Annotated in this window: 109 protein-coding genes (1 of these 109 running past the window's edge); 41 read left to right on the top strand and 68 right to left on the bottom strand. The window is 68.2% G+C overall.

Translation table 11 applies throughout. The annotated features are described in order from the left end of the window. The 5 genes from EV643_RS22785 to EV643_RS22765 all read left to right on the top strand — a co-directional run. Positions 1–419: the 3' portion of an SLC13 family permease gene (locus EV643_RS22785; protein WP_133802143.1), read on the top strand. The gene continues 910 nt to the left of window position 1, outside the view; 419 of the gene's 1,329 nt are visible here — the last part of the coding sequence; its start codon lies off the left edge, out of view; its stop codon occupies positions 417–419. A 5-nt stretch (positions 420–424) separates the two neighbouring features. Further along, positions 425–1,570, top strand: a complete 1,146-nt coding sequence (locus EV643_RS22780) for a CaiB/BaiF CoA transferase family protein (RefSeq protein ID WP_133802142.1) — start codon at positions 425–427, stop codon at positions 1,568–1,570. Beyond that, positions 1,567–2,943 carry a carboxyl transferase domain-containing protein gene (locus tag EV643_RS22775; protein WP_133802141.1) on the top strand — a complete coding sequence of 459 codons (1,377 nt, stop codon included), beginning with the start codon at positions 1,567–1,569 and terminating at the stop codon, positions 2,941–2,943. Before EV643_RS22780 ends, EV643_RS22775 begins: the two co-directional genes overlap by 4 nt. 56 nt (positions 2,944–2,999) lie before the next feature. Next, positions 3,000–3,779, top strand: coding sequence for an SDR family NAD(P)-dependent oxidoreductase (locus EV643_RS22770; RefSeq protein ID WP_133802140.1), 780 nt, complete (start codon positions 3,000–3,002; stop codon positions 3,777–3,779). Positions 3,780–3,885: 106 nt separating this feature from the next. Next, complete coding sequence (locus tag EV643_RS22765) at positions 3,886–4,461, top strand: nicotinamidase (RefSeq protein ID WP_133802139.1); 576 nt, start codon at positions 3,886–3,888, stop codon at positions 4,459–4,461. On the opposite strand, the gene EV643_RS22760 is transcribed toward EV643_RS22765, so the two are convergent. Further along, on the bottom strand, positions 4,454–6,229 hold the full coding sequence (locus EV643_RS22760) for a bifunctional metallophosphatase/5'-nucleotidase (RefSeq protein WP_133802138.1): 1,776 nt from the start codon (positions 6,227–6,229) through the stop codon (positions 4,454–4,456). The genes EV643_RS22765 and EV643_RS22760 overlap by 8 nt on opposite strands. A gap of 101 nt (positions 6,230–6,330) precedes the next feature. Here EV643_RS22760 and EV643_RS22755 point away from each other — a divergent pair, with 101 nt between their 5' ends. Next, positions 6,331–7,095 carry a polysaccharide deacetylase family protein gene (locus EV643_RS22755; RefSeq protein WP_133802137.1) on the top strand — a complete coding sequence of 255 codons (765 nt, stop codon included), beginning with the start codon at positions 6,331–6,333 and terminating at the stop codon, positions 7,093–7,095. A 12-nt stretch (positions 7,096–7,107) separates the two neighbouring features. On the opposite strand, the gene EV643_RS22750 is transcribed toward EV643_RS22755, so the two are convergent. Together EV643_RS22750 and EV643_RS22745 are read right to left on the bottom strand one after the other, a co-directional pair. After that, positions 7,108–7,737 carry a hypothetical protein gene (locus EV643_RS22750; RefSeq protein ID WP_133802136.1) on the bottom strand — a complete coding sequence of 210 codons (630 nt, stop codon included), beginning with the start codon at positions 7,735–7,737 and terminating at the stop codon, positions 7,108–7,110. 12 nt (positions 7,738–7,749) lie between these two features. Then, positions 7,750–8,946 (bottom strand): homogentisate 1,2-dioxygenase, encoded by a 1,197-nt coding sequence (locus EV643_RS22745; protein ID WP_133802135.1) that lies wholly within the window; start codon positions 8,944–8,946, stop codon positions 7,750–7,752. A 72-nt stretch (positions 8,947–9,018) separates the two neighbouring features. On the opposite strand from EV643_RS22745, the gene EV643_RS22740 reads away from it, so the two are divergent. Beyond that, positions 9,019–9,873, top strand: coding sequence for a hypothetical protein (locus EV643_RS22740; protein WP_133802134.1), 855 nt, complete (start codon positions 9,019–9,021; stop codon positions 9,871–9,873). Further along, the gene (gene fahA, locus EV643_RS22735) at positions 9,870–11,069 is read left to right on the top strand and encodes a fumarylacetoacetase (protein WP_133802133.1); all 1,200 of its coding nucleotides are present in this window, start codon (positions 9,870–9,872) and stop codon (positions 11,067–11,069) included. The genes EV643_RS22740 and fahA overlap by 4 nt, the downstream gene beginning before the upstream one ends. On the opposite strand, the gene EV643_RS22730 is transcribed toward fahA, so the two are convergent. The 6 genes from EV643_RS22730 to EV643_RS22705 are packed head-to-tail and all read right to left on the bottom strand — an operon-like array spanning position 11,056 to position 17,302. After that, the gene (locus EV643_RS22730) at positions 11,056–12,009 is read right to left on the bottom strand and encodes a glycoside hydrolase family protein (protein WP_133802132.1); all 954 of its coding nucleotides are present in this window, start codon (positions 12,007–12,009) and stop codon (positions 11,056–11,058) included. The genes fahA and EV643_RS22730 overlap by 14 nt on opposite strands. 10 nt (positions 12,010–12,019) lie before the next feature. Then, positions 12,020–13,066: a LacI family DNA-binding transcriptional regulator gene (locus EV643_RS22725; RefSeq protein ID WP_133802131.1), complete on the bottom strand. Its 1,047-nt coding sequence runs from the start codon at positions 13,064–13,066 to the stop codon at positions 12,020–12,022. A gap of 31 nt (positions 13,067–13,097) precedes the next feature. Further along, positions 13,098–14,219, bottom strand: coding sequence for a glycoside hydrolase family 172 protein (locus EV643_RS22720; RefSeq protein WP_133802130.1), 1,122 nt, complete (start codon positions 14,217–14,219; stop codon positions 13,098–13,100). A gap of 25 nt (positions 14,220–14,244) precedes the next feature. After that, positions 14,245–15,084, bottom strand: a complete 840-nt coding sequence (locus EV643_RS22715) for a carbohydrate ABC transporter permease (RefSeq protein ID WP_133802129.1) — start codon at positions 15,082–15,084, stop codon at positions 14,245–14,247. After that, positions 15,081–15,974 (bottom strand): carbohydrate ABC transporter permease, encoded by an 894-nt coding sequence (locus EV643_RS22710; protein ID WP_202869709.1) that lies wholly within the window; start codon positions 15,972–15,974, stop codon positions 15,081–15,083. Before EV643_RS22710 ends, EV643_RS22715 begins: the two co-directional genes overlap by 4 nt. Positions 15,975–16,000: 26 nt before the next feature. Then, the gene (locus tag EV643_RS22705) at positions 16,001–17,302 is read right to left on the bottom strand and encodes an ABC transporter substrate-binding protein (RefSeq protein WP_133802128.1); all 1,302 of its coding nucleotides are present in this window, start codon (positions 17,300–17,302) and stop codon (positions 16,001–16,003) included. A 196-nt stretch (positions 17,303–17,498) separates the two neighbouring features. Here EV643_RS22705 and EV643_RS22700 point away from each other — a divergent pair, with 196 nt between their 5' ends. Beyond that, positions 17,499–21,266 (top strand): endo-alpha-N-acetylgalactosaminidase family protein, encoded by a 3,768-nt coding sequence (locus tag EV643_RS22700; RefSeq protein ID WP_238165730.1) that lies wholly within the window; start codon positions 17,499–17,501, stop codon positions 21,264–21,266. Positions 21,267–21,326: 60 nt separating this feature from the next. Here EV643_RS22700 and EV643_RS22695 read toward each other — a convergent pair whose 3' ends face one another. From EV643_RS22695 to hppD, 6 genes are all read right to left on the bottom strand, one after another. Then, positions 21,327–22,571 carry a HAMP domain-containing sensor histidine kinase gene (locus tag EV643_RS22695; protein ID WP_133802126.1) on the bottom strand — a complete coding sequence of 415 codons (1,245 nt, stop codon included), beginning with the start codon at positions 22,569–22,571 and terminating at the stop codon, positions 21,327–21,329. A 4-nt stretch (positions 22,572–22,575) separates the two neighbouring features. Beyond that, positions 22,576–23,274, bottom strand: coding sequence for a two-component system response regulator CseB (gene cseB, locus EV643_RS22690; RefSeq protein WP_133802125.1), 699 nt, complete (start codon positions 23,272–23,274; stop codon positions 22,576–22,578). A 4-nt stretch (positions 23,275–23,278) separates the two neighbouring features. Next, positions 23,279–23,878, bottom strand: coding sequence for a hypothetical protein (locus EV643_RS22685; protein WP_133802124.1), 600 nt, complete (start codon positions 23,876–23,878; stop codon positions 23,279–23,281). A gap of 151 nt (positions 23,879–24,029) precedes the next feature. Continuing rightward, a complete protein-coding gene (locus EV643_RS22680) occupies positions 24,030–25,403 on the bottom strand; it encodes an FAD-binding oxidoreductase (protein WP_133802123.1) in 1,374 nt (457 codons plus the stop codon). A 34-nt stretch (positions 25,404–25,437) separates the two neighbouring features. Next, positions 25,438–25,908 carry a hypothetical protein gene (locus EV643_RS22675; protein WP_133802122.1) on the bottom strand — a complete coding sequence of 157 codons (471 nt, stop codon included), beginning with the start codon at positions 25,906–25,908 and terminating at the stop codon, positions 25,438–25,440. A gap of 162 nt (positions 25,909–26,070) precedes the next feature. Continuing rightward, positions 26,071–27,273, bottom strand: coding sequence for a 4-hydroxyphenylpyruvate dioxygenase (hppD, locus tag EV643_RS22670; RefSeq protein WP_133802121.1), 1,203 nt, complete (start codon positions 27,271–27,273; stop codon positions 26,071–26,073). Positions 27,274–27,428: 155 nt separating this feature from the next. Between hppD and EV643_RS22665 the strand changes: the two genes are divergently transcribed. Then, entirely contained in the window at positions 27,429–27,902 is a 474-nt protein-coding gene (locus tag EV643_RS22665) for an Lrp/AsnC family transcriptional regulator (protein ID WP_133802120.1), read from the top strand. Here EV643_RS22665 and EV643_RS22660 read toward each other — a convergent pair. Continuing rightward, positions 27,899–28,543 carry an IclR family transcriptional regulator gene (locus EV643_RS22660; protein ID WP_133802119.1) on the bottom strand — a complete coding sequence of 215 codons (645 nt, stop codon included), beginning with the start codon at positions 28,541–28,543 and terminating at the stop codon, positions 27,899–27,901. The genes EV643_RS22665 and EV643_RS22660 overlap by 4 nt on opposite strands. 55 nt (positions 28,544–28,598) lie before the next feature. Here EV643_RS22660 and EV643_RS22655 point away from each other — a divergent pair, with 55 nt between their 5' ends. Next, the gene (locus tag EV643_RS22655) at positions 28,599–29,321 is read left to right on the top strand and encodes a hypothetical protein (protein ID WP_238165729.1); all 723 of its coding nucleotides are present in this window, start codon (positions 28,599–28,601) and stop codon (positions 29,319–29,321) included. On the opposite strand, the gene EV643_RS22650 is transcribed toward EV643_RS22655, so the two are convergent. Next, positions 29,318–30,553: an MFS transporter gene (locus EV643_RS22650; protein WP_202869708.1), complete on the bottom strand. Its 1,236-nt coding sequence runs from the start codon at positions 30,551–30,553 to the stop codon at positions 29,318–29,320. The two genes, EV643_RS22655 and EV643_RS22650, sit on opposite strands and share 4 nt — an antisense overlap. Positions 30,554–30,589: 36 nt before the next feature. Next, positions 30,590–31,318, bottom strand: a complete 729-nt coding sequence (locus EV643_RS22645; RefSeq protein WP_133802116.1) for an SDR family oxidoreductase — start codon at positions 31,316–31,318, stop codon at positions 30,590–30,592. Positions 31,319–31,420: 102 nt separating this feature from the next. On the opposite strand from EV643_RS22645, the gene EV643_RS22640 reads away from it, so the two are divergent. Then, positions 31,421–32,263: a helix-turn-helix transcriptional regulator gene (locus EV643_RS22640; RefSeq protein ID WP_133802115.1), complete on the top strand. Its 843-nt coding sequence runs from the start codon at positions 31,421–31,423 to the stop codon at positions 32,261–32,263. On the opposite strand, the gene EV643_RS22635 is transcribed toward EV643_RS22640, so the two are convergent. After that, entirely contained in the window at positions 32,250–33,011 is a 762-nt protein-coding gene (locus tag EV643_RS22635; protein ID WP_133802114.1) for a phytanoyl-CoA dioxygenase family protein, read from the bottom strand. The two genes, EV643_RS22640 and EV643_RS22635, sit on opposite strands and share 14 nt — an antisense overlap. 120 nt (positions 33,012–33,131) lie before the next feature. Here EV643_RS22635 and EV643_RS22630 point away from each other — a divergent pair, with 120 nt between their 5' ends. Beyond that, complete coding sequence (locus tag EV643_RS22630; RefSeq protein WP_133802113.1) at positions 33,132–33,971, top strand: AraC family transcriptional regulator; 840 nt, start codon at positions 33,132–33,134, stop codon at positions 33,969–33,971. A 59-nt stretch (positions 33,972–34,030) separates the two neighbouring features. Here EV643_RS22630 and EV643_RS22625 read toward each other — a convergent pair whose 3' ends face one another. Next, positions 34,031–35,830, bottom strand: a complete 1,800-nt coding sequence (locus EV643_RS22625; RefSeq protein WP_133802112.1) for a DEAD/DEAH box helicase — start codon at positions 35,828–35,830, stop codon at positions 34,031–34,033. A 51-nt stretch (positions 35,831–35,881) separates the two neighbouring features. Beyond that, positions 35,882–36,115, bottom strand: a complete 234-nt coding sequence (locus EV643_RS45800; RefSeq protein ID WP_238165728.1) for a Uma2 family endonuclease — start codon at positions 36,113–36,115, stop codon at positions 35,882–35,884. A gap of 78 nt (positions 36,116–36,193) precedes the next feature. On the opposite strand from EV643_RS45800, the gene EV643_RS22615 reads away from it, so the two are divergent. Continuing rightward, positions 36,194–36,463 (top strand): DUF3039 domain-containing protein, encoded by a 270-nt coding sequence (locus EV643_RS22615; protein WP_133802110.1) that lies wholly within the window; start codon positions 36,194–36,196, stop codon positions 36,461–36,463. Between the two features lie 80 nt (positions 36,464–36,543). On the opposite strand, the gene EV643_RS22610 is transcribed toward EV643_RS22615, so the two are convergent. The 3 genes from EV643_RS22610 to EV643_RS22600 are packed head-to-tail and all read right to left on the bottom strand — an operon-like array spanning position 36,544 to position 38,893. Next, entirely contained in the window at positions 36,544–37,101 is a 558-nt protein-coding gene (locus tag EV643_RS22610) for a YqgE/AlgH family protein (protein ID WP_133802109.1), read from the bottom strand. Then, positions 37,098–37,466 (bottom strand): VanZ family protein, encoded by a 369-nt coding sequence (locus tag EV643_RS22605; RefSeq protein ID WP_238165727.1) that lies wholly within the window; start codon positions 37,464–37,466, stop codon positions 37,098–37,100. Before EV643_RS22605 ends, EV643_RS22610 begins: the two co-directional genes overlap by 4 nt. Continuing rightward, a complete protein-coding gene (locus tag EV643_RS22600; protein WP_133802108.1) occupies positions 37,463–38,893 on the bottom strand; it encodes an NAD-dependent malic enzyme in 1,431 nt (476 codons plus the stop codon). The genes EV643_RS22605 and EV643_RS22600 overlap by 4 nt, the downstream gene beginning before the upstream one ends. Positions 38,894–39,045: 152 nt before the next feature. Between EV643_RS22600 and EV643_RS22595 the strand changes: the two genes are divergently transcribed. Then, positions 39,046–40,041, top strand: a complete 996-nt coding sequence (locus EV643_RS22595) for a LacI family DNA-binding transcriptional regulator (protein WP_133802107.1) — start codon at positions 39,046–39,048, stop codon at positions 40,039–40,041. Here the strand turns inward: EV643_RS22595 and EV643_RS22590 are convergent. The 6 genes from EV643_RS22590 to EV643_RS22565 form a co-directional block, all read right to left on the bottom strand. After that, the gene (locus EV643_RS22590) at positions 40,038–41,045 is read right to left on the bottom strand and encodes a substrate-binding domain-containing protein (RefSeq protein WP_133802106.1); all 1,008 of its coding nucleotides are present in this window, start codon (positions 41,043–41,045) and stop codon (positions 40,038–40,040) included. The two genes, EV643_RS22595 and EV643_RS22590, sit on opposite strands and share 4 nt — an antisense overlap. A gap of 13 nt (positions 41,046–41,058) precedes the next feature. Beyond that, positions 41,059–42,081 carry an ABC transporter permease gene (locus EV643_RS22585; protein WP_133802105.1) on the bottom strand — a complete coding sequence of 341 codons (1,023 nt, stop codon included), beginning with the start codon at positions 42,079–42,081 and terminating at the stop codon, positions 41,059–41,061. Next, positions 42,078–43,634, bottom strand: coding sequence for a sugar ABC transporter ATP-binding protein (locus EV643_RS22580; protein ID WP_133802104.1), 1,557 nt, complete (start codon positions 43,632–43,634; stop codon positions 42,078–42,080). Before EV643_RS22580 ends, EV643_RS22585 begins: the two co-directional genes overlap by 4 nt. 253 nt (positions 43,635–43,887) lie before the next feature. Further along, entirely contained in the window at positions 43,888–45,054 is a 1,167-nt protein-coding gene (locus tag EV643_RS22575; protein ID WP_133802103.1) for a CaiB/BaiF CoA transferase family protein, read from the bottom strand. Positions 45,055–45,219: 165 nt separating this feature from the next. Continuing rightward, entirely contained in the window at positions 45,220–46,158 is a 939-nt protein-coding gene (locus tag EV643_RS22570) for an alpha/beta fold hydrolase (RefSeq protein WP_133802102.1), read from the bottom strand. Further along, complete coding sequence (locus EV643_RS22565; RefSeq protein WP_133802101.1) at positions 46,155–47,996, bottom strand: hypothetical protein; 1,842 nt, start codon at positions 47,994–47,996, stop codon at positions 46,155–46,157. Before EV643_RS22565 ends, EV643_RS22570 begins: the two co-directional genes overlap by 4 nt. A gap of 112 nt (positions 47,997–48,108) precedes the next feature. Between EV643_RS22565 and EV643_RS22560 the strand changes: the two genes are divergently transcribed. Then, entirely contained in the window at positions 48,109–48,870 is a 762-nt protein-coding gene (locus EV643_RS22560) for a MerR family transcriptional regulator (RefSeq protein ID WP_133802100.1), read from the top strand. Between the two features lie 4 nt (positions 48,871–48,874). Here the strand turns inward: EV643_RS22560 and EV643_RS22555 are convergent, their stop codons facing one another. Together EV643_RS22555 and EV643_RS22550 are read right to left on the bottom strand one after the other, a co-directional pair. Next, entirely contained in the window at positions 48,875–49,708 is an 834-nt protein-coding gene (locus EV643_RS22555; RefSeq protein WP_202869707.1) for a helix-turn-helix transcriptional regulator, read from the bottom strand. A 47-nt stretch (positions 49,709–49,755) separates the two neighbouring features. Next, the gene (locus tag EV643_RS22550) at positions 49,756–51,441 is read right to left on the bottom strand and encodes a cytochrome c biogenesis protein DipZ (RefSeq protein ID WP_133802098.1); all 1,686 of its coding nucleotides are present in this window, start codon (positions 51,439–51,441) and stop codon (positions 49,756–49,758) included. 156 nt (positions 51,442–51,597) lie between these two features. Between EV643_RS22550 and EV643_RS22545 the strand changes: the two genes are divergently transcribed. The 4 genes from EV643_RS22545 (at position 51,598) to EV643_RS22530 (ending at position 54,362) form a co-directional block, all read left to right on the top strand. Continuing rightward, complete coding sequence (locus tag EV643_RS22545) at positions 51,598–52,230, top strand: fasciclin domain-containing protein (RefSeq protein WP_133802097.1); 633 nt, start codon at positions 51,598–51,600, stop codon at positions 52,228–52,230. 109 nt (positions 52,231–52,339) lie between these two features. Then, positions 52,340–52,945 carry an ECF RNA polymerase sigma factor SigK gene (sigK, locus tag EV643_RS22540; protein ID WP_238165726.1) on the top strand — a complete coding sequence of 202 codons (606 nt, stop codon included), beginning with the start codon at positions 52,340–52,342 and terminating at the stop codon, positions 52,943–52,945. A gap of 4 nt (positions 52,946–52,949) precedes the next feature. Then, positions 52,950–53,708: an anti-sigma factor gene (locus tag EV643_RS22535; RefSeq protein ID WP_133802096.1), complete on the top strand. Its 759-nt coding sequence runs from the start codon at positions 52,950–52,952 to the stop codon at positions 53,706–53,708. A gap of 45 nt (positions 53,709–53,753) precedes the next feature. Beyond that, positions 53,754–54,362: a TetR/AcrR family transcriptional regulator gene (locus EV643_RS22530; protein WP_133802095.1), complete on the top strand. Its 609-nt coding sequence runs from the start codon at positions 53,754–53,756 to the stop codon at positions 54,360–54,362. A 163-nt stretch (positions 54,363–54,525) separates the two neighbouring features. Here EV643_RS22530 and EV643_RS22525 read toward each other — a convergent pair whose 3' ends face one another. After that, positions 54,526–54,858, bottom strand: coding sequence for a hypothetical protein (locus EV643_RS22525; RefSeq protein WP_133802094.1), 333 nt, complete (start codon positions 54,856–54,858; stop codon positions 54,526–54,528). A 450-nt stretch (positions 54,859–55,308) separates the two neighbouring features. Here EV643_RS22525 and EV643_RS22520 point away from each other — a divergent pair, with 450 nt between their 5' ends. The 7 genes from EV643_RS22520 (at position 55,309) to EV643_RS22490 (ending at position 62,632) form a co-directional block, all read left to right on the top strand. Next, the gene (locus tag EV643_RS22520) at positions 55,309–56,214 is read left to right on the top strand and encodes a hypothetical protein (protein ID WP_202869706.1); all 906 of its coding nucleotides are present in this window, start codon (positions 55,309–55,311) and stop codon (positions 56,212–56,214) included. Between the two features lie 31 nt (positions 56,215–56,245). Further along, positions 56,246–57,031: a hypothetical protein gene (locus EV643_RS22515; protein ID WP_202869705.1), complete on the top strand. Its 786-nt coding sequence runs from the start codon at positions 56,246–56,248 to the stop codon at positions 57,029–57,031. Between the two features lie 47 nt (positions 57,032–57,078). After that, positions 57,079–57,555, top strand: coding sequence for a GNAT family N-acetyltransferase (locus EV643_RS22510; RefSeq protein ID WP_133802091.1), 477 nt, complete (start codon positions 57,079–57,081; stop codon positions 57,553–57,555). Positions 57,556–57,699: 144 nt separating this feature from the next. Next, a complete protein-coding gene (locus tag EV643_RS22505) occupies positions 57,700–58,413 on the top strand; it encodes an SGNH/GDSL hydrolase family protein (protein WP_133802090.1) in 714 nt (237 codons plus the stop codon). A 98-nt stretch (positions 58,414–58,511) separates the two neighbouring features. Beyond that, positions 58,512–61,208 (top strand): ATP-binding protein, encoded by a 2,697-nt coding sequence (locus EV643_RS22500; protein WP_133802089.1) that lies wholly within the window; start codon positions 58,512–58,514, stop codon positions 61,206–61,208. A gap of 98 nt (positions 61,209–61,306) precedes the next feature. Further along, positions 61,307–61,597, top strand: coding sequence for a hypothetical protein (locus EV643_RS22495; protein ID WP_133802088.1), 291 nt, complete (start codon positions 61,307–61,309; stop codon positions 61,595–61,597). Positions 61,598–61,714: 117 nt separating this feature from the next. Beyond that, positions 61,715–62,632: a carbamate kinase gene (locus tag EV643_RS22490; protein WP_133802087.1), complete on the top strand. Its 918-nt coding sequence runs from the start codon at positions 61,715–61,717 to the stop codon at positions 62,630–62,632. Positions 62,633–62,678: 46 nt separating this feature from the next. Here the strand turns inward: EV643_RS22490 and EV643_RS22485 are convergent, their stop codons facing one another. Genes EV643_RS22485 through EV643_RS22465 form a run of 5 tightly spaced genes read right to left on the bottom strand, consistent with a single transcriptional unit; the run spans position 62,679 to position 69,983 of the window. Continuing rightward, positions 62,679–65,747, bottom strand: a complete 3,069-nt coding sequence (locus tag EV643_RS22485; RefSeq protein WP_133802086.1) for a sugar-binding protein — start codon at positions 65,745–65,747, stop codon at positions 62,679–62,681. Between the two features lie 39 nt (positions 65,748–65,786). Next, on the bottom strand, positions 65,787–66,596 hold the full coding sequence (locus EV643_RS22480; RefSeq protein WP_133802085.1) for a carbohydrate ABC transporter permease: 810 nt from the start codon (positions 66,594–66,596) through the stop codon (positions 65,787–65,789). Continuing rightward, a complete protein-coding gene (locus tag EV643_RS22475) occupies positions 66,593–67,492 on the bottom strand; it encodes a carbohydrate ABC transporter permease (RefSeq protein WP_133802084.1) in 900 nt (299 codons plus the stop codon). The genes EV643_RS22480 and EV643_RS22475 overlap by 4 nt, the downstream gene beginning before the upstream one ends. Next, positions 67,467–68,831: an extracellular solute-binding protein gene (locus tag EV643_RS22470; protein WP_133802083.1), complete on the bottom strand. Its 1,365-nt coding sequence runs from the start codon at positions 68,829–68,831 to the stop codon at positions 67,467–67,469. Before EV643_RS22470 ends, EV643_RS22475 begins: the two co-directional genes overlap by 26 nt. A 24-nt stretch (positions 68,832–68,855) precedes the next feature. Next, on the bottom strand, positions 68,856–69,983 hold the full coding sequence (locus EV643_RS22465) for a PfkB family carbohydrate kinase (RefSeq protein WP_133802082.1): 1,128 nt from the start codon (positions 69,981–69,983) through the stop codon (positions 68,856–68,858). Positions 69,984–70,078: 95 nt separating this feature from the next. On the opposite strand from EV643_RS22465, the gene EV643_RS22460 reads away from it, so the two are divergent. From EV643_RS22460 to EV643_RS22450, 3 genes are all read left to right on the top strand, one after another. Next, positions 70,079–70,846: a DeoR/GlpR family DNA-binding transcription regulator gene (locus EV643_RS22460; protein WP_133802081.1), complete on the top strand. Its 768-nt coding sequence runs from the start codon at positions 70,079–70,081 to the stop codon at positions 70,844–70,846. Beyond that, the gene (locus EV643_RS22455; protein ID WP_133802080.1) at positions 70,843–72,183 is read left to right on the top strand and encodes a 6-phospho-beta-glucosidase; all 1,341 of its coding nucleotides are present in this window, start codon (positions 70,843–70,845) and stop codon (positions 72,181–72,183) included. The genes EV643_RS22460 and EV643_RS22455 overlap by 4 nt, the downstream gene beginning before the upstream one ends. A 103-nt stretch (positions 72,184–72,286) precedes the next feature. After that, on the top strand, positions 72,287–73,360 hold the full coding sequence (locus tag EV643_RS22450) for an aldo/keto reductase (protein ID WP_238165725.1): 1,074 nt from the start codon (positions 72,287–72,289) through the stop codon (positions 73,358–73,360). Here the strand turns inward: EV643_RS22450 and EV643_RS22445 are convergent. From EV643_RS22445 to EV643_RS22435, 3 genes are all read right to left on the bottom strand, one after another. After that, a complete protein-coding gene (locus EV643_RS22445; RefSeq protein WP_133802079.1) occupies positions 73,314–73,514 on the bottom strand; it encodes a hypothetical protein in 201 nt (66 codons plus the stop codon). The two genes, EV643_RS22450 and EV643_RS22445, sit on opposite strands and share 47 nt — an antisense overlap. Next, positions 73,511–74,812 (bottom strand): hypothetical protein, encoded by a 1,302-nt coding sequence (locus EV643_RS22440; RefSeq protein WP_133802078.1) that lies wholly within the window; start codon positions 74,810–74,812, stop codon positions 73,511–73,513. Before EV643_RS22440 ends, EV643_RS22445 begins: the two co-directional genes overlap by 4 nt. 69 nt (positions 74,813–74,881) lie before the next feature. Continuing rightward, positions 74,882–76,339 (bottom strand): flavin-containing monooxygenase, encoded by a 1,458-nt coding sequence (locus EV643_RS22435; protein WP_133802077.1) that lies wholly within the window; start codon positions 76,337–76,339, stop codon positions 74,882–74,884. 71 nt (positions 76,340–76,410) lie between these two features. Between EV643_RS22435 and EV643_RS22430 the strand changes: the two genes are divergently transcribed. Beyond that, positions 76,411–77,043 carry a TetR/AcrR family transcriptional regulator gene (locus EV643_RS22430; protein ID WP_133802076.1) on the top strand — a complete coding sequence of 211 codons (633 nt, stop codon included), beginning with the start codon at positions 76,411–76,413 and terminating at the stop codon, positions 77,041–77,043. On the opposite strand, the gene EV643_RS22425 is transcribed toward EV643_RS22430, so the two are convergent. From EV643_RS22425 to EV643_RS22405, 5 genes are all read right to left on the bottom strand, one after another. Further along, entirely contained in the window at positions 77,040–77,648 is a 609-nt protein-coding gene (locus EV643_RS22425; protein ID WP_133802075.1) for a response regulator transcription factor, read from the bottom strand. The genes EV643_RS22430 and EV643_RS22425 overlap by 4 nt on opposite strands. After that, positions 77,645–78,778 carry a sensor histidine kinase gene (locus EV643_RS22420; RefSeq protein WP_202869704.1) on the bottom strand — a complete coding sequence of 378 codons (1,134 nt, stop codon included), beginning with the start codon at positions 78,776–78,778 and terminating at the stop codon, positions 77,645–77,647. Before EV643_RS22420 ends, EV643_RS22425 begins: the two co-directional genes overlap by 4 nt. Positions 78,779–78,802: 24 nt before the next feature. Then, on the bottom strand, positions 78,803–79,537 hold the full coding sequence (locus EV643_RS22415; RefSeq protein ID WP_133802074.1) for an ABC transporter permease: 735 nt from the start codon (positions 79,535–79,537) through the stop codon (positions 78,803–78,805). After that, positions 79,534–80,433 carry an ABC transporter ATP-binding protein gene (locus EV643_RS22410; RefSeq protein ID WP_133802073.1) on the bottom strand — a complete coding sequence of 300 codons (900 nt, stop codon included), beginning with the start codon at positions 80,431–80,433 and terminating at the stop codon, positions 79,534–79,536. The genes EV643_RS22415 and EV643_RS22410 overlap by 4 nt, the downstream gene beginning before the upstream one ends. A gap of 84 nt (positions 80,434–80,517) precedes the next feature. Then, positions 80,518–81,372, bottom strand: a complete 855-nt coding sequence (locus tag EV643_RS22405; protein ID WP_133802072.1) for an EamA family transporter — start codon at positions 81,370–81,372, stop codon at positions 80,518–80,520. Between the two features lie 157 nt (positions 81,373–81,529). On the opposite strand from EV643_RS22405, the gene EV643_RS22400 reads away from it, so the two are divergent. After that, positions 81,530–82,633: a sulfite oxidase gene (locus EV643_RS22400; protein WP_133802071.1), complete on the top strand. Its 1,104-nt coding sequence runs from the start codon at positions 81,530–81,532 to the stop codon at positions 82,631–82,633. Positions 82,634–82,706: 73 nt separating this feature from the next. Here EV643_RS22400 and EV643_RS22395 read toward each other — a convergent pair whose 3' ends face one another. Beyond that, entirely contained in the window at positions 82,707–83,864 is a 1,158-nt protein-coding gene (locus EV643_RS22395) for an RNA-guided endonuclease InsQ/TnpB family protein (protein WP_202869703.1), read from the bottom strand. 336 nt (positions 83,865–84,200) lie between these two features. Between EV643_RS22395 and EV643_RS22390 the strand changes: the two genes are divergently transcribed. Then, positions 84,201–84,419, top strand: coding sequence for a hypothetical protein (locus EV643_RS22390; protein ID WP_133802069.1), 219 nt, complete (start codon positions 84,201–84,203; stop codon positions 84,417–84,419). 243 nt (positions 84,420–84,662) lie between these two features. Here EV643_RS22390 and EV643_RS22385 read toward each other — a convergent pair whose 3' ends face one another. The 16 genes from EV643_RS22385 to EV643_RS22310 form a co-directional block, all read right to left on the bottom strand. After that, positions 84,663–85,676, bottom strand: a complete 1,014-nt coding sequence (locus tag EV643_RS22385) for a glycoside hydrolase family protein (protein WP_133802068.1) — start codon at positions 85,674–85,676, stop codon at positions 84,663–84,665. Between the two features lie 10 nt (positions 85,677–85,686). Then, on the bottom strand, positions 85,687–87,570 hold the full coding sequence (locus EV643_RS22380; RefSeq protein ID WP_133802067.1) for a glycoside hydrolase family 32 protein: 1,884 nt from the start codon (positions 87,568–87,570) through the stop codon (positions 85,687–85,689). After that, entirely contained in the window at positions 87,567–89,159 is a 1,593-nt protein-coding gene (locus EV643_RS22375; RefSeq protein ID WP_133802066.1) for an ABC transporter substrate-binding protein, read from the bottom strand. Before EV643_RS22375 ends, EV643_RS22380 begins: the two co-directional genes overlap by 4 nt. A 70-nt stretch (positions 89,160–89,229) precedes the next feature. Then, the gene (locus EV643_RS22370) at positions 89,230–90,177 is read right to left on the bottom strand and encodes a carbohydrate ABC transporter permease (protein WP_133802065.1); all 948 of its coding nucleotides are present in this window, start codon (positions 90,175–90,177) and stop codon (positions 89,230–89,232) included. A gap of 1 nt (position 90,178) precedes the next feature. Further along, complete coding sequence (locus tag EV643_RS22365; protein ID WP_238165724.1) at positions 90,179–91,108, bottom strand: ABC transporter permease; 930 nt, start codon at positions 91,106–91,108, stop codon at positions 90,179–90,181. Beyond that, positions 91,108–92,139 carry a LacI family DNA-binding transcriptional regulator gene (locus tag EV643_RS22360; protein ID WP_202869701.1) on the bottom strand — a complete coding sequence of 344 codons (1,032 nt, stop codon included), beginning with the start codon at positions 92,137–92,139 and terminating at the stop codon, positions 91,108–91,110. The genes EV643_RS22365 and EV643_RS22360 overlap by 1 nt, the downstream gene beginning before the upstream one ends. A 143-nt stretch (positions 92,140–92,282) precedes the next feature. Further along, on the bottom strand, positions 92,283–93,278 hold the full coding sequence (locus tag EV643_RS22355) for an aldo/keto reductase (RefSeq protein ID WP_166665538.1): 996 nt from the start codon (positions 93,276–93,278) through the stop codon (positions 92,283–92,285). Positions 93,279–93,339: 61 nt separating this feature from the next. Then, positions 93,340–94,020: a DUF3592 domain-containing protein gene (locus tag EV643_RS22350; RefSeq protein ID WP_133802063.1), complete on the bottom strand. Its 681-nt coding sequence runs from the start codon at positions 94,018–94,020 to the stop codon at positions 93,340–93,342. 233 nt (positions 94,021–94,253) lie between these two features. Continuing rightward, positions 94,254–95,705: a multicopper oxidase family protein gene (locus EV643_RS22345; RefSeq protein WP_238165723.1), complete on the bottom strand. Its 1,452-nt coding sequence runs from the start codon at positions 95,703–95,705 to the stop codon at positions 94,254–94,256. Then, positions 95,698–96,111 (bottom strand): hypothetical protein, encoded by a 414-nt coding sequence (locus EV643_RS22340; protein ID WP_133802062.1) that lies wholly within the window; start codon positions 96,109–96,111, stop codon positions 95,698–95,700. The genes EV643_RS22345 and EV643_RS22340 overlap by 8 nt, the downstream gene beginning before the upstream one ends. Continuing rightward, positions 96,108–96,560, bottom strand: coding sequence for a DUF1707 SHOCT-like domain-containing protein (locus tag EV643_RS22335; RefSeq protein ID WP_133802061.1), 453 nt, complete (start codon positions 96,558–96,560; stop codon positions 96,108–96,110). The genes EV643_RS22340 and EV643_RS22335 overlap by 4 nt, the downstream gene beginning before the upstream one ends. Positions 96,561–96,730: 170 nt before the next feature. Continuing rightward, positions 96,731–98,086: an ABC transporter substrate-binding protein gene (locus EV643_RS22330; RefSeq protein ID WP_133802060.1), complete on the bottom strand. Its 1,356-nt coding sequence runs from the start codon at positions 98,084–98,086 to the stop codon at positions 96,731–96,733. Positions 98,087–98,094: 8 nt separating this feature from the next. Beyond that, entirely contained in the window at positions 98,095–98,991 is an 897-nt protein-coding gene (locus EV643_RS22325; RefSeq protein ID WP_133802059.1) for a carbohydrate ABC transporter permease, read from the bottom strand. Beyond that, the gene (locus EV643_RS22320; protein ID WP_238165722.1) at positions 98,988–99,935 is read right to left on the bottom strand and encodes a carbohydrate ABC transporter permease; all 948 of its coding nucleotides are present in this window, start codon (positions 99,933–99,935) and stop codon (positions 98,988–98,990) included. Before EV643_RS22320 ends, EV643_RS22325 begins: the two co-directional genes overlap by 4 nt. 34 nt (positions 99,936–99,969) lie before the next feature. Further along, complete coding sequence (locus tag EV643_RS22315) at positions 99,970–102,093, bottom strand: alpha-galactosidase (RefSeq protein WP_133802058.1); 2,124 nt, start codon at positions 102,091–102,093, stop codon at positions 99,970–99,972. Between the two features lie 263 nt (positions 102,094–102,356). Then, positions 102,357–102,653: a hypothetical protein gene (locus tag EV643_RS22310; protein ID WP_133802057.1), complete on the bottom strand. Its 297-nt coding sequence runs from the start codon at positions 102,651–102,653 to the stop codon at positions 102,357–102,359. A 120-nt stretch (positions 102,654–102,773) separates the two neighbouring features. Here EV643_RS22310 and EV643_RS22305 point away from each other — a divergent pair, with 120 nt between their 5' ends. The 4 genes from EV643_RS22305 (at position 102,774) to EV643_RS22290 (ending at position 106,357) form a co-directional block, all read left to right on the top strand. Further along, positions 102,774–103,349 (top strand): winged helix-turn-helix domain-containing protein, encoded by a 576-nt coding sequence (locus tag EV643_RS22305; protein ID WP_133802056.1) that lies wholly within the window; start codon positions 102,774–102,776, stop codon positions 103,347–103,349. Continuing rightward, the gene (locus EV643_RS22300) at positions 103,346–104,071 is read left to right on the top strand and encodes an SRPBCC family protein (protein WP_133802055.1); all 726 of its coding nucleotides are present in this window, start codon (positions 103,346–103,348) and stop codon (positions 104,069–104,071) included. The genes EV643_RS22305 and EV643_RS22300 overlap by 4 nt, the downstream gene beginning before the upstream one ends. Before the next feature lie 232 nt (positions 104,072–104,303). After that, a complete protein-coding gene (locus tag EV643_RS22295; protein WP_238165721.1) occupies positions 104,304–105,467 on the top strand; it encodes an SGNH/GDSL hydrolase family protein in 1,164 nt (387 codons plus the stop codon). A 173-nt stretch (positions 105,468–105,640) separates the two neighbouring features. Beyond that, positions 105,641–106,357, top strand: coding sequence for an alpha/beta fold hydrolase (locus EV643_RS22290; RefSeq protein ID WP_133802053.1), 717 nt, complete (start codon positions 105,641–105,643; stop codon positions 106,355–106,357). Between the two features lie 41 nt (positions 106,358–106,398). Here the strand turns inward: EV643_RS22290 and EV643_RS22285 are convergent, their stop codons facing one another. Together EV643_RS22285 and EV643_RS22280 are read right to left on the bottom strand one after the other, a co-directional pair. After that, the gene (locus EV643_RS22285) at positions 106,399–106,839 is read right to left on the bottom strand and encodes an SRPBCC family protein (RefSeq protein ID WP_133802052.1); all 441 of its coding nucleotides are present in this window, start codon (positions 106,837–106,839) and stop codon (positions 106,399–106,401) included. Then, on the bottom strand, positions 106,839–107,294 hold the full coding sequence (locus EV643_RS22280; protein WP_202869700.1) for an SRPBCC family protein: 456 nt from the start codon (positions 107,292–107,294) through the stop codon (positions 106,839–106,841). The genes EV643_RS22285 and EV643_RS22280 overlap by 1 nt, the downstream gene beginning before the upstream one ends. Positions 107,295–107,357: 63 nt before the next feature. On the opposite strand from EV643_RS22280, the gene EV643_RS22275 reads away from it, so the two are divergent. Then, positions 107,358–107,663, top strand: a complete 306-nt coding sequence (locus tag EV643_RS22275) for an ArsR/SmtB family transcription factor (RefSeq protein WP_133802051.1) — start codon at positions 107,358–107,360, stop codon at positions 107,661–107,663. Then, positions 107,660–108,112 (top strand): SRPBCC family protein, encoded by a 453-nt coding sequence (locus EV643_RS22270; protein ID WP_133802050.1) that lies wholly within the window; start codon positions 107,660–107,662, stop codon positions 108,110–108,112. Before EV643_RS22275 ends, EV643_RS22270 begins: the two co-directional genes overlap by 4 nt. 555 nt (positions 108,113–108,667) lie before the next feature. Here EV643_RS22270 and EV643_RS22265 read toward each other — a convergent pair. The 3 genes from EV643_RS22265 to EV643_RS22255 all read right to left on the bottom strand — a co-directional run bounded on the left by EV643_RS22265 (position 108,668) and on the right by EV643_RS22255 (position 111,549). After that, positions 108,668–109,228, bottom strand: a complete 561-nt coding sequence (locus tag EV643_RS22265; RefSeq protein WP_133802049.1) for a DJ-1/PfpI family protein — start codon at positions 109,226–109,228, stop codon at positions 108,668–108,670. Positions 109,229–109,650: 422 nt separating this feature from the next. Continuing rightward, positions 109,651–110,784 carry a hypothetical protein gene (locus EV643_RS22260; RefSeq protein WP_133802048.1) on the bottom strand — a complete coding sequence of 378 codons (1,134 nt, stop codon included), beginning with the start codon at positions 110,782–110,784 and terminating at the stop codon, positions 109,651–109,653. A gap of 237 nt (positions 110,785–111,021) precedes the next feature. After that, on the bottom strand, positions 111,022–111,549 hold the full coding sequence (locus EV643_RS22255) for a hypothetical protein (protein ID WP_133802047.1): 528 nt from the start codon (positions 111,547–111,549) through the stop codon (positions 111,022–111,024). Between the two features lie 239 nt (positions 111,550–111,788). Here EV643_RS22255 and EV643_RS22250 point away from each other — a divergent pair, with 239 nt between their 5' ends. Next, positions 111,789–112,817 carry a sensor histidine kinase gene (locus EV643_RS22250; protein ID WP_133802046.1) on the top strand — a complete coding sequence of 343 codons (1,029 nt, stop codon included), beginning with the start codon at positions 111,789–111,791 and terminating at the stop codon, positions 112,815–112,817. Then, complete coding sequence (locus EV643_RS22245) at positions 112,814–113,467, top strand: response regulator transcription factor (protein WP_133802045.1); 654 nt, start codon at positions 112,814–112,816, stop codon at positions 113,465–113,467. The genes EV643_RS22250 and EV643_RS22245 overlap by 4 nt, the downstream gene beginning before the upstream one ends. Positions 113,468–113,825 lie beyond the last annotated feature (358 nt).

Below are 113,825 nucleotides of genomic sequence, written 5' to 3'. Positions count from 1 at the left end.
TCGCCGGCGTGAGCACGTACGCCGCGGTCCTGACCGAGGCAGGGTCGCCCGAGTTCGTCGGCAACTGGGCCGCCGGACTTGGCGCGGCGGTGATCGGCGCCCTGGTCCTCTGCTACGTCGGCGGCGTGGTGTCGGCGTTCGCGTCCTCGACGGCGCTGCTACCGGTGATCATCCCGATCGCGGTTCCGCTGATCGGCAACGGCGGGATCAGCGCGGGCCTGTTCGTCGCGGCGCTGGCGATCGCGTCGACGATCGTGGACGTCAGCCCGTTCTCCACCAACGGCGCGCTGATGCTGGCGAACCGGCCGGACTCGATCACGGAACCCGTTTATTACAAGCAGATCCTGACCTACAGCATGATCGTCGTACTCGTCGGACCGATGCTGGTCTGGGCGGCCCTCGTGCTGCCGGGCTGGTGAGCCGAATGACCGGACCCCTCGGCGGCGTGCTCGTGGTCGACCTGTCGCGAGCCCTGGCCGGACCGCACGCGACGATGATGCTCGGCGATCTGGGCGCCCGGGTGATCAAGGTCGAGGCGCCGGGCAAGGGCGACGACACCCGCGGCTGGGGTCCACCCTTCGCCGGCGACGAGTCGACGTACTTCCTGTCCGCCAACCGGAACAAGGAGTCGATCACCCTCGATCTCAAGGACACCGCGGACCGCGACCTGCTGCTGAAGCTGGTCGACCGGGCGGACGTGCTGGTGGAGAACTTCCGCAGCGGAGTCCTCGAACGCCTCGGCCTGGGCATCGCCGCACTGAAGGAACGCAACCCCCGCCTGATCGTCCTGTCGATCACCGGATTCGGCCACGATGGCCCCGAAGGCGGCCGGGCCGGCTACGACCAGATCGCGCAGGGCGAGGCCGGACTGATGTCGCTCACCGGTTCGGGACCCGACGATCCACAGCGCGTCGGTACGCCGATCGGCGATCTGCTGGCAGGGATGTACGGCGCGTACGGCGTTCTCGCGGCACTCCACGAACGCGGGACCACCGGCGTCGGCACCGTGGTCCGGACCTCGTTGCTCGCGGCCGTCGTCGGCGTCCACGCGTTCCAGGGCACCCGGTACACCGTGGCCGGCGAAGTGGGGGTCGCTCAAGGCAACCACCATCCGTCGATCGCGCCGTACGGGTTGTTCCACTGCGCCGACGGGACGGTCCAGGTCGCGGTCGGAAGCGAGGGCCTCTGGCAACGACTCGTCGATGCCTTCGGGCTGGACCCGGCCGGCCTGGAGACCAACACGCAACGGGTTGCCGACCGGTCCCGGCTGATTTCCGTTGTGGAGAAGGCGTTTGCGGAGTGGTCGGCCGAGGACCTGCTGGCGAGACTGGCCGAGGCGGGGATCCCGGCCGGCAAGGTACGACGGCTGGACGAGGTCTACGAGTGGGAGCAGACGCAGTCGCAGGGTCTGCTCGTCGACGTCGACCACGCGACGCTCGGATCGTTGCGGTTGCCCGGTCCGCCGTTGCGGTTCTTCACGGGCGACGGCACCGAGACCACACCACGCGATCACGCTGCTCCCCCGACTCTCGACCAGCACGGTGCGGCGATCCGGGAGTGGCTGGCGTGAGTGCGCGGGAGCTCGCCGAGGTGGTGCTCGACACCGGATCGTTCGAGTCGTGGGACCAGCCGGTTGACGTGAACAACCACTCCGCGGAGTACCAGGCCCAGCTCGAAGCCGCAGGCCAGAAGTCCGGGACGGACGAGTCGGTGATCACCGGACGCGGGTTGATGCGGGGCCGTCCGGTTGCTGTTCTGGTCAGCGAGTTCGGCTTTCTCGCGGGCTCGATCGGCAGCGCCACCGCCACCCGGATCACAGCGGCGGTACGACGCGCGACCGCCGAACGACTGCCGATTCTCGCGTCGACTGCATCGGGTGGGACGCGGATGCAGGAGGGCGCGCCGGCGTTCTTCGAGATGGTCCGGATCTCCCGTGCGCTGATGGACCACAAGGCCGCGGGCCTGCCGTATCTGGTCCATCTCCGGCACCCGACGACCGGCGGCGTGTTCGCGTCCTGGGGTTCGCTCGGGCATGTGACGGTGGCCGAGCCCGGCGCACTGATCGGTTTTCTCGGGCCGAAGGTTTATCAGGCGATCCACAGTTCGCCGTTCCCGTCCGATGTGCAGACGGCGGAAAACCTCGCCGCGCATGGCGTGATCGATGGAGTTGTCGAGACGGCCGACCTGCCGATCCTGCTCGACCGGGCGCTCGGCGTACTGGTCGATCCCGCGACGACGCCGGCCCTGGTACGGCGTACGGGCGAGGTGGTCGACGGGTCCGGGTGGGAGTCAGTGGTCAGGACACGGCAGACGGATAGGGCCGGAGTGCGGGAGCTTTTGCGATATGGATGCTCGGGGACAGTACGGCTGACCGAGCCCGACGCGAGCGTCCTCGTCGCCCTCACCCGGCTGGACGGGCAGCCGTGTGTGCTGGTCGGCCAGGACCGTGCGACCGCTCGCGAACTCGGACCGGCCGCGCTTCGGCAAGCCCGTCGCGGGATGCGCCTGGCGGAAGAACTCGGTCTGCCTCTCGTCACTGTCATCGACACCCCGGGCGCCGAGTTGTCCGCGGCGGCGGAGGAAGGTGGGCTGGCCGGCGAGATCGCCCAATGCATCGCCACGATGAGCACGCTCCGGGTCCCGACCGTCTCGCTGCTGCTCGGCCAAGGCACCGGCGGCGGCGCGCTGGCGTTGCTCCCGGCAACAACCGTCGTCGCCGCGGAGAACGCCTGGCTCGCGCCGCTCCCACCCGAAGGCGCCAGCGCCATCCTGTACCGCGACACGACCCACGCCCCCGACCTCGCCAACGCCCAGCACATCACCGCCCCCGCCCTGCGAGTGGCCGGCATCGTCCACCACGTAGTCCCCGAGTCCTCGGACGACACCCCCGAGTCTCTGGCGGTCGCTCTTGCCGCCGAGTGCGCAAGCCGCCTTGTGAATTGATCTTTAGTCGACTAACTTCTTTGGTTAGACGGCTAATCAGATCACAGGAGTGGGTCATGGAACTGGGTTTGCGTGGGATGAAGGTGCTGGTCACCGGCGCGTCGTCGGGGATCGGGCGGGAGACGGCGCTCGGGTTCGCGCGGGAGGGCGCGCGGGTCGGGATCACCTACCAGTCACGGAAGGACGCCGCCGAGGAGGTGGCGGAAGCGGTGGTCGCGGCGGGCGGCGAGGCGTTCGTCGTACCGATGACGCTGGGCGAGCCCGAGACGATCAAGGCGGCCGTGGCGGCGACCACAAGTCACTGGGGCGGGCTCGACGTCCTGGTCGGGAACGCTGTCAACTGGGGTTCGCTGGGCTTCGACGAACGGCCGACGCGGATCGAGGACGCGCCCGAGGACTACTGGGTGTCGGTGTTGCGGTCCAACCTCGAGGGCAACTTCCACCTCGTTCAGCAGGCTGCTCCCGCGCTGAGGGAATCGCAGCAGGGCCGGGTCGTCCTGGTGTCCACGGATCTGGCGGAGCGCGGGATGGCCGGGTCCTGGCCGTACGGCGCGGCCAAGGCCGGGCTGCACGGATTGGTGGCCAGCCTCCAGCACGACCTCGGTGCGGACGGCGTACTGGTCAACATCGTCATGCCCGGTATCACCCTGGAGAACGGCGAACACCGGGTGCTCCCGAAGCCGGTGGCGGACCAGATCGCCCAGCGGTTCACGGCCCGTCGCTTCCCGGAGGCCGCGGACGTGGCGGCCGCGATCGTCTTCCTCTGCTCCGCCCGGACGACGGCCACGCAGGGCGAGATCGTCCGCGTCAACGGAGGCACGATGACCGCCGGCTGACACCTCACGTCTGCGCCGAGCAGCGCGTGGTCCCGAGATGCGGACTGCGCGCGGCTCCTGCTTGTACCGTGGGTCCAGCAGACCAGCATGGCGAGAGGAGCACCCGATGACGCGGGCCCTGATCGTGGTCGACGTTCAGAACGACTTCTGTGAAGGCGGCAGCCTCGCCGTCACGGGCGGTGCGAACGTGGCCTTCCGGATCGGCCAACTGCTGCACAAGTGGCACGAGGACGATCCCCGCGACAAGGAGTACGCGTACGTCGTCGCCACCCGGGACCACCACATCGACCCGGGCGACCACTTCTCCACCCAGCCGGACTTCGTCCACTCCTGGCCCCGGCACTGCGTGGCCGGCACCGACGGCGTCAGCTTCCACCCGAACCTGGACCCGCAGCCGTTCGACGCGATCTTCGACAAGGGCGAGTACGCGGCGGCGTACTCCGGCTTCGAGGGCAAGTCGCAGGACGGGCACGGCCTGGCCGACTGGCTGCGCGAGAAGGGCGTCACCCAGGTCGACGTCTGCGGTATCGCCACCGACTTCTGCGTCCGCGCAACCGCCCTGGACGCGCGCGAAGCGGGGTTCAGTACTACGGTGCTGACCGGGCTCACCGCGGGGGTGGCGCCGGCCAGCACCGAACAGGCCCTGGTCGACCTACGCACAGCAGGCGTCGACCTCACCTGACCGGCGCGCGCTGGTCGATCGCGATCGGAGCGCCGTTGGAGGTCAGGGACCACGTGGTGGTCTTGACCGTGGCGGGGTCGAGGGTTCCGGTGGTGGTTACGTGGTCGATGATCAGTTGGCGGATCTCCAGTTGGCGGTTGTAGATGACCGGGGCCTTGGCGATGTGGGGGAAGTTGCCGCTGCCGGACTGGCGGTAGTTGTTGACGGCAACGACGAACTGCTGGTCCAGGGCGATCGGGGCGCCGGCGTACGCGAGGTCGGTGATTCGGGAGCCGGTGGGCTTGGCGACGTCGATCGTGTACGAGAGCGGTGAAGTCAGGCCGCCGACGACGTCGTAGTTGTAGTCGGGGGTCCCGTTCGGTGCGGTCGGGGTCGGCGCGTTCGTGAGCTGGTCGGGGGTGAAGGGGCCGGTGCCGGCGATCTGCTGGAAGTACTGCGCGCTGAACTCGAGGTAGTCCTGCACCTGAGCACCCGTCATCGTCACCGCGAGCAGGGTGTTGTCGAACGCGTACAGCCCGGCGATATCGCGGATCGAGACGTCACCCGCGGGGATCCCGGCCGCGCGGTTGAACGGGGCCGCGATCGCGAGCACGGGGAGCCCGGCTTGCGGCGTACCGGCGAGGGCCTTCGAGACCGTGTCGGCCTGGACGAAGTTGACGAAGTCGAGGGCGGCCGTGTTCTCCCAGCGGGCGGTCGCGGCGGACATCGCGTCGGTGCAAGACCCGATCTTGGAGTTGACGTACTCGACCACCTTGTCGTGGTCCTTCTGCAGCAGCCGGACGACCGCGGGGTCCGCGTCGACGGTGTTCGCGTTGAGCACGTGACTCTGCCGGCCGACCACCTTCCAGCGGCCGCCGATCGTCTGTAGGTCCAGGTCGATGACGGCCAGCCGCATACCCCACTTCAACGGCTCGGTCAGCACCACCTGTTCGCCGGTCTGATGGTTCGTGACGATCCGCTCGGCGACTTCCTGGTGTGCATGCCCGACCAGGACCGCGTCGATCCCGGGGACCTGCTCGGCCATCAGGCCCGATGCGTTCTCCGGGACCGGCAGGGCATCGCCGTACGACGAGGAGACGTCGATACCGGAGTGCGCGGCGACGATCACCACGTCCGCCCCGGCCCGGCGGACCCGCGGAACCCAGATCTTCGCCTGCTCGACGATGCCACCGAACCTGAGCCTGTTCTCGACCTCGGCCTTGTCCCAGATCGCGATCCCCGGGTTGGTCAGCCCGAGGATGCCGACCGTGATCGGGTGTCCGCCGCGCACGGAGACCCGCCTGAGCACGTACGGCGGGAAGGCGGGCAGGCCAGTGGTCCAGTCCTGGGCGTTCGCTCCGAGCAACGGGAAATCCAGCTGCCGCGCGAACTTCCGCAGCAGGTCGACACCGTAGTTGAACTCGTGGTTGCCGAGCGCGGCCGCGTCGTACCCGATCTCGTTCATCGCGGCGGCCATCGGGTGTACGCCGTCACCCGGCTGCACCGAGTCGCCGGTGATGGGCTGGATCCTGGCGAAGTAGTAGGCCAGCGGCGTGCCCTGGATCGTGTCGCCGGCGTCGAGCAGGAGCGGTGCCGGCGAGTTCGGGACGGCCTGCGCCCGGAACTCCTTGACCAGCGTGGAGATCTTGGCCAGGCCGAGGTCGTTGTGCGCGGCGTCGTCGTACTCGGCGTTCTTGAAGTAGTCCCAGTTGAACACGTTGCCGTGCAGGTCGGTGGTGCCGAGCACACTCAGCCGGACCGTGCTACCACTCCGGCCGCTGTCGTTCATGGATTCGCCTCACACGTCGTCGGTTGTGGCCCGTAGCACGATATGCGACACACCGGGCGAGCAAGCCGGGTTGGCCCCGCGGGCGGGAGAAGATGCCGCCCATGACTTTGCCGCCCGGCAAGTTGCTGCTTGTCGCCGCGGTCCTCTTCGGGGCCGCTCTCGCCCAAGCAGCCAAGCCGTCTGAACACCACACCGCCGCCACCATCCCGGCCGTCCACCAGGCCGCGCACGGCCCGCTCGCGGTCCAGTTCCAGCACCGGACTCCCGCCAAGGCGACGCGGAGGCAGAACCACCGGACCGCGAAGCCCGAGACGTGGAACCTCAATCCCAGCGCCAAGGTCATCTACCTGACGTTCGACGACGGACCGCAGCGGGTCTACACGCCGAAGGTGCTGAGCGTGCTGGCGAAGTACCGCGCGAAGGCGACGTTCTTCGTGCTCGGCCGGGAGGTTGCGGCGCACCCCGAACTGGTCGCGCAAACCCGTCGCGCCGGGCACCGGATCGGCAACCACACCTGGGACCACCCGAAGCTGACGAAGTTGTCCGCGGCCCAGTTGCGACAGGAGATCGCGTCCGGTGTCCGGTCGAAGTGTTTCCGGCCGCCGTTCCGGGACACGAACGCGTCCGTGGCGGCGGTAGCCGCGCAGTACGGGCAGCGGCAGGTGCTCTGGGACGTCGACACGAAGGACTGGTCCAAGCCCGGCACCGACCGGATCGAGCGGGCCCTGCTCCGCGGCGCCCGGCCCGGCGCGATCATCCTGATGCACGACGGCGGCGGCGACCGCAGCGAAACCGTCGCCGCCCTCGACCGAGCCCTCCCCCACCTCGTCGCCCAGGGCTACACCTTCCGCGCGCTCCCCTGCTAGTGCCGCGGGGCACTAGGCCCGGACGATCGCTGTCTTTCCCGCGGAGAAGTGCTGCAGGGCTTGGTCGATGACGTGGACCGGCTGGTCGAGGGCGTTCACCGGGAACATGCCGGTGGGCTTGAGCAGCGGGCTCGGTTTGACGATCGAGCGGACGGCCGGCTGGTCGAGCCCGCGTACGCCGGCGGTGGTCGCCGCGACGCCTCGCTGGAGGCGCAGGTCGAGCACGTACTGGCCGAAGATCTTCGTCTGGGTGAATCCACGCACGGTCGGCCAGGGCAGGATCACCGCGTAGGAGGCGCCGTCGCAGGCGAGTTCGAGGCCCTTCGGCGACATCCGCAGGGCGACCGGCTGCACCTCGGTCGCGGCGTACCAGCGCTGCCGGTCGGCGTCGAGGCGCAACGCGAGCACCGCGCTCAGCACCAGCGGGACCATCGCCGCGATCAGCAGCAACGCGAACGGCCAGAGCCCGGCACCACGGAACGCGATCAGCGCGTAGAGAGCGCCGAGGATGCCGAGCGCACCGATCAAACCCGTGATCCAGGCGCCCATCCGCTGCGCCCGCCGCACCCTCGCCCGCCGCCGCAACACCGCCTCCCGATCGACGCCGACGACAAACGTCTGCACCGGAGCGTGGTCAGTCATGGACCTAGGGTCTCAGGTGTCCAGTCTCCGGCCTGCCCAGGTCCAGGCGTAGACGCCGTCGTCGACTTCCGCGCCGCCCTCGCCCAGCTCGAGCGGGCGGAACGTGTCGACCATGACGGCCAGTTCCTCGAAGCGGTCGGCGCCGAGGGAGGCCTCGATGGCGGACGGCTGCGGGCCGTGCGCATACCCGCCGGGATGCAGGGAGATCGAGCCGAGGCCGATGCCGGAGCCCTTGCGCGCCTCGTAGTCGCCGCCGCAGTAGAACATCACCTCGTCGGAGTCCACGTTCGAGTGGTAGTACGGCACCGGCACCGACAGCGGGTGGTAGTCGACCTTCCGCGGCACGAAGTTGCAGACGACGAAGTTGTTGCCCTCGAACACCTGGTGCACCGGCGGCGGCTGGTGGATCCGCCCGGTGATCGGCTCGTAGTCGCTGACGTTGAAGGTGTACGGATACAGGCACCCGTCCCAGCCGACCACGTCGAACGGGTGGGTCGCATACGTCATCGTGGTGCCGACGATCCCGCCCGGCCCGTTGCCCCGGTGCTTCACCAGCACCTCGACATCGGTGCCCTCGACAACGAAGGGCTCGGCCGGCATGTGCAGGTCCCGTTCGCAGTACGGCGAGTGCTCGAGGAACTGCCCGTACCGCGACAGGTACCGCTTCGGCGGCGCGATGTGGCTGTTCGCCTCGATGCAGTAGGCCTGTACTCCGTCCGCGCCGGGCAGCCAGCGATGGGTGGTGGCGCGCGGGATCAGCACATAGTCACCCTCGGCCGCCGTGAGCACGCCGAAAACGGTCTCGACGGTCGCTGAACCCTTCTCCACATAGACACACTCGTCGCCGATGGCGTTGCGGTAGTACGGCGACGGGTCGGCCGCGACGACGTACGAGATCCGGACGTCACCGTTGCCGAGGACGAGCCGCCGCTGCTCGACCACGTTGTTCCCGGTGCCCTCCTTGAACAGGTCGTGCAGTTTCAGGTGACGCGGGGTGAGCGGGTGGTTCGCCGTCGTCGACAGGTCCGGGAGATCCCAGACCCGGGAGCCGACGATCGCGGACGGCACGCCGGAGTGGTAGAGCAGTGACGAGTCCGAGCTGAACCCCTCCTCGCCCATCAGCTCCTCGTAGTACAACCCACCGTCCGGCTTGCGGAACTGGGTGTGCCGTTTCGGTGGCACCTGACCGACCTGCCGGTAGAACACCATGACTCCCTCGCCACTGTCCGTTAATCGAACATATGTGTCCGCTTAACGAAAGCATCCGTTAGGCTCGCAGGCATGTCAACCGTCCCTGCCCTGTTCCGGCACCTGGTCGACGACGCCTCGATGTTCCCGCCCGGGAACCTGCCCCTGCCCGAGGCGGTGGCCGCCTACCGCGAGCACCGGAAGTCGCCGTACGCCGACCTGGTCGGCGCGTTCGTCTGCGCTGACGAAGACCTGATGAAGGTGGCCGACGAGGCCGCGAAGACCGGTGAAACGCCGCTCGACACCACCGTGGTGATCACCGGTGGCGCCGGTGGGATCGAACCGGCGATCAAGTTCAGCGACAAGAACGAACACTTGCGTGTCGTCGCGGTCGAGGTCCGGCTGCGCGCCGAGGAGGACCTGTCCCGCAACGCGCTGCGCGTGGTCCGCGCCTGCGACGGCTGCCTGGACGAGGAGAACGCGTTCGTCGAGATCGGCCTGGACGGCGCCTGGGAGCGGGCGCTCGACGTGGTCGCCGACGCCGGGTATGCGGCCAAGCTCCGTACCGGCGGGCTGGACGCGTCCCTGTTCCCGACCGCGGACGAGGTCGCCGCCTTCATCACCGCCTGCCTGGATCGCGAGGTGGCGTTCAAGTGCACAGCCGGCCTGCACCACGCCATCCGGCATACCGCCACGGACACCGGATTCGAGCACCACGGATTCCTCAACCTGCTGCTCAGCACCCGGGCCTCGCTGGACGGCGCCGCGCAGGACGAGGTGGCCGCGATCCTGGCGAACCGCGACGGCGAGAGCCTCGCCGCCCAGGCCCACGAGTTGCCGGACGACCAGGCCGCCGGCGTCCGCCGGTGGTTCACCTCGTTCGGATCCTGCAGTATCGACGACCCCCGCCACGACCTGGCCGCGCTGCGGCTGATGGAGACCACGTGACCTGGATCGACATTCCCGAGGGCTCACCCTTCGGGCCGGAGAACCTCCCGCTCGGCGTGTTCAGGTTCGGCGACGAGGAGCCGCGGATTGGCGCCGCGATCGGCGACCACCTGATCGACCTGGCCCCGGTCGCCTCGGCGCAGATGCTGGACGGGTCGCAGCTGTTCGCGGAGCCGACACTGAACGCCTTCCTCGCCCTCGGCCGGCCCGCCTGGCACGCGACCCGGGAGTGGCTGCTCGACCTCGTTCGCAACGAGAACGACCGCGACACCGTCGAGCCGCACCTGATCCCGCTCTCCGCGGTGACGATGCAACTGCCGTTCGAGGTCGCCGACTACGTCGACTTCTACGCCTCCGAACAGCACGCGACGAACCTCGGCCGGCTGTTCCGCCCGGACTCCGAACCCCTGCTGCCGAACTGGAAACACCTCCCCGTCGGCTATCACGGCCGGGCCGGCACGGTCGTTGCCAGCGGCACCGACATCTTCCGCCCCGCCGGACAACGCAAACCACCCGGCGCCGACGTCCCGGCGTATGGACCGTCGGAACGGCTGGACATCGAGGTGGAGCTCGGCTTCGTCGTCGGTACGCCGTCCGCGCTCGGCCGGCCGGTGTCGGTGGGCGCCTTCGAGGAGCACGTGTACGGCGTGGTGCTGGTGAACGACTGGTCGGCCAGGGACCTGCAGGCATGGGAGTACGTGCCGCTCGGGCCGTTCCTGGGCAAGTCGTTCGCCACGTCGATCTCGCCCTGGGTGGTGTCGCTGGAGGCGCTCCGCGGTGCCGCCGTACCGCTCCCGCCGCAGGATCCGCCGGTGCTGCCGTACCTGGCCGGGGCGAACCTGGTGAACTACGACATCACCTTCGAGGTCTTCTGGAACGGGCAGTTGGTGAGCAGCCCGCCGTACAAAGACATGTACTGGTCGCCGGCGCAGATGCTCGCGCACCTCTCGGTGAACGGCGCCTCGGTCCGGACCGGGGACCTGTTCGCCTCCGGGACGGTGTCGGGCGCGGAGCAGGACCAGCGGGGTTCGTTCATCGAGCTCACCTGGGGCGGTCGCGAGCCGCTCCTGGTCAACGGCGAGGAGCGCACCTTCCTGGCCGATGGCGACGAGATCACCATCTCCGGATGGGCCACGACCGCTGACGGCTCCCGAATCGGTCTCGGCGAGGTGACCGGCCGGATCACGCCGAATTGAGGCGGAGCCGGCCGTCGTCGTCCCAGTGCACTGGCATCGGGTCGGTGATCTCGCCGACGAATCCGCCGCCAGGGGTGAGGTTGCGGAAGGCGAGCATGACCCATCGTCCGGAGCGGTCCTTGATGAGGCGGCCGACGTAGAGGGACTCGTCGTGCAGGCGGTAGGCGCCGGCCACGTCGTACGGCCCGGTCGGCTTGTCGAGGTCGACCGCCCAGATCCCGCCGGTTTCGCCGCGCGCCCGCCGCTCCTCGGACAGCTCCGCGGTCATGCACGAGAACAGCATCACCGCACGGCCCTCGACGGTCGCGACCTGGAGAACCTCCAGCTGGCCGAAGCCGGCACCGGCCATGCTCAGCGGTGGCCCGACGATCCAGTGCTCGAGGTCGGTCGAGGTCGCATATCCGACGACTCCGCGCTCGTCGGCGGGGCCCACGTTGGCGCGGGCAGTGACCAGCATGTGCCAGCCGGCACCGTCCGGATCCGGAAAGACCCACGGATCACGCCAGGCCTCGTCCGGCCACTGACCATCGGCAAGGCGCTCGTACCAGCGCGGGTCCGGCTCGGTCATCGGCCTGTCCGAGACGCGGTGCCAGGTGGTGAGGTCGTCCGAGACGGCGCAACCGATGCGCTGGACCAGCCCCTGCCCGGCCCGGTCCACTCCGGTGTAGAACAGCCGCCAGCGGTCGTCCGGTCCGCGCAGCACGGAGCCGGTCCAGGTGGCGAGGTCGTCGAACGCCGGCCCGTCGGACGGAACCAACGCGTCGGCGACCTCGGTCCACTCCACCAGGTCGGTGGAGACGGCGTGGCCGATGGTCGCGCGCCAGTGCCGGCGGTCGGGGTCGTGCAGGGCCCGGGACGCCTTGAGGAAGAACAGGTGGAACCGTTCACCGTCGTCGGCGAACCAGAAATCCCAGACCCAGGACGCTGATGTCTTGAACACGCACAACCTTTCAGACAGGTGCGACCGACGAGCGGCGGACGAGTGGGCACGGCATGGTCAGTCGGCTGACCGGCGCGGACTGGTCGGTGTCGTCGAGAACCTCCACCAGCCGTTCGCCGGCCCAGTAGCCCATGTCGAAATGTGGCAGCGCGACCGACGTGAGTTCGGGATAGAGCCCGAGGGTGATCAGCTCCTGGTCGTCGAACCCGACGACGGAGAGATCGCCCGGGATCCGCAGCCCCAGTTCGGCGGCGGCACGGTATGCGCCCATCGCCATCCGGTCGTTGTAGCAGAAGAGCGCGGTCGGCCGGTCGCCGCGCTCCAACAGAAATCGGGCAGCCCGGTACCCGCCCCAGCTCTCCGACTCGTCGCTGATCACGAGTGCGGGATCGAACTGCAGACCGGCCGCGGCGAGCGCTTCCTGGTATCCCTGCAGCCGCCCGGAGGTCGCCGGCACGTCGTCGACGTTAGTCACGAACCCGATCCGCCGGTGGCCGTTCGCGGTCAGCTCCTCGGTCGCCGTTCGGCCGCCGGCGACTTCATCGGGTACTACCCACGGCACCCCGCCGCCCTTGTCACCGTCGACCGCCTGAGCATCGGCGGGCTCGGCGTCGAGGAGAACCAGCGGCCGGTTGGCCAGCGCCTGCGGGACGGACACCACTCGGTGGTACATCGTCGCGTAGATGACGCCGTCCACCTGGTAGTCCGTCAGGGCCTGTAACTCCCGTTCCTCCACCACCGGGTCGTCCTCGGTGTTGAACAGCACGATCATGTAGCCGTGCTCCTGGGCGGCCCGCTGGGCGCCGAGGATCAGCTGGCCGGCGTACGGCGTCGTCGCGATCGAGTCGCTGATCAGTCCGAGCGCACCGGTACGGCGGGTCCGCAGGCTGCGGGCCATCCGGTTCGGGGTGTAGCCCAGCCGTTGAGCCGCGAGCAGGACGCGTTCCCGGGTCTCGGCGCGGACCTGGGCGTTCGGCACGTCGTTGAGCACATGCGAGACCGTGGTCATCGACACACCCGCCTCCGCGGCCACTTGGCGGATCCCTATCCGGGCCACTACGCCTCCTCTCGTCTTCGGTCGCGGCGTCTCACTCGTCCCAGAGACCGTGCTCCGGCCACCGCCGTGGAAGACGATCTTCCACCCTGGGCAGTTCGGCGTGCTCGGCATGCGGCAGTACCTGGTACCAGTACGCCACGCTCGAGTAGTCGTTGCCCTGATCGTTGGCATGCCCGTGCTCGATCGAGAACCGCAGCGACTTCTCGAACCGCACCGGGTCCTCGATGTGGAAGCGGTACATGCTCCACAGGCCGAAGTGCTCCTGCGGACTGCTGGCCAGGCTGATCCCGTGGTAGGGACCGGCGTACGCCCCGCTCGGGAACCCCCAGGCGGCGTTGAAGTAGTCCTCGGTCCCGGTGCCGTGCAACGACGGCGGCCACTGCTCGCCGTCGATGAAGAACATGTCATCACCCTCCCCCGGCCAGCTGAACTGCTGGTTCGAGGCGTTGAAGTTGTCGATGCTGAGCACACAGCCGACGAAGTGACCCTTGCCGGCCGCGTCGAGGATCACGTAGTTCTCCGCACCGGTCAGGTTGCTGCCGGGCAGGTCCCACGGGGCCGGGTTCTGGAGATCGGACTCGTGCACAACCGGTGTGGTCGGCTTCTCCTGCCGGTAGTAGGCGCAGAACCGCGCGACATCGTCCGGGATCGGCTCGTCGGTCAGCTGGTAGTCGACGTAGTAGAAGAGATTCTCGATCGGCGCATCGCTCTCGTTGCGGAGCTGGATCCGCGCGGACGAGCCGAACGGCATCGGGAAGTAGCTGTTCATCGCGGCCGCGAACGGGCCTTTCGGACCCCGGCGCGGACCGAACACCATGCTCAACGGCAGCGACACGTAGTGCGTGCAGGTCGCGTGCCCGACCCCGAAGAAGTCGCCGAGCGGAGCCCGGACGCTCGGGTTGTCCTCGCCGTCCCAGAACATCTCCAGCACCAGCTTGCGCAGGTACTTCTCCGAGTAGCACCGGGTAGTCAGCCAGATGTGCTCGATCCGGCCGGCGCCCTCGAGGTCCGCGAGGACGAACGTCTCGCCTGGTGCGACCACCTTGAAGTCCCGGTTGCCGCCGCTGGTGTCCCAGCTGGAGGACCGGCGGGACCGGCTGGTCTTGACGTGTGCCAAGCCGCCGAGCGGACTGTTGGGCTGCCAGAAGTCCATCTGTGCGTTCGCCTTTCGTCGTTACTCAGCCCTTGACGGCGCCGAGGGTGAGGCCAGCGACGATGTGCCGCTGGAGGATCAGGGTGAGCAGGATGACGGGCACCGAGTAGATCGCCGCCAGCGCGGTCATGGCGCCCCAGTCCAGGCCGAACTGGGTCTGGAAGTTGGCGATCACGATCGGGGTGGTCTGCGCTCGCACCGAGGTGAGCAGCAGTGCGAACAGGAACTCGTTCCAGGACGCCAGGAACGCGAAGATCGCGGTCACCGCGAGACCTCCCGTCACCACCGGGAGTACGACGTACCAAAGCGCCGTCAGCCGGCCGCAACCGTCCACCACGGCCGCCTCGTCGAGCTCGTCGGGTACGGCCTCGAAGAAGCTCGCCATCAGCCAGATGGACAATGGCAACGACAGGGTCGTGTGGGCGATCGCGAGGCCGGCCGGCGTGTCGATCAGCCCCAGCGCCCGGATCATCGACAACAGGGGAATGCCGATCGCGACCGGTGGCACCATCCGGGCCACGAGCGCGCCCATGATGAACACTCGCCCCGGCAGCGTCCGGAACCGGGTGATGCCGTACGCCGCGGGTACGGCCAGCAGCAACGAGAGCAGGGTGCTCAGGATCGCCGTGGTCGTGCTGTTGATCAGCGATGGTACGACGCCGTCCCGGCTCAGCGCGTCGGCGTAGTTCGCTGTCGTCCAGTGCTGCGGCAGCACCGTCGGCGGCACCGCGATCGTGTCTAGCGGCGTCTTGAACGAGGTGAGCAGCAGGTAGGCGAAGGGGAAGCCGTAGAGGACGAGGACGGCGACGAGCAGGGACCAGAGCAGGGCACGGGTGCCCGGCCCGCGGACGACGAGACCGTTCATTGCCGTACCGCCCCCGGTCGCCAGATGAACCAGACCGCGATGGTTGCGACGAGCAACATCACGACGAGGTACATGGTGGCCATCGCACTGGCCAGGCCTGGATCCCCGAACCGGATCATGGTCTGGTAGATGAGCAGGCTGAGCGTCTGGGAGGCGTTCTCCGGCCCGCCCCGGGTCTGGATCAGGATGATGTCGAACGCCTTGGCCGCGTCGATACCGCGAACGATCAGCGCGACCGCGATCACCGGCCGGAGCAACGGCAGGATGATGCGGAACAGCATCGACACCGCCGGTGCCCCGTCGATGCGGGCCGCCTCGATCACCTCGCCCGGAACGTTCTGCAGCCCGGCGAAGATGACCAGGGTCATGAACGACGTGGTGAGCCAGATGTCCGGGATCGCGACCGAGAACAGCACGATGTCCGGGTTGCTGAGCCAGCCGATCGCATCCGCTCCGGGCAGGATCCCGATCCGGCTGAGCAGTTCGTTGACGATGCCGAAGTTGTCGATCAGCAGGAACCGCCAGAGCAGGCCGGCGACCACCGGCGCGATCATCAGCGGGTAGAGGAAGACGGTGCGGAAGACCGCCGACCGGGTACCCAGCAACGAGAAGAGCAGCGCGGCCGCCAACCCGAGCACGAACTCCGCCGTCACCACGAGCGCGGTGTAGCCGGCCGTCCGGACCGCCGCGCCGGTGAACTCCTCCGACCGCAGCGCCTGCAGGTAGTTGCCGAGTCCGACGAAAGAGCGCGGCCCGTCGGCGATGGGCGAGATCTCGAAGAAGCTGTCGACGACCAGGCGCACCAGCGGCCAGGCGACGAACACTGCCAGGAAGACTGCGGCCGGCGCCATCAGCAAGGTGGCGAAGGTGCGGTCATCGACTCTGCGCACGAGCTGAGCCTTCCTCTCGGTGCGGTCTATTTCAGAAGTGATTCGGTCTTGGCCTGGGCCTCCTTGAGCAGGGCGGCGTTGTCCGCACCCGGGACGACCGCCTTCTGCAGCATCGGGATCAGCACCGTGTCGACGATCTGCTGCCATTTCGCGTTCGCCGGGCGCGGCGCGGTCGCGGGCGCGTCCAGGGCCGCGATCAGGGCGGTCAGATTCTCGTGGCCGGGCTGCTTCTCGTACTTCTGCAGTGCCGACTTACGGGCCGCGAGCCCAAGGGTGGTCTGGACACCGAGATCGTTGTGCTGGTAGGCGAACTCGATGAACTTCTCCGCGCCTTCTGCGTTTCCGGTGGCCTTCGGGACCGACAGGTACCAGGCGCCGGGTACGGCCGCCGTTCCGGCCGGGCCGGCCGGCAGCACCGTCACTCCGGTCTTGCCCTTCGCCGGGGAGTCGGCCGGGATCTGCGTGTACGCGTGCGCCCAGAACCGCAGCATCGCCGTCTTGCCCTGGTTGTACAGGTTCTGCGCGGCCGCCCAGTCCACCTGGGCCGCTCCGGGCGGGCTGACCTTCAGCTTCGTGTTCAGGCCCGCGTAGAAGTCCAGCGCCGTCAGCGCGGCCGGGTTGTCGAGATCGACCTTGCCGTCGCCGGTGAGCACCATGTCCGTCGCGCCCGCCTGGAGAAGCGTGGCCAGGTACTCCGTCTCCACGGCGCCCTTGACATCGGTGCCGTAGCGACCCTTCCCGGTGAAGAACTGCGCTGCGTCGGAGAACTGCTGCCAAGTCTTCGGCGGCACGAGGTCGTAGCCGAACCTGGCTTTGAACGCCGACTTGTTGGCCGGGTCGTCGAACAGATCCTTGCGGTAGTAGAGGATCTCGGCGTTCGTCCAGACGGGCATGCCGACGTACGCACCGTCCACCTTCGCCTCGGTCAACAGGGCCGGGAACAGGTCTGCCTTGACCTCGTCGGTGAACAGGCCGTCGAGCGGTTTGACGGCCGCGGCGAAGCTCTTCAGCCAGATCGCGTCCAGCGCGGCCACGTCGAACGACACCGATCCCGACGACAGCTCGCTCGACAGCCGGTCGTACAGGCCGTCGTACGGCAACTCCACGAAGGTGACCTTGGTGCCGGTCTCCTTCTCGTAGGCGTCCGCGACCGGCTGCAGCTCGGCGTGCCCGCCGGCCTCGACCAGCACCCGCAGCCCGGCCTCCGAACCGCCCGCGCCGCTGCCTCCCGCGCCGCAGGCGGTCGCCACCAGAGCGACCAAGGCGACCGCGGCGCCCACCAGTCGCCGCCGGCCCTGGACCCTTCGCACATGACTGACGATCCTCATCGTGCCCTCCGCTCAACCGATCGCCGATGCTACCCAAAACGTTTTGGGGAAACGTTTTGGGAACCTTAGGGCGAGCCCGAGAAATCCGTCAAGACCTCAGCAGCTTTGTTCATAGCTGTTCGTTTCTCTTGACTCTTGCTCGCTCATGCGCACAGAATCCGGGACGACCCTCTCCGTCCATCCAGGGAGTCCGCCCGTGAGACCCATCCGCCCAGCAGCTTTGACCACGGCACTCGCGCTGACCGGAGGCCTGCTCATCGCCTCGCCGGCCAGCGCCGACCGCTCAGCCGCAGAGCCCTTGACGCTCCGCTCGAAAGAACTCACCGTCACCGTCGGTACCGACTTCCCGCGGGTGATCTCGTACGCCGACAACGTGTCCGGGCAGGCGCTCGGCGGTCAGCCCGACGCCATCTCGACCGTCACCGTGAACGGGGTCGCCAGGACCGCGAGGTTGAAAGCGGCCCCGGTCGTCGACGGCGCGAATGCGTCGTACCAATTGGTGTTCGACGCGTTGCCGGGAGTCGAGCTGGACGCGAGCCTCGCGGTGTCCGGGCGGGTGACGACCTTCCGCATCGACGCGGTCCGGGACACCGAGACGAGCCGGGTGAACACGATCGACATCCCGGACCACGATCTGGTCTCCGTGGCGAGCTCAGATGCCGGGGCGACGACCGCGTTCACCACGCTGGACCCGGACTCGACCCGGACCGCCGACAAGGTCACGCCCGTCACGGGGGCGACAGCGGCCGAGACGGCGCCAACCGGAGCGGCGTACGCGTTCGTGAACACGAACGGCCTGGCCGCCGGGATCGAGTCGAACTCGGTCTACGACAAGCCGTCGGGGCAGTCCGTGGACGACGGTGCGCGGTTCTGGCACCGGGCCCGGAAGGCGGTCGATGGGACCGCTCGGGTCGGCGTCTGGAGCGGCCAGTGGACGTACCGCGGCGACACCTCGACGTACACCGAGCCGCTGCCCTGGGCGAAGGTCGTCGTCACCCCGGACGCGAACAACGACAAGTCCGTCGACTGGCAGGACGGCGCGATCGCGTTCCGTTCGATCATGACCGAGCCGAAGGGCGCGGAACTGGTCAAGGATCGGGTGATCACGCACATCCCGTTCAACTTCGCCAGCCAGGCGACGCATCCGTTCCTGCGCACACTGGACGACGTGAAGCGGATCTCGCTGGTCACCGACGGGCTCGGCCAGATGGCGCTACTCAAGGGGTACGGGTCCGAGGGACACGACTCGGCACATCCCGACTACGGCGGCAACTACAACACCCGGGCCGGCGGCCTGGCCGACCTGAACACGCTGCTGAAGAAGGGCAAGGCCTGGAACACCTCGTTCGGCGTGCACGTGAACGCGACCGAGTCCTACCCGGAGGCGAACGCCTTCAGTGAGGACCTGGTGGACAAGAACAGCAAGGGCTGGAACTGGCTGAACCAGAGCTACTACATCAAGCAGCGACCGGATCTTGCCTCGGGCAACATCGTGAAGCGGTTCCAGCAGCTCCGCGACGAGACGGACCAGAACCTGCAGGAGCTCTACATCGACGTCTACTACCAGTCCGGTTGGCTGGCTGACGGGCTGACTCGGCAGCTGGCAGGACAAGGCTGGCAGATCGCCACCGAGTGGGCCGACCGGCACGAACGTACGTCGCTGTGGTCGCACTGGGCCAACGACCTGGACTACGGCGGCGCCACGAACAAGGGGCTGAACTCGCAGATCATCCGGTTCGTCCGCAACCACGAGAAGGACGTCTGGAACGCCGACCCGATCCTCGGCCAGACCTCGCTGGTCGAGTTCGAGGGCTGGACCGGTGAGACGGACTGGAACGAGTTCTACGCCAATATCTGGCAGCACAACCTGCCCACCAAGTTCCTCCAGCAGCAGATGATCACCGACTGGAACAGCAGCGAGATCAGCTTCACCGGCGACGTCCGCGGCACGGTCGAGAACGGCAACCGCAACCTGTACGTCGGTACCGCGAAGGTGCTCGACGGCGACAAGTACCTGCTGCCCTGGCAGGGCAAGAAGCTGTACCACTACAACCCGGCCGGTGGGCAGACGGCTTGGCGAGTGCCCGCTCCGTTCACGAGCGTGAGCAAGTTCTCCGTGTACAAGCTGACCGACACTGGCCGGGTCAAGGTGACCACCACGCCGGTTCGGAACGGCATGGTCACCTTGGATGCCGTCGCCGGCCAGCCGTATGTCCTGTACCCCGATCAGGCGCCGACGCAGCCGAGTGCCCAGTGGGGTGACGGCACTCGTCTGAAGGACCCGGGCTTCAACGCGGGCAACCTGGAGGCGTGGAACGCCCGGGGCGGCGCGACTATCGATGCCCTGGACAACGGTCAGCACGTTGCCTCGCTGGGTGCCACGCAGAGCTCTCTGAGTCAGCACATCACCGGACTGGTTCCGGGTCGTGTCTACAGTGCGTCAGGCTGGATCGAGGTCGAGCCGGGCAAGTCGCGTCCGACCACGCTCGCGGTCGATGGGACGAAGACGACAGTTGTCCGGTCGGCTGTGCAGAACCGGGTCGCCGCCGACGACAAGCACGGCTTCTACTACCAGCGCGCGAAGGTGTTGTTCACCGCGCGAGGTACCAGTGCGACGCTGACGATCGGCGCGGCCGCCGGAGCCGCCAAGGTACGGATCGACGACGTCCGCGTGGTCGAGACGAAGCGCCCGGCCGCCGGCTTGGTGGACGACTTCGAGAACGTCGACCAAGGCTGGGGCCCGTTCGTCAAGGGCGACGCCGGTGGCACGACCGACCCACGGACCAGTCTGGCCCGCAAGCACGCGCCGTACACGCAAGCCGGCTGGAACGGCAAGCTGGTCGATGACGTGCTCGACGGCGACTGGTCACTCAAGGCGCACGAGGAGAACGCCGGGCTGGTCTACCGGACCGCGCCGTGGACGGTGGACTTCAAGCCCGGTCACAAGTACCAGGTCAGCTTCGACTACGAGAGCGGCCGGGCCGGGCAGTACGCGTGGATCCAGGGCGTCGACCGGCCGCAGTCGGTCGAAGTGAAGGCCACCCCGATCGGGGAGCAGCGGACGAAGGCGACGTTCAGCCAGGAGTTCGTCGCGGGATGCGGCGGCGACTACTGGGTCGGCCTGCGCAAGCTCTCGTCCGGTGGCGACCAGGCCGACTTCGTCCTGGACGACTTCGCCGTCACCGACCTCGGCCCGACGGACGAAGCAGCCGACTGTACTGCGATCAGCTTGTCGGGCGCGGGCCTCAACGGGATGGTCTCGGGTGAGGCGAACACTGTGGTCACCACGTTCACAAACAACGATGTGGTTGCCGTGAACAACATCACCCTCGGGCTGACCGGACCGAGTGGCTGGACCATCACGGCGACCACCCCGGCGACTCACGCGACCGTTGCTCCCGGCACCAGTGTCACGACGAGCTGGGAGGTGACTCCGCCGGCCGGGACTCCCGAAGGCAAGTACATGCTGACGGCAACGGGTGGACGTGCGGTCTCCAGCTCTGAGGCGACCGTGCTGCCGCCGGGGATCGTGCCGCAGTCGCGGATCAAGGTGACGGACGTCAGCAGCGAGGACGCCGCCACCGGCGGTGCCGCGACGGCAGCACTGGACGGAAACGCCAGTACCCTTTGGCATTCCGCGTGGTCACAGGTGCCGACACCGGCGACCTTCCCGCACCACATCACCCTCGATCTCGGCGCGTCGTACCAGGTGGACGGGTTCAGCTACCTGCCGCGGCAGAGCGGGTCGAACGGGATGTTCAAGGGCTACGAGATCTACGTCAGCGCGGACGGGCAGGACTGGGGTACGCCGGTCGCGACGGGTGAGTTCCCGAACCTGCGGACCACCCAGCGGGTCAACTTCACCGCCAAGCCCGGCCGCTTCCTGAAGTTCGTAGGCACCAGCTCGCTGAACGGAGCGGTATTCGGTTCGGCCGCTGAACTGAACGTGTACGGCACCCGCTGACCAACCGCTTGCGTCCGAAGAACCTTGGGTTACAGGCCAAGGTTCTTCGGACGCTACGAATTACGACTCCGTCTCAGGTAGGGGCGGCAGCTCCAACCGGGCCAGCGCGCCGCCTTCGGGCGCAGCACCGAAAGTCAGCACCGCGCCGAGCACTTTCGCGTGGCCGGCCGCGATGGTCAGGCCGAGACCATGGCCGACCCCACGCTCGGCCACCCCGGACCGGAACCGACGGGGGCCCTCGGCAATCAACTCCTCCGGATATCCGTCGCCGTGGTCCACCACCTCCATGGTCCGGCCGCTGACGGTCACGTCGATCGGCGGTTTGCCGTGCCGGAGACCGTTGACGATCAGGTTGGCCAGGATCCGCTCGATCCGGCGCGAGTCGGTCCACACCGTCTCGTCCTCCCCGATCCGGTGCACGATCACGCTGTCCGGGGCGAGCGACTGCTGCATCCGCAGCCGGCCGACCGCCGAGCCGACGAACGCGCCCAGCCCGACGTGCTCCAGATCCGCCTGCTCGACGCCTGAATCGAACCGGGCGATCTCCAGCAAATCCTCGACCAGCCGGCGCAACACCTTCGCCCGGTCCCGGACCAACTCACTCGGCCGTCCCGCCGGGAGCAACTCGGCCGCGGTGAGCAGGCCGGTCACCGGGGTGCGCAGATCGTGGGCGACGTCGGCGGTGAACCTGCGCTCGGCCTCCAGTTGGGCGCGCAGCGAACTGGCCATCGTGTCCAGAGCCGTGGCCAGCGACTGGACCTCGTCGTTGCCCTTGCCTGCCGCCCGCGCCGCGGAGGCGTCGAGCTCCCCCGCCGCGATGCGGCGCGCTGTACCGGCGACCGCGACGATGCGGCGGGACAGGCTGCCGGCCGCGACCACACTGACCAGGGCGACCAGCGCGACGGTGCCGATCCCGCCGAAGATCAGGGCCCGGCGGAGCGCGTTCATCGACGGGTCGTTGGCCTCGTAGTCCTGCACGATCGACAGGATCTTGCCGTCCCTGACCGCCACGGCGGCCCACATCTGCGCATTCGGCGAGCCTGTCTTGAAGGTGGCTCGCTTACCCTCCAGGACGGACTCGCGCAGCGGCTGCGGCAGGTCGGGATCGTCCAGCCGGGACCCGAACAGTGGTACGCCGTTGCGGTCGTAGCTCTCCGCGGCGAGCTGGATCCGCTCGTCGGCGAAACTGCGGGTCCGGTCCAGCCGGGACGACTGGGCCTGCGTGTAGACCGCGACGCAGAGCACCAGGATCGCCAGCGAGGAGACGAGCAGGAAGATCAGGCCGAGCTTGCTGCGGAGGCCCACCTGCTCAGGCCCGCAGCTTGTACCCGAATCCGCGCACCGTCTCGATCCGGTCCGCGCCGATCTTGGTCCGCAACCGCTGCAGGTGCACGTCCACCAGCCGGCCGTCGCCACCCCACTCGTAGTCCCAGACCCGCTGCAACAGGGTCGAGCGGCTGAGCACCACGCCGGGGTTGTTGGCGAACTCGATCAGCAGCTTGAGCTCGGTCGGCGTCAGCTGCACGGTGCTGCCTCCGCGCCGGACCTCCAGCGCCTCCCGGTCCAGCTCCAGGTCGCCGAACGACTCGACGCTGGCACCGGCCGACGGGGCCGGCCGCTCCGGGTCGCTGATCGCCCGGCGCATCACCGCGCGCAACCGGGCCACCAGCACCTGGGTGTCGAAGGGCTTGGTCACGTAGTCGTCCGCGCCGGCCTCCAGCCCGAGGACGACGTCCAGCGCGTCACCGCGGGCGGACACCATCACGATCGGGACCAGGCTGGTCTCACGGATCCGGCGGCACACCGAGATGCCGTCCAGGCCCGGCAGCATGATGTCCAGCATCACCGCGTCCGGGTGGATCTTCTCGAAACTCTCGATCGCCTCCAGGCCGTCCTCGGCCGTGGTGACGTCGTAGCCGTGCCGCTCGAGGGTCAATTGGGTCGCCTCACGGATCACCGCGTCGTCCTCGACCATCAGGATGCGCGCTGCCGGTTCTTCCGGTACCACCGAGTCAGTCTCCCTTTTGATCCTGCGAGCTCAGCTTGATCATCTGCCGACCAGTCCAACGGTAGACCTCGACCCGGGTTACAGATGGGCAGCAAGGTTTGTCGTCGACAGCGAAGATTCCTGACTCCACGACCAGGTCCTGCTGCTGGCTTTCACTGATCTTCAACCGCTCGCCGCGCAGGCTCCAGACCTGGCGCGGACCGGCCGGTTCGATGGCCATCAGGACGGCACCGTAGACGAACTTTTCACCGGTGTGAACCATCACGACGAGCTGCGGATAGTTGGACTTGAGCACGTTCACCGTGGGTCCGCGGGTCAGGCAGCGCTCGACCACCTCACATTTCACCAGCACGGTGCGGAAGAACGGCTCCAGATTCTTGTTGGCCAGCAACTCGAGCCGGACCTGCGCCAGGCTGACCGTGACGGCGGGCGGCGTGCGCTTTTCCGGAGTCTGCGTCGGCGCGAATCCCCGCACCGACGGCGAGGCGGAAGCGACCGGCGTCTCGGCTCCCTCGACCCGCAGCCCACCGCCGTTGCCGCAGGCCGACAGGGTCAACACCGCCGCGAGCACGAGCACGACAAGGGGACACGCCCTGACTCGCATGGGTGTCCTCCTGGTGCGCCTCAACGATCTCCCCCGGTGGTTCAGACAACTACCTTCCATAGTGCGGCCACGACGTCACAACAATCGGCCGCGCAGGTCGTACGGGCGCGGCAGTTCCGTTGCGGTTGAATCACAGAAGATGGAAGAACCTTCATGTCACGACCTTGCCCGGGTTGAGCAGGTTCTTCGGGTCCAGCGCGGCCTTGATCGCGCGGTGCACGGATTCCGCGACCGGGCCGATCTCCTGCCGCAGCCAGTCGCGCTTCAGTACGCCGACGCCGTGCTCGCCGGTGATCGTGCCGCCGAGCTCCAGGCCAACCTCCATGACCTTGTCGAACGCCACCTGCGCCCGGCGGGCCTGTTCCGGATCCTGCGCGTCGAACACCACGGTCGGGTGCATGTTGCCGTCACCGGCGTGCCCGAGCACGCCGATGGTGATGTCCAGGTCGGTGGCGATCTTCTCGGTCGCGCCGATGAAGTCGGCCAGCCGGGACCGCGGCACACAGACGTCGTCGATCATCGTCGTACCGAGCTCGTCCAACGCCAGCAACGCCGATCGGCGGGCCTCGAGCAACAGCTCGCCCTCGGCCTCGTCGTCCGCCTCGATGCACTCGATCGCACCGTGCTCCCGGCACAGCTTCGCCACCGTCGCGATGTCCGCGGCACCGGCCTCGCCACCGGCGTCCGACTGGGCGATCAGCATCGCCGCCGCCTCGGTCGGCAGGTCCATCCGCTTGTAGTCGTTGACCGCGGCGATCGTGGTCCGGTCCATGATCTCCAGCAGGCTCAGCGACACGCCGGACCGGATGATCTCGATGATCGCCTCACCGGCGGTCACCCCGGAGTCGAACAGCGCCGCCATCGTCCGCGGCCGGGCCGTCTGTGGACGAAGCGCGAGGGTCGCCTCGGTGATGATGCCGAGGGTGCCCTCGCTGCCGACGAGCAGCTTGGTCAGGTCGTACCCGGCAACGCCCTTGACCGTCTTGCGCCCGGTCCGCAGCACCCGGCCGTCGGCCAGCACCACCTCGAGCCCGAGCACGTAGTCCGTGGTCACGCCGTACTTCACGCAGCAGAGCCCGCCGGAGTTCGTGGACAGGTTGCCGCCGATCGAGCAGAACTCCCAGCTGGACGGGTCCGGTGGGTAGAACAACCCGTGCTCGGCGACGGCACGTGAGAGGACCGCGTTGTAGACGCCTGGCTGGGTCACGACGTACCGGTCGACGTCCTCGATCCGGAGGATCTTGTCCATCTTCTCCAGCGACACCACGATGCAGCCGTCGAGCGCGTTCGCGGCGCCGGACAGGCCGGATCGCGCACCCTGCGGCACGATCGGTACGCCGTACTCCGCGGCGACCCGGACCGCCGCCTGGACGTGCGCCGTCTCGCGGGCGAGCACGACCGCCAGCGGTTCGCCGGCCGGGCAGAACATGGCCCGGTCGTACCGGTAGCTCTGCATCCGGTCGTGATCGGTGACCAGAGCCTCCGGCGGCAGGACGTGTCTCAGCCGCTCGACAACCTCACTCATACCGTGAGCCTAATAGCGTTTCGCGGCGTTTGGCTTACCTGGTGCGCGCGGTCCTGTTTTCCGAGATCTTCTGGTAGCCGCCGCCGTAGTTGTGGAACTCGCGCGCCATCGCGACGAACGTCGTCCTGCCGTCCAGCGACTTGACCTTCGGCGTCCGGCAGGTGCGCTCGCCCGGGCCGACAGCGCCGTTGCCGCCGGCACTGTCACAGGACAGCACCCGGCCGTTGTTGGAGCCGCCGTACTGGATCAGGTAGGCGCTGGTCAGCGCGTACTGCGGCAGCCGGCTGTCCATGGTCACCTCGGCCCAGTACTGCGAGCAGCTGTCCCGGATCAGCCGGATGTCACCCCAGCCTGGTGGTTTGTTGTCGCGGAAGATCTGCGCTGACGAGATCGTCCGGGCACCCGGGCAGTTGGCGGCTTCGACCGCCTGTGCCGGTGTCGCGAGCGCGAACGCGCCGACTCCGGCCAGCCCTGCGGTGCTGAGCAGAATGCCCAGTGTCTTCATCGGAAAACCCTTCCTGAATGCACGCCCCGACGCGCACTCATGGGGCAGCGTACGCGAACCGCCCCTGACCCGACAGTCAATCCGTTAATCGGACACGAGAACTGTCGGTATCAGGGGCGACACGGACCGGGGCGGTGGGGCGGGGAAGGTATCCAGGGAGGTTCACAGGTTGCCGCGGCGTTCCTGCTCCCGCTCGATCGCCTCGAAGAGGGCCTTGAAGTTGCCCTTGCCGAAGCCGAGCGAGCCGTGCCGCTCGATCAGCTCGTAGAACACCGTCGGCCGGTCGGCGATCGGCTTGGTGAAGATCTGCAGCAGATAGCCGTCCTCGTCCCGGTCGACCAGGATGCCGCGCTTCTTCAGTTCCTCGATCGGCACCCGCACCTTGCCGATCCGGGCCCGCAGCTCCGGGTCGTCGTAGTACGAGTCGGGCGTGTTGAGGAACTCGACGCCGTTGCCGCGCATGATGTCGACGGTGCGCAGGATGTCGTTCGTCGCCAGCGCGATGTGCTGCGCGCCGGCGCCGTCGTAGAACTCCAGGAACTCGTCGATCTGGGACTTCTTCTTCGCGATGGCCGGCTCGTTCAGCGGGAACTTCACCCGGTGGTTGCCGTTGGCGACCACCTTGCTCATCAGCGCGGAGTAGTCGGTGGCGATGTCGTCGCCGATGAACTCCGCCATGTTCACGAAGCCCATCACCTTGTTGTAGAAGGTGACCCACTCGTCCATCTTGCCCAGCTCGACGTTGCCGACCACGTGGTCGACCGCCTGGAACAACCGCTTCGGGTGCCCCTCCGGCCGGGTCACCGCGGTCGTCGCCGCGACGAACCCGGGCAGGTACGGACCGTCGTACCGGCTCCGGTCGATCAGGGTGTGCCGGGTGTCCCCGTACGCCGCGATCGCGGCGCGCCGGATCGTGCCGTGCTCGTCCGACACGTCGTTCGGCTCCTCGATCACGGTCGCACCCATCGCCTGAGCGTGCTTGATGCACCTGTCCACATCGGGTACCTCGAGAGCGAGGTCGGCCACCCCGTCGCCGTGCTTGCGGTGATGGTCGTGCAGCGCGCTCTTCGGGTGGACACCGCCAGTGATCACGAACCGGGCCGAGCCGGCCTTGAGGACGAAGGCCTTGCTGTCTTTGTTGCCCGTCTCTGGGCCGGAGTACGCGACCAGGTCCATCCCGAAGGCGAGCTGGTAGTACTTGGCGGTCTGGGTGGCGTTGCCGACCACGAACACGACGGCGTCCATCGCGTGGACCGGGAACGGGTCGGTGCTCTCGTCGTACGGCACCAGGCCGACGAGCTGCTTCAACTGGTCGAGGTCGAGATCGGCGTCGAGCTCTGTGGGGGTGAGGTCGGTGCTGGTCATCGGGATCCTCCCGGTCAGGGTGTTCGGCTTGACCGTGAGCTTTGTCGGTGGCGGACAGGTTGCGCAACAGAAGCGTTCTTTGCTGGTCAGGTTGTCCGGTATTCTCAGGAGCCTGCTGGACTATTTGGTCAGGCTGCCCGATCGAAGGAGCGAGTATGGCCGGGGTGGACGCGCTGGATGCCCGGATCCTCGACCTGTTCGCCACCGAACCGCGGGTCGGAGTGCTGGAGGCGTCCCGGCGACTCGGCGTCGCGCGCGGCACGGTGCAGGCGCGGCTGGACCGGATGCAGCGCGACGGGGTCGTGCGCGGGTGGGGTCCGGAGATCGACACGGCGGCGATCGGATTCCCGGTGACCGCGTTCGCCACGTTGCAGATCGAGCAGGGGTCGGGGCATACCGCGGTCGCCGCAGCGCTGGCCGGGATCCCGGAGGTGCTGGAGGTCTACACGATCACCGGCGCCGAGGACCTGTGGTGCCGGATCGTCGCCCGCTCGAACGCCGACCTGCAGCGCGTGATCGACCAGGTCGTCATCGTCCGCGGCGTCCAGCGCGCCTCAACCGTGATCGCCCTCGCCGAACAGGTCGCCCACCGAGTCCTACCGCTCGTGCAGGCAGCCACCCGGTCTTAGGCGAGGCGTTTGGCTACTTCTACCGCTGCCCGGGCGACACGGGGGCCGACGAAGTCTCGGTCGAGTTTGCCCAGTACCACGACGCCGATGGACGCCTCGACGCCCGGCACACCCAGAACCGGGGACGACACACCCTGGGCGCCGGCCTGGAGTTCGCCGGAGGTGATCACGAACGGGCGGCCCGCCGGATCCGGTTTGCGCCGGCCGGCCAGGATCGCCTTGCCCGCGGCCCCCTGGTCCAGCGCGTGCCGCGAACCCATCCGGTAGGACACGTGGAAGTCCGTCCAGCTCGGCTCGATCACCGCGATCGCGAGCGCTTCGTCACCATCGGCCACGGTCAGGTGAGCCGTCGCACCGGTGTCCTCGGCCAGCGAGCGCAGCACCGGCAACGCGGCGTCGCGCAGGGTCGGCTGGACGCGGCGGCTGTAGTGCAGCACGGCGAGACCGAGCCGGGCCCGGCCCTCGCTGTCCCGGCGGACCAGCCGGTGCAGTTCGAGCGTGTTGACCAGGCGGTAGACGACGGTCCGGCTGACGCCCAGCGCGGCCGCCAGCTCGGTGATCGAGAGGCCGTCGGGGGCGTCCGCCAGCAACTCGAGGACCGTGAGTCCCCGGTCGAGCGTCTGGGACGTCTCTGCGGGCACTCCCGAAGAGTATCCGTTTTTCGGGCGCGGACCGATGGCCCCGTATCTTGCTGCCGTGCGAAATTACTGGGCGCTCCTCCCCGCCATCGCCGTCTGCGTGGTTCTGATCCTGCTGTACGCGGTACCGACCCTGATCAACCCGCGCTGGACCAGCACCGCGCTCGGCCTGTTCCAGCAGCACCCGGAGGACGGCGAGACCCGGCTCACCCCGAAGCGGATCAAGTCGCGCCGGATGCTCGCCGGCCTGATGGTGCTGGCCGCCCTGGCGCTGGTCGGCTTCAACGTGTCGCTGAACCGGGAGTCGAACGGCTGCTACCAGGTGGCCCAGGCCTGGGGAGCCGGCGACAGCGAGGAGAGCAGGTCCGATCCCTGTATCCACATGCTCTACGGCTCCTTCATCGGCGACGGCAGCGGTGACGTGACCGAGGAGAACCCGCAGCCGGTCACGCAGTACCAGGTGGTCGAGGGCAACAAACCGAAGTACCTGCGCTGGATCCAGAACCGGCCCTCGTACGACGACCTCGACCTGGTCATCGGCGTCGTCGGCACCTGCTCGCTGGACGTGAAGGTGGTCGAGTACGACGAGAAGATCATGGCGGTCTACGACGCCACCGAGCCGTGCCAGCCGGGCGACGACGTCTCCATCCTGTCGATCAAGCTGAAGAAGCCGCTCGGCGACCGCCCGGTCGTCACCGTCGACGACAAACCGATGCAGAAGATCAATCCCGACATGGACTCCTGGCCGACTGTCCTCAAGAAACTCGTCACCGGCGGCTAACTCAGTGCCCTGACCTCTGAGTCGTATTGCCGGAACGGCCTGTTTCGGGCGAGGAGGATGAGCAGGCCGACGATGCAGGCGGTCGCTCCGCCGAGCAGCGCGATCGTCGGGGTGGTGAGCGAGGCCGTCGTACCGGCCACGAAGTCGCCGAGCCTCGGGCCACCGGCGACCACCACGATGAAGACCCCTTGCAGCCGGCCCCGCATCGCGTCCGGTGCGGCCGACTGCAGCACGGTGTTCCGGTACGCCGAACTCACCATGTCGGCGGCACCCGACAACGCGAGCAGCGCGACTCCCAACCAGATCGTCCGGGACAACCCGAACAGCCCGACCGCCAAGGCGTACACGGAGATCGCCACCGCGATCGCGACGCCCTGACGGCGGATCCGGCTCACCCAGCCGGAGAACAGCACCCCCACCAGCGCCCCGATCGCGGGCGCCGCCTGGAGCAGACCGACAGTCCGTACGCCGCCTCCGAAGAAGCTGCCCGCCACCGCGGGAAAGAGTGCACGCGGCTGGGCCAGGACCATGGCGAAGATGTCGGCCAGGAAGGTGGCGAGCAGGGCCGGGGCGGCGCGGAGGAAGGTGAACCCCTCCAGCACCGACCGGATCCCTGCCCGCCGGACCTGACCTGTCGGTGGCACGGGAGGCAGCCTGAACAACGCGTACAGCGCAGCCGTGAACGTGATCACGTCGACCAGGTACGCCGCGGCGAAGCCGTGCCAGGCGATCACCGCTGCCCCGATCAACGGGCCGGCTGTGAAGCCGAGGTTGAAGGCCGCCTGGCTCAGGGTGTTCGCGGCCGGCAGGAGCTCTGGGCGGATCAGTCGCGGGATGATCGCGGCTCGCGCCGGGTTGTTGATCGCGAAACATGCCGACTGGAGCGCGACCACGCCGTACAGGATCCACACCTGGTTCCAGCTCAGCTGCGACTGGACCACCAGCACCATGGACAGCAGCCAGAGTCCGGCACTGCTGGCCAGCGCGAGGGTCCGCCGGTCGATCGCGTCCGCCATCGCCCCGCCGTACAGCCCGAACACGACCAGCGGAACCAGCGAGCAGAGCCCGACCAGGCCGACCGCGAAGGTCGACTCGGTCAGCGCGTACACCTGGATCGACACGGTGACCGCGGTCATCTGCTGCCCGAGCTGCGAGACCGTGGACCCGACCCACAACCTGCGGAAGTCGGCCGACTCCCGCAGCGGGCGGATATCGGTCAGCAGACGGGCCACCCTGGCAATCTATGTCATGACCTAACCACCCGGCCCTTACCAGGGGAGGCGGCCGGTGTCGGTGTGGACCTCGGCGGTTGGGCCGTCGGCGGGAACGGTTGCCAGGTGGACGGCGACCGCGGCGCCCTGGGAGGCGGTGCGGGGTGCGTCCCATCCGCCCATTTCGGTTGCGCAGTTGCCGGGGTCGGCGGCGTTGACCAGGATGTCCGTGCCGCGGAGCTCATTGGCAAGCATCACCGTGACCATGTTCGCCGCGGCCTTGGAGGAGTTGTAGCCGAGGGTGCGCACGGTCGACATCCGCGAGGCCGGATCCGCGACCTGGGTGAACGAGGCCAGCGAGGTGGACAGGTTGACGATCCGCGCGCCCGGTGCCTTGCGGATCAGCGGGAGCAGTTCCTGGGTGACGCCGACCAGGCCGATCACGTTGGTCTCGAACGCCTGCCGCAGTACATTCGCCGCGATCTCGGAGACGGCCGTGTCGCCCTCGGGGATGATCGCCGCGTTGTTGACCAGTACGTCGAGCCGTCCGTGTTCGGCCTCGACCCATTTCGCGGCGGCGCGGATGGACTCCGGGTCGTTCACGTCCAGCTGGATGGCTGTGACGTCGAGACCATCCTCGGCCAGTTCCTTGGCGACGGCCTGAACCCGGCCGAGATCCCGGGAGCCGAGCAGCACGGTCTGGCCGAGCTCCGCGAGTTGCCGGGCGATCTCCCGGCCGATTCCCCTACTGGCGCCTGTGACGAGGGCGATCTTGTGGTTGCTCATGGCATCCAGGTTGTGGTGGTCCAGCGGTGCGCGGCAGAGCGGGTTGAGCCTGGGATCGGGAGTCCCTCCCTGGCCTGCGAGCTTCCTGAGATCCTGGGAGGCATGGACCGAGGACAGCTGGCCGACTTCCTCCGGATCCGCCGTGAGCGGCTCCGGCCGGCGGACGTCGGTCTGCCCGCCGGCCTCCGGCGCCGTACGCCGGGGCTGCGGCGCGAGGAGGTCGCCACGCTCGCGACCATGTCGACCGACTACTACACCCGGCTCGAACAGGGTCGTGGCCCTCGTCCGTCGCGTCCGGTGCTGACCGGTCTGGCCCGCGCGCTCCGGTTGTCCGCCGACGAGCGCGATCACTTGTTCCGGCTCGCCGGCGAACAACCTGACCCGTTGCCGGGACCACCTTCCGACGTCCGGACCGGCGTACTGCGGATGCTCGCGCGGCTCGACGTACCGGGTGTGGTGCTCGACGCGAAGTACGACGTCCTGGCGTGGAATCCGTTGGCGGCGGCGTTGCTCGGGGACTTCTCGGCGGTACCGGCGCGGGAGCGGAACCTGCTGCGCCTGCGCTTCCTCGGTGGGACGAGGCAGCAGGAACTCTTCGGCAAGGAGGCGACCGAGGAGTGGGCGCGGGAGACCGCCGCGGATCTGCGTGCGGCGACCGGCAAGTTCCCCGATGACCCCTCGATCGCGGCCCTGGTTGACGACCTGCTCGCTGGCAGCAAGGAGTTCGCCAGGATCTGGGCCCTGCACGAGGTCGCCACCCAGCAGAGCATGTGCCAGACCATCCACCATCCGGTCGTCGGCCGCATCGACGTGATCTGCGAGATCCTGCTCATCCCCGAACGCGACCAGCGGGTCGTCCTCTACACCGCCGACCCCGGCTCCCCCTCCGACCAGGCGATCCGCCTCCTCGACGTGATCGGCACCCAGGACCTCACCCCTCGCTGACCCGGGGGAACAACTCGTGTTCGAGCGGCTCCCCCACGGTCAGGCCGAGGCCGTCCGTGACGACATGCGGCGCTCCCGTGTACGTCGTGTCGGCGTCGATGAAGATCGCCACGTGCGCAACCCGCGGGTCGTCGGTCAGGTTGGGCGTCGCCGAGTGGGCCAGGTACGCGTTGTGGAACGTGCAGTCCCCGGCCCGTAGTGGAATCGTCAGCCGCTCCTCCCACTGCAACTCGGGTGCCGCCCGGAACAGGTCGTGGGAGTCGGACAGATCCTGCTTGCGCAACTCCCGCAGCCGCTGCGATCCCGGGATGAAGGTCATGCACCCGCGCTCGACCGGGACGTCGACCAGCGCGATCCAGGCCGACAGCGCGTGCCGTGAGCCGGCATGCGGCCAGTACGGCGCGTCCTGGTGGAACTCCGTCGCCGCCCCGTTGTGCGGCGACTTGATCAGCACCTGGTCATGCCACAGCCGGAGCGGTACGCCGGCCAGCGCGGTCGCCACCTTCGCCAGCCGGGAGTCGAGGGTGAGTTCGCGCAGCACCGGATCCTGTTGCCAGATGTTGACGTACTGGTTGAAGATCGCCGACTCGGCCGCGTTGTCGGCCGCGGTCCGGACGGCGGCGCTGGCCGCGTCCCGGAAGCGGTCCGCCTCGGCCCGGCCGATGATGCCGCCGATCCGGACGACACCGTCGCGGCGATAGGCGGAAATGGTCTCGTCGTCGAGAATCTTGGGCTCGATCATGGTCATCTGCACTCCCTGGGAATCCGTTGTCGGTAAGGTCTTTTCAGGGTCTCGCCGGCGTATCTGGCTGGACAGCAGGCAGTGATCCAGTTCTTGGACGATCTTGACCTTCAGGTGGGACGCGACGTGCACGAGATCCTTCGCTCCGAGGTGTTCACGGAGCAGCTACCGGTGGCCGCCGAGCGGATCCGCCTCCGCGCTGACGTGGCGTCCCACGGCCACGCGTTCTTCGAGATCGCTGTGGTCTTGGCCGGCCGGGCCACCCACGTCTCGACCGGAGGCGAGGCCATACTCCGGCGCGGCTCGGTCGTCGTACTCCGGCCCGGCGAGTGGCACGGCTACAGCCACTGCCGCGAACTGGTGTTGCACAACACGTACGTCGGCGCCGACGTGTTCACCCGCGAGCTGGCCTGGATCGCGGGTGACCCGCAGCTCGGCCGGATCTTCCAGCCTCCGCACCGGCACCCGTCGGAGCGGCTGACCATCCAGCTGACCGAGACCACCGTCCGACAGGTCGACGGATGGTGCACTGCTCTCGCGGATGACCCTCAGCCCGCGTCCAGGCTCGGGCACCTCACGCTGCTTGCGGGCGCCCTGGCCACCGGTGATCAGCCGTTGCACCGGCCCGATCCGGCGCACCCGGCCGTACAGCAGGCGATGCGGATGCTGGAGGCAACCATCGATCGGCCGTGGACGTTGACCGAACTGGCGACCGAGGTGAACCTCGCGCCCGGGTACCTGGTTCGCCTGTTCGGCCGATCGGTCGGCGTGTCGCCGATGGCCTACCTGCAACGCATCCGGGCCGAGCGTGCCGCCGCCCTGCTGATCGAGACCGACCTGCCGATGGCCACGATCGGCGCCCTGGTCGGCTGGCCCGACCCAAGCCACGCCAGCCGCCGCTTCCGCGCCTGCTTCGCAATGAGCCCCCTGCAGTACCGCTCAGCCTTCCGCCCAGCCCAGCGGTAACAACAGCCCCGGGCTCACCGGCTGCAACCGTGGGCTGTGGGCGGGTGGGTTGTGGAGGTTCAGGCTCGGCGTTGGGTGGCCCAGTCTCGGATCAGTTCTATCCGCTCGCGGAGTTGGGTGGAGGAGGCGTGGGCGGCGGCTGGGCCGCCGAGTTTGCGGCGGAGGTCGTTGTGGATGACGCCGTGGGGCTGGCCGGTGCGGTGGTGCCAGGCGGCGACCAGGCCGTTGAGTTCGCGGCGGAGCAGGGCGATCTGCTCGTGCGTGGCGAGCTCGGTCGGGGTCGGGTCCTCCTTGTCGCTGACCGTCCGCTGCGAGCGCTTCTGCTGGGCGATGGACTTGGCCTGTCGTTCGCGGAGGAGCTCGCGGACCTGGTCGGGCTCGAGCAGGCCGGGCAGACCGAGGAAGTCGAGCTCCTCGTCGGAGGCGAGCTCACCACCGGTCCCGTAGTCACCACCGTCGAACACCACCCGGTCGAAGCTCGCGTCCGACCCGAGCGCCTCGAACTTCGCATCGAGGTCGTCGCCGGCGCCCTCGGTCTTGTTCGCCTGGGCGATCAGGTCGTCCTCGAGCCCGAAGATGTCACCGTCTTCCCTGCTGTTCTTCCGGCCGAGCACGTGGTCCCGCTCGGCCTCCATGTCGGCGGCGAAGCTCAGCAACCGCGTCACCGACGGCACGAACACCGACGCCGTCTCACCCCGCTTCCGGGCCCGGACGAACCGACCGACCGCCTGGGCGAAGAACAGCGGCGTCGACGTCGGCGTCGCGTAGACCCCGACCGCGAGCCGGGGTACGTCGACTCCCTCGCTCACCATCCGGACCGCGACCATCCAGCGCTGCTCGCCCTCGGAGAACTTGGCGATCTTCTTGCTCGCCGCCTTCTCGTCGGACAGGACGACTGTCGGCGCCTCACCGGTCAGCTCGCGGAGCACCTTCGCGTACGCCCGGGCCGTGTTCTGGTCGCCGGAGATGACGAGCCCGCCCGCGTCCGGCATGTGCCGCCGGACCTCGGTCAACCGCTTGTCCGCGGCCGACAACACGGCCGGCATCCACTCTCCGGTCGGGTCGAGCGCGGTACGAAGTGCCTGCGCGGTCAGGTCCTTCGTCAGCGGCTCGCCCAGTCGCGCGGCCACCTCGTCCCCGGCCTTGGTCCGCCAGCGCATCTCGCCGGAGTACGACATGAAGATGACCGGCCGGACGACGTGGTCGCGCAGCGCGTGCCCATAGCCGTACGTGTAGTCCGCTTTACTCCGAGCGACGCCGCCGGGCCCCTCCTCGTACGTGACGAACGGGATCGGGTTGTCGTCGCTGCGAAACGGCGTCCCGGTCAGCGCGAGCCGACGGGTGGCCGGCTCGAACGCCTCGCGGACACCGTCACCCCAGCTGAGCGCGTCGCCGCCGTGGTGTACCTCATCGAGGATCACCAGGGTGCGGAGCCGCTCGGTCCGGACCCGAAAGGCCAGCGGGTTGACCGCGACCCCGGCGTAGGTGACGGCGACACCCTGGAAGTCCTTGTTCGTCTTGCCGCGCCGGCCCGCGAACGCCGGGTCGATCGCGATCCCGGCCCGGTCGGCCGCCTCGGCCCACTGGACCTTGAGGTGCTCGGTCGGCGTCACCACAGTGACCCGCTCGATCACCCGGCGGTGCAGCAACTCGGACGCGACCGTCAGCGCGAACGTGGTCTTGCCCGCGCCCGGCGTCGCGACCGCCAGGAAGTCCTTCGGCTGCTGGTCCAGATAGAGCTTGAGCGCCTCCGCCTGCCAGGCCCGCAGCTTGCTCGCCGTACCCCAGGCGGCGCGGTCCGGGTAGGCCGGAGGGAGCACGGCTGGTGTTGCGGGCGCGTGCGAATCCACGGACGGCATACTCCCCCGATAGTCGACTGTCGGCCGGGCAGGAACGTTACCTGAGATCGGTTACAAGATCAGATCGGCGGGCACCACCTGGACGTCGTACGGGCTGCTGAGGTCCGCCGGTTCGTCGCCGGTGACCATCGCGACCTGCGCATATGCCCCGTCCCGCATCTCCCACGCGGTCAGGCTCGGCGTGTCGGGATCCACCACCCAGTACGCCGGGCAGCCGGCCTCCTCGAAGATCTTCCGCTTCAACGTCAGGTCGAACCCCCGAGTACTCGGCGACAGGACCTCCACTGCCGCTAACTGCCCCGGCGATCTCCCCGGTTGTGGAAAAACTCCTGGTTGGCGGCGGAGGCGACCTACACTCGGGGGATGAGCACTCAGCTGACCCCTGGCGCGGAGACGATTCTCGACGAGCGCACCCAGACGTCGCTGGAAGAAGGCGATCACGAGCGGTTCTCCCATTACGTGCCGAAGGACAAGCTGACCGAGGCGATGGTGATGGGCACACCGGTGGTCGCCTTGTGCGGCAAGGTCTGGGTCCCGAGCCGGGATCCGCAGAAGTTCCCCGTCTGCCCGGAGTGCAAGGAGATCTGGGATTCCCTCAACCCCGGCGAGGGCGACGGCGAGGGCGACGACTGACAGCAAAGCTCGCGGGCCGGGACGACAGCACGGCCCGCGAGGCGGTCAGTTCTGCGGCGAGGCGGTGTGCGGCGAGGCGGTCAGTTCTGCGTGGGGTCGTCCGGGTAGGTCGCCAGGTACGCCATCTGGTCGTTCTGCCGGCGTAGCACCCGGCGCCAGAGGTTCTCGGGCTGGATGCTGAACACGTCGTCGGGTTCGGACGGTACGACGTACCAGGCGCCCTCGGTGATCTCACCCTCGAGCTGGCCGCTGGACCAGCCCGCGTAGCCGGCGAAGATGCGCATCCGCTGGATCGCGCCCTCGAGCAGCGCCGGCGGCACGTCCAGGTCGATCAGCCCGATCCGGCCGAAGCACTCGCGCCAGCCGGGCGGATCGGCGGACTCGATCACCTCGGCCACGGCGAGCGCGCTGTCCGTTCCGACCGGGCCGCCCATGAACAGGACGCCCGGCTCGTTCACGGTCGCGGACCAGTCGGGCAGGACGCGGTCCACGGACAGGTCGGCGGCCCGGTTCACCACGACACCGAGTGCGCCGTCATCGTCGTGGTCGAGCAGCAGGATGACCGAGCGGCGAAAGGGCGGCTCGTCGAGCAGGGGGGTCGCCACCAGCAGCGAACCGGTCAGGGTCGAGGCCGTCATGTGCCCATCATGTCGTGCTCAGACGCATTTGTACTGCGGCCCCCGCGAAACCAGAGCCAGGCGCCGACCGCAACTCCGAACAGGTCCGCCAACACATCCAGCGGATCGCCACTGCGCTGCGGCAACGAGTAATGCTGGACGATCTCGCTGATCACCGCGTTCGCGGCCAGCAAACCGAGCAACCAGCGCGCCGGTACGCCGACCCGCAGACCGAGGTACGCCACCACCGCGAAGATCAGCAGGTGGGCGATCTTGTCCGCCTGCGGGATGCCCACGTCGGACCCGGCCTGCCGCGGCGCGTACAGGCCGTACAGCTGGATCAGGCAGGCCAGGACGAACCCGGCCCGCCACAACCAGCGTCTCAAAGTGTCGGGTGGTCGTCCGGGAAGTGTTCGCCGACCGGGGCCTTGCCGCCTGCCGCGTCCCGGACGGCGTGCGCCACCATCGTGTGCACCTCCGGGTGGAAGACGCTCGGCACGATGTAGCTCGCGTTCAGCTCGTCGTCGGTGACCACACCGGCCAGCGCCTTCGCGGCGGCCAGCTCCATCTCGATCGACACCTTCGTCGAGTGCGCGTCCAGCAGACCGCGGAACACCCCTGGGAAGACCAGCACGTTGTTGATCTGGTTCGGGAAGTCGCTCCGGCCGGTCGCCACCACGGCCGCGTGCTCGCCGGCCGCGGCCGGGTCGATCTCCGGATCCGGGTTCGCCAGCGCGAACACGATCGAGGAGGCGTTCATCGTGGCGATGTCCTCGCCGGTCAGGATGTTCGGCGCGGACACCCCGATGAACACGTCCGCCCCGGCCAGCGCGCCCTTCAGGTCACCGCTGTACTTCGCCGCGTTGGTGTTCTCCGCGATCCAGCGCAGCTCCGGCGACAGCCCGTCCCGGTCGAGGTGGATGACACCGGCGATGTCGGCGACGATCGCGTCCTTCACCCCGGCCGCGATCAGCAGCTTGAGGATCGCGGTACCGGCCGCGCCGGCGCCCGACATCACCACCCGTACGCCGCTGATGTCCTTGCCGACCACGCGAAGCGCGTTGTAGAGCGCGGCCAGTACGACGATCGCCGTACCGTGCTGGTCGTCGTGGAAGACCGGGATGTCGAGTTCCTCGCGAAGCTTGGCCTCGATCTCGAAGCAGCGCGGCGCCGAGATGTCCTCCAGGTTGATCCCGGCGAAGCCCGGCGCGATCGCCTTGACGACCGCGATGATCGCCTCCGTGTCTTGGGTGTCCAGGCACAGCGGCCAGGCGTCGATCCCGGCGAACCGCTTGAACAGGGCCGCCTTGCCCTCCATCACCGGCAGCGCGGCCTTCGGGCCGATGTTGCCCAGGCCGAGCACGGCCGAGCCGTCGGTGACCACGGCGACGCTGTTCCGCTTGATGGTCAGCCGGCGGGCGTCCTCGGGGTTCTCGGCGATCGCCAGGCAGACCCGGGCAACGCCCGGCGTGTAGATCATCGACAGATCGTCGCGGTTGCGGATCGGGTGCTTGGCCTCCATCGAGATCTTGCCCCCGAGGTGCATCAGGAAGGTCCGGTCGGAGACCCGGGCGATCTCCACCCCGGGGACCGCGCGCATCACCTCGACCAGCCGGCCGGCGTGCGCGGTGTCCGCCGCGGCGCAGGTGACGTCGATCCGCAGCCGCTCGTGGCCGGAGGCGGTGACGTCGAGCGCGGTGACCAGGCCGCCGGCCTGCTCGACCGCGGTGGTCAGTTTGCTCACCGTCGAGCCGCCCGCGGGCACCTCGAGGCGGACGGTGATGGAGTAGGAAACGCTCGGCAAGGCAGTCACGCCCGCGATCTTCTCACGACGCTCCAACCGGTCCCGAGTTACGTACATTGCGTGCACGCCGGTGGCTCCCCGCGTCCGCTACCCGGTGCCCACGCCCTGGCTGGGTAATCCTTTACCGGGCCGCTATCGTCAGCACCGGCAGAGGAGGAAGCATGGCCACAATCAGCGATGTCGCAGCGCTCGCCGGGGTCTCCACGGCCACCGTGTCCCGGGCGCTGAACGGCAAGGCCACGGTCGACCGCGAACTGGTCGCGCGGGTCCAGCAGGCCGCCGACGAGCTCGGCTACCGCCCGAACGGCCCGGCCCGGAACCTGCGCCGCCAGGAGGCCGCGGTGGTCGCGCTGATCATCTCCGACGTGGAGAACCCGTTCTTCACCGCGATCGCCCGCGGTGTCGAGGACGTCGCGCACGAGGTCGGCTACTCGGTGGTTCTGTGCAATTCCGACGAGAACGCCGAGAAGGAGAGCCGCTACATCGATGTGGCGATCCAGGAGCGCGTCGCCGGCGTGATCCTCTCCCCGACCGGTACGACGTCGTCGGTGGACAAGCTCGCGGCCCGCGGTACCGCGTTCGTCGCCGTCGACCGCCCGCTTCCGCAGCAGGACAGCGACGTGGTCCTGGTCGACACCCGGCTCGCGGCCCGGCAGGCGACCGACCACTTGATTGCCCAGGGCTACGACCGGGTCGGCTGCATCACCGGACCAGCAGGCGTCCGTACTGCGGACGACAGGCTCGCGGGGTATCGCGACGCGCTGAAGTCCGCCAAGCGTCCGAGTTCAACCAAGCTGGTCCGGCGGACGGAGTACAAGGCGGCCGGTGCGCACAAGGCGGCCGCGGAGCTGATGAGCCAGCCCGATCCGCCCGACGCGCTCCTGGTCGCGAACTCCGCGATGGCGGTCGGCGTCCTCCAGGCTCTACGGGAACAGGGGGTTCGCCCAGGTCGTGACGTCGGGATCGTTGCCTTCGACGACGCGCCCTGGGCCGAACCGGTGGATCCGCCGTTGTCGGTCGTCGCCCAGCCGGCGTACGAGATCGGCACCGTGGCGGCAAGGTTGCTGCTGGCAAGAATCGCCGACAGCACCCGTACCGCCACCACGACCACCCTGGGAGCCCGCCTGATCGAACGCGGCAGCTCCCATCGCACCTAGCCCGTGGGGTTCTCCTCGGCGTAGATGGCGGCCGCGTTCGCCTTGTCGATGAGGCGGGTCGGCAGGGTCTGGGTCTTGTCGATGGTGGTGCAGTCGACGAGGAGCTTCTTCGCCGCGGCGATCGCTTCCTTGCCGTTGGTCGGGTAGGTGAACGTCGCCGTCAGCCGGCCCTGTTCGACCGCCTTGATGCCGCCGGACGGGATCGGCAGCGCGTCGATGCCGATGAACTTCATCTCCTTCTCCCGGCCGACCGCCTTCGCCGCCAGGTACGCGCCCTCGGCCATCGGGTCGTTGTGCGCGTAGACCACGTCGATCTTCGGGTTCGCCTTGAGCAGCGCGTCCATCTGCGCCTGCCCCTTCTCCCGCAACCAGTCGCCGCTCGCGGTCGCGATGATCTTGATCTTCGGGTTCGCGGCGATCCCGGTCGCGAAGCCCTGGTTCCGCTCGGCCTGCGGGGTCGCGCCGGCCAGGCCCTTGAGCTCGACCACGGTGCCGCCGTTCGGGAGCACCTTCTCGGCGACGTACTTGCCGGCCTCGGTGCCGATCTGCACGTTGTCGCCGCCGATGAACCCGGTGTACGCGTCACCCTCGACCTTGCGGTCCAGCACGAGCACCGGGATGCCCTTGTCGTACGCCTTCTTCACCACCGCGGTCAGCGGTTTGGCCTCGTTCGGGCTGATGATCAGCAGGTCGATCTGCTGGGTGATGTAGTTCTCCACGTCGGCGACCTGTTTGGCGTTGTCCTGCGCCGCGTCGGCGAACTTCACCTCGAACTGCGGCACCTCGGCGGCCGCCGCCTTGATGTCGTCGTCCATCCGCTGCCGGTACGGCTCGGCCACGTTGGCCTGACTCATTCCGATCACATACTTGCCATCGGCACCTTTGCACGCCTTGGCTCCCTGCGCGGACGGCTGGTCGGAGGTTCTCTCGCTGGTCGTCCCACAACCGGCGAGGACCAGCGCGGCAACGGCCGCGGCGGCAAGGGGCAGCTTGAGGTTTCGCATGAAGGACCTTTCCTCACGAAGTGGGCCTGAGCCGTTGCAGCGCGGCCGCGGCAACGATCACGAGTCCCTTGATCAGGAGCTGGATGTTCGAGTCGATGTTGTTCAGGGCAAGGATGTTGTTCAGTACGCCGAGCAGCAGCGCACCCGCGACGGTCCCGGCCACCGATCCCCGGCCGCCGGCCAGACTGGTCCCGCCGATCACGACCGCGGCGATCGCGTCCAGCTCGTACCCGATCCCGTCGTTCGGGCTGCCCTGGTTCAGCTGGACCGCGTGCACGATGCCGGCCAGCGCAGCGAGCAACCCGCAGACCGCGAACACGGCGATCTTCACCCGGGTCACCGGCACGCCCGACAACCGAGCCGCCTTCTCGTTACCGCCCACGGCGTACAGGTGCCGGGAGAACGCGCTGACCCGGAGGAACACGACGGCCGCGATCGCCACCACCGCGAAGATCAGCACCGGGATCGGGACCAGCCCGCCGAAGGTCCGCTCGCCCAGGATCGCGAACGATTCCGGCGCCTCGTCCGGCCCGTCGCCGTACGCGATCGCGACGCCCTGACCGTCGGACCAGATCCGGGCCAGCCCGCGCGCTATCTGCAGTCCGGCCAATGTCACGATGAACGACTGGATCCCGATCATCGACGTCGCCATCCCCTGCAGCGCGCCGAAGACCAAGCCGATCAGCAGCACCACGACGACCGACGGCAGGAAACCCCAGTCGCTCTCCACCATCAGCACGGCCGAGCCGACCGCGGCCAGCCCGAGTACGGCGCCGACGGACAGGTCGATCCCGCCGATCAGGATCACGAACGTCATCCCGACCGCGATGATCCCGATCTCCGACACGGCCCGGACCACGTTGGCCAGGTTGTCCGCGCTGACGAACAGGATCTGGCCGTCGCGCCGGGGCGAGAAGATGATCGCCGCGACGAACACCGCCAGCAGCCCGAACACGCTCTGGAACCGGAACAGCGTCGCCACCACGCCACCGCCCGTCTCGGCGATCGCGGCCGGCTTGTCCTGTACGTCGGTCACAGTGGCCCTCCGACCTGTTCGAACACGGCTCCTTCTCCCATCGCGGCGGCGAGCAGATCGCCTTCACCCGAATCGGCGGTACTGAACGAAGCCACGTCCCGCCCGTCCCGCAGTACGACGACCCGGTCGCAGACCCCGACCAGCTCGGGCAACTCCGACGAGGCCAGCAGTACGCCGAGTCCCTGGCCGGCCAGTTCGCCGAGCAACCGGTAGATCTCCGCCTTCGCGCCGATGTCGACCCCACGAGTCGGCTCGTCCAACAGCAACAGCTTCGGTGCCGTCAGCAACATCCGGCCGAACACGACCTTCTGCTGGTTGCCGCCCGACAACGTGCCGACCTCGTCCTGCAGCCGGCCGAACTTCAGCCGCAACCGATCCGCCATCCGGACCGACGCGGCCCGCTCCCGCCGCCGCCCGACCACACCGAACCGCCCGTACTGCGGGACGCTGGAGAGCACCGTGTTCGCCAGGATCGAGTGGAACAACACCAACCCCGAAGCGCGCCGGTCCTCGGGCACGAACCCGATCCCGCGAGCCAGCGCGTCCCGTGGACCACGCGGGCGGATCTCCTTGCCCTGCAGGAGAATCCGGCCGGATCGCGGGCCACCCGGCGCCACGCCGTACAGGGTCTCGAGGAGTTCGGTCCGGCCCGCGCCGAGGAGTCCGGCCAGGCCGACGATCTCGCCGGCGCGGACCGTCAGCGAGATCCCGGCGGGGTCGCGGCGGCCGGGACGATGGCGGCGCGGGGTGAGGGCGAGGTCCTCGACCCGGAGGAGTTCGTCGCCGGTCGCGGCGTCGGGGGTGGTGAACATGGTCTGGACGGGGCGGCCGACCATCGCCTCGACCACTTCGGCGGTACTGAGCTTGCGTGGATCGAAGCTGGTCACCACCTCGCCGTTGCGTAGCACCGTGGCTCGGTCGGCGACCTGGGCGATCTCCTCCATCCGATGGCTGATGTAGACGATGCCGACGCCGGCCCGGCGAAGTTCGCGGATCACCACGAACAGCCGCTCGACCTCGGACGTGGTCAGCGCGGAGGTGGGCTCGTCCATGATCAGGACGCGGGCGTCGAGCGAGATCGCCTTCGCGATGGTGACGAGTTGCTGCTCGCCGACCCGGAGTTCGCCGACCGGGCGACGGGGATCGAGGCGGACGCCGCTGCGTTCGAGGAGGGCCCGGGCCTCGCGATCCATCCGTCGCCGGTCGACTGTGCGCCAGGGGGTGCGCAGTTCACGGCCGAGGAAGATGTTGTCGGCCACCGACAGGCCGGGGACCAGGTCGAGTTCCTGGTGGATCATCGCGATGCCGGCCGCCTGCGCGTCGGTCGGACCGCCGAAGCTCACCGGCTCGTCGTTGATCCGGATCTCACCGTCGTAGTCGGTGACGTCGCCGGACAGGATCTTCATCAACGTGCTCTTGCCGGCGCCGTTCTCGCCCAGCAGCGCATGCACCTCGCCCGCGCCGAGGCTGAAGTCGACCTCGCGGCAGGCCCGTACCCCGCCGTACCGCTTGCCGATCCGGGCCATCCGGACCAGCGCGGCCACCTCGGCCATGGCACCTCCGCAAGCAGGCGAGTAATCGATTTCCCGGACGCTAGACCCGCCCTCGCCGCACCGTCAACCCCTGAGCCCCACCCCACGGGAAATCGATATCAGACACTTGCCCGGAGTCGCCCCGGACGGCCAAGCCATCACAATCGGCCGATTGCGCCGTCCCCCACGCTCAGGGCGGCCCGCCAGCTCGCATTGTGATGGGCTGGCGGTCTGCGGCCCCATGAGCGGTGAGGCCCCGGGCCGGCGCTTCGCCTCAGCCCTGGGGCTCGTCGAGCCAGGCTTGGACTGACTCGTTGTGTTCGCCGAGGCGGGGTGGGGGGAGGTTGGTGGAACGGGCGCCGGCGTGGGGGTTGTCGTCGAAGCGGAGGGGTGGGCCGGGGAGCTGGATGCGGCCGAGACTCGGGTGCTCGACGTCGATCAGCAGCCCCTGGGACAAGGTCTGCTCCCATTCGTAGACCTGCTGGAAGTCGCGGACCTTGCCGGCCGGGATCCCCGCGTCGGCCAGCCGCTGCAACCACACGTCCGCCGACTCGGCCGCGAACGCGTCCTCGATCGCCGCGGTCAGCTCATCCCGGTGCGCGACGCGCTGCGAGTTGACGGAGAACCGCGAGTCCGCCGGATCCAGCCCGACGATCGGCGCGAACGTCTTCCACTGCCCCTCGCTACCGACCGCGACCTGGACGATGTCGTCCCGCGTCCGGTACAGCCCGTACGGCGCGATCTGGGCGTGATGGTTACCGACCCGCTCGGGCAACTCCCCCGCGACGGTCCACTTCGTCCCGTGGAACGCGTGCACGCCGACGACCGAGGCGAGCAGGCTCGTACGGACCACGCGCCCCTTGCCGGTGATGCTCCGCTCATGGAGGGCGGCCACCGCACCGTATGCGCCGTACATGCCGGCCAGCAGGTCCGCGATCGGGACGCCGACCTTCGTGGGTTCGACCGCGCCGGTGACGCTCATCAGACCGCCTTCGCCCTGCGCGATCTGGTCGTACCCGGCCCGCCCACCGTCCGGTCCGTCGTGGCCGAACCCGGTGATCGACAGGATCACCAGCCCCGGGTTGAGGTCGTGCAACCGCTCGACGGAGAACCCGAGCCGGTCGAGCACTCCTGGCCGGAAGTTCTCGATCAGCACGTCCGCGCGACCGACCAGCTTGGTCAGGAACTCCTTGCCGTCAGGGGATTTCAGGTCCGCGGTGACGGACTCCTTGTTCCGGTTCGCGGACAGGAAGTACGTCGACTCACGGTCGTCCGGCGGACCCACGAACGGCGGTCCCCACCCCCGGCTGTCATCCCCACCCGCCGGCGTCTCGACCTTGATCACCCGGGCTCCCAGATCCCCGAGCATCATCGCCGCATGCGGACCAGCGAGCGCCCGGGTCAGGTCAACCACCACGAGGTCAGACAGCAGGTTCTGCACCCACTTACCCTAGGGCCTGTCTGACGGTTCCCTGCAGTCGCGAGCAGGTGCTCGGTGCGGTAGCTCGGTGTGCTGGAGTGAAGGCCTCGATGCGGTGTCCATCGTGGCCTTTGCTCCAGTGCAGCGAGATGCCGTGCCGAGTGCCGCGCAGCACGCAGGGAACCGTCAGACAGGCCCTAAGCGAGCGGCCTTCCGGGCCAGAGACGCGAGGCGGTGAGTCACGTCACGCGGGCGTTCCTGCATGAGCATGTGGCCGGCACCGGGATACATCCACAGCCGAGCGTGGGGTAGGAGGGCCGCCGTCCGGTTGCCGTGGCGTGGCGGCAGCAGGCGGTCCCGGGTCCCGTGCATGATCTCGACCGGGATGCCGCCGAGCGCCTCGAGCGCGTGACCCCGGTCGTGCTGGGCGATCGCCTCGAAGAACCCGCTGAACGACCGGCCGGGCAGCACGTCCAGATCCGCCATGAAGATGTCCACCTCGGTCGGGTCAGCGTGCTTGCCGAACACCAGCTGCTTCAGCGCGGGCCGCCGGACCCTCGCCTGCCAGGGCCGTACCGCCTTCCGCCGATCCATTCGCGCGCCGGCCAGGTTCATCGCCCGCGGCGCCACGAACGCGGCCGCGCTGTCGAACCGCTCGGGCAGCCCGAAGGGTCGCGACGTCGTCGGCCCCGCCGCGGTACTCACGAGCGCGGCACCGACGATCCGGGATCCGAACAACTCCGGCCGCTGTTCCGCCAGCGCCATCAGCGTCATCCCGCCCATCGAGTGCCCGGCGTACACGATCGGCCCGGACGGCACGACCTCGTCCAGCACGGCGACGAGATCCTCCGCGAGCTGCTCGATCCGGGTCGTCCCGATCGGCGCGGCGTCGGACTTCCCGTGACCGCGATGGTCATACGCGACCACCCGCACCCGCGACGACCCCAGTACGGTCGGCAGGTCCTCGAACTGGTTGTGCCACTCGCGGGTCGAACAAGTCCAGCCGTGGGCGAGCAGAACCGTCACCGGCGCATCGGGAGAGCCCGTCGTCTCCACATGCAGCCGTACGCCGTCCGACGTCGTCACCCCGGTCTGTTCGAGCTGCCGTTCGGCCTGAAGCGTCATCTGTTCCCCAGTTCATCAGTCACGCGATCACGATTCTCCGCGAGCAGGTGTTCGGCCCGGAGCCGGCCGCCCCGCGCGCCCCGGCCGACGAGCCAGGCGATCGCGAGCACCTCCAGCAACCCGACCACGGCGACGGCCGCGTAGCCACCGTTCCACATCCATCGTGGCACGTCGGTCCGCTCCTCGCGGCGCAACACCTGCTGTTCGCTGATGAACTCGACCGTCTGCCCGTCGGACACCTGCACGGCCGGCTCCTCGATCGCCGGGTCCGCCGGCGCGTACACCCAGGCCGCCACCATGTCCCTCTGCCCCTGGTGCAGCCGGACCATCGACTTCCACTTGCCGTACATCGGCACCGGCCCCGTCGACCGATAGGTGCCATCAGCAACTTTCTCCAGCGGATGCAGGACCAGCCCGCCACCCTGCCAGGCCAGCGCCTCGAACCACCGCGCGTCGTCGGCCGCATCGGTGGGCTGCAGTTTGACGGTCACGTAAGCGGTCGGCTCGGATCCGGTCGCCACCCGCTCCAGCGAGATCGTTGCCATCACCCCCGGCTCGGCCGACCGCGGTACGCAGAAGAACACGACACCCAGTACGGCGATCAACCCGGCCGCGCCTAACTGGTGCGTACGGCGTACCGCAATCGCACGGGTATGCCGGATCGACATCGCTCGCGACTCGCCGGCCACCTCCGCGTACCGGGTCGCCAGCCATGCGCCGACCAGACCCGCGCCGACGCCGACCACCACGCCGAACCCAAGGGCCGGCGGGAGCATCGACGACGGCCACCTGACCGGCATCCACACCTGGCTCCAGGCATATTCGGCGACCACGCCCACGGTGCCGATCAGGGCACCCGCGACGACACCCAGGCGGAAGCGATTCTTGTTGCCCAAGGCAAGCGCCACCGCCTCGACGATGACCGCCTCGACGATCAGCAACGGGAAATGACCGAGCAGCCCGTCGAGCGGTTGGTCCACCGTCCACGCGATAGCACCCCGGATCACCAGATAGACCGCCAGCGCGCCGAAGGCACTGCCCGGGCCCCGCCGCGATCGCACGATGGTGAACGCCATCGCCGCGCCGAACACGATCAGGATCGGCTGCAGGATCAGCGGGAACTGGGGTACGCCGTAGTTGAACTCTGTGCTGAACAGGTCCCACGCGATCAACAGCGCGCCGACCGCGACGATCTCTTGGAACCGGCGCCGCAGGTTGATCCCGACCAGTTGCTCGACCTCCGCGGCGGCCAGCAGCCGGGCGAAGATCGACAGCACCACGCCGCCGATCATCAGCAGATGTGTCGGCCCCCAGAGCGTGACGTCCTCGCCGAACAGCCGGTGCCACACGTCGTCCATCGGGAATCCGACCAGCGCGAACGTCCCACACAGCACGACCAGGGCCGAACTGCACGGGATCCGCCAGCCCTTGGTCAGTCTGATCGTCCGGGCCGGCAGCGGTTTGCGGGCCAGCGCGATCGGCAGCACGCCCGCGATGATCACGCCGAGGATGCCGAAGAAGATCGGATAGTGCGCCGGCGTACCGAACGGCCCGGTGTCGCGACCGCGGCCGATGTGCACCGCGATGTCCCACCACACCCCGAAGGCGCAGGCGAGCAGCGAGACGGCATGCAGGTACGGCGTGAGCGCGGCCCAGCGGGGTACGCCGTCCAGCCTCCCGACCGTGTCCGCGATCCGTCCGACCAGCGTGATCCGGCCGGTCCGCTCGCGCCAGAGCAGGACGGCCAGCGAGAGGTAGACCAGCCCGACCAGGCCGGTCACGATCGCGATCTGACCGAACGTCGCGGTTCCGGTCGAGGCTGCCAGCGGGGCGACCATGAGCACTCCCTCGGGACTTGGACAGTGGGGACGGCATCGGCGCGTCATTCAGTATGCGCCACGGATGATGTTACATAAGATATGTAACGTTGAGTCTGGAACACTGTCAAGGGTGGATGCACGGACACCGGCCGCCGCCGAGGAACTGACCGTCGACCAACTCGCCGCGAAGGTGGGCATGACGGTCCGCAATGTGCGCGCGTACGCCGGCCGCGGGCTGATCCCGCCGCCCCGGCTGGTCGGCCGGACCGGGTACTACGGCGCCGACCACGTCGCCCGGCTGACCCTGGTCCGCGAGCTGCTCGGCAAGGGGTACACGCTGGCCGCGGTCGAGCGGATGATGACCGAACTCCCCGACGGCGCGCTGGCGCTCGGCGTGTTCGAGGCGCTGGTGAGCCCGTGGTCGCCGGCCGAGCCCGAGGTGATCGAGGAACACCAGCTGGCCGAACGGGCCGGTATCCCACACGACCCGGCGGCGATCGCGAAACTGGTCGAGCTGGGCATCTGCGAGCGGCTCGACGACGGCCGGCTCCGGATCCCGAACCCGGACCTGCTCCGCACCGGCCTGGAGGTGATCAAGCTCGGCGTGCCGCTGGAGGCGATCTTCGAGCTGCTGCCGAAGCTGTTCCACCAGGCCGATCAGGTTGCCAAGATCTACGTCGAACTCTTCCGCAGTACGGTCTGGCGCAAGTTCGCCGACGCGGGGATGCCGGCCGAAGGCTGGCCGGAGATCCAGCGCACCCTGGAGAACATCATCCCGCTGGCCGGCCAGGCGCTGGTCGCAGCGTTCCGGGAGGCGATGGGCCGCGAGATCGAGATCGTCGCCTACGAAGAACTCGGCCTGCCGCCGGAGGAACTGCCGTCGACCGGGTGACGCACTAGATCGCCTGCAGCGACTGAGCCGGCACCAGCTTGTCCAGTGCATGCTGTGAAGCGACGTCGGCCGCGCGGTAGACGATCAGGCGCTGACCAGGATCGCCCAGCGGAGTCAGTACGTCGTACTCGACCGTCAGCATCCCGACCACCGGGTGGTTGATCCGCTTGATGCCGTTGCCGTTCACCATCACATCGCGGCGGTCCCACCACTGCGCGAACTCCGGGCTCTCGCGTTTCAGCCCGGCGACCAGTTCGGCGAGTTCGTCGTCGTCGGCGTGCGCAGCCCAGGCGGCCCGGAGATCGGCGATGCCCTCCCGGATGATCTCCTCCCGGTCCGGGTAGAACTCGGCGAAGGCCGGTTCGATCGTGCACAACCACATCGTGTTGCGCCGCTCCGGCGGGACCCCGGCGAAGTCGAGCATCAACGCGGCCAGCTCCGGGTTCCAGGCGCAGATGTCGAATCGGTGGTTCACCAGCATGGCGGGTAATGGCGACAGGGCCCGCACCAACTCGGCCAGCGATCCGGATTCGGGTCCGGGCTGGCGGCGTACCGAGGTCCACTGCCTGGTCAGGTCGAACACGTACGCGTGCTCGTCGTCGGTCAGGCGCAGCGCCCGGGCGAGCGCCTCCAGCACCTCCGCCGACGGCCGCAGCCCGCGCCCCTGCTCCAGCCGGATCACATAGTCCACGCTGACCCCGGCGAGCTCGGCGACCTCCTCGCGCCGCAGGCCTGGCGTACGGCGCGACCGGCCGCGCTCACGCAGCCCTACCTCGGCCGGCGTGAGCCGCTCCCGCCTGGTCCGCAGGAACACGGCGAGTTCGTGCGCGACGTCCATGACCATCGATTCTACGTTCTCCATAACCACGGACAACCGATCGCCGGTCAGCCGAAGCTGAAGGTGTAGGCGGAGATGCCGGGGGTGTAGGTGAGCGTCATCGTCCGGCGTTCGGTGGACGGTCTGTCGACCAACTGGTAGGCGTTGGGGGTGCCGGCGACGGTGATCGTCCGGTCGGGCTCGTCGGGGATCGAGACCGTGACGGTGCCGCTGCCGGCGAGGACGTGGTAGACCTTCGCCGCCTGGTAGTTCAGGCGGACCTGGGAGCCCGGGGTGGACGTGACACTCTGAGTGCCGACGAGCCAGTTGCCGCCGAGGCTGTAGGTATCGTCCGACTGCTGGGGATTGAGGCCGAAGGCAACGGTCTTGTTCGGGACGAGCTTGCCGGCCCCGTTGAGGTTGGTGGATCTCGAGTACGCGAGGTAGGTCTCGGGCGTCGTCCCGTCGGCACCAGGCTGGTCGGCCCGTACGTCGACCGGCGGCGGCAGCTCGATCCCGGGATTGGTGGCCTGCAGCAACTGCCGGATCTGCTTCTCCGTCTGGTCGTACGAACCTTCGCCGAACTTGATCGACCGAACGGTGCCCTCGGCATCGATCAGATACTTCGCCGGCCAGTACTGGTTCCGGTACGCCGTCCAGGTGGCGAGGTTGTTGTCCTGCACCACCGGGTACCCGATCTTCGCCTTCGCGATCGCGGACCGCACGTTGCCGGCGGACTTCTCGAACGCGAACTCCGGTGCGTGTACGCCGACGATCCGCAGTCCCGCCGATCGATAGGCCTGGTCCCAGGCGAGCAGATGAGGCGTCGCGCGCTGACAGTTGATACAGGAATAGGCCCAGAAGTCGACCAGGACGACCTTGCCCTTCAGACCGGACAGGGTGAGCGGTTGCCCGCCGGGTGTGTTGAACCACTGCTGCGTACCGCGGAACTCCGGGGCCGCTCCGCAGGAGGCCAGCTCGGCAGCTCCCGGCGTACAGTTCGACAGCTCCTCGCCGCCGACGCCGATCACTGGAGCCAGCGCACCCTGCACTGTCTTGCTCTCGGCAACCTTCTTCTCCAGACCACTGGTGTAACTCGGCAACGATCGCTGGATCACGTCCGTGAGGTTGAACGCAAGCCCCACCGCGAGCGCGATCATCACCACCCCACCCGCGATCCGGAATCCGCGCGCATGATCGCGGTAGGCCTTGACCCGCTGCGCGATTCGCGACCCGGCGGATGCGAACACGAGCAACGGCAACGCTGCGCCCACAGCAAAAGAAACAGTCAGTACGACGGTCCGCCAGCCCACCGTACCCGTCGCACCGGCGACCGTGATCGCGGCCAGCACGGGACCCGCGCAGGGAACGTAGAGAGTGCCGAGACCGAGCCCGAGAACGAAGGCGCCACCGCCGGTCCGGTTGACCTTCGGCAGCCGGTAGAACGGCCTCTCGATCAGGTGGCCGAGCACTGGGACGATCAGGCCGAGACCGACCAGCGTCAACACGGTCAGCCCGGCCCAGCGGAGGAAGTCGTCTGGGAGTCCGAGTGCGGACAGGATCACCGACCCGGCCAGCGCGAACAGGCTGAAACTCACGACGATCCCGGCGATGATCCGCGCCGGCCGGGCGCTCCGGGACGGATCGCTGCCCGTGCTGCCGGCGAAGAAGATGATCGGCAGCATCGGCAGGACGCAGGGCGACACCCCGGTGATCAGTCCACCGACGACTCCGATCAGGGCCAGCGTGATCATCCGGGACGCTCCGAATCTGTGGGGACCGTTGACGTCAACGCTTCGGATCCGGACCGCCGGCGGATGGCCCCGAAGACGCACCCATCCGCGCGGCGGCGGGGAACGAAGTACGGGAGTCAGTCGCTTGATCGACCCACGCACCCTGGAGAGCCCCTCATGCCCAAGAACCTCGTTCGCACCGGCCTGGTCGCGGCCGCCCTGTCCCTGGTCTTCGTCACCGCCGCCTGTGGCAGCGACGAGAACAACACGCCCGCCGCGCCCCCGGCCACCACCCCGACGATGGCGGACAACGCCTCCGGCCTCGTCGGCCCCGGCTGCGCCGACTACGCGAAGGCGAACCCGGCCGGCGCCGCCTCGATCGACGGGATGGCCGCCGCTCCCCTGGCCACGGCCGCGTCGAGCAACCCGCTGCTGACCACGCTGGTGTCGGCCGTTTCCGGCAAGCTGAACCCGAAGGTCGACCTGGTCTCGACCCTGAACGGTGGCGAGTTCACCGTCTTCGCGCCGGTCGACACGGCGTTCGCGAAGATCCCGGCGGCGACGATCAACACGCTGAAGTCCGATGACGCGCTGCTGACCAAGATCCTCACGTACCACGTCGTACCGGGCCAGCTGGACCCGAGCTCCGTCGTCGGTCAGCAGACCACGGTCGAGAAGCAGGCCGTCACGGTCTCGGGTTCGGGCGACAACCTGACCGTCAACAACGCGAAGGTGATCTGCGGTGGGGTGAAGACCGCCAACGCGACCGTGTACCTGATCGACACGGTCCTGATGCCGCCGGCGGCGTGATGACGATGGCATCCGGCGTACGCTGTTCAGGTCTTCCGGAGGTGGGGATGTGGCGCAAACCGTAGAACTCGGCGGGCGCTCACTTCGGATGTCGAGCAGAGGACTGAGTGTGACCGAACCGACGGCAGCCCAGTGGCGGATGCGGGTCGACCCGCGTCCGCCGGACGGCATCGACGAGGGCGACCTGATGAGACGGGTCGCACGCGGCGACACCGACGCGTACAGCACCCTGTACGACGTCGTCGCGCCGAAGGTATTCGGCCTGGTCCGACGGGTGCTGCGCAATCCCGCCCAGTCCGAGGAGGTGACGCAGGAAGTGATGATCGACGTCTGGAGAACCGCCGGCCGGTACGACGCCGCGCGCGGTTCGGTGCAGGCCTGGATCCTCACCATCGCGCACCGCCGTGCCGTCGACCGCGTCCGGTCCGAGCAGGCTGCCGCCGACCGTCATCAGACCGTCGGGGCTCGATCTGCCGAGACCGACTTCGACCAGGTCGCCGACGCCGTGACCGACCGGCTCGAGGCCGAGCAGGTCCGCAACTGCCTGGGTACGTTGACGGAGCTGCAACGCGAGTCGATCATGCTTGCCTACTACAACGGTCTGACGTATCCCGAAGTGGCCGAGCGCCTCGACGCCAAGCTGCCGACGATCAAGGCCCGGATGCGCGACGGCCTGATCCGGCTGCGTGACTGTCTCGGAACGGCAGGGAGCTGAGCCGATGAGCACCTCCGAACTCCACACCCTGGCCGGCCCGTACGTCCTGGACGCGCTGCCCGCCGACGAACGGATCGGCTTCGAGGAACATCTCGCCTACTGCAGCGCCTGCACCGCCGAGGTCACCCGGCTCCGCGAGGCCGCGGTCAAACTGGCCGCCAATGTCGCGGTCTCACCCCCGCCCTCACTGAAAGCGAACGTGCTCGCATCGATCGCCCAGCTACCCCAATCCGCTCCGGCCGAGAGCGAACAGCCCCAGCCGACTGCTCCGGGGGAGGGCGTGGTGCTCACTCCTCGTCGCGGCTTCGGGCGTCTGCGCCGTGGCAGCACCCTCGCTCTTGCCGCCGCCGCGGTCATCGTCGCGATCAGCGGCGGTATCGCGATCGACCAGTACCGCGACAACACGGCCACCACCGCGACCAACAACCAGATCGCCGCGGTCCTCGCCGAACCCGACGCCCGGACCGTCCACGGCGAGGTCAAGGGCGGCGGTCAGGCGACCGTGGTCACGTCGAACCAGCGCGACGCCGCGGTCGTGGTACTGCACGATCTCCGGACGCTGCCGGCCAGCCAGACGTACCAGCTCTGGCTCATCGACAGCTCGCAGACCGCCCACTCGATCGGACTCGCCGACGCGACGTCGCTCACCAAGGTCGTCAGCGGCGGCGTCACCGGCAAGATCGCCTTCGGCCTCACCGTCGAACCGGCCGGCGGCTCGGCCAAACCGACGATGTCCGGTGCCACCCTGATCTCGATGACCTAGTTAAGGTGGCCGGGAGATCTTGTAACGGATGCAGGAGAGGGTGGAGTGGATCCGCGGAAGCAGCGCACCCTGGAGGCCCTGATCGCCGCCGGCCAGGCGATCTTCAGTGAGCGCTCGGCCGACGACGTCACCGTCGAGGAGATCGCCGACCGCGCGGGCGTGGCGATCGGCTCCATCTACAACCACTTCGGCTCCAAGGCCGGTCTGCAAGCCGCCGTCGTCGAACATGCCCTCGACACCGACCGGCATTACATGGACCGCGCCTACGTAGTCGGCCGTTCCCCGGTGGAGCAGATCTACGCAGCCGCCGAGCAGTACCTCGACTTCTACCTCGACCACCCCGAGTACTTCCGCATGCTGGCGTTCCCCAACGGGCCCGGCCAGTACCAGGCCGGTCAGGAACTCTCCCAACGCCTGGTCCGCGCCGTCGACGAACAGAACCGCCGCCTGGTCGATGCCCTACGCCAAGGCATCGAGGCCGGCGCCCTCCGCCCCGTGGACCCCGACGAGGTCGCCACCATCCTCTGGTCCGCCTGGAACGGCATCATCAGCCTCGCCTGGCGCCCCGACACCCTCCGCCGCACCGAACCAGAACTCCGCGCCCTCCTGACCACCGCCACCGACATCGTCGCCACCGGCCTACTCCCCCGCTGACCACCCCATCTGCCGACGTCGGTCAACGTCAGCTTCCACCGCCGACCGGTCATCACGACGGCACCGGGAACGACGTACGTGCGATCATCGGCCGCATCCCCAACCGCCAGAGCACCCCGCCCCATCCCCAGCTCGCGGCCCGTACTCAGCAGTCAGTCCGATGTCATGCAGCAGTGCCGACACGTACAGACGCTCCTCGTCGTACCCCGCTGCGAGCGAGGAGACTCCCCCAAAGCCACGTCCGCAGGCAATGCCCGAACAAGGGCTCCGGTACGGCGACCTCGGCCAGGCCTGCGATCTCGCAGGCCAACGGACTGTCCGGCACCGACCGCCACGGATCAAGCACCACATCGGCCCCACGACTCACCCGACTCCGCAACCGCTCCGGCAACGCCGCGACCTCAACAGCAACGGCCTCCCGCGCAAACCGCACCCGCGCACCCAGCTCCAGCGTCCCGCCCGACGCCTCCGCCCAAGCCCTGGACCCGACCGCCACAACCGCGGCCCTCCATCCACAAAGTTCTTGCATCCATTGCAACAACTCCATCCGCCGCAACCTAGCAACCCCACCCCACCCTCTTGCAAAGCTCCCAATATCTCTGCGCCACTACGGTCGACCGACGGTGATTGCCGGGCTGGCGGCCATCTTCGACCCGATGGACGGCACCTCACCGCCGGGTAGATCCAGGCGGCGGTTCGGGAAAGCTTTGTGTTCCGCTGTCAGCGGAGATAGCATATTTCCCGAACATTGGAGAGGCGGTGAAAGTGAATGAGTGCGTTTGAGGCACCAACATCTGAGGCCGAACTGCTGGACCGTGCGCAGGAAGCTCTTGCCGAACGGCTGCCGCCAGGCTGGGACCTCAGTCTCGTGCGTGAGCCGCGCACGGCGGGCGATCGGCCTGACGCGGTCGGGGAGGTCGTCACCCCAGACGGCGTCACCTCTCTGATGCTCATCGAGGTCAAGAGCAATGTCGACAGCCGCGATGTCCGTTCGATCTGCAACCAGTTCGCCAGGTACATCGGCCGCCAACCGGACAGCACCGGCATGGTAGTTGCGCGCTATCTGTCCCCGCAGGTGCGGCAACGCCTGGCCGAAGCTGGGCTTTCCTACGTAGATGCCACAGGCAACGTTCGGGTGACCCTGTCGCGTCCGGGGCTGTTCCTCTCCGATCACGGGGCCGACAGCGACCCGTGGCGTGGCCCGGGACGGCCCCGCGGCTCCTTGAAGGGAGCGCCGGCAGCCAAGGTGGTCAGAACCCTGGTGGACTTCGATCGGGCATGGCCGATGCGCCAGCTAGTTGAGACAGCAAGGGTGTCGACCGGGGCGGCGTACCGTGTGGTCCAGTTCCTCCAGGAAGAGGACCTGGTCGTTAAAGAGAGCTCCCTGGTTCGGGCGCCCGATTGGGAGAGGCTGCTGCGGCGGTGGAGCCAGGACTACGAGTTCGCCGGAACCAATCGGACAACCCGCTGGCTCGCGCCCAGGGGTCTCGATCGGCTACTGGAACGTGCCGCGAGCAGCGACGTCGAGTACGCCGTCACAGGCACGATCGCAGCAGCGGAGTGGGCGGCGTATGCCCCAGCGCGGTCCGCGATGATCTACACCCCCGCGCCATCGGCCGCGGCCGCGGCGTGGGATCTTCGCCCGGCCGAGGCCGGCGCAAACGTCGTCCTCGGCGAGCCCGAGAGCGATGTCGTGTTCGCCCGAACCCGCCGCGCCGCTGCGGGTGGTTTTCAGCTCGTGGCACCCACCCAGGTAGCGGTCGATCTCCTGACCGGGCCGGGCCGGAACCCGGCCGAGGCCGAAGAACTCATCGGATGGATGACACGCAATGAATCCTCCTGGCGCCAGTAGCGGCGACCTGCTGGTCCAGTCCCGATCGGCGATGCTCGATGCCCTCGTGGCCCTCGATGCGCACCGCGCCGCCGTGATCGTCATCGGCGCTCAAGCCGTGTACATGCGCACCTCTGCCGCGGCGGTCGCCCTAGCCGAGGCCACAAAGGACAGCGATCTCGCCGTGGATCCCCGCCAGTTGGGCGAGCACCCCCTGCTGGAGGAGGCGATGAAACGGGCAGGGTTTGTTCCCAACCCCACCAGCAGACAGCCCGGGGCATGGCTCAGCCCAGCGGGAATCCCGGTCGACCTGATGGTGCCCGAGGCCTTCGCTGGCGCTGGCGGCAAGCAGGCTCGCGGTGCGCGGATCCCACCCCACAGCAAGATGGCCACGCGTCGAGCCAGAGGGCTTGAGGCAGCACTCATCGACCACTCGCCGCTGGAGATCACCGCGTTGGATCCGGCCGACGATCGCCGCTACACCGTGAAAGTCGCGGGAACTGCGGCCCTTCTGGTTGCGAAGCTGCATAAGATCGCTGAGCGCAGCGACGCCCCGACCCGGCTGGTCGACAAGGATGCGCACGACAGCTACCGCATCCTCATCGACATCGAGACCGCTGAACTGGCTGAGGCGTTCGGCCGGCTCTGCCAAAACAAGGTCAGTTCGGCCGAGACCGAGCAGGCTCTGGTGTTCCTCACGGATTTGTTCGCTGCCGGACCGACGGCGCTTGGATCGCTGATGGCCGGTCGCGCCGAGACAGGAATCGGCGAACCCGAAACCGTCGCCCTTCAGGTGTCGGTCCTCGCGGGAGACCTGCTGACCGCTCTCCGGCGGTAACCGCAGGCTGCCCGCTTACCCAAGACGCTGCGCGGCAGGCTGGTGGCATGACCGTTTTGATTCGGCCGGCCAGTGGTGGGGATGCGGCGCGGGTGGCGCAGATCTACGTCGAGTCGTGGAATTTGGGTTTCGGTCAGCTGATGCCGCCGCTGGTGCTCGATGACGATCGGATCAACCGCTGGGCGACCGACTTGACCACTGGGCGAACCAAGTGGTGGGTGGCGGAGAACGACGGGTCACTCGGCGGCTTCGTCGGGATAGGCCCCAGCCGCGACCCGGTGGACCCTGAACTGGGAGAACTCGACACGATCGCCGTCGACCCAGGTCATTGGCGCACCGGCATCGGCACCGTTCTCATGCGAACCGCACTCGAAGCACTAGTCGACGGCTACCCGCAGGCCATCCTGTGGACGCTCGCGGGATACGACAGCGGCCAGCGTTTCTACGAGTCGACCGGCTGGAAACCCGATGGCGGCACCCGCGACGACGGCCACCAGATTTCGTACCGACACCGTCTGCGGTAGTCCAAATCGCTCGACTCTCACGCCGCAACCGGTCTGCAACTTCCTGCAGATTTGTGGCCGCGAAGGGCTCGCGTACGCCACTGTTTGCTCCGAGATTCGTACACCGACGGCGATCGCGTGATCCCAGACAAGTGAGGCAAACGGATGAAGACGACGCGGCGGGGGCTGCTTACTGCTGGGGCTGTGGTTGTTGGCGCCTCGATCCTCTCTACCGAGCAAGCTTTTGCCGATGGGTACGGCTCTGGTGCGCTTGGGCCGTGGGAGGGGCTGTCCAAGAGGATCTCCACACTCGACCAGATCAATCCGGTGTTGAACAACGACGGGCTGTTCATGTTCGGGGACAGCATCTCCGTTCAGGATGGCTACTCCTTTGCTCAGCGGCTGATGAGCCGGACGGGTGATGTCATTGCCGTGCACAACTGGTCCGGTCGCCCAACGGCTCCGGCTGTCGACGCGCTGGCGCAGTGGGCCCAGGCGTACGGCATGCCGCGCAGGATCCTGATGGCGACCGGGACGAACGACATCTTCACCCCACCCGTGTTCGCCGCCCAGGTCGACCGCACGATGAGCATCGTCGGCCCGACCCGGACCGTCTACTGGGTCAACACCCAGGTATCCAGGACCGGCCAAACCGCCGCCGTACAGCTGGCCGACCAGCGCAACAGTGCCTGGATCAACCTCCAACTGGCCGACGCCCAGCGCCGCCACTCGAACCTGCGCATCGTCCGCTGGGCCGAGTTCCTCGCCGCGAAGCCGTCCCGGCTCACGACCTACCTCGAGGACGGCGTACACACCACGGTTCCCCTGGGGCAGGACGCCCGCAACGAGCTCATCGTCCAGGCAATCGAAGCGGGCTAGCAGCAACCGGAAGGGCCGGCGTCAACGGCCCTTCCGGTTGGTGCACCAGGAGCAGCCGCGGGCTTCCGCAGCGGGCGGCGTCAGGGGATGCTGGGCGGATGGGGATCGTTGGGCGGCGGGCGGAGCTCGACGCGTTGCGGGGGTGGGTGGACGACGCTCGCGAGGGGCGCGGGCGGCTGGTCTTGTGTGCCGGCGAGGCGGGGATCGGCAAGACCCGGCTGGCCCAGGAGGTTGCCGGGCTGGCGCTGGCCCAGGGCACGTCCGTCGCCTGGGGCCGTTGCGTCGAGACGGAGGGCGCACCCGCGTATTGGCCCTGGCGGCAGGTCCTGCGAACACTAGGCCGAGACGCCGACGAGGTGCTGTCCGGTGAGGACCGGTTCGGGCTCTTCGAGGAAGTGACAGAGGCGGTACGCCGAGCCGCCGGGGACCACGGGCTCGTCGTCATCCTCGACGACATCCACCGGGCCGACGAATCGTCCCTGCTGGTACTGCGGCACGTGGCCGAGCAGATCGCGGATCTCCCCCTGCTCGTCCTCGCCACCTTCCGCCAGTCCCCCGCGCTGACGGACCTGCCGACGGTCGAACGCCTCGAACTGCGGAACTTCACCCTCGCCGAGGTCAGCCAACAGTTGTCACTGGCAACCACTGACCAGGACCTCGCGCCAACTGTGTACGAGGTGACCGGCGGCAACCCGCTGTTCGTCCGCGAGCTGGCGCGGGCGATCGCGGACGGGTCCTGGCGACCGGACCGGCCGCCTAGGTCGGTGCTCGAGATCGTCGCCGGCCGGCTCGACCGTGCCTCCGCGGATTGCCGGCGACTGGTCCAAGCCGCCGCGATCGTCGGCCGTGACTTCCGACTCCCATTGGTTGCCACGACCCTGCGGCTACCCATCGAGAAATGCCTTCCACTGATCGACGAGGCGATCGCCTCCGGCTTCGTGGACCGCCTCGCCAGTGGCGACTTCAGATTCGTGCATGCGCTCACTCGCGATGCGATCGAGGCATCCCTGCCAACCGCCGACCGCACCGCGTTGCATCGGTCGGTCGCGGAGGCGTTGGAGGAACAGTTCGCGGACGACCTGTCCGAGCACCTCACCGAGATCGCCCGGCATCGCGCTGAACTCGCGCGGTACGGCGACGGCGCGACGGCCCGGGCCTGGTTGGTCCGGGCAGCCGACGACGCAGTACGGCGGCTGGCCTATGAGGAAGGTGTTCGGCTGTACCGGGAGGCGTTGGGAACCAGGCCGCTGGGCGACGAGGAGCGGTGCCGGGTCAACGTTGCCCTGGGCAAGGCGGCGTACCTCGCGGGTGATCTGGAGGGATGTCTGGACGCCGCCTTGTCGGCTGCGAAGGTTGCCCAGAGCCCGGAACAGGCGGCGGAGGCCGCGCTGGTGCTCGAGGCCGTGCCGGATCAGCGAATCAACGCGAGCGCCAAGCGGCTCTGCGAGGAAGCACTTGCCCAAAGCATCGATCCGGCGCTGCGGGCGAGACTCCTCGCTCAGCGGAGTCAGCTCGCTTTCTACGACGGCGAGCAGGCGCGGCTCGACTCGCTCAGTTCCGAGGCACTGGAGCTGGCCAGGACGTCGGCGGACGATCGTGCGCTGGCCGAGGCCCTTCGCGCCAGGCAAGAAGCCTGCCCTGGTCCGGCCGGCCGGGCCGAACGGCTGGACCTTGCGGCCGAGATGCTCGCGCTCGCCCAGCGAACAGGCAGCGCGCGCTCCGCGATGTGGGGCGAGGTCTGGCGGCTCGACGCGCTGATCGAGAGCGGCCGGCTCGCCGCGGCGGCCGAAGAGCTCCCCCGCCTGAAGGTCGCGGTCGAACGGCTCGGTGGGCCGGTCAGCGCCTGGCATCACGACCGGATCGCGGCGTGCATCGCCCAGGCCCGCGGCCGGTACGCCGAGGCCGCCGCGATCGGGCGCCGTGGCTTCGACCGGATGCGACCGGTCGAACGCGCACCCGCGACCGGCGCGTTCCTGGCGCTCCAGAATGCGCTCGCAACCCACCTCGGTGTCTCTGCCGAGCTGGGAGAGCTGGTTCGGCAGCCGTTCGATCCGCCGCCGCGGTTCGCGACCATGGCCCGCTTGTCCCGAGCGTATCTGTTGCTCTGCGCAAACTCCCCCGAGCAGGCGGCAGCTTCGTACCGGCAAGCTGGTCCGATCGAGACCTGGTCGTTGCCCGCGTTCTTCGTCCTGCCCGGCTACGTGTACGCCGCTCTGGCCTGCTGCGGACTCGGCCGGTACGACGATCTCGGTGTATTGGTCGACCGCTTGCAGGAGTTCCGCGGTGAGCATGCCGTCGGCAACGGAGTCGCCTACCTCGGACCGGCGGAACTGGCGATCGGGCGAGCTGAAGCGGTCCTGGGACGATTGGATGCCGCGATCGACGATCTCGCTATCGCAGTGGAGCAGGCCGATCGGGCGGGAGCGGCCGGATTCGTTGCCGAGGCGCAGTACCACCTCGCCGCGGCCCTGGTCGAACGTGATGGTCCGGGTGATCGGGATCGGGCGAAATCGGTTGCGACGGAGGCGGCCCGGCTGATCGGATCGCTCGGCCTAGCGGCGTACTCGGATCGGATCGGTGCACTGGTGGCCCGGCTCGACGGCACGGACGCGGGCGCGCTGAGCCCGCGAGAGGTCGAGGTCGCAGGGCTGGTCGCGGAGGGGCTGACGAACCGGCAGATCGCGGAGCGGCTCGTCATCTCCGAACGGACGGCGCAGAACCACGTCCAGCACATCCTCACCAAGCTCGGATTCGCCACCCGCAGCCAGATCGCCACCTGGATCACCCGCCGATGAGTACCCCGAATGAGTGATCTGGCGGATTCCGGCCGGGCGGGATCTTCCTAGCGTGACTGGTACGGCCGATCCAGGCCGTACGACCAAGGAGGACAGTCATGAAGTGGATCGCAGTCGCCACCCCGCCGTTCGCGGCCATCGAGCAGTTCGACCAGGTGATGGAGCAGCTCGGCGGCGAGCCGGAGGGCCTGGAAGCACGGTACGTCGGTACCACCGCCGACGGTCTCCGCGTGGTCACCCTGTGGGAGTCGAAGGCCCACGCCGACCGCTTCTTCGCCGAGCGGCTGGGCCCCGCGCTCGCCAAGGTCCTCGCCCCCGAACCGGCCGGCCGCCCCGAGGTGCTCGGCATCGAGGTAGCCCGCAGCTACGTCCGCGAGCCGGTCGCCTGACGTAGCCGCGGTCCGGGCAGGCCCTCAGCGTGGGCCTGCCCGGACCTTCGTCCTGTCGCCGGCAGGCAATCGGGGCCGGGGTACCAGCGAATTCGGGGGATTGGTGCACGCTGAAGCATGCGGATAGTGATCGGACTCGGGGGCAACGCTCTGCTCCGACGTGGTGAGCGGCCCGACGCCGACGTGCAGCTCGCGCACCTGGCCGCGGCCGCCCCCGCCTTGGCCAGGATCGCGGCCGAGCACGAGGTGGTCATCGTGCACGGCAACGGCCCTCAGGTCGGCCTGCTCGCCATGGAGAGCGTCTCCGACACCACGCTCTCCAGGCCGTACCCTCTCGGCGACCTCGTCGCCGAAACGCAGGGCGTCATCGGGTACTGGATCCAGCAGGCACTCACCAACGCCGGCCTCGCGCGTCCGGTGGTCACTCTCGTGACCCAAACCGTCGTCGACGGCAACGATCCTGCCTTCCTGACGCCTACGAAGTACGTCGGCAGCGGGTATCCCGAGGAGGTTGCCCGTCTCCTCGCCAGCAGAAACGGCTGGTCCATCCGCAAGGACGGCGCGGACTGGCGAAGAGTCGTTTCCTCACCGCGGCCACGCCGAGTCGTCGAGTTGGACGCCGCCGAACTGCTGCTGCGAAACCGAATCACAGTGATCTTCGCGGGAGGAGGTGGCATACCGGTTGCCGAAGGTCCAGCGGGGCTCGTGGGCGTCGAAGCGGTCGTCGACAAGGACTTCGCCGCCGCCCTGATCGCCACCGAACTTCGGGCCGACCTGCTGGTGATGCTGACTGACGTACCAGCGGTGTACCTCGACTACGGGACCGCAAGCCAACGCCCATTGCGCCAGATCGACAGCGCGGAGCTCGCGTCCCTCACCTTCCCCGACGGCTCGATGGGCCCCAAGGCCACGGCCGCCCTGCGTTTTGTGGAAGCCACGCATGGACGCGCCGCGATCGGTTCCCTGGACGAAGCCGCCTCCGTAGTCGAAGGCACCACCGGCACCCAAATCACCTTGCCATCCTCTCGCGATTGATGGATAGTGGCGCTATCTATAAGCGGATAGCGCCACTATCCATCAACTACCGGCGGAACTTGAGATCCAGCGCCTGGACCTCACCCTTCGTCGTCTCGTACGACAGCAGCAGCCGGCCGTCCTGCAGCAGCTTCGCGCGCTGGGCCGCGGTGATCGGGATCGACAAGTGCTTCGTCTTGCTGGTGATCGGACTCGCCGCCTGCTTGACGACGTGACCGCTCATGTCGGGCGACCAGGGCGGGTAGCCGCCGTCGGTTACGGCACATGCCGTCAGGCCGTAGTCCGGCGCCGGATCGGCAGCGGGTGAACAGCTGGTCGTGTAGACCGGGATCGCGCCGACCAGACCCGTCCACAGGTAGAGCCGGGCCGTGCCCGAACCACCGGCGGAGATGTCGAGGTCAACAGACGAGCTGTTCAGCTCGACGTTCCGCACCTGCAGCCGGTTGCCGGCCGGCGCCGGGATCCGGCCCGAGATCGGCACGTCGTTCCGTGCCGACTGGGCGATGGTCTGCGGGGAGAGAACTCCGTTCAGGTTGGGGTTGGAGACGTTCGGCGGCGCCGGCGTGGTCGGCCGATCCGCCGGTGGGGTGTAGCCGGGGAGCGACGCCTGGCCCCAGCGGTACGGGTCGGACTGCACCGAGCCGAGCGCGGACCACCCGAGCCGGGTGCTCATGTCGATGTGCCGAAGCGTCGTAGTACCGGCTGCCGAGGTGTCGTCGTTGTCGTACGGCGTGATGTTCAGCCCCAGCTTGGCCGGATCGACGGCCGCCGGGAGATCGGCGAGCGGGATCTTGACCTCGAGATCGTAGCCACCACCGGTGTAGGCGTGCGGCGTGGTGGTCTCGTTGCTGCCGACCCAGGTCGCCGTCGAGGCAACCTGCACGCCGGGCGCGTTCCCAGTGCTGAGCGGTCCCGTCGAATAGCCCTGGTGGTTGTCGGCATCGCGTTCCCAGCAAGGCCCGTTCGCGCCGTTGCCGTTGCGGTTCGCCGGGTCGTTGGTGAACGGGAAGATACCGAGCTTGAAGGTGTTCGCGGTGTCCTTCAGGACCTGGGAAGCAGTTCCTCGCGGGTCGATCAGGATCTCCACCGAGTCGGCCTGCCAGTGCCCGACACATTCCTCGGGCGTGACCGCGTAGGACTGGTAGTCGTCGCGGATGTGCACGAAGAAGTACAGGGCGTCGTCCGACCAGCTGACCTTGGCGGTGCTGCCTTCGCCGGTTGCGGAGACACCACAGTCGTCGACACCCGTACAACTGGCGGCGCCCTGCCAGACCCGGCCGAGATCGAGCGTCGGACCGGAGTACTCACCAGGTGACGCAGTACCGTCGACGACCGGGGTGGTTGACGCATTGGCGACGGCCGTGGCAGGAACCAGCGACAGGGTCAGGGTTTCACTCCCCGAGCCGGCCGGCGCGCTGTACGACGTCGTGATCGGGATCGACACGTTCTGCGTTGCAGGCAAGGCCGCGTCGGTATTCGTAACCTCGAACGTCACCGTCGTCTCGGCACCCGGCGCCAACCCCGCATAGGGCTTGGACGCCGCGTCTGCGGTGAAGTTCGCCGGCAGCGTGAGGCCGACCTCGCCGCTCTGCGTCTGGTTGGACCAGTTGTGCACCACGACTGGCAGAGCCAGCGTCGTACCGACGGCCATCGACTGGATCGCTGCCGACCGGCCGAGCCGAGTCGCCTGCGGAGCCGTGTCGGCCAGCCACTGGTCGTACTCCTGCCAGTTCCCCCACCGCTGGAAGCGACCCTCGATCGGAGAAACGATCCGTACGACGTTGTCGGTGTACCCGGTCTTCGCCTGACTCGTGTAGAGCGCGGAGATCTTGGCGTTCTGGTTGACCGGTGCCGTCGTACTCGGGGTGACGGTGAAGGTCACCGTCGTCTCCCTGCTGTCCGAGACCCAGCCGACCTGCTGCGGCGCGCTCACGGTCCAGCCCGGCGGCACGGTCAACGCGACCTGGCCCGGACTCAACCAGCCGTCACCGGACTTGAGATGCAGCGTTGCCTGGAAGGGTTCTCCGGCCACGTTGAGGAAGCGCGAGAACGTCAGGTACTCGATTGTGCCCTTCGGCAGACCACCCGGATCCGGCTTGGTCGCGCCGAACAGGATCGCGTCGTCCAGACCCGCCTTCGCGTTCGCCGTACCGTCGGGAGCCGTGTTGGGCTGGAAGGGCACGAACGACTGCGTCATCCCGAACCTCGAACAGGCAGGCGCCGAATCGCCCTTGTACATCACGCGGCTCTGGGTCGGATAGGCTGCGCGTCCCTCGTCCGCGACCTGCTGCCAGATCTTGGCCGAGCCCGCCGGCTTGCCCTGCAGGTTCCCGGCCGGCCACTTGTACGGCGAGTCGTAGCCGGTCCAGACCCCGGCAACGGTGTCCAGGTTGGTGCCCGGCGTCGGGATGAAGCCGGTCGTGCAGTTCGCGGCCGTGGTGGTGCCGCCGGCGCCCGCCGTACTGCCGCCGGAGAACACCTTCTTCACCTGCCAGGTGCTCAGCGCGTTCGGGCCCGTCAACTGCTCGGGGAACCTGGTCGGATCGGCGGCAGCGAGCACGCCTTCCCAGATCAGCCGGCCCGCCTGCTGATGGTTTCCGTGCCCGGCCGCGAGTGTCGGCGTGAACCCGACGTAGATCTCGGGCTGGGTCGTCCGGATCACCCGGGTGACGCGGCGCAGCGTCTCCTCGGAGTCCCAGAAGTACTGCGTCAGCGGCGCACTCTGGTTGTAGAAGAAGTCGACCCGGTCCAGGTTGAAGATGTCGACCGTGCCGGACCGGTAGTGCGCGACCCGGTCCTCGTTCTCCCGGCGCAGACCGAGATCCGGCCCGAGCTCGGTACCGGCGGAGTTCCCGCCGCCTTCGCCCCGGGTGACCATGATGATGCCGCACTTGGTGCCGTAGCGCTGATGCCAGACGCCGCACGGCCCGATGATGCTGGTGTCGTCGTCGGGATGGGCCCATTCCCCCATCACGTCGATCTTGGTGTCACGGTCGGCGACGTACTTGCCCGGTGGACCTGCGTCGGCCCGGGCCGGTGCGGTGGCCGCGAGGCTTCCGACGGGGATCAGGACAGCGGCTGCCAGCAGGGCAACCATCGCTCGGTAACGCTTCATTGCTGTCTCCTTGCGACTGACACAGCGGCGGACGCGGGCTTATTCCCTCACAGCTCCCTCGAGCATGCCCGCGATGAAGTGGCGCTGGAGGAAGAGGTAGAGCACGACGACGGGCGTCGCGACGATGACCGCACCCGCGGCAAGCAGGGTGAAGCCTTGGGTGTACTGCCCCTGGAAGAAGGCCAGGCCCAGTGGTGCCGTGCGGAGGTTCTCGTCGGTGACCATCACCAACGGGATCAGGAACTCGTTCCAGGTCCACATGAAGACCAGCACCGTCATGGTGACGATGGCCGGCCGGGCCAGCGGGACCAGGATCTGCCAGAGCACCCGGCGGGTGGACGCGCCGTCCAGCCGGGCCGCCTCGACCAGGGTCCGGCTGGACGAGCGGAACCAGGCCCGCATCCAGAAGGTGCCGAAGGCAACGGACTGGGCGACCTGGGGAAGCGCGACCGCCCAGAAGGTGTCGGTCAGGCCCAGCGACCTGAGGTCGAAGTAGAGAGGTACGACGATCGCCTCGCTCGGCATCATGATGCCGAGCAGGAACAGGTAGAACAGCGGACCCGAGCCGCGGAACCGGATGACGCCGAACGCGAAGCCGCTGAGGATCGACAGCAGCACGCTGACCACGACGACGAAGACCGACACGGCCAGGCTCATCCGCAGGTAGGTGCCGAAGTGCCCGATCCGCCAGGCGTCGGCGAAGTTGCCGAGGTTGCCCGGTGACGAGCTGCCGCCGGCGTCCGGCGTACCGAAGGCTGCCTGCAGGACGGTCAGGATCGGCGCGATCGCGAACAGCGCGAACGCGACCAGGACGACGTAGTTCGCCGACTTCTCGGCCCGGGAGATCATGAGGCGGTGTCCCGGTCGCCGATCCGGTTGATCAGCAGCGAGATCGCCAGGATGACGACCGTCAGCGTGACTCCGATGGCGGCCGCCGAACCGACCCGGCCGAGCTCGAAGGCCCGGTGATAGACCTCGTACGACGGTACCGACGTCGAGTTGCCGGGGCCGCCACCAGTGGTCACGTAGACCAGGTCGAAGGTGCGCAGCGCGGCGATCACTGTCAGCGTCGATGCGACGGCGATCTCGCCGCGGACCGACGGCAGGGTTACCGCGAAGAACTCGCGGACGGGCCCGGCGCCGTCCAGCCTGGCCGCCTCGTAGAGATCACCGCTGATCCGGCCCATTCCGGCCAGCAGCAACACGGTGACAAGTCCGGTCTCGAACCAGGTGCCCACAAACCCGACCGCCGGCAGAGCGAGCGTGTAGTCGCCCAGCCAGCCACGCTGTAGCGAGTCCAGCCCGAGTGCGCCCAGCAGGTCGTTGAGACTGCCGTCCGGTGCGTAGATCCGGCGCCACGCGACGGCGACGACCACCATCGCGACAACCTGCGGCAGGAACACCACGGTCCGGAAGAACGGCAGTCCACGAACCTTGGCCCGGTTGAGGATCGAGGCCAGCAGCAGCCCGACGCAGACGGGGACGACCGCGAAGAAGACCATCAGGATCAGCGCGTGGCCGAAGGCGCTCCGCAGCCCCTCGTCGCTGATGATCTCGCGGTAGTTGTCGAACCCGATCCAGCGGCCCAGCGTCAGCCCGTCCCAGTCGTAGAAGGACAGCTGGACCGCGCGCAGCAACGGATAGAGCAGGAAGGCCGCGTAGACCGCGAATCCCGGGAGCAGGTAGAGGTAGGCGATCCGTCTCGGTTCGCCCGGCGGGCTACCCGTTCTTCGCGACGAACGCACCGTAGTCCTTCTCCAGCCGGTCGACGAACTGCTCCGGGGTCGCCTTGCCGGCCAGCAGGTCCTGCAGCGCCGCGCCGATCGTGTCGTACATCGTCGGCGTCGCGTAGTCGAGGTACGGGACCATACCGTCCGCCTCGACGGTCTTGCCGAACGCGGTGAAGACGTCCTGCTGCAGCCCCGGCGTCACCTGCTGGGCGGCGGTGTCGGCCACCGGCAAGTTGCCGGTCTTGGCGAGCACGCCCATCGCGTCCTGGCTGGTGATGAAGTTGATGTACGCCGCTGCCGCTTCCGGGTGCTTGCTCTTGGCGGTGATCGCGAACGGCAGGCCGGTACCACCGGTGGCGAGCGGCTTGGCGTCCGCGCTCTCACCCGGCGGCACCATGAATCCGACGTCGTCCCCCATCGCCTTCTGCAGGTCGGCCTGTAGCCAGGTACCGGCGATCAGGTAGCTCCCCTTGCCCTTGGAGAAGCCCTGCCAGGCCGGGTCGTAGTCCTGCCCGTTGAAGCCCTCGTTGAAGTAGCCCTTGCCGACCCAGTCCGTCAGGGTTTGCGCAGCCTTGACGTTCTCGGCGGTCTTCCAGCTGGCGCCCTTCCGCCCGAAGGCCAGCTGCTTGATCGAGTCGGCGGCCGTAGTACGCCCCTGGACCGTGCCGAACACGTGGATCGCCGGCCACTTCTCCAGGTTGCCCAGGACCAGCGGCCGCTCGCCCTTCGCCTTGAGCGTCGCCAGCGAAGCCTCGAAGTCCGCCCAGGACGCCGGCGGTTGCACGCCTGCCGCCGCGAGCTTCTTCTTGCTGTAGTAGATCCCGACGACCTCGCCCACCTGCGGCAGCCCGTACAGGTTGCCCTCTCCGAACGTCTTGCCGTCAGCGCTGTAGGACGAGTACTGCCGCACCGACGCCGGGTAGCGCTTGTCCCACCCGTACGCCGCTGCGTACGGGTCAAGGGGGACCAATTGATTCGCCTTGACGAACTCCCCCATGTCCGAGCGGCCGTTGTTCGCCTCGACGACATCGGGCGGCTCGTTGCCGCTCAGCGCCAGCCGCAGGGTGGTCTTGAGGTCGTCGAAGGATCGGGATACCCGCTTGATCTTGATGTTCGGGTACTTCGCCTGGAATGCCTTGTTCAGCTCTTCCATCTGGGCCGCCTGTCCGCCGCGGACCTCCTGGTCCCAGACCAGCAGCGAGACCTCGCCCAGCTTGGCGGCGTCGGTCTGCACGGTCGACGCGGTCGCCTGGGGTGGCGGCGCCGAGGTGTCGGACCCGGGCGTGCACGCGGCGACGGCGGTGATCAGGCCCAGGACACCTGCGGTCAGCGTCAGTCGGGTTGAGCGGCTCATGAGGTACTCCGTACGTTGGGTCGGTCAGATCGGGGTGACGTCCGCGTTCCGGGCGATGGTCGCCGCGGCCCGGCGTACGGCGCCGACGGGGACGGTGGGGACGATCTCGTCGAGGAATGCGTACCTGCGCCGCAGCGAGCGGCTGTAGCTGGACTGGTCGGTGGAGTCGCGAAGGTCGTGCCACCAGTCGGCGATGTCGCCCCAGCCGGGCGCGGCCAGCGAACCACCGAACTGCTGCACGGCCAGGGCCGAGCAAAGGGTGGCGAAGGCGAGCCGGTGCTCGAGCGGCCAGCCGGCCAGCGTGCCGACCACCAGACCCGCACCGAAGACATCACCGGCGCCGGTCGGGTCGAGCGCGGGGACGCGGAGAGCCGGCACGCTCACCTCCTCGCCAGTGGTCGCATCGATGGCCAGCGCACCCTCGGCACCGTTGGTCACGACGGCCAGCGGGACGCGATCCGCCAACGCATACAGGGCATTCTGGGCCGTGTCGGTGCGCGTGTAGGCCATCGCCTCGCCCGCGTTCGGCAGGAAGGCGTCGCAGTGCTCCAGCTGGTCGAGCACGCTCGTCGACCAAGCGCCGCTGCCGTCCCAGCCGACGTCTGCGAAGACCTTCGCGTCCTCCTTGCGGGCCAGATCGACCCAGCTCGCGCGGTCCGGATCGCCGAGCGGCTCGATCTCGCCGAGATCCACGATCACCGCCCGGCTCCGCGGTGGCTGCCCGATCATCTCGGTCGCCGGCAGCGGGGACGGGTGGCCGTGGGTCACCATGCTGCGGTCGCCACCGTAGGCCGCCGAGACCGTCACCGGCGAGTGCCAGTTGTCGAACCGGCGGGACCGGCCGAGGTCCACGTGCTCCTGCTCGGACAGGGTTCGCCAGCAGAAGTCCGCGTAGTCGTCGTCGCCGAAGGCCGCCGCCAGCGAAGTCCGCAGGCCGAGCCGGCTGGCCGCGATCGCCAGGTTGGCGATGCCGCCGGGGGAGGAACCCATCCCGTCGGCCCAGACCTCGGTTCCGCCGGCCGGGGCGTCCGCGAGGCCCGTGAAGATGATGTCGAGGAACACCGTGCCCCAGACGAAGACGTCGAACTCGGCGCCTCCGGGGCCACGTTGACCGGCCAGTGGGTCGTACGTCGTGTCCGGCATGTCGGCCATCTTGCTCCTTACATACCCGCCCTGGCAAGCACATTTGATCAAAAGGATGCAGATCCTGCGCACTTTTGATCGCGAATGACTGATATCTTCGAGGCGTGCGACACCAGCGGCAACTCGACATCGTCCAGCGGCTGCGGACCGACGGCGCCACCTCGGTGGACGACCTGGCCCGGTTGCTGGGAGTCAGTTCGGCCACCATCCGCCGCGATCTGCAGCGGCTGGACGAGGCAGGCCAGATCACCCGGGTGCACGGCGGTGCGATCATTCCCTCGGACGACTCCGAGGATGCGGACCGCGAGCGGCCGTTCGCGACCGTCGCGGCCGACGAGGCGCCGGACAAACGGTCTGTCGCGAGGCTCGCGGCCACCCTGATCGACGATGGAGATGTCGTCCTGCTGGACGTCGGCACCACCACGCAACTGCTGGCCCGCGAGCTCCGCGGCCGCCGGGTGACCGTGATGACCACCAGCCTGGCCGTCCTCGACGTCCTGCGTGACGACCCCGCGGTCGAGCTGATCCTGCTCGGCGGGTGGGTACGCCGGGCCTACCACTCCCTGGTCGGCGTGCTCACCGAGGACGCCCTTCGGCAGGTGCACGCCGATCTGGCCTTCCTCGGGGCGAGTGGTGTCCGCCGCGACGGCGAAGTACTGGACACCACGCTGGTCGAAGTACCGGTGAAACGAGCCATGATCGAGGCCTCCGACCGCGCGGTTCTGCTGGCCGACAAGCAGAAGTTCCCGGGCACTGGGAAGCTCAGGGTCTGCAACGTCGCGGACCTGAGCATGGTGATCACCAATCCCGGGGCCGACCCCGAGACCCTTCAGATCTGCAGTGACAACGGCGTGGAGGTCCTGTCCACATGAAGCTGGCCATCCTGGGGGGCGGCGGGTTCCGCGTGCCGCTCGTCTACGGCGCGCTGCTCGGTGATCAGAGTTCCCGGCGAGTGGACCGCGTCTGCCTGTACGACGTGGCCGCGGACCGCCTGAACGCGATCGGCGAAGTCCTGCGACAGCTCGGAGCGGACCACGACCAGGCACCGTTGGTGGAAACCACCACCGACTTGGATGTGGCCCTGGAAGGCGCCGACTTCATCTTCTCGGCGATCCGCGTGGGTGGACTCGAGGGGCGCACCGGTGACGAGCGGGTCGCTCTGGATCTCGGGTTGCTCGGTCAGGAGACCACCGGGCCCGGCGGGTTGGCGTACGGCCTGCGCACACTGCCGACCGCGGTACAGGTGGCTGAGCGGGTGGCCGCTGTCTGCCCAAACGCGTGGGTCATCAACTTCACCAACCCGGCCGGGATGATCACCGAGGCGATGCAGCAAGTTCTCGGCGATCGGGTGATCGGGATCTGCGACTCCCCGATCGGCCTCGGCCGCCGGGCGGCTCGCGCCCTCGGCCATGAGCCGTCGCGGACGTCGGTGGCTTATGTCGGCCTCAACCACATGGGCTGGCTGAACGGTCTCGGGTACGACGGACGCGACGTACTGCCTGAGCTGATCCGGGATTCAGGGCTGCTGGCAACGATCGAAGAAGGCCGGCTGTTCGGGCCCGAGTGGATCCAGGCGCTGGGGTGTCTGCCCAACGAGTACTTGTATTACTACTACTTCACCCGGGACGCGGTGGCGTCGATCAAGGGCGGCGCGGAGACCCGCGGCGAATTCCTGCTGAACCAGCAGCGCGCCTTCTATCAGTCTGTCGCAGCTCGCCCCGAGACCGCCTTGTCGCAGTGGCGACAGATCCGCGCGGAGCGGGATGCCACGTACATGAAGGAGTCCCGTACCGCCTCGGAGTCCCGCGACGCGGCCGACATCGAAGGCGGCGGCTACGAAGGCGTCGCGCTGGCGATCATGGCAGCGATCGCCCGCAACGAACGCGCCACCATGATTCTCAACGTCCGCAACGGTTCCACCGTCGCCGGCCTCCCTGCGGAAGCCGTGGTGGAGGTGCCCTGCACAGTCGATGCCGACGGCCCCCATCCCCTGGCCACCACTCCGCTGCCCGGCGAACAGCTCGGCCTTGTCCAACAGGTCAAGGCAGTCGAACAGCTGACCATTCAGGCCGCCGGCGAACACTCCCCCACCCTGGCTCTCAAGGCCTTCGCTCTACACCCCTTGGTCGACTCGGTAACCACCGCGCGCACCTTGCTGTCGAGCTACCAGTCCCGACATCCTGAGCTCGCCCGTCTCCTCCGAAGGTAGACGGTCGCTCGAAGGTAGGAGGGCCAGTCCCAGGAAGAGGTGTCCCTTTTGCGGTGGCTGTCGGGTGCGGAAGCTGAGAGTGAACGAGACAAGGAGATTCTCAGTGACTTCACTTGACAGTTACCGCCTGCTCGGGCGGTCCGGGCTGCGGGTTTCGCCGTTGTCGCTCGGGACGATGACGTTCGGCCCCGACTGGGGCTGGGGTGCGGACAAGGACGAGGCCGCGCGCATCTTCGACCTGTACGTCGATCGCGGCGGCAACTTCATCGACACGGCCAACCAGTACACCGGCGGCACGTCCGAGGAGTTCGTCGGCCAGTTCGCGCGTGACCGGCGCGACGAACTGGTGATCGCGACGAAGTACACGGCGACCAGCCGGCCGAACGACCCGAACGCAGGGGGCAACCACCGCAAGAGCATGGTCCGCTCGGTCGAGGACAGCCTGCGCCGGTTGCAGACCGACTACATCGACCTGCTGTACCTGCACGCCTGGGACTTCACCACACCGGTCGAGGAGATCCTCCGGTCGATGGACGACCTGGTCTCGGCCGGCAAGGTGCTGTACGTCGGGATCTCGGACATGCCCGCCTGGCAGGTGTCCCGGATGCAGGCGATCGCCGAGTTGCGCGGCTGGTCACCGTTGATCGCGCTGCAGATCGAGTACAGCCTGGTCGAGCGGACCGTCGAGCGGGACCTGATCCCGATGGCGCGCGAAATGGGCCTCGGCGTACTGCCGTGGTCGCCGCTCGCGTCGGGCGTCCTGGCCGGCAAGTACACCGCGGCGGACCTGGACCACGGCGGCGGCAGCGCATCCGCGGCCGGTTCCCGGAAGAACGTTGCCGCGGCCAACAACTCGCTGACCGAGCGGTCGCTGGCGATCGCCGACGTCGTGAAGGCGGTTGCCGCGCGCAACGACCGTACGCCGTCCCAGGTGGCGCTCGCCTGGACGCTGCGGAACCAGGCGGTGACATCACCCATCCTCGGCGTCCGGACGCTCGCTCAGCTGGAGGACAATCTGGGCGCGCTCGAGGTGCAGTTCAGCGACCAGGACGTGACCGAGCTGGAGGAGATCAGCAAGGTCGAACTGGGCTTCCCGCACGACTTCCTGAGCCGCCCGATGCCCCGCAGCGTCATGCTCGGCGACGTCCAGATCGAACCGGCTCCGATTCCGCGCTGACGTCCGGCAGGTCTCCCAGGTCGGCGTCCCAGTCGTCCTCGTCCGGTAGGGCGGCGTCGTTGCGGCGGGCGATGCGGATGAAGGCGACGATCAGCAGGATCGGCCCGAGGAACATCGCCAGCTCGGGGATCCCGCCCATGTGCAAGACGATCATGAGGCTGTCACCAGCGCGATCCCGCCGGCGGTGAAGGCGACCATCGCCGCCAGCATCGGGTACTGCGCCTGGCGGAGGTGGCGGCGTCTGAAGAGTTCGGTGGCGCGATCGTGCGCGGACACTACCCCGAGTACGTGTCCGAGCACGATCGCGCCGATCTGGACGGTGGCGATCAGGCCGGTCCCCAGGAACGCGTAGTCCACCCGCGTTCCACCGGTGCCGAGCAGATCCCAGCCGCGGCCGAACGGATCCGTTGCCAGCAGCAACCCTTCCTGGCCCTGGAACATCGCGAACGAGAAGTAGTGCGCCACCGCGTACCCGATCGCGATCGGCACCAGCGAATGCGCGAACAACCCCGACAGCTCGGCTCGCCCGACCGCACCCGGCCGTACGCGAGCCGACCCGGTCGCCCCAGCCGCGACCACGAACAACACCGACACCACGGCGACCGCCACGAGCAGCCCGACCGTGTAGACGACGATGTGTGCGCCCTCGTCGAGCTGACCGGTCCGGCTGGTCCAGACCGACCACCGGGAGAGCCCGTCGAAGGCGGTCGATCCGAGCAGCAGGCAGAGCAGGCCGACCAACCCGGGTTCCTGTGGCATCGAGGCCAGCCCGGCCAGGGGGTTGCGCAGTACCAGTTGACCGTCGACGCGTCCGAAGATGCTCAGCCGGGCGAGGGTTTCGGCGTACACCTCGAAGCTGTCCCCGGTCCCGAACCATCGAGGCCCGAAGACGATGCCGGCGGCAACGTTCACGACGGAGTACACGGTCACGAAGGCGGCGACGACCAGTGGATCGGAGCCGTCGGGGTAGGTGAGCTCGAGCCAGAGGAAGCCGAGCAGTCCCGCGACGGCCGGCCAGTACGCCAGGTTGCTGGGCAGGGGGCGATAGGACTTGCGTGGGATGAGACCGGCCAGCGTCCGGAGCGGGTTCGCGAGCCGCCAGACCGGGCCCAAGAGCAGCGACAGCGGGATGATGCCGACCCAGATCCAGACGTAGAGCCAGGTCGGTGCCGGGTTCACCGCGGGCGAACTGCTCCCGAACCATGCCGCCCCGAGCAGCAACGCCCAACAGACCAACCCGACAGCCTTGAGCAACCACCGAGTCGCCGCACCGTCGACGACCCGTCTCAACCCGCGCAACGGCGCACAACTTGCGCGCGAGAACTTCGGCCTCGCCCAAAAGGCCGCCAGTGCGAAGAAGGACACCGCGACCGCGGCTGCCGCCGAGTAGATCGCCAGCCACAGCGGCACCGGCAAATCGCCCCGGCCACCGATGCCGTGCAACGCGATCATCCGCCCGCGCCCCTTCGCTCAGCTATCTGACCGATCGAATGTAACACGATCGATGTCACATAGCGAGAGTCACCGCGTCCGGTACTCCGCCGGGTCGAAGCGCCGGGTCAGCCGGCGGAACCGGAAGGTGAAGGACGGCCAGATCGTGGTGTTGCGGCCCTCCGAATCGAGGTACCAGCTCGTGCATCCACCGCGGGTCCAGATCGTGTTGCGCATCGACGAGCGGACCCGGTCGACGAACTCACGCTGCACCTCGGGCCGGACCTCGACCTCGCGCAGGCCGCGCGCGTCCATCGTCTTCACCGCGTCCAGGATGTAGGCGATCTGCGACTCGATCATGAACACCATCGAGCTGTGCCCGAGGCCCGTGTTCGGACCGATCAGCAGGAAGAAGTTCGGGAAGCCGGCGATCGCCGTCCCGAGGTGGGCCTGCATCCCGTCCGACCAGGCCTCGCGCAGGGTCTGCCCGTCACGGCCGTACAGCATGTCCATCACCGGCAGGTCGGTCACGCGGAATCCGGTGCCGTAGATGATCGTGTCGACCTCGTGCTTCACGCCGTCGTCGGTGACGATGCCGTTCGGCGTCACCTCGGCGATGCCGTCGCCGACGACCTCGACGTTCGGCTGCGCGATCGCCGGATAGTAGTCGTCGGAGATCAGCACCCGCTTGCAGCCGAGGGTGAAGTCGGGCGTCAGCCGGGCCCGCAGCTCGGGATCGCGGATCTGCTGCGCGAGGTGATTCTCGGCGATCTTCTGGAACTGCTTCATCAGCGCGGGCAGCTTGGCGAACCCGAGCACCATCGACTCGCGACCCCAGTAGATCCCGGCCCGGACCGCCTTCTGCGTAAGCGGAAACCGGCGGAAGACGGCCTTCTCGAAACCGGTGATCTTCCGGTCCGGCCGCGGCATCACCCAAGGCGGCGTGCGCTGGAAGAGATGCAGTTCCTCGACCTCTGGCTGGATCGCCGGCACGAACTGGATCGCGGACGCGCCGGTCCCGATCACGGCGACCTTGCGGCCACTCAGGTCCAGGTCGTGGTTCCACTGCGCGGAGTGGAAGACATCGCCCTCGAAGGACTCGATCCCCGGCAGTTTCGGGTACGACGGCTCGGCCAGCGGCCCCATCCCGGAGAGCAGCAAATCGGCGGTGAAGTCGCCTTGGCTGGTGTGGATCCGCCAGTGATCCTCCTGCCAGTGCGCGGACTCGACGGCGCGGCCGAACCGGATGTGCGGACGGACCCGGAACCCGTTGGTCACCTGGTGCAGGTAGTCCTCGATCTCGGGCTGCGGGGAGAACGTGCTCGACCACTCCGGGTTCGGCGCGAACGAGAACGAGTACAGGTGCGAGGGGACGTCACACCGGCAACCCGGATACGTGTTGTCGCGCCAAGTCCCACCGACGTCACCGGCCCGCTCGAGTACTACGAAGTCGTGGTACCCGGCTTGCTTCAGCCGGACCGCCATCCCGATGCCGGCGAACCCGGTGCCGATCACCACGATCCGGTAGTGCTGCCGCTCAGCCGTCATCAGAACCTCCAGAGGGAGCAACGGAAGAACTTACTCGGAGTAAGTTACTCGGAGTCAGTTAGACTGCGCAAGTGACGTCGACCACGGACAACGCAGTACCGGCCAAGCGGCGACGGGATCGGGCGGCGCGGGAGCGGGAGATCCTCGACGCGGCCGAGCGGATCTTCGGCGAGCGCGGCTACCAGGGCACCTCGATGGACGAGATCGCCGCCTACGTCGGTGTCTCGAAACCGCTGATCTACCAGTACTACGGCTCGAAGGACGGCCTGTTCCTCGCCTGCCTGTCCCGCCTCCGCGCCCACCTCCTCGAAGCCGTCTCCAAGGAGGTGCTGGCCGCCCCGGACGCCGAGCAGGCGATGTACGCCGGGCTGGTCACCTGGTTCCGCTTCCTCGACGAGCACCCGCGAGCCTGGTCGGTGATCGTCGACGAGGGCATGCTGACCACCGGTCCCGCGGTGCAGGCGGCTGACGAGGTCCGCGCCGATTTCGTCGAACTGATCGCCATGATGGTCCGGCTCAACCTGCCGGCCGGCCGCGACACCGACGAGGAGGAGGTCCAGATCATCGCCTGGACCATCTCCGGCGCCACCGAGCGACTCGCGATCTGGCGCACCAAGAACAACAACTCTCCGTCCCCCGAAAAGGTCGCCCGCACCCTCCAAGACCTCCTCTGGCAGGGCCTCGAAACGCTGCGAAAGAGCTAGAGCCAGCCGCTGTCGACGGCGATTCGGGCCGCTTCGGCCCTCGTCCGAGCTCCGGTTTTGCCGATCGCCGCAGACAGGTGGTTGCGGACGGTCCCCTCGGACAGGTGGAGCTCGCGAGCGATGTCCGCGACCGTCCCACCTTCGCGCGCGGACCGCAGTACGTCGGACTCCCGGGCGGTCAACGGGCTCGTACCCGCGACCAGCGTCTCGGCGGCCAGCGACGGGTCGACCACTCGCAGCCCCTGATGCACCCGGCGGACCGCATCTGCCAGTTGCGCGGCAGGCGTGTCCTTCACCACGAACCCGGCCGCCCCCGCCTCCATCGCCCGCCGCAGATACCCGGGCCGCCCGAAAGTCGTAACGATCAACGCCCGAACCCCCGGCACGGCGGCTCGCAGCGCGGCGGCCGCCTCGATCCCATCCAGCCCGGGCATCTCCACGTCGAGCAGGGCCACGTCGGGTTTCGTCGTACGGGCTGACTCGACGACCTCGTCACCACGGCCGACCTCGGCGACCACCTCGAGGTCGGGTTCGAGGTCGAGCAGCGCGGCCAGGGCGCCCCGGACCAGGGCCTGGTCGTCCGCGATCAGCAGTCGGATACTCACGGAACCACCCTGACAGCCAGCCGGAATCCGTCATCGGGCGACTTGCCGACCGACAGGCTCGCGCCGGCCTGGTCGGCACGTTCGCGGAGCCCGATCAGGCCGTGCCCGGAGGCGCCGCCGCCCGGTCCCGGGCCCTTCCCGTCGTCGAGCACCTCGATCTGGTCCGCGTTCAGCCGGATCGTGCACTTCTTCGCGCCCGAATGCCGGATCACATTCGTCACACCCTCACGGACCACCCAGGCGAACAATTCGCGGTACTCCTCCGGCACCTCGTCGACGGTATTCGGCAGCTCGGCCCTGATGTCGGCCGCCTGCAACGCCGCGTGCGCCGCGACCAACTCCCCTGCCAGGCTCAGCTCGCGGTACCCGGCGACCGCGGCCCGTACGTCGGCCAGCGCCGACCGCGCGAGCTGCTCCACGTCTGCCACCTCGGAGGCGGCGCGATCCGGGTTGGCCGCGATCAACCGCTGCGCCAGCTCGGCCTTCACGGTGATCACGGTCAGCGAGTGGCCGAGGATGTCGTGCAGATCGCGGGCGAACCGGTTCCGCTCCTCCTGCACGGCCAGCTCGGCGAAGTCCTCCCGGGCGACGGCCAGCTCGACACTGCGCTGGATCGCCCGCTGCATCCCGAACACGGCCAGCGCGCCGAGGAAGATCGCGAACCCGTAGCTGCTGTCCTCGGTCCAGCCCGGCACCAGCCGCATCGCCAGTTCGGCACCGCCCAGCAGGACCAGGGTGACGGCGACCGCGACCGGCAACTGGAGCGCCATCATGCCGACGGCGGTGATGTAGACGAGCGCGGTCAGCGCGGTCTGGCCGGCCGCCGGAACCATCGCCAGGGTCAGGATCAGCATGACGCCCAGGTAGGCGAGCCGCTGCAACACCGGCAACTGGCCCGCCTTCAGCCCGACCTGACGGATCCAGACGAAGAAACTGAGATAGCAGAGCGCGAACAGCAACAGCGCGCCGATGCCGACCACGCGCTCCACACTGTGACTGTGCTTGACCATCTGCTGCAGGGGTTGGGCCAGGTAGAACAACCAGATCCCGGCAGCAAGCCAACCCCACGGACGCGGTCTGGTCTGGCCCCGTTCGGCCAGCGCGTCCAGTAGGGTCGGCGAGCTCTTCACAGTTGTCACGCTAGCCGGTCGTTCTCACGCACGGGCGGTGTCCGCGCGGTACCGGCGTAGTCCGATGAAGCCGAGCGCCACGGTCCAGCACAGCACCACCACCAGCGCGTGCATGTCCAGCCCGCTCTGCGACAACGCACTCCGTGAACTCAACCCGGTCCAGTACGCCGGGGTCAGGCGCGCCACGTCCTTCATCACGGCCGGCATCTGCTCGACCGGGAGCCAGAGTCCGCCGAAGGCCGCGATCAACATGGTGGTGAGACCGGTGATCGGTTGCACGCTGTCCGGCTTGGCGACGTACCCGATCACCAGGCCCAGCCCCGCGAACGGCAGCGCACCGAGCCAGGAGACCAGTGCGACCGAGATCCACTGCCCGGCGCTGAGGTGCACATGTCCGAGGATCATCCCGGCCAGGAACACCACCAGCATCGGCGGGATCGCCAGCAGCAGCGAGAGGATCACCTTCGTCATCACGTAGGCCTGCGGCTTCAGCGGGGTCAGCCGCAGCGTCCGGTTCCAGCCGCCGTCGCGTTCCGTCGCGATCACGCCGCCGCTGCTCATCGTGGCGTTCATCGAGCCGAACATCGCCATACTGACCATCACGTAGGCGATCGCCGAGATCCCGGCCTCGGTGTCGGACTCCTTCAGGCTGGCCCCGAAGATCAGGAACAGAACCAACGGCATCAGCACCGCGAAGATCAGCACCCGCCGGTTGCGCAGCGTCCGCTTGATGTCGAAGAGCAAGTAGTCGAGGTTCATGCCAGGGTCTCCTGTTCGGCGCCGATCGCCAGTACTGCGTCCTCGAGGTCGGCCGAAGTCACCTCGATGTCGTGGGCAAGGGTGTTGGCCAGCAGGTAGCGCAGGGTGTCGTCGGAATCCGCGCACTGCAGCAGTTCGACGTCCCCACGCGTCTCCACATCCCGTACGCCGGGGAGCGCGGCCAAGGCAGCCAGGTCCGCACCCGGCACGGTCGCCCGGATCGTCCGGCCCGACACGCTCGCCTTGATCTGCGCGGAGGTGCCGTCGGCAACGATCCGGCCGTTTCGCATCAGCACAACGCGATCGGCGTACGAGTCGGCCTCTTCGAGGTAGTGGGTCGCGAACAGCACGGTCCGGCCGTGTGCGGTCTCGGCGTGCATCGAGGCCCAGAAGTCGCGCCGGGCCTCCACGTCCATCCCGGTGGTCGGCTCGTCCAGCACGATCAGGTCCGGCTGCGGGATGATCGCCATCGCGAACCGCACCCGCTGCTTCTGACCGCCCGACAGACCCTTCATCTTGCGGCCTTTGAGATCCGCGATTCCCGCGCGCTGTAGGGCTTCTTGGGGTTGTAGTGGCTCCTGGTGGAGGCCGGCTACGAGGTCGAGGAGCTCACCCACCTTGGCGTCCTCGATGATCCCGCCGCTCTGCAACATCACGCCGACCCGGCCGGCCGCGATCGCGTTCGTCGGGGAGTCGCCGTACACCCGGACGTCGCCCTGATCCGGCCGCACCAGGCCCAGCAACACCTCGATCGTGGTCGACTTGCCGGCGCCGTTCGGGCCCAGCAACGCCACCACTTCGCCCGGCCGGATCGCGAGGTCCACGCCGGCCACAGCCTGCACTTCGCCGTACCTCTTGGTCACTCCGGTGAGGGTGACCGCAGTAGTTGTCGTCATGTATCTCAGATTGCTGTCGCGCGGCTGGGAAGGCCTCGGCTGCGCGTCACGAGGTGGGCATGACATCCGTCAGCCGCGGGCGTGTCAGATGTCGGGGGCCTCACTGCGCGAGGTGCGGGTGATGGTGATGGAGGCGCCCACCACGCAGGCCATACCGAGCAGCTGTATGGCGTCGAGTTGTTGCCGCAGGATCAGGAAGCCGGCGGTCGCCCCGACGGCCGGTTCGAGACTCATCAGGATGCCGAACACGGCCGGCCGCATGTTCCGCAGCGCGAGGGTCTCCAGCGAATAGGGCAACACGGACGACAAAAGCGCGATGGTCAGGCCGATCGCCAGTACGTCGGGCTGGACGAGCTCGCTCCCAGCGGAACCGATGCCGAGCGGCACGGTGATCGCGGTGGCGACGACCATCGCCAGCGCGAGCCCGTCGAGCTGGTCGAACCTGCGTCCGGTCTCGGCGCTGAGCAGGATGTAGCAGGCCCAGAGCGCACCCGCCGTCGCCGCGAACCCGACTCCGAGCCAGTCGACCGCGGACAGTTCGTGCCCGTTCACCAGGATCACGCCGAGGCCGGCCGCCGCGACCGCGATCAGATCCCGCCGGCGCCGCGACATCGCCGCCGCCAGCCCGAGCGGCCCGATGAACTCGATCGTCACGGCGACGCCGAGCGGCAGCCGTTCCAGGGACAGGTAGAAGGACAGGTTCATCAGTCCGAGGACGATGCCGAAGGCAAACACTGCGAGGAGATCCCGCTTGCTCCGCCGCCGGATCGACGGCCGCGCGATCAGCAACAGGATCGGCACGGCCAGGGCCAACCGGAGCCCGACGGTCCCGGGCGCTCCCATCCGCTCGATCAACTTCGCCGCCAGCGCCCCGCCGAACTGGACCGAGACCACCCCACTCAGCACCATGACCGTCGGCGGCACACGCACATGACTCACCCCCCGATCACACCATGCCCTCTCCCACCCCCAGCTCCCCGGCCACCTGCACAGTGTTCAAGTTGCCGGATCCTCGCTCTCGGTGAGCGACTGGGCCTACATCTGGCCGACCGGTGGCCTGCTGACTAGGGTTGGGTCCAAGCGAAGGGGGCGTGAGATGTCGATCGAGCAGTTCAGCCCGAAAGGGCGGTTGGCGGACACCGGCGAGGGGATCACGGGGGACGAACTCCAGCTGGCGGCGCGGAACCACGGGATGCCACTCGAGGCACTCCGGTACGACCTGACCCCACCCGGTCTGCACTACGTCCTGGTGCATTACGACATCCCGCTCACGAACGCGGCGAACTGGTTCCTCACCATCGACGGTTGCGTCGAGCAACCACTGTCGTTCGGCCTGACCGAGCTCCGGGCGATGGGCCGACAGACCGTCCGTGTCACCCTCGAATGCGCCGGAAACGGACGGGCCGCACTCCATCCGCGACCGATCAGTCAGCCCTGGCTCGTCGAAGCGGTTGGCACCGCCGAGTGGACCGGCGTACCGCTGGCCGATCTGCTGGCCGCGGCCGGGATCCGCAAAGACGCGCGCGACGTGGTGTTCACCGGCGCGGACCATGGTGTCGAGCGTGGCGTCGAACAGGACTACCAGCGCGGCCTCACCGTCGCGGAAGCCGTCGACTCCGGCGCGATCGTCGCCTGGGAGATGAACGGGATGCCGCTCCCCCCGCAACACGGCTATCCCCTGCGTCTCGTCGTACCAGGCTGGTACGGCATGGCCAGCGTCAAGTGGCTGCGCTCGATCGAACTCATCGACCACGAGTTCCGTGGCTTCCAGAACGCGGTCGCCTACCGCATTCGCTCCGAGCCCAACGAGCCAGGCGTGGCCATCACCCGGATCGAACCGCGGGCGCTGCTGATCCCACCCGGCCATCCCGACTTCATGACCCGGCACCGCTTCGTCCCGGCCGGCGACGTCACCCTCCGGGGCCGCGCCTGGTCCGGCTGGGCCCCGATCGACCGGGTCGAGATCAGCGTCGACGCCGGCGTCAGCTGGCACGATGCCAAACTGGATGCCGACGGCAACGACGAGCTCGCCTGGCGCGGCTTCACCCACGACTGGGCCGCCACCCCCGGCGAACACGTCCTCACCGTCCGCGCCCACGATCAGAGCGGCCGCGTCCAGCCGATCGAGGCCCCCTGGAACCGCGGCGGCTTCGCCAACAACACCGCCCAGCGCATCACCGTCCTGGTCACGTCAACTTGACCCGGCCCTGGAGGGTCGGGCTTGGAGGTAGGGCACCACTGGGTGTGGTGTGGCCTCCTCCGTCCGGACACCCTTATGGGGTGGCGGGGACGCGTGACTCACGCCCCGCTGTCCACGCGGTCTCGCCGCGGGCGGCGATGTTGCGGGAGGCGTTCCGGTCGGCGTGGGCAACGACCCCGCACGCCCGGCAGATGAAGAGGGCCTGGGTGGCCCGGTTCTTCTTGTCGATGTGATGGCACTCGGCGCATTCCTGGCTGGTGTAGGCCGGGTCGACGTACTCCAGTGGGACACCGGCCCGTCGGGCCTTGTACTCGATGAAGGCGCCGAGCTGGTGGAAGGCCCAGGAGTGGAGCGTGACCCGTTGGGGCTTGCGGAGCCGTACCCTCTGCCGGATGCCGCCCAGGTCTTCCAAGGCGATACCGGACGAGGTGCGTTCAGCCTCGGTCACGATCTGTTTGGCGATGATGTGGTTGACGTTCGCGGCGTGCCGCCGTTCCTTGCGGCGGCGGTTCTTCAGCCGTCGCTTCGCGGACTTGGTGTGCTTGGCCTGGAGCTTCTTGCGCAGCTCGAGCTGCCGCTTGCGGTGCCGGTTCAGGCCGCGACCGGCGGCCCGGTAGCCGGTGGACGTGGTGGCGATGTTGACGATGCCCAGGTCCACACCGACAAACCCTTCAGGGGTGTACTGCTCGGCCTCGGGGACCTCGCACACGGCGATCAGGAAGAACACGCCACCGCGCTCGAGCAGATCGGACTCGCCTTGCCGGTACTCGCGCAGCGTCTTGAGCTGGTCGGCGGAGCAGGCGAACCGCAGGTTCTTGAGCCGCCCGGCCACCGTCCAGATGCTGACGGTCTGCGCGTCGTACTGCCAGGACAGACACCGGTCGTCGTAGGGGTGCGCCGCATCCGGCCGGAAAACGATGGGCCTGGACTCGGCCCTGGCCCGACGTCTCGATCCCGGCTTGCCGAGGTTCCCGGCGCGGATGTTCGCCTGCAGCGTGGTGTAGGCGTCGCGGACCTTCTTGATCGTGTGCTGCGCGGCCTGGGCTCCCAGCCCGGCCACCTTCAGCTCGGCGTACGTGTGCTTGCGCAGCTCGTACTCCCGCGGAACACCCCGCTCGAACGCCACGCCCGACACCCAGTTCGCCCGGTCGTTGACCGTGCGCAGGGTCGCCTCCAGAGCCGGCGCCTGGGCGGCGTCCGGGATCAGTTTGACCTGCACAACGACCTTCACGAACGCGATCGTAACATCACTCTGTGTCACCGCGAGGGGAACCAAACCCATCATCCACAGGGGAACTAACGGTCGTCTACACCCTCCACGCACACTGGCGCCGCCTCTTGCGACGGCACCCCGCTGACGATCATCAACGACTACATCGAGCATCAGAAACAACCGTCGTAGACCACGGGTCAGAGCAGACCCGAGACGCGACTCCTCCCGGGCATGAACGCCCGGGGATCCTCGCCAGACTATCCCGAAACCCCGCGTGTCGCTGCCGCTCCGCGCCCTCGCCAGTCACATGATGGGGGTGGGACCGCACGATTCTCACTCCAGGAGACACGGGCGATGAACGGCACTGAGATCCACCTGCACGCACGGATCTTCCGCACCGGCACCACCTGGTACGCCGACGTCGACAACGACCTCGACCCCCAACCAGACAACCCCTACTGGTACGGCCTCTACCACTCGCAACGGACCGCGATCGAAGCCGTGTGTGCTCGCCTGGCCGCGTTCAACCTCGAGCAGGCAGAACGACTGAACCACCAGCCGCTGATTGCCTGACTCCGTCCGTCAGGCCGAGTGGCTGCGTCCGGTCCGATGAAACAAGGCGAGAGAGCGGCAACCACTCCGCCGGGAAACGTCGTGACGGCGATCACGGCTAGGTAGTCGTACCACTGCGGCCGCCACTCGACGGAGGCCGCGACGACGCGCGCCGGGTCTTCCGGATCTACCACCACCCTCACAGACGACGACCGCGAGGGATCGCGCACACGCCGACCATGGTCGCAAGAGCGTCACCTCGGCTCACAGTCCGTCAACGTACCGCGCCTTCGTTTGCAGCCGACTGTCACCAACCTGACGGCCGGGTACATCCAGCCGCAGTTCGCCGTTTGGCAGTACTGCGAGTGGGATGGGGTCGCTCAAGTTGCCGATGAATTGGCCGGCGGGGGCGTTGTGGTGGAAGGCGATGAAGGCCGGGCGGCCCGTGAGGGGGTCATCGACGATTTTGCCGGCGTATAGGGAGGCAGCGGCGTCGGCGGCGAAGAGGTGGTCTGAGAGGGGTTTGAAGGGGCCGGTTGGGGTGTCGCCGACGTAGTAGTGGGTGCCGGTGGAGGGGCCGATTCGGGTGAGTCGGTCGGCGCTGTTGGCGGCGGCGTAGGCGCAGAACAGCAAGTAGTAGCGGCCTTGGAGGTGGACGACCTGCGGGACTTCAAGGTGGCCGAAGTCGCCGGGGTCGGTGATCGGGCCGATGGGGGACCAGTCGGTGAGGTTCTCCGATCGGAGGAGGGCGACGACGCCTCGGCCGTCGGGTGGGCCGTCAGGGACTCGGGCGGTCACCAGCATCGCGTAGCCGCCGTCGGGGTCGGCGAACACGCACGGGTCGCGCCAGCAGAGGTCCGGCCAGACCGACAGGTCGAGTTGTTCGAAGTACGCCGGGTCCGCCTCGAGGATGAACGCGTCGTCCTTGGCCCAGGTGGTCAGGTCGGTGCTGTACGCCCGGCCGATTCGTTGCCGTAGGCCATCATCGCCGTTGCAGATGCCGGTGTAATACATCCACCAGCCGCCCTCGACCCGCAGCACCGAGCCGGTCCACGTGGCCAGGTCGTCCCAGGCACCCGCGGATCCTGGGCCGAGGGCGTCCGGCAGGACGGTCCAGGTGCGCAGGTCCTGGGACACGGCGTGACCGATCCGGGCGTTGCGGTGCCGCAGGTCGGGGTCGCCGAGCGCGCGTGGAGCCTTCAGGAAGAACAGGTGGATGTCGGGCCCGTCGGCGGCGAACCAGAAGTCCCAGGTCCAGTGGTCGTCGAGTGCAAGCATAGGCAGTCCTTCAGTTATCGGTCCCGGCCAAAAGCCAGGCTTGGAGGGTGGTGATCCGGGTACGCCGTCCCGCCGCGACGGTCAGCGCCGGCGGTCCAGAGCTGACGTCGATCCGGGTGGTCAGGCTGAGGTGGTCGCCGAGGTAGGCCTCGACTATCGAGTGGTCGACGAACACCCGCAACCGCAGCTCACCGCCAGGCAGTTCGGCAGGGCCTTCGTCGTACGCCATCGGCCGCCAGACGTCGTACGCCGCCGCACCCGGCCGGAGTACGCCGAACACGCGACGCATCGGGTCGACGACCAGCTCGGCAGAGAGCTCGTCGCCAACGGTGAGCCGGATCCGGAGCGGGTCGTCATCGGCCGGTAGGACAGCCTGCAGATCGAGTTCGAGCTGCATTCCTGAGAAAGGCTCGGCGTCAAGCTGTTCGGTTCGCAGAGCTTCGAGTTCACGCACAGGCTGGACTGCCAACCGGCCGTTCGCCAGTGAGAGTTCGAGCGGAAGCCCGGCGTTGTGCGCCCAACCTCCGGCGTACTGCGCCTCCGGGCTCCGGCCGTCCTGCGCGATGGACCACAGGATAGTCCGCCCGTCGTCGAGCACGTTTCCGCTCGGGCCGGTGAAGTGGCGGCCGACGTCGAACCGGCGTGGTTCGGGGTGATCCGGCGTGAAGGTCGCCGAGACCGGGTCCCAGCGACCGATCCAGTGCACAACCTCCACAACCGTGTCCGCCGGCCGATCCCGCCACCACGGACAGACCAGCAACACGTGCCGACTCAACCCGTCCCCGTGAACGGGCAGCAGCACCGGCAGCTCCCACATCTCCCCCGTCTCCGGGTACGACGCTTGGTCGCCGACGAGCAACCGTCCACCCACAGTCCATCTCTCTCCATCGACGGACCGATAAAGCAACGCAGTACCGCCGCGACCCACCACACCGGCGCCGACGAGCATGAACCAGCCGCTCTCCTCCCGCCACACGAACGGGTCGCGGAACTGCCCGGCCGCCAGATCGGGCTCGTCCGGCATCACCACCAGCAAGGCATCGTCAGCAACCCAGCCGTCACCGGCTCGACGGGCCACGGCTACAGCCTGATCGGGCTCCCGACGGAAGTCTCCCGCGGTGAAGAACAGCAACGGCTCGCCGTCGTCGCCGAGCACGCTGCTGCCGCTCCAAATCCCGTCCGGCGCGACCGGCACGCGGTCCGGTGCGAGCGCCGGAGGCAGATGCGTCCAGTGCACCAGGTCCTTGCTGATCGCGTGGCCCCACTCGATCGCGCCCCAGAATGGTCCACGCCGATTCGCCTGATAGAAGAGGTGGTGGACGCCGCCGATCTGGATCGCACCGTGCGGCTCGTTCATCCAGTTCGCCGGCGGCATGAAGTGGTACTCCGGCCGATTCGGGTCCTCACCACGCAGCGACCGCAGTTCGGCGACGACGTCCAGATCGGGTAGATCCGGCCGGCCGAGACCAACGCGTCGAGCCGCCGCGGCCGGATCGGTCAGCACCTGTACGTCGGCGAGCTGCCCACAGGACGACTCGTCGGCACCGTCCGGCTGGTCCGCCCGGCGGCCGAGCACCGGCGTACCGGACGGCAGCGGACCGTACCAGGACGCACTCGCCGCCAACACGCCGTCGACCGACAGCTGAAGCTCTGATCCTGTCGCGTGCAACGTGAGCCGAGCCCAGCGACCAGGCACCAGCGGCTCCGCGCCGACCAACTCGCACCGCCGCTCGCCATCCCGTACCTCAAACGAAGCCCGACCCCACCGGTCATGCCCGAGCGTGACGTGCTGGTCGTCGCCGTCACCCCAACTGACCAGGCCGGACGGCCGGCCGGTCAGCGAGGTGAGGGACAGCGCCGCGAACGTCGCCTCGACCAGGATCGGACCGCTCACTTCACTCCTCGGTGCCGGTCGTACGCGGTCTGATAGACCGACATCAGCTCGTCGAGTCCCGCGCTCTTCAGTTGCGCGAGGTAGGTGGCCCAGTCCTTCTCCACCCCACCGCGAACGATCCAGGCCGCCCGCTTCTCGTCGACCAGCGCCTTGAGCTCGGTGCTGATCTCGTTCACCTGTTGCAGTTCCTCCTGGGTGAAGAACACCAACGGATACGACTGCTTCTCGGCGTACGGCAGGTAGGTCTTCTCCAGATCCTTCTGCCGCTGCGCCGCCCGCGGCTCGGGCGCGACCACTGCCTTGAAGTCCTCCTTCAACACCACTCGCGGCCCACCGGGCGCGATCCGCTGCTTGCGCTCGCCCGCGCTCTCCCCGGCCTTGTCCGGCATGCTCACCAGTACTCCGGACGCGTCCTTCTGCAGTCCTTCACCGATCGGCCCCCAGGCCACCTGCGCCGACATCACCGGGTCGTAGAGGCGGTCCACCCAGCGCATGGTGACCTCCGGGTACTTGTTCACCCGGGTGATCGCGAACGCGTCTCGGCTGTAGTCCCCGCCGTTCGCGCGGCCGACGAGCCGGCCGGCCAGACCCTGCAACGGTGCCATCAGCGCGTAGTCCTTGACCCGCCCGGCGCCGACGACCTCCTCGGTCTCCCACCAGACGAACGAGCCGACCACCGGGTCCTTGCTCTTGCCCTTGGCAAGGTACTGCTTGTCCGTCTGGGTGAATGCCTCGCGATCGATCAGCCCCTCGGCGTACCACTTGTGCAGCGTCGCGATCGCGTCCCGGTACTGCGGCTGCGAGGCCGTGTGGATCACCTTGTCGTCGCGGACGATCCGGTGATCGGGGTTGTCCGGCATCCCGGACAGCGCGGCGAACAGGTCGCCCACGTCGGCACACCACCAGTTGCCGATGAAGCTGAGCGGGATCTCGTCGGCCTTGCCGTTGCCGTTCGGGTCCTGCGTCTTGAACGCCTGCAGCACCCGGTAGTACTCATCGGCTGTCGTCGGCATCGGCAGGCCGACCTTGGCCAGCCAGGTCGTGTTGATCGACCAGAAGAACGGGACCGCGCCGATGCCCAGTTCCTCGGCCGCCGGCAATGTGTAGATGTGGCCGTCCGAAGCGGTCACCGCGGCCTTGATCTCGGGGCGCTTCTCGAAGATCTTCTTCAGGTTCGGCGCGTACTTGTCGATCAGCGACTCCAGCGGGACCAGCGTCCCGTTGGCGCCGTTGACCGCGATGTCGGCGTCGCTGAACCCGGTCCCGTAGAAGGCGTCCGGCAGATCGCCGCTGGCCAGCAGCAGAGCCTTCTTCTCCTTGTAGACGTTCTCCGGCAGATTCTCCCACTTGATCTGTACGCCGGTGTCGCCTTGCCACTGCTTGACCAGCGTCATGGTGCCGTAGTCCGGGGCGAGCGGCGCCTTCTGGCCGGAGAACCGCAGCGTGACCGGCTGATCAACCAACGGCAGCCCGGTCTCCCGGAAACCGACCGCGGCCGAATCCCCCGAGACCTTCGTGCTGTCGTCGCCCGAACAGCCGCTGACCAGTCCCAGCGACAGTACGACGGCGATGGTGAGGACCTTCTTCATGCCAACCTCCTCAACGGAGTTATACGTATGATGTGAGTCCGTCCCGGGGCGCGGACGGGGTGGTGAACACTCAGCCCTTGAGCGCGCCGGCAACGCCGCCACGGTTCAGGTACTTCTGCGCGAACGGTGACACGATGAGCAACGGCAGCGTGGAGACGACGATCATGCCGTACTTCACCAGTTCGCCGACGCGTTGCTGTTCCGCGTACGACGCCAAGTCGCTGCTCAGATTGCCCGTGGCCGACAACTCGGACTGCACCAGGATGTTGCGCAGTACGAGCTGCAGCGGGAACTTCGACTCGTCGGTCAGGAAGATCAGCGCGTCGAAGAATGCGTTCCAGTTCCAAACCAGGTGGATCAGCACCAGTACGGCGACCAGCGGTTTGGCCAGCGGGAGCACCACCTGGAAGAAGAACCGCAGCTCGCTCGCGCCGTCCAGCTGGGCCGCCTCCCGCACCTCCCCGGGGATCGCGGAGCGGAAGTACGTGCGGGCGATCAACAGGTTCCACACCGCCACCGCGTTCGGCAGCACCATCGCCCACACCGTGTTGAGCAGGCCGAGATCCTTGACGACCAGGTAGCGAGGGACCATACCGCCGTCGAAGAACAGCGTGATCAGGAACAACGCGGTGATCAGGTTCCGCCCCGGCAGGTCCTTGCGGGACAGCGCATAACCGGCCGACAGGATCAACGCCACACTGAGGGCGGTCGCCAACGACGTGTAGAGCAACGAGTTCCCGATCCCGCGCCAGACTCTCGCGTCACCGAGCAGCCGCTCGTAACCGTCCAGCGTGAAACCTTCCGGCCAGGCCCAGACCCGCCCGTCGTTGACGGCATCCGGCTCGCTGAACGAGGCCACCACGATGAAGTAGAGCGGGTACACGATCGCCAGCACAGCTGCGCCTAGCACGCCCGCCGCGACCACTGTGTAGACGCGATCGCCGAGGCTACCGCCGGTCCGGCCCCGGCGCCTTACGCCGATGACTCGGCGGGCCGTGACCTGCACGGTGCTGCCCATCTCATATCCCCTGACCCCGGCGAGCGCGCCGGACGACGACGTGGAACGTGACCAGCAAGGCGAGGTTGATGACGGAGTTGAACAATCCGATCGCGGCGCTGTAGCTGAACTGCGCCTGCTGCAACCCGGCCTGGTATACGTAGGTCTGGATCACCTGGGAGGTCTCCCGGTTCAGTGGGGTCTGCATCAGCAGCGCCTTCTCGAAGCTGACGTTCATCAGGTTGCCGACAGCAAGCATGAAGAGGACCACCACGGTCGGCAGGATGCCCGGTACGTCGATGTGCCGGATCCGCTGCCAGGTGTTCGCACCGTCGACCCGGGCCGCGTCGTGCAGGGCCGGATCGATCGCGGAGAGCGCGGCCAGGTAGATCACCAGCTGGAAGCCGGACTCCTGCCAAACCGTCGAGGACACGAACAACGGCCGGAACCACTCGGGCGACCCCATGAAGAGCACCGGCTCACCGCCGAACAAGGTGACCAGGTGGTTCACCAGGCCCGACCTCGGAGACAGCAGCACGTACATCATCCCGACCACGACGACAGTGGAGATGAACGTGGGCGAGTACAGCACTCCGTTGACGAACTTCCGCAGCCGCCCGTCGCGCAGGTTGTTGACCATCAACGCCAGCATGACCGGGACCGGGAACGCGACCAGCAGGTTGACAACAGCGAGCGTCAGTGTGTTCTCCAGCACCCGCTCGAACTGTGGTGAGCCGAAGAACCGCTCGAAGTGCTGCCAGCCCACGAACGGGCTGCCGCTGAATCCGTCCACCGGGTTGTAGTTCCGGAACGCGATCTGGACGCCGTACATCGGCCAGAACTTGAACATCACCAGGTACACCAGCGCGGGCAGCACCAACAGGTAGACCTGCCACAGCCGGCCCATCCGCCGCAGAACCCCGGGTGGGCGCGAGATCGCGACCTGGCTCATCATCGGTCCCCGACCGAGCCGCGTTCGACCAGCGGGCACTCGACCGCGTCGACTCCGGCACCGCTGCCGCCGGCCAGCAGCCGGGCGACCCCACGTCGGCCCATCTCGGCGAACGGCAACGCCATCGTCGTGAGGCCGGGCCGCAGGTGCGCGGCGATCAAGGTCTGGTTGTCGAACCCGATCACCGAGACATCGTCGGGAATCCGCAACCCCAGGTCGGCGGCGGCCTGATAGGCGCCCCATGCGGTTCGGTCGTTGGCACAGAAGATCGCGGTCGGCCGCCGCTTACGGTCCAGCAGCCGGGCGGCATGCCGGTACGCAGTCTCGGCGTCACCGTCACCGCGCTTGACCAGGGTCCGGTCGAGCTTCAATCCGGCGTCCTCGATCGCATCGACGAACCCGCGCTCGCGTTCCACGACGGCCGGCAACCCGGACTCCAACGTGTTGATGTTGATGAACGCGATCCGTTCGTGCCCGTGGTCGATCAAGTGTCGGGTCGCCGCGCGGCCACCGGCGTACTCGTCCGGCACGACGGCCGGCAGCGAGCCATCCTCGGTCTCGGCGTTCAGCACCACCGTCGGCACCTCACGCAGCGCCGCCGGCACCTTGAGCCGGCGGTGGTACATCGCGGCATAGACGATGCCGTCGACCTGCCGGGACAGCAACGAGTCGATGCCGCGCTCCTCGAGATCGCGGTCGCCGCCAGTGTTGACGATCAGCATCAGGTGACCGTCGGCCCAGGCGCGGTCCTGCGCTCCTTCGATGATCTCGCCCGCGAACGGGGTACTGGCCACGTTGTCGCCGATGAAGCCGAGCAGCCGCGAATGCCCCTCCCGCAAGGATTTGGCCGCCGAGTTCACCCGATACCCGAGCTGCGCGACCGCGGCCAGCACCCGGGCCCTGGTCTCGGCGGAGACCCGGGAGCCCTCGACGTCGTTCAGCACCAGGCTGACCGTCGCCTGACTCACTCCGGCCGACCGAGCCACGTCGTGCATGGTCGGACCGGACCGCTCGGACCGCCTCGGCGTCATCCGGCACCTCCGCTAGTTATACGTATCACTAGATTCTGCGGTTGAACGTACGCCGATCGAAGGGAGCACGTCAACACCTCGGGACGCGAGAACCGGCGGCCGGATCTCTTTGGCCGCCGGTTCTCGCGTTCGCCTTCCTCAGGTCACTGGCGCTCAGGCGAGTCGGCCATCAGATCGTCGATCTCCTGCCTGGTTGCGTCGGGCAGGGGGCCGAAGGGGATTGCGGCCGCGTGTTCGGCGGCTTGCTCGGGGGTTCGTGCGCCGGGGAGGGGGATGATCGCCGGGTCCAGGGCCCAGAGGTAGGCCAGGGCGCCTTGGGTCAGGGTTCTGCCGCCGGTGGTCAGTAGTTCCCTGACCTTGTCGAGGCGCTGGAGCCAGTCGGCCATGGCGTCGTCGTCGAAGTACGTCCACCACGGAGTGTCTCGGCGTACGTCGTCGAGCGCCGGGCGGTTCGAGAGGTCGTATTTGCCGGTGAGCAGCCCCATCGCGAGCGGCGTCCGGGCCAGGACAGCCAGGCCGTGCTCGCGTGCGGCGGCAAGCGATTCGGCTCGATGGCCAAAGACGTTGATCTGCATCTGCGCACTGACCGCGTGCGCCGACCGGCCGAAGGTCGCGACGACGGCGGGGGCGTCGACGCTGGTGCCGAACGCCTTGATCTTGCCGGCGGCAACGAGTTCCTCGAGCGCCGCGACGATCACCTCCGCCTCGGCGGCGTTGTCCGCGCCGCCGTGCAACTGGTAGACGTCGATGGCGTCGACCTTCAGCCGGCCCAGGCTCGCGTCGCACGCCTTACGAATGTCGGCGGCGGTCGGCCGACCGGCCGCGGCCACACGGCTCTCCTCGTCGAAGGTGTTCGCGAACTTCGTCGCCACGATCACCCCATCACGAACATCCGCCGACAACTGCCCGAGCGCCTCCCCGACCACCCGCTCACTGTGCCCCGCGCCGTACACATCAGCCGTGTCGAACAATCGCACCCCACCCTCGATGGCAGTGTGGATCATCCGGATGCTCGTCTCGTCGTCCACCTCACCCCACCCGGCCGGGCGGCCGTCGTACGTGAACGGCCCTCCAATCGCCCAGCACCCGATACCCAGCGCACTCGTGGTGCGCCCGCCCAATCTCCGATCAGTAACCATGCCCCCGAGCATCCAACCTGGAGTCCACTCCAGGTCAACCCTTGACGACTTCAGCCGGAGATCAGCCGAAGCCGACTGCGAAGGCGACGCCGAGGCAGGCGGCGGTGATGACGAGACCCAGTAAGGCGTCGTACCAGTGGAATGACCAGTCGGCCGTAGCGAGGATCACGATCGTGGGATCCGACGGATCGACGACCACCTCGACCTTGTCGCCGACGACCGGGGGCTGATCGAGTTGATCGGCGCCATCCAGGTCGACGGGATGGCCGTCGCCGGGGCGCGCGACCTTGACGATCCGGTCGTCCTGATCCGACCACTTGTCTGCCTCTACCGAAACCACTTCGACCTGGTGCACCGGTCCGGCCTCGACCAGGCGCTGGTTGTCCCGGACGGCCCAGATCCCCAACGGGAGGATCGCCAGTGAGCCCAGCACCAGGACGACGCCGACGATCATCCGCAGTACGGTCAGTGCTCCGAGGCCGTGATCCGCGGCTCGACGGGCCCGCCGGCCGAGAGGACGAACCGGGCGGGGTTTGGTGAGGTCCTTCCACCAGGTGCGGTTCTCGACCAGGAAGCGAGCCGGGTAGCAGGCCGCTCCGGCGATCGCCGCGCAGATGAGTGGATTCTCGAAGAGGAAGCTGGGGCGGGTCAGCCAGCCGATCAGGTACAGCAGACCACCGCTCGAGGTGAAGAAAGCCAGCAGGATAAGGAGCTGCCGACCGTGCAGGTCATCCTCACGCACTTGCCCACCCCATGCTCAGCAGTATGTAGCCAACCCGGGGGTCCTCCTCACTCGGGTTCGTTGTGGTCGACGTACCGATGTACAGGAGGTAGTCGGCGGCCGGGGCATTCGTGGGCTGGTCTTCAGTCGTGGAGAGCTCCCGAGCGGGTACTACCTCATGTCGATCGGTACAGACAACGCGGCCGTACGCCACCGGCGCGGCTGCCGATGGCGGGTTGTGGGGGCGCTGACCCTCACTCGGGTTCGTTGGCGGCGTCTCCTCCGATTTGGTAGGGGGTGGTTACGCCTTCGTACATGAGGTGGGTCATTAGGCCTTCGGAGGCGTGGGGGAGGTTGTGGCAGTGGTCCATCCAGAGGCCGGGGTTGTTGGCGACGAAGGCGATTTCGTAGGTTTCGTTGTCGTTGACTTCCAGGGTGTCGATCCACCAGGGGGAGCCGGTGGAGGGGACGCCGTTGCGGGAGAGGACGACGGCGTGGTGGCCGTGGAGGTGCATGGGGTGGGATTGGCCGGACGAGTTGACGATCTTCATGCGGACGGTGTCGCCTTCGGAGACCATGAACATCGGGACGTCGGGGTACTTGTGGCCGTTGATGGTCCACCAGAGGCCGGGGACGCCGTCGAGGAAACCGGGACGGCGGCCGATGCGGTACTCGAAGTTCCGGTTGGCCGCGGCTGGGTCCAGGCCGAGGGGTGCGGGGGTGCCGTAGGTCAGGAGGTCGACGGTCGCTGAAGGTAGCGGGTCGGTTGGGGCGGTCGAGCCTGGTGGGCCGATGGTGAGGGAGGCCGAGCCCGTGTCCAGGCGGACTGCGCCGGAGGCGGGGATGGTCACGTCGAAATCGGCGCGGGCGCCCGCGGCCAGGGGGAAGGTGTCTGTGGTCGGGGTTGGGCCGTGGAGGTCGCGGCCGTCTACGGCGAGGACGCGGTATGGGGCGCCGACGAGGCCGGTGCGGATGAGGGCGTTGTCGGTGTTGATCACCCGGACCCGGAGCCGGGTGCCGGGCGCTACATCCACATGCTGTGAGCCCGTTCGGCCGTTGATGGTTCGGCGGTCGTCGTAGCTGTGGATCGCGGCGACCACGTCACGCTCGGCAAGACCGGGCGGCGAGCTGACGATGGCGCCGAAGAGGCCGCCCCGGACCTCTTCGCTGGAGACCTGGTGCGAGTGGTACCAATACGTCCCGACCTGAGACGCACGGAAGCGGTACACATGCTTCTGACCAACCCGTACTGCGTCCTGGGTGACGCCGGCTACCCCGTCCTCCGCGTTGGGGACATCGAGTCCGTGCCAGTGCAACGTGGCTCCGTCGGGGACCGACTCGTTGACCAACGTCACCTGGACCAGGTCGCCAAACCCAGCCCGGATCAACGGACCGGGTGAAGTGCCGTTGAGGGTGTAGCCGTCGACGGTTTCGCCCGACGCCAGGGTGAACTTCTGCTTCCGAGCAACCAGGGTGACCGCGACATCCGGCGTACCGGTCTTCGGGCCGGTCAGGTCGGCGACGGTTCGGCCATTGTGATGCTCGTGACCGCTGGACGCGGGGCCGCCGCCGTAGTCGGCGTACCCCATGTCCATGGCGGAGTACGTGCCGGGGACCAGACTGGCCGCCCACAGGTAGGCCAGTGGTACGAGGACCACCAGCGCCACCCCGAGGGCGACCAGCCGGTCCCGAAGCCGCTTAGACACTGGTCGCGGCCGGGGTTGTGGTCGACGCCCGACGGGAGGCCGCGCCCGCGACGCCGGCGATGGCGAGGCCGTTGATGCCGTGCAGTACGCCGAGCGCCGGGAGCCCGAAGGACACCACCGCCAGGAGGAACTGGACGACCACCAGGCCGAGCACGATCGCGGCCAGCATCCGTCCACGCGGTACGTCGGTCAGGAAGGACACGATCAGGAACACCAGGGCGACCAACCCGATCGCAGTGCCCGCGATGCTGTGGTAGCTCTGGCCGAAGTTGCTGTAGTCCGCCCCGATCGTGACCCCGTCCTCGGCGTCGCCGGCGATGGTGAACCCGGCCAACGCGATCGACGCGACCTGGAGCACCACCGCCAGGGCGATCAGCGACGCCAGCGCCCGGTACGCCGTCCTCATGCCCGGCTCTCCCGACGGCGCTTCGCGAACAAGACCACGCCCGCGATGATCAGCAGTGGCAGGAACGGCGGATGCCCACCGCCGACCACGCAACCGATCGTGGCGATCAACGCGATCGCAGCCAGCGCGATCAGCACCGGGAACGGGATCTTCCCGAGCGGACCCTTCGCCGCCCACGGCGGTCGGCCAGGACCACGCTTGTACTGCGAACCGCCCGCGCCGGCACCGTGCGCGGAGGCGCCGGCGGACGCCCGTTGGTCGCCTGGGAGGTCGGCGAAGAGAGCGGCCAGGTCAGCCTCGGTCTTCGCCTGCAGGGCCTCACCGACGCGCTCCTGGTGTTCCTCCGCGCTCAGCCGGCCGGCTTCGTAGTGCGCGCCGAGACGCTTGACCGCGTCCTCGCGCTCCTGGTCGCCGATGCGGATCGGCCCGCCCGGCCTCTCGTCAGTCATGACACTCCTCGGTGCTCGCAGTTGTTCCGACTGCACCGATCGTGTCGTTCCGACCCCCTGTTCCGCGTCGCCTCGGCGGCTACACCTCGCCTACCGCCGGGGGAGCACACTGCGCCGCCAGACGCAGTACGACGTACTCCCCCGGTGGTACACCAACCCCGGGGAAACCCTCAGGACGCGGCTGAGAGGATCTGATTCACCTCGTCGTTCGCCTCGGCCAGGGACGAGGGGTCCTTCTCGAAGGCGAGCACCGACTCCATCGCGGGAGTCATCACGGCGTTGACGTCTGCGGAGTTCGGGTTGGCCGGGTACGCGAACACGTCCCCCGCCTCCACCGGCTCCAGGAACGGCGTCACGTCCCACCCGTCAGCGGCGAACGCGGCCTTGGCCGCCGGCATCGACTCGGTCACGGCCGGGAACACCACGCCCGCCTTCGCCACGATGTCCTGCGCGGTCTTCGACCCGAGGAACTTCACCCACGCCCACGACGCCTCCGGCCGCGTGGTGCCCGCCCAGATGGTGTCCGCGAGACCGTTCATCATCGACATCCGCTTGCCGACCGGGCCCTGCGGGAGTCTGGCCAGCTTGGTCTTCACCTGCTTCAGACCGGCGTAGGTGCCGAGCATCCAGGATCCGTTCGGCGTCATCCCGTACTTTCCGGCGCCGAACGTCGTGGTCACGTCGACCCCTGACGTCGCCTGCGCCAGCGTCGGCATGTATCCCTTGGTGATCAGGCCGCGCCACCAGGCGATCGTCTCGGTGAACTTCGGATCGCCGTAGAAGAACTTGGTGCCCCACGGCTCACCCTCGGAGTACTTCCAGCCGTTCGACGCGGCGTACCAGCTCCAGCTCGTCTGACCGTCCGAGCCGCCGGCATCTGCGAAGCCGAGTCCGTAGACCGCGACGTTCTTCTTGTCGAACCCTGACTGGTCGCCACGGCGGCCCTTCGAATCCACCGTGAGCCGGGCGACGATCTGCTCGAAGGTGCCGCCGTCCTGCGGATTCCAGGTCATCGAGTTCAGCTGCTCGGCACTGATTCCGGCCGCCTCGGTCAGTGCGCTGTTGTAGAAGTAGACCTCGGTGTCCCAGTCCTTCGGCAGGCCGTACCGCTTGCCGTCGGCACCGATCCAGCGATCCGCCAGCCGGGGCTGGTAGATGGTCAGGTCGAGGTTGTCCTGGGCAACGTATTCGTCGATCGGCAGGAGCTGGTCCTTGGCCGCGAACAGCGGGTACCTGGACGAGTGCGAGGTGAACACGTCGGGTGCCGTCTCGGAGATGAAGCCGGTGACCAGTTTGCTCCAGTAATCGTCCCAGCCGTACTGCTCGATCTTCACGCTGTACTGCGGGTTCTGCTCGTGGAACACCTTCGCGCACTCGGTGTACATCGGCAGCTGGGCCGAGTCCCACAACCAGTAGATCACCTCACCGGTCCCACGGGACGCGGCACCGTTGTTGCAGCCGGCCACCGCCGGGGCGACCAGTCCGGCCAGCCCGGCCTTCAAGATGGTACGTCGGGAAATGTTCATCGCGGTCCTCACTTGATCCCGGAGAAACCGATGGAGTTGGTGATCCGTTTGGCGAACGCCAGGAACAGGATGATCATCGGCAGCGCCGCGATCAGCGTGGCCGCCATCAGCCCGGCCCAGTCCGGCGAACCCTGCGGGGTCTGCGACCGGAAGATGCCGAGGGCAACCGTCAGGACGCGGACGTTCTCCTGCTGGCCGACCAGCAGCGGCCAGAAGTAGTCGTTCCAGGAGTTGATGTAGGTCAGGATCGCCAGCGTCGTGATCGGCGCGGCGCTCATCGGGATGATCAGGCCGAAGAAGATCCGCCGGTGCCCGGCCCCGTCGATCATCGCCGCCTCCTCCAGTTCCCGGCTGATCCCGAGGAAGAACTGGCGCAGGAAGAAGATCGCGAACGGGGTCATGAACGCCGCCGGCAGGATGATCCCGGCGAAGCTGTTCAGCAGGCCGAGGTTCTTGATCAGCACGAAGTTCGGCAGCGTGGTGAAGATCGGCGGCACCATCAGCGCGGCCAGGAACACCGCGAACACCTTGTCCCGGCCGGGCCAGCGCAGCCGGGCGAACGCGTACGCCGCCATCGCGCTGAAGAACACCTGGCTGACCGTCGTGACAGTGGACACGACGACCGAGTTGCGCAGATAGAGCCAGAAGTTCACCGAGGCGCCGGAACCACCTTGCGCCTGGGCCTCCTCGACCGTCGCGAGTCCGAGCACTCGCTTGAACGCGCCGAGTGTGGACTCCACCGGGAGCAGCGAGTCCGAGTTCCCGGCGAGCTGCGTGTTGTCCGACAGCGCGGTACGGAGCATCCAGTAGAACGGGAACAGGGTCAGCAGCATCAACACGATCAGGCAGACCCAGGCGACCGTACGGCCGGGGGTCAGAGCCCTTCTTCTGGTCGCGACGCTCATGCCAGATCACTCTCCTTCGCCCGGAGCAGCCGCAACTGCAGCAGCGAGACGATCGCGAGGAGGGCGAACAGCACCATCGCCATCGCCGACGCGTAGCCGAAGTCGAACCGGGTGAACGCCCGCTCGTAGATGTAGTAATAGATCACCCGGGTCGCGTTGATCGGACCGCCCTGGGTGGTCACCGCGACCGTGTCGAAGATCTGGAACGACCCGATGATGGTGACCACCAGCACCATCACCAGCACCGGCCGGAGCAGCGGCAACGTGATCCGCCAGAACGTCTTCATCTCGGTGGACCCGTCCACCTCGGCCGCCTCGTACACGTACGTCGGGATGGTCTGCAGGCCGGCGAACACCAGGAGCGCCGTGTAGCCCATGTGCCGCCAGACGTTGATCAGCGCGATCGTCGGGATTCCCCAGACCGACTCGCCGAAGAACGCGATCGGGTCGATACCGATCCAGCCGAGGAACTGGTTCACGATGCCGATCTGGAAGTCGAGCATCCAGTACCAGACCAGCGCGACCACGACGTTCGCCACCAGGTACGGCAGCAGCACGACCGCGCGAACCGTGATCGACTTGGTCAGCCGGTACATCAACATCGCGATGCCGACGGCAAGGACCGTCTGCAGCCCGATGTTGATCACCACGTACTCGACCGTGACGACGAGCGCGTTCCAGAAGAAGCCGTCCTGCACCATCCGCTCGTAGTTCTGCAGGCCGTTGAACTCGGGCGGCGAGAGCAGGCTGTACTCGGTGAAGCTCAGGTACGCACCGCGCAGCGTCGGCCAGATGTAGAACACCACGAACCCGACGGTCGCCGGGGCAAGGAAGATCAGCGCGACCTTCAGATCCCCGAGACTTCGCCGCCGGATGGGCCGAGCCTCCAGATCCCCGCGACTTCGTCGCCTGTCAGGTGGTGGTGCCTTGATGGTCGCGGTCACGGGGATCTCCTTCTCAGTCGGCGATCGACCAGGACTAGTCGATCGCGGTCACATCCAGCAAGATCGCGTTCTCGGGCCACTGGACGGGGATCTGCACCCCGACCGAGGCAAGTGCCGCGCCGTTCAGCTCCACCTGACCACCGTCGGTCCACCAGGACACCGAGCGCGACTCCGGACCGGGCGTCGGCGTCTTATTCACCCGATAGGTCCGGTTCGGGTCGAGTCCGGGCAGCCGTACTCGGCCAACGGCAGACGTGATCGACTGCGTCAGCTGTACGGCGGCGTACACCGCGCGCGATGCGTCTTGCGCAACAACACCGTGTAGCAGGAAGTCGTCCGAACCACGATCGGCCCGGACCACTCGGCCGGTGTGCAGCAGCGGCCGTAGTTCCTTGTGCAGGGCAACCCAGCCCTTTAGTTCTTCGCGTTCCTCGGCGGTCGCGGACGCGATGTCCCACTCGATGCCGAAGTGGCCGAACAACGCGGTGATCGCCCGGAACGACAGGGCCTGGGTCCGCCCGGTCGTGTGCGCCCGCGGCGGGCCGACGTGGCAGCCGATCAGTTCGGGCGGGAGCAGCAGTTGGGTGTAGCGCTGGATCTTCTGCCGTTCGAGCGCGTCGTTGCTGTCGCTGCCCCAGACCCGGTCGGTCCGCTCCAGGATGGCGAGGTCGACGCGGGCGCCGCCGGACGAGCAGGACTCGATCTCCAGACCCGGGTGCCGGCGCTTCAGCTCGTCCAGCAGCCGGTAGACCGCGAGCGTCTGCTCGTGGATCCCCGCCGTGCCGGTCAGCTGGTTGCCGCCGTCAACGAAGTCGCGATTGTGGTCCCACTTCAGGTAGGAGATGTCGTACTCGGTCAGCAGGCTGTCGAGCCGCTCCAGGATGTAGTCGTAGGCGGCCGGTACGCCGAGGTTGAGGCCCTGCTGGTGCCGCGCGGTCGGGGGCATCCGGTTGCCAGCGGCAAGGATCCAGTCGGGGTGCTCGCGGGCCAGGTCGGAGTCCGGGTTCACCATCTCCGGTTCCACCCACAGGCCGAACTGCAGGCCGAGACCGGTGACGTGGTCGACCAACGGGTGCAGGCCCTTCGGCCAGATCCCCTCGTCGACGTACCAGTCCCCCAGGCCGGCGTGGTCGTCCCGGCGGCCGCGGAACCAGCCGTCGTCGAGCACGAACCGCTCCGCACCGACCTCGGCGGCCGCGTCCGCGAGTGACTTCAGCTTGTCCAGGTCGAGGTCGAAGTACACGGCCTCCCAGGTGTTCAGGACCACTGGGCGCTGGGTCTTCGGGTGCGTGTCGCGCGCTCGGAGGTAGGTGTGGAACCGGGCCGAGATCTGGTCCAGGCCGACGCCGTACGAGCCGTAGATCCACGGGGTGGCGTAGGTTTCGCCGGTTGCCAGGCGGCCCTCGCCGGGGAGGAGGAGCTCGCCGCCGCCGATCACGGCGTACCCGCTCATCCCGCGCTCGGCGTACGAGCGGTGGTTGCCGCTCCAGGCGGTGTGGACGGCCCAGATCTCGCCGGTGCCGAAGTCGAAGCCGGGGGTGCCGGCGATGAGCAGGAGGGTCGCGTCGGCGCCGGTGCGGCCGCGGCGGTTGTCGCGGATGTGCGCGCCCTGCGTGAACACGTGTCGCTGTGGATGCCGCTCACCGATGTGCCGGCCGGTCATGTCGAGCAACTCGGTCGCCTCGGTCGGCACCGGCAGCGCGAGCACCAGCCCGTCGACCGTGTACGCCGATGGGCCGGTGTTCGTAAGCTCCGCCTTGGCCCGGACCAGGCCCGAGTCGGTCAACTCGATCACCAGGTGAACCCGCAGACCGGCACCCGCGTCGGTCGCCTCGACCTGGACGACATTGCCGGACTGCGCGACGGTCTCGAGCTGGAACGAGGCGGAGAAGTCCCGGCCGTCCCGGTGCCCACTGAGCCCGGGCAACCCGAACCAGCCGGCCGAGTACTCCGGGATGATCGCGATCGGCAGGTTCTCGTCGAGCCCGTTGCCGGCTTGCTCGGCACCCGCGCCGAGCCTCAGATCTAGCAGAGCCTGCTCGGACAACTCACCGAGGTCCGCACCCCAGTGCAGCACCGACGGGAGCGCCGGACCGGAGCAGTCCAGCACGAGGCTGACGCCCGCCGAGCGGAGCTGCAGCACCTTGATGTTCGACACTGTTGATTCACTCTGCTTTCTGATTGATTTCAGGACGGAACTATTTACCTTGACAAGCCGGATGTCAATGCTTCACAAAGTAAATTAAAGACCCTACGCCCGAGCCGGTCCCGCTACAACGAAGCAACGGCCGGATGGTCGGCCGTCAGCGTGCGAGCCGCGTCCTGATCAGCAAGTCATCCAGGGCGGCATCCGCACTCGACCGGTCGGGCAATGCGGACTCCGCCTCCGCCCGATCGAGCGTCGCCTGCAGCGCGATCACGTCACGGCTCCAACTGCCCGTCGTCCGGACCCTTGAAGCCGCCATGCTCGGCCTCGGCCTTCACCGCCATCAGGTCAGGCAGATAGCCCGGCGCCTCGGGCAGCTCGAGCAACGGCCGCACCTCGTACCGACCGGCCGCGGTGACCCCCCTGACCCGCCCGATTGCACCACGCTGCGCCGTCCCGCCATCACCATCCGGCCGGGCGACCCGCAGAACGACCTGGGTACCGATGGGAGCTGGGGTCCTTCGGTTGCCATGCCGCCCATGCTGCCGGACGAGCGGACCTCCACCACTCATCAACTGCCCCCGCCGGGGTGCCGCTGAGCGTGAGCCCGCCTCCGGATCGCCGGTTGATGAGTGATGCAGGTACGGTTTGCGCTATTGACAAATTTTCCTGTCAATATGAATCTGGTCGGCATGAAGCTGTTGGAGGAGCCGGAGAAGGTGCGGGCGGCGTTGTCGCCGTTGCGGCGGGAGTTGTTGCGGCTGCTGCGGGAGCCTTCGTCGGCGACGCAACTGGCGGCCGCGCTGGAGTTGCCGCGGCAGCGGGTCAACTACCACCTGCGGGAGCTGGAGAAGGCCGGGCTGGTCGAGCTGGTCGAGGAGCGGCAGCGGCGGGGCTTCGTCGAGCGGATCCTGCGGGCGACGTCGGGCGCCTTCGTGGTGGACCCGGACGTGATGCACGGGGAGTTCACCCGGATCCACGACCAGTACGCCGCGGAGCACCTGGTGGAAGTTGCCGCCGGCACCGTTCGGGACGTGGCCCGGATGCAGAACAAGGCGGATGCCGCTGGGAAACGGCTGCTCACGTTCACGTTGGAGGCCGAGGTGCGGTTCGCCGAACCGGGTGACGTGCACCGATTCACAGACGCGTTGACCGAGGCGGTGCGGCGGACGATCGAGGAGTTCGACAGCCCGTCCGGCCGGGCCTATCGCCTGATCGCCGGCGGCCACCCCGCACCCCGGAGTACGAGCGAAGGAGGGACAGCATGAGCGAGGAGACGCCGCGGATCGAGGTGACCGTGGCCGCGCCGGTCGAGGCGGTCTGGGAAGCGCTGCGGAACAAGGACAAGATCCGGCACTGGCACGGCTGGGAGTACGAGGGAGAGGGAGGGCTGGACCAGGAGATCGACCTGATCTACTTCAGCGAGTTCTCCGAGGACACCACTGCGCACGTGCTGGAACTCCAGGGTGAGCACGGCGGCGACCGGTTCGAGGTGGAGGCTGTCGAAGGTGGCTCGCGGCTCAGGCTGACTCGCGCACCGCACAGCGACAACCCCGAGTGGGAGGCGTACTACGACGACGTCACCGAGGGCTGGACCACGTTCCTCCACCAACTCCGGTTCGCGCTGGAACACCACCCGGACGAACCGCGCCGGACTCTGTTCTACTCGGGGACCGGTACGGATCCGTTGATGGAGGCGCTGAAGGTCCCGGCGGCACCCGTCGGAGCGGAGTACGAGCTGGATCTGATCGGCGAACCGGCGACCGGGCGGGTCTGGTACCGCTCCGAGAACCAGGTCGGCCTCACCGTCGACGGCTGGGGCGACGGCCTGCTCGTACTCAGCCACGTCGGGCCGAACGAGCAGAAGCCGCAGGGCTCCGCGATGGCGATCCTCACCCTGTACGGCGTGGACGACGCCGGGCGGGACGCGATCGACAAACGCTGGCGGGATTGGTGGTCGCCGCGGTACTCGACACCGGACGAAGGCTGATCGACAGACCCAGTTTGGCTGATCCACGGATCCGGAGTGCTGGCCCGATCGTGACAGGGCGCAAACGTGTCAGCACTCTCGGTCTGGTTTCGCTGGTTACCCAGCAGTACATTCACGCTGCACGGTGACCGCCACGGGGGTCCGAGTGGTCATCGACCTTCGGCGAGAGAGGCCTTCCGGTATGAGCCCGCGAAGTCGTCGTTTGTCCTTAGCAGCGTCCGCCGCCGTCCTCATGACTGCCAGCAGCCTGGTCGTCGCCACCCCCACCGCCCACGCCGACGGCCCCGGTTCCGGTACGCCGTACGTCGTCACGGTCGGGGACTCCTACATCTCGGGCGAGGCCGGTCGGTGGGCCGGCAGCTCGAACAACTCCGAGACACCCGCCGACGCCCTCGGGGCCCACGCGTACCACGACAACGCCGCGGGGACGGCCGAGCTGATCCCGAAATGCCACCGCAGCCGATCCGCCGAGTCCTACATCGGCGGCGGAGTCGGTGGTGTCAACCTCGCCTGCTCCGGAGCCCGTACGACGACCTCGGCCGGCGACGACTTCAAGCCCGGGCTCGACTTCTACGACAACGGCGCGGGCCGCCTCGGCCAGGCGAAAATGCTGCAGCAGTTCGCCACGACGCACAACGTGAAGCTCGTGGTCGCCTCGATCGGCGGCAACGACTTCAACTTCGCGTCGATCGTGACCCAGTGCGTGACCGACTTCCTGCTCTCGCCGTCGTGGTTCCCGGACTACTGCAAGGACGACTCGTCGGTGGTCGCGAACTTCACCAGCGCCAACGTCACCGCCGTACGAGCGAGGATCGCGGCGTCGTTCCAGAACCTCCGGATCGCGATGCGGAACGCCGGTTATGCGGACAACGCGTGGACCCTGCTGGTGCAGACGTATCCGTCACCGATACCGGCCGGGAGCGGATTCCGGTACGGCCAGAGTGGTTACACGCGGCAGAGCGTCGGTGGCTGCGGGTTCTGGAACGCGGATGCGGACTGGGCCAACTCCAGCGCGCTGACCACGATCAACAACACCGTCCGGGCCGCGATCGGGCAGTCCGGCCTCACCAATACCCGGGTGCTCGAACTCCAGTCCGCCTTCAACGGCCGCCGGCTGTGCGAGAACACCGTCGGGTTGTACGAGGAGGTCGGCCTGTCGTCGTGGACCCAGTCCACCGCCGTCGACAAGACCGAGTGGGTCAACCAGATCCGCACCGTCACCACGATCGGCTCGAACTACTACATCCAGGAATCCCTGCACCCCAACTACTGGGCTCAGCTGGCCACCCGGTCCTGCGTCCGGCAGGCCTACAACGCCGGCGTTCCCCGCGGCGGCACCTGCAACCGCTCGGGTACCGGCCTGCTCAACGGCGAACCCCGGATGGCGCTCAACTGATCCGGCCGTGGTGGAACCCCGGCTTGCTCGCCGGGGTTCCACCACGCAGGGCAATTTCAACAGCAGGGCAAATTCCAACAGCAGGACATGTGCCAGATTGTTGACGACCGTTGGAATTGCGTGACACGATCCGGATCATCATCGCAGAGCGATGCCGGTCCGAAGGAGTGCTCATGTCCGGAACGTTCGTCCTCATCACTGGCGCTTGGCACGGCGGCTGGGCCTGGCGGCCGGTGGCGGAACACCTGCGCGCCGCGGGGAATCGGGTGCTCACCCCAACCCTGCCCGGTCTCAGCGACGGCGACGACCCCACGGCGTACAGCCTCGGTGACGTCGTCGACTCGGTCGTCGACCTCTTCGAAGACGAGGACCTGCGCGACGTCACCCTGATCGGGCACAGCTGGGGTGGATACGTGATCACCGGCGCCGCGCCGCGAGTCGCCGGCCGGTTGCGCAAGCTCGTGTACTGGAGCGCGTTCGTCCCCGCCGAGGACCGCACCCTGTACGACGAGGTGCCGCCGCACTACCGCGAGTTGTTCGACGCCCAGGCCGCGGCATCGGGGAACAACTCCGTCACACTCCCCTTCGAGGTGTGGCAGGGGGCGTTCATGCAGGACGCCTCCGAAGAACTGCAGCGCCTGGTCCACAGCCTCCTGGTCCCCCAGCCGATGCAGTACTTCACCACCGCCGTCGACCCCGTCGACCCCGAACAACTGGGCGTCCCCGTCAGCTACCTCATCGGCGAGAACGACCAGGCCCTCCCCGAAGGCGAGTACGGCTGGTCCAGATTCGCCAGCCGTCTCGGCGTCACCCCACACACCGCCCCCGGCAGCCACGAGGCCTGCTTCACCCGCCCCACCGAACTCGCGGAGTCCTTCCTCAAAGCCTGAACGTGAAGCGTCGAACCTCGGCACCGACACGTACCCCGGGTTCAGCGGGATTCGAGCAGGGACTTGAGCCGGGCGAGGTCCTTCTGGTTGGCGCGGCGCATCGCGGCGGACATCAGCGGCGCGGCGACGCCGGCGAAGCCCGTAGGTTCACCGCGATTGCGCAGCGACATGTGCGTGGACCGATCGCCTGAGGACGACCATTGGTAGCTGGTCTCCATCGGGAACGGGCCCTGCGCGGTCCGCATCACGAGCCGCTCCAGCGGGACCAGTTCGACGATCTCGTACGTGTACGCGAGCCGCCGGCCGAGGAAGTGGGCGACGAAGTCCATCCGCGATCCGACCGTGACCGGCGGCTCGGTGCGCCACTCGATCGACTCGATGTTGGCGTACCACTCGGGCGCGTTCGACGGATCCCCGGCGTACTCGGCCACTTCCCTCACCGGTCGGTCGATCACGACTTCGGTCAGCACGTCGACGGCCATCACGTTGCCTGGTCGAAGTACGGCGCCGGGCTTCCGGTGGCCAGATAGCGCTGCAGACGCTCAAGCATCTGCGCCCAGCCGAAGGTGACGATCCGGTACATGGTCCCGACTTCCTCGAAGCCCGTGTGGTCGAGCAGGACGACCGTACCCGTCTCACCCGCCTGCAGCGCCCAGCGCACCTGCGTGCCGATCCAATCCGGCGGGCCACCGACACAGCGCCAACTCAGCATCTCACCAGGCCTGGCCTCGGTCACCTCCAGATCCCACGACATCGGCGCATCCGGGAACCAGAACCGATTCACCTTGCCCACCACGCCGCTCGTCTCGTTCCGCGTCGTCCACCACCCGGCGACACCGTCGGTACTCGTCAGCGCCTGGTAGACATCCGCCGGTGCCGCGGCGACCTCGACCTGCATCGCGATATCCGCCATCGGACCGCCCTCCTCGATCAGCATTTTAGGCCACACTAAAATACGCGAGAGCTTCGGACAAGCTTTAGTGTCCGCTAAAGTTGCCGGATGGACACCGTACAGGTGATCGCTGATCCGAGGCGCCGGGAGATCCTCCGGCTCGTCTGGGACGCCGAGCGCCCCGCGTCCGAGATCGCCGACCATTTCGACATCACCTTCGGCGCGGTCTCGCAGCACCTCGGGGTGCTGCGCAGGGCCGGCCTGGTCGCGGTGCGCCGGGACGGAACCCGCCGCTTCTACCGCGCCGACCGCGCCGCACTTCGCCCGTACACGTCGATGCTGCGGCAACTGTGGGCCGAGCAACTCGACCGACTCGCCGAACTCGCCGAAGCCGAGGAACAGGAGTCGCGATGACCGTACCTGCCGAGCCGGTCGTCGTGGAGCGCCGCATCAACGCCCGCCGGGACACCGTCTTCAGCTACTTCACCGACCCGGCACGCTGGCTGCAGTGGCAGGGCATCGACGCCGAACTCGAGGCCTTACCGGGCGGCCGGTTGCGGATGAACGTCCGTGGCGACGGCTACGCGTCCGGGACGTTCACCGTCGTCGACCCACCGCACCGGATCGTGTTCACCTGGGGCTGGGAAATGGCCGGTAATCCGGTGCCACCCGGCTCGAGCACGATCGAGGTGGACCTCATCGACGAGGGCGAAGTGACGCTGGTCCGTCTGACCCACCGCGATCTGCCCCCCGAGAGCCGCGATCTCCACGCTCAGGGCTGGGAGCATTACCTCGACCGCCTCGCGGCACGGGCCGCCGGCAGCGACCCCGGCCGCGATCCATGGCTCGTCGACAACCCCTGAAGGCACAACGACATCGGCGGCATCCAGACCGAGCGAGATCGAGCCACAGCCCCGGCCGCGGCGCCCAACCACAACCGCCGAGCGAAGCGATGGCGCAGGGGGTGCGGGTGGCGAAGCCCCCGCTCGCGCCGAGCGAAGCGAAGGCGCACAAATGACGAGGGCGACGAGGCCTGCGCTTTCGCAGGCACACGTCGCCCTCGCACTCGTGGAGGTGGCGGGAATCGAACCCGCGTCCTTCAAGTGACACCAGTTGGGAATGGCTGGCAAGTGCTGATTCCCCTTGCATCACAGGGGTTTCGGCAGTTGTCGGTGGTTGCCTGTCGATGGCGACCAACGGTCATAAAGTGGTCGTTAGTTGGTCGCGATTCGCTCACGACCCCCTCGGCTCGGTCCGCCTCAGCACCCTTGAGAACTGACCGTGACCGCAGCCCTGGCGAGCTGGACGTGTCAAGCTGCAGCGCCCGCCACCCTGTGCGAGGTACCTTCGCCCGTGAGTGGGCTGATGGCGTCGGCAACGACCCACCAACACGGTCGGGAAGTTGCTCGCTCGCGGATCTACGCCGGCGCGTGCTCCTTCAGGATCGTCATGAAAGCGCGCATCCAGCCCGGGTGGTCCGGCCAGGCGCGCCCGGACACCACGTTGCCGTCGACGACCGCGTCGCCGTCGACCCACTCCGCTCCACCGGCCCGGATGTCGAGCGCCAGGGCTGGGTAGGCGGACGTCTTGCGCCCGTTCAGTACGCCGGCCGCGACGGCGACGAGTGGTCCGTGACAGAGCTGGGCGACAGGCTTCGACTCGCCGTAGAAGTGCTGCACGATCCGTTGGCAATCCACGTCGTTGCGGATGTACTCCGGCGCACGACCACCGGGGATCACCAGGGCCACGTACTCTGACGGATCCACATCCGCAAACGCGACATCGGCTTGCCAGGTGTGCCCAGGCTTCTCGGTGTACGTGTCGAACCCATCCACGAAGTCGTGCACCACGAACTGCAGCTTCTTCACCGTCGGCGCAGCCACATGAACCTCGTACCCCTCCTCAAGCAGCCGTTGGTACGGGTAGAACACCTCGAGGTCTTCTGCGGCGTCACCAGTGATAATCAGCACCTTGGCCATCAGGTCATCCCCTTTGCAGACTCCGGTTCCACAGCTAGCCTCCGCCGGCGGCCAGTGCGGGTCAAGAGTGAGCCCTGCGGGCACACCACACCGACGAGGACCATGCACCCGAGTCGGCCGCCGGCGACCGGCTGTCCGGGCGGATTGATCATCCACGGCGTCGTCCCTGGGCAAGCCGATGGACAGGCCGCGTGATCCGCGACTGCCGGCTCTGCAACGGCAGCCCAGATTGCTCCCTCGTCGAGTTCGGCGTCACCAAGAAGGGCTCATGAATCGGCCACAGTGGAAAGTCGACGGTGCTTGTTGCCTCAAGCAACGTCACGGCGAGTTGTCGTGGCGCGCCAGATGCCACCGACTGCGGACGGCTTCGTCAGCTGATGATGATGGTCTTTCCGGCCGCGCGATGGGTCTTTCCGCGCGGATCAGGCCAGGTCGTCGATCTGGTTCCGGAGCTCGTCATCAGTCGTCTTGTCGGTGGTGACGTGCGCGATCGTGCCGTCGGACCGGACGAACCCGACCGCGGTCGGGCGGGTCTGGCCTGCTTCGACGCCAGCCAGACTGGTGATGTGGTATCCGGCTGCGCCCTTGGGGTCAATGGCGACCGGGATCTTGAAGGTGCCGGCCGCCTTGGACACCGAGTCGGCGAACGCCTTTGCGTCCTCTGGGTCAAGCAGGCTGCCCTTCCAATCCTCGGGCGGGATGGCGATCAGCATCCCGAGCAGCTGCGGCTTGGTCCCGCCGCCGGACAGTGGCAGCAGCCGCTGCACTGTCTGGCGGATCCCTTCCGGGTCCCCGGCCACGATCACGAGTGGTTGGCCCAGATAGGTGTCCAAAGCCAGTTCGCCACCGCCTACCCGGGGGAGCCGGAAATGGTCCAGCTTCGGCTGTGCAGCATTCTCGACTCCGTCGGGCAACTTCGTGGAGAAGGTGTCCGCGGCGATGGCCGCATTGAAGTCGACCATGGTGGCAACCAGGCTGACGCCGTCGCCAGTATCCTTCAGCACCAGGCCGGTCGCTTGGTCGAGCGACATCTCGTGTGCCTCGCGCGACCCCTCGCCACCTGCCTCGGACGGGGCGCAGGCGTACCGCACCGCCGTGCGGCCGATCAAGGTGTGGGTGTCGACCCTCCGTGCGTCAGCGCAAGCCTGCGCGAACCGGTCACTTTCCAGTTGGTAGACGAACACCGGCACCTCACCGAACTCCTCCTGCCTGGGGTTCTCGATTCGGTTGTACGGCGGGTCGCTGTTCTTGTCGTAAGTCAGGACAGCAGTTCCGTCCCAGATTGTGACGGCCCCGACCGCGGTTTCATCGGGGCTCGCGATGATCGTCACGCGTGCGCGTTGATCGCGGTCAGCGATGACCTCCATCTCTTGGCGCTGTTCCTCGCCATCCGCGGAGAAGGTCACGGTGTACCGGACCCGGATCAGATCGGATCCGCCGATCGACGACGTCGGCAGTTCCCCCTCACCGCAGGCGGCGACCAGGGCGAGCACCGCGAGTGCTCCGGCGAAATGGCCCGCCAACATCCGGCGTGATGTGCCAATCGCGTGGTTCATAGGTTCCCCCAACCCCCCGGCGTCGCAGAAGACGGTGGAGGCGACGCATGCTTCCAGTGAAGGATGCGGAGCCCAGCCTGTACAGACGCAAGCAGCAGGCTCACGCAAAGGGGCGACCGGATGGTAGAGCGCCCGGCCGAGCCGATCGACTGACCGCGCCTCGGAGTACCGTCCGGACAGCCAGCGCCCACGCGGCCATCATCGGAACCGTGCCGGCCCCCGCGGACAGCACACTGCTCAGCGCGATGTCAGTGGCAACCAGCCGAGCAGCAGCGCCGGAACGAGCCAGGGCCGGAAGCCGTCGCGAAGCAACGCGATGCCGAGCAACACCGAACCGGCCACCGCGAGCAGGAACCCGGGCAGGCCCGCCACGAGGTAGGCGATATCTAGCCCGATCCAGAAGAACCCGAACAGTCCGAGAGCCATCAGGGTCAGACCGGGCAGGGTCAGCCGCCAGCCCCACCGCTCGAGGCGTCCCGGACGCCGGCTGCCTCGCACCAGCACCGCACTGACGATGGTGGCCGCGATGAGGACCGGCCAGGCCTTGCCGTACGCGCGGTAGACCGTGTCGGTGTCGGACCAGTCCAGCAGCGGCCGCAAAGCGCGCGCGACGGGCTCGGCCCAGAACCGGACGACGCCGCTGTCCAGGTCTTCCTTTCCGTCCGATGTCGCGAACCGCGCTAGCGCGTGCAGCGGCGCGAGTACGACCGCCGTCCCTGTTGGCACCCATGCTGTCGCCCTCACCAGCCGATGTTCGTGGTCCATCTCTGCCTCCCCGGATCGAATCGTTCGCGTCGACCGTAGGTCCAGTGCGGCGTCATCGGCGTCGGCACAGCGATTGGCTTGTTCTCGACCCTGGGGTTGACCCGCCGAGCGGCAGGCCGATCTAGCATCGGGGCGTGGGGTGAGGACTTCCGCCGGCGCTGCGCGAGGCCGCAGTGCCGGCCATACTGGGCGTCGTCGCCACCGTCGAGCTCTTGGCCCTGAATCTTCCGGGCACCGGCTTGGCGCTGGCGATCGACTGGATTGCCTGCGCGTTGCTGGTGCTGCGCCGGCGGTTTCCGTTCGCCGCCTGCACGCTCGCGGGCCTCGTGCTCATCACCCCGGTGGTGGGCAGTGTCGACGATGCGGCCGCGCCCATCCTCATCCTCGCGCTGGCGACCTTCACGGTCGCCCGGCGGCTCCGTGGCCTGCGCGCGCTGGCGCCGCTCGCGCTGTTCCTCGTGCCTCTGTTCTGGGGCTACCTCCGGCTCGATCGACCGCTGGATGTCTCCGACCTGGTGTTCGTGTCGGCCGTCGTGCTGCCGCCGTACGCCTTCGGTCTGCTGATGCGCACTCTGGACGACCGGAACGCCAGGCTGGCCGAGCAGGCCGAGCTGCTGATCCGGCACCAGGAGATGGTCCGGCGGGAGGCGATCGCGGCCGAGCGGGCGCGGATCGCACGCGAGCTGCACGACGTCATCGCCCACTCGGTGAGCGCCATGGTGGTGCAAGCCGCTGCTGCTCGCGACCTGGTACGGCGCGATGCGGACGGCGCCGAGGCGGCGATCGACGAGGTGACGACCGCGGGGCGCGAGGCGCTCGGCGAGACAGGTCGGTTGCTGCGGCTGATCCGCGACACCGACGACGAGCTCGGGCTCGCTCCGGAGCTTGGACTCGACCACCTGCCAGATCTGGTTGACCGGTTCCGGCGCAACGGCCTGCGCGTGGACCTCACCGTCGAAGGACAGCTGGATACCTTGCCGTCCGGCATCGACATCTCGGCCTACCGCATCGTGCAGGAAGCGCTGACCAACGCACTCCGGTACGCGACCGACCGCGTGGCGTCGGTGCGCGTCACCCGGTCGGCGACGGCGCTGCTGATCGGCATCGAGAACCGCGCCTCCGGTCGGTCCGATGGCGGCGGCGGGCTCGGACTCCTCGGTATAGCCGAACGTATCGCCGTGTTCGACGGCCGACTCACGCATGGCCTGACCGACGACGGACGCTTCGTGCTCACCGCCAGCCTGCCGCTCGTGCCGGATGCCCGATGAGCAGCGTCGTGATCGCCGACGACCAGGACCTGGTGCGGTCCGGGCTGGCTCTGGTGCTGCAGGCCCGCGGCTTCACCGTGATGGCAGAGGCCGCGAACGGCAGGCAAGCGATCGACGCCGTACGGCGTACCGATGCGGACGTCGTTTTGATGGACGTCCGGATGCCCGTACTCGACGGCATCGGCGCGACCCGCGAACTGACCCGGCTCGGCTGCCGGACCAAGATCCTGATGCTGACCACGTACGACCTGGACGAGTACGTCTACGACGCGCTCCGGGCCGGCGCCGCCGGGTTCCTGCTGAAGGCGACGCCGCCCGACGTCCTCGCCGCCGGCATCCGCACGGTGGCCGCAGGCGACGCGCTGCTCGCGCCCGGCATCACCAGGCGGTTGATCGAGGAGCACATCAGCAGACCGCCGCCGGTGCGAGGCCTGCCGGCGGCGCTAGCAGCACTGACAGCGCGGGAGGTCCACGTACTCACGGAGATCGCGCACGGCCGGTCGAACGACGAGATCGCCACCGCCCTGGTCGTCAGCGAGGCGACGGTGAAGACCCACGTGAACCACATCCTGGCCAAGCTCGACCTCCGCAGCCGCGTGCAGGCCGTCGTCCTCGCCTACGAGACGGGGCTGATCAGCCCCGGCCGTTGACGGCTCAGCGGCCGGGGCGGCTAGCAATCGGGTGTCCTTCACTCCCGCAGCAGGGCACGAGATGAGTCAGTGCACGACGGTCTTCATACCGGATGAAGGGTTAAGCACGGCGAGAGCTTGGACGCGATCGTCGGCGCGGCTTCTTGAGCACGCCATATGGGCGTACCACCCACCCACGCTCACGGAGCGGAGTCACCCTCAGCCGGTCTTGCGACCGAGCGTGTCGGACCGGCTCCGCACTGAAGCTACTGACGCATGGAACAATGGTCCCTGGAGATGAGGAGGAGACGATGACAGCCAACCCGCTGCCGCCCGCCCATCTGCTCACCGTGGGTGAGTACGCCGCGCTCGGCGAGGA

It is taken from the genome of Kribbella caucasensis (assembly GCF_004361855.1).
Taxonomy (GTDB): Bacteria; Actinomycetota; Actinomycetes; order Propionibacteriales; family Kribbellaceae; genus Kribbella; species Kribbella caucasensis.
The sequence above is the reverse complement of the archived record's forward strand: the minus strand, read 5'-3'. Positions and strand labels throughout refer to the sequence as shown.

What these genes read in the sequence shown, in the direction of transcription:
- EV643_RS22780 (WP_133802142.1), top strand. Translation starts at nt 425, where the DNA reads ATGACCGGACCCCTCGGCGGCGTGCTCGTGGTCGACCTGTCGCGAGCC.
- EV643_RS22770 (WP_133802140.1), top strand. Translation starts at nt 3,000, where the DNA reads ATGGAACTGGGTTTGCGTGGGATGAAGGTGCTGGTCACCGGCGCGTCG.
- EV643_RS22765 (WP_133802139.1), top strand. Translation starts at nt 3,886, where the DNA reads ATGACGCGGGCCCTGATCGTGGTCGACGTTCAGAACGACTTCTGTGAA.
- EV643_RS22760 (WP_133802138.1), bottom strand. Translation starts at nt 6,229, where the DNA reads ATGAACGACAGCGGCCGGAGTGGTAGCACGGTCCGGCTGAGTGTGCTC.
- EV643_RS22755 (WP_133802137.1), top strand. Translation starts at nt 6,331, where the DNA reads ATGACTTTGCCGCCCGGCAAGTTGCTGCTTGTCGCCGCGGTCCTCTTC.
- EV643_RS22750 (WP_133802136.1), bottom strand. Translation starts at nt 7,737, where the DNA reads ATGACTGACCACGCTCCGGTGCAGACGTTTGTCGTCGGCGTCGATCGG.
- EV643_RS22745 (WP_133802135.1), bottom strand. Translation starts at nt 8,946, where the DNA reads ATGGTGTTCTACCGGCAGGTCGGTCAGGTGCCACCGAAACGGCACACC.
- EV643_RS22740 (WP_133802134.1), top strand. Translation starts at nt 9,019, where the DNA reads ATGTCAACCGTCCCTGCCCTGTTCCGGCACCTGGTCGACGACGCCTCG.
- EV643_RS22720 (WP_133802130.1), bottom strand. Translation starts at nt 14,219, where the DNA reads ATGGACTTCTGGCAGCCCAACAGTCCGCTCGGCGGCTTGGCACACGTC.
- EV643_RS22715 (WP_133802129.1), bottom strand. Translation starts at nt 15,084, where the DNA reads ATGAACGGTCTCGTCGTCCGCGGGCCGGGCACCCGTGCCCTGCTCTGG.
- EV643_RS22705 (WP_133802128.1), bottom strand. Translation starts at nt 17,302, where the DNA reads ATGAGGATCGTCAGTCATGTGCGAAGGGTCCAGGGCCGGCGGCGACTG.
- EV643_RS22685 (WP_133802124.1), bottom strand. Translation starts at nt 23,878, where the DNA reads ATGCGAGTCAGGGCGTGTCCCCTTGTCGTGCTCGTGCTCGCGGCGGTG.
- EV643_RS22680 (WP_133802123.1), bottom strand. Translation starts at nt 25,403, where the DNA reads ATGAGTGAGGTTGTCGAGCGGCTGAGACACGTCCTGCCGCCGGAGGCT.
- EV643_RS22675 (WP_133802122.1), bottom strand. Translation starts at nt 25,908, where the DNA reads ATGAAGACACTGGGCATTCTGCTCAGCACCGCAGGGCTGGCCGGAGTC.
- hppD (WP_133802121.1), bottom strand. Translation starts at nt 27,273, where the DNA reads ATGACCAGCACCGACCTCACCCCCACAGAGCTCGACGCCGATCTCGAC.
- EV643_RS22665 (WP_133802120.1), top strand. Translation starts at nt 27,429, where the DNA reads ATGGCCGGGGTGGACGCGCTGGATGCCCGGATCCTCGACCTGTTCGCC.
- EV643_RS22645 (WP_133802116.1), bottom strand. Translation starts at nt 31,318, where the DNA reads ATGAGCAACCACAAGATCGCCCTCGTCACAGGCGCCAGTAGGGGAATC.
- EV643_RS22640 (WP_133802115.1), top strand. Translation starts at nt 31,421, where the DNA reads ATGGACCGAGGACAGCTGGCCGACTTCCTCCGGATCCGCCGTGAGCGG.
- EV643_RS22635 (WP_133802114.1), bottom strand. Translation starts at nt 33,011, where the DNA reads ATGACCATGATCGAGCCCAAGATTCTCGACGACGAGACCATTTCCGCC.
- EV643_RS22625 (WP_133802112.1), bottom strand. Translation starts at nt 35,830, where the DNA reads ATGCCGTCCGTGGATTCGCACGCGCCCGCAACACCAGCCGTGCTCCCT.
- EV643_RS22615 (WP_133802110.1), top strand. Translation starts at nt 36,194, where the DNA reads ATGAGCACTCAGCTGACCCCTGGCGCGGAGACGATTCTCGACGAGCGC.
- EV643_RS22610 (WP_133802109.1), bottom strand. Translation starts at nt 37,101, where the DNA reads ATGACGGCCTCGACCCTGACCGGTTCGCTGCTGGTGGCGACCCCCCTG.
- EV643_RS22595 (WP_133802107.1), top strand. Translation starts at nt 39,046, where the DNA reads ATGGCCACAATCAGCGATGTCGCAGCGCTCGCCGGGGTCTCCACGGCC.
- EV643_RS22590 (WP_133802106.1), bottom strand. Translation starts at nt 41,045, where the DNA reads ATGCGAAACCTCAAGCTGCCCCTTGCCGCCGCGGCCGTTGCCGCGCTG.
- EV643_RS22580 (WP_133802104.1), bottom strand. Translation starts at nt 43,634, where the DNA reads ATGGCCGAGGTGGCCGCGCTGGTCCGGATGGCCCGGATCGGCAAGCGG.
- EV643_RS22570 (WP_133802102.1), bottom strand. Translation starts at nt 46,158, where the DNA reads ATGACGCTTCAGGCCGAACGGCAGCTCGAACAGACCGGGGTGACGACG.
- EV643_RS22565 (WP_133802101.1), bottom strand. Translation starts at nt 47,996, where the DNA reads ATGGTCGCCCCGCTGGCAGCCTCGACCGGAACCGCGACGTTCGGTCAG.
- EV643_RS22555 (WP_202869707.1), bottom strand. Translation starts at nt 49,708, where the DNA reads ATGGACGTCGCGCACGAACTCGCCGTGTTCCTGCGGACCAGGCGGGAG.
- EV643_RS22550 (WP_133802098.1), bottom strand. Translation starts at nt 51,441, where the DNA reads ATGATCACGCTGGCCCTGATCGGAGTCGTCGGTGGACTGATCACCGGG.
- EV643_RS22545 (WP_133802097.1), top strand. Translation starts at nt 51,598, where the DNA reads ATGCCCAAGAACCTCGTTCGCACCGGCCTGGTCGCGGCCGCCCTGTCC.
- EV643_RS22535 (WP_133802096.1), top strand. Translation starts at nt 52,950, where the DNA reads ATGAGCACCTCCGAACTCCACACCCTGGCCGGCCCGTACGTCCTGGAC.
- EV643_RS22520 (WP_202869706.1), top strand. Translation starts at nt 55,309, where the DNA reads ATGCTCATCGAGGTCAAGAGCAATGTCGACAGCCGCGATGTCCGTTCG.
- EV643_RS22515 (WP_202869705.1), top strand. Translation starts at nt 56,246, where the DNA reads ATGCTCGATGCCCTCGTGGCCCTCGATGCGCACCGCGCCGCCGTGATC.
- EV643_RS22510 (WP_133802091.1), top strand. Translation starts at nt 57,079, where the DNA reads ATGACCGTTTTGATTCGGCCGGCCAGTGGTGGGGATGCGGCGCGGGTG.
- EV643_RS22505 (WP_133802090.1), top strand. Translation starts at nt 57,700, where the DNA reads ATGAAGACGACGCGGCGGGGGCTGCTTACTGCTGGGGCTGTGGTTGTT.
- EV643_RS22500 (WP_133802089.1), top strand. Translation starts at nt 58,512, where the DNA reads ATGGGGATCGTTGGGCGGCGGGCGGAGCTCGACGCGTTGCGGGGGTGG.
- EV643_RS22495 (WP_133802088.1), top strand. Translation starts at nt 61,307, where the DNA reads ATGAAGTGGATCGCAGTCGCCACCCCGCCGTTCGCGGCCATCGAGCAG.
- EV643_RS22490 (WP_133802087.1), top strand. Translation starts at nt 61,715, where the DNA reads ATGCGGATAGTGATCGGACTCGGGGGCAACGCTCTGCTCCGACGTGGT.
- EV643_RS22485 (WP_133802086.1), bottom strand. Translation starts at nt 65,747, where the DNA reads ATGAAGCGTTACCGAGCGATGGTTGCCCTGCTGGCAGCCGCTGTCCTG.
- EV643_RS22480 (WP_133802085.1), bottom strand. Translation starts at nt 66,596, where the DNA reads ATGATCTCCCGGGCCGAGAAGTCGGCGAACTACGTCGTCCTGGTCGCG.
- EV643_RS22470 (WP_133802083.1), bottom strand. Translation starts at nt 68,831, where the DNA reads ATGAGCCGCTCAACCCGACTGACGCTGACCGCAGGTGTCCTGGGCCTG.
- EV643_RS22465 (WP_133802082.1), bottom strand. Translation starts at nt 69,983, where the DNA reads ATGGCCGACATGCCGGACACGACGTACGACCCACTGGCCGGTCAACGT.
- EV643_RS22455 (WP_133802080.1), top strand. Translation starts at nt 70,843, where the DNA reads ATGAAGCTGGCCATCCTGGGGGGCGGCGGGTTCCGCGTGCCGCTCGTC.
- EV643_RS22445 (WP_133802079.1), bottom strand. Translation starts at nt 73,514, where the DNA reads ATGATCGTCTTGCACATGGGCGGGATCCCCGAGCTGGCGATGTTCCTC.
- EV643_RS22440 (WP_133802078.1), bottom strand. Translation starts at nt 74,812, where the DNA reads ATGATCGCGTTGCACGGCATCGGTGGCCGGGGCGATTTGCCGGTGCCG.
- EV643_RS22435 (WP_133802077.1), bottom strand. Translation starts at nt 76,339, where the DNA reads ATGACGGCTGAGCGGCAGCACTACCGGATCGTGGTGATCGGCACCGGG.
- EV643_RS22415 (WP_133802074.1), bottom strand. Translation starts at nt 79,537, where the DNA reads ATGAACCTCGACTACTTGCTCTTCGACATCAAGCGGACGCTGCGCAAC.
- EV643_RS22410 (WP_133802073.1), bottom strand. Translation starts at nt 80,433, where the DNA reads ATGACGACAACTACTGCGGTCACCCTCACCGGAGTGACCAAGAGGTAC.
- EV643_RS22400 (WP_133802071.1), top strand. Translation starts at nt 81,530, where the DNA reads ATGTCGATCGAGCAGTTCAGCCCGAAAGGGCGGTTGGCGGACACCGGC.
- EV643_RS22390 (WP_133802069.1), top strand. Translation starts at nt 84,201, where the DNA reads ATGAACGGCACTGAGATCCACCTGCACGCACGGATCTTCCGCACCGGC.
- EV643_RS22385 (WP_133802068.1), bottom strand. Translation starts at nt 85,676, where the DNA reads ATGCTTGCACTCGACGACCACTGGACCTGGGACTTCTGGTTCGCCGCC.
- EV643_RS22375 (WP_133802066.1), bottom strand. Translation starts at nt 89,159, where the DNA reads ATGAAGAAGGTCCTCACCATCGCCGTCGTACTGTCGCTGGGACTGGTC.
- EV643_RS22370 (WP_133802065.1), bottom strand. Translation starts at nt 90,177, where the DNA reads ATGGGCAGCACCGTGCAGGTCACGGCCCGCCGAGTCATCGGCGTAAGG.
- EV643_RS22365 (WP_238165724.1), bottom strand. Translation starts at nt 91,108, where the DNA reads ATGAGCCAGGTCGCGATCTCGCGCCCACCCGGGGTTCTGCGGCGGATG.
- EV643_RS22360 (WP_202869701.1), bottom strand. Translation starts at nt 92,139, where the DNA reads ATGACGCCGAGGCGGTCCGAGCGGTCCGGTCCGACCATGCACGACGTG.
- EV643_RS22355 (WP_166665538.1), bottom strand. Translation starts at nt 93,278, where the DNA reads ATGGTTACTGATCGGAGATTGGGCGGGCGCACCACGAGTGCGCTGGGT.
- EV643_RS22340 (WP_133802062.1), bottom strand. Translation starts at nt 96,111, where the DNA reads ATGAGGACGGCGTACCGGGCGCTGGCGTCGCTGATCGCCCTGGCGGTG.
- EV643_RS22335 (WP_133802061.1), bottom strand. Translation starts at nt 96,560, where the DNA reads ATGACTGACGAGAGGCCGGGCGGGCCGATCCGCATCGGCGACCAGGAG.
- EV643_RS22330 (WP_133802060.1), bottom strand. Translation starts at nt 98,086, where the DNA reads ATGAACATTTCCCGACGTACCATCTTGAAGGCCGGGCTGGCCGGACTG.
- EV643_RS22325 (WP_133802059.1), bottom strand. Translation starts at nt 98,991, where the DNA reads ATGAGCGTCGCGACCAGAAGAAGGGCTCTGACCCCCGGCCGTACGGTC.
- EV643_RS22310 (WP_133802057.1), bottom strand. Translation starts at nt 102,653, where the DNA reads ATGAGTGGTGGAGGTCCGCTCGTCCGGCAGCATGGGCGGCATGGCAAC.
- EV643_RS22305 (WP_133802056.1), top strand. Translation starts at nt 102,774, where the DNA reads ATGAAGCTGTTGGAGGAGCCGGAGAAGGTGCGGGCGGCGTTGTCGCCG.
- EV643_RS22300 (WP_133802055.1), top strand. Translation starts at nt 103,346, where the DNA reads ATGAGCGAGGAGACGCCGCGGATCGAGGTGACCGTGGCCGCGCCGGTC.
- EV643_RS22295 (WP_238165721.1), top strand. Translation starts at nt 104,304, where the DNA reads ATGACTGCCAGCAGCCTGGTCGTCGCCACCCCCACCGCCCACGCCGAC.
- EV643_RS22290 (WP_133802053.1), top strand. Translation starts at nt 105,641, where the DNA reads ATGTCCGGAACGTTCGTCCTCATCACTGGCGCTTGGCACGGCGGCTGG.
- EV643_RS22285 (WP_133802052.1), bottom strand. Translation starts at nt 106,839, where the DNA reads ATGGCCGTCGACGTGCTGACCGAAGTCGTGATCGACCGACCGGTGAGG.
- EV643_RS22280 (WP_202869700.1), bottom strand. Translation starts at nt 107,294, where the DNA reads ATGCTGATCGAGGAGGGCGGTCCGATGGCGGATATCGCGATGCAGGTC.
- EV643_RS22275 (WP_133802051.1), top strand. Translation starts at nt 107,358, where the DNA reads ATGGACACCGTACAGGTGATCGCTGATCCGAGGCGCCGGGAGATCCTC.
- EV643_RS22270 (WP_133802050.1), top strand. Translation starts at nt 107,660, where the DNA reads ATGACCGTACCTGCCGAGCCGGTCGTCGTGGAGCGCCGCATCAACGCC.
- EV643_RS22265 (WP_133802049.1), bottom strand. Translation starts at nt 109,228, where the DNA reads ATGGCCAAGGTGCTGATTATCACTGGTGACGCCGCAGAAGACCTCGAG.
- EV643_RS22260 (WP_133802048.1), bottom strand. Translation starts at nt 110,784, where the DNA reads ATGAACCACGCGATTGGCACATCACGCCGGATGTTGGCGGGCCATTTC.
- EV643_RS22255 (WP_133802047.1), bottom strand. Translation starts at nt 111,549, where the DNA reads ATGGACCACGAACATCGGCTGGTGAGGGCGACAGCATGGGTGCCAACA.
- EV643_RS22245 (WP_133802045.1), top strand. Translation starts at nt 112,814, where the DNA reads ATGAGCAGCGTCGTGATCGCCGACGACCAGGACCTGGTGCGGTCCGGG.